Raw genomic sequence first — 115,343 nt, forward strand, 5'->3', positions numbered from 1 at the left:
AAAGATAATATCGCCATTTTGTGCGCCGGTTTGGGCAATGATTGCTTTCAACGCGTTTTCAGACAGAAATTTCACAATCGGCGATTGCAGGCCGCTGTCTTCACCGTTGCTCAAATTGCTGACATCGTTCACTTTAATATAGGCCAAGCCTTTAGCACCGTAAATGGCGACAAATTTGGTGTATTCGTCGATGTCTTTGCGGCTCAGTTTTGCACCGTTCGGCACGCGCAAGGCCACCACACGGCCGCCTTTCATATCAGCGGCACCGCGGAACACTTTGAATTCTTCGGTTTTCATCAGCTCGGTGAGCTCGGTGAATTTCAAATCCACACGCAAATCAGGCTTGTCGGAGCCGTAATAGAACATGGCTTCGGCAAACGGCATGCGCGGAAAATCGCCCAAATCCACGCCCAGCGCATCTTTGAACACCTGTTTGGCCATGCCTTCGGTGATGTTCATGATGTCATCTTCATCCAAAAACGAAGTTTCCAAGTCGATTTGGGTAAATTCAGGCTGGCGGTCGGCACGCAAATCTTCATCGCGGAAGCATTTGGTGATTTGATAATAACGGTCGAAACCGGCCACCATCAGCAATTGCTTGAACAGCTGCGGCGACTGCGGCAAAGCAAAAAATTCGCCCGGATGCACGCGGCTGGGCACAAGGTAATCTCGCGCGCCTTCAGGCGTAGATCGGGTCAGCATCGGGGTTTCGATGTCGATAAAGCCCTGCTCGTCAAGATAACGGCGCACACCCATGGCTACTTTATAGCGCAGTTTCAGGTTGTTTTGCATCGCCGGACGGCGCAAATCAATCACACGGTTTTGCAGGCGCACGTTTTCACTGATGTTTTCATCATCAATTTGAAACGGCGGCGTAGCAGCAGCATTCAAAATCTCAATTTCTTTAGCCAGGATTTCGATTTTGCCGGAAATCATTTTATCGTTGGTGGTGCCTTCAGGGCGGTTGCGCACGCGGCCGCTGATGCTCAATACGAATTCGTTGCGCGCCGAATCGGCAGTGGCGAAAGCTTCAGGGGTATCGGGGTCAATCACCACCTGCACAATGCCTTCACGGTCGCGCAGATCGATAAAAATCACCCCGCCATGGTCGCGGCGGCGGTGTACCCAACCTTTTACGGTAACGGTTTGCTCTAAATATTGCTCGTTAATCAAGCCACAATAATTGGTACGCATAAAAAATATCCCTTTAAGTCTTTCGTATTTTTAAATAAATTTTGCGGTTACTTTGGATGGAGGCCGTCTGAAGGCGGTGCCGAAGATTCAGACGGCAAAGATTCAAACAATTCCGCCTGCATTTTTCGCTGCTCTTCCGGCAGCACCATGCCCAGCGAAATCACATATTTGAGCGCATCGTCCACACTCATATCCAGCTCACGGATGTCGCCGCGCCTGACCATAATATAATAGCCGCCGGTCGGGTTGGGCGTGGTGGGCACATATACCGACACATATTCCGTTTCGCCCAGCGCTTTATATACGGCAGCAGGAATATTGCCCGACACAAATGCCAACGTCCAAATATCAGATTGCGGAAACGGCACCAGCACCGGCGTTTTAAAGGATTGGCGCGAATCGGAAAGCAGCGATTCAGATACTTTTTTTACACTGGAATAAATCGACTTGACCACCGGAATGCGCCCCAGCAGCCGATCCCACGCATCAATAATGCGCTTGCCCAACACATTGGCGCCGAACAGGCCGGTAACAAACAATACCAGCACGGCCATAATCACGCCAAGGCCGGGAATATTGAAGCCCCAAAAATATTTCGGCTGCCAATGCTCGGGCAGAAGATTAATCAGCTGGTCTGAGGCGGAAATGATATAGGTAATCACCCATACGGTTACGGCAATCGGCAGCCACACCAAAACACCCGTAATCAGGTATTTTTTCAATGCCTTGGCGATCTTGCCGCCTTCGGCTGTATTTTTTGCCATATTCCATCCTGTCGAACCGCTGCTCAAACGGTATATTATACGCGCTCAAATAGCGGGAAACGAGTGTTTTTCACAATCGCCTTAAAAGCCGTCCCAATCATTAAACATCAGGCCGATGCCGATACCGTTTTGCTTGTGGTTATAGTCGAGCAGGCTGTCGCCATAGCCGTGGAAACCCTGCACATAAGCCTTGAGCCTGCCCTTAAGCGGAAACGTGTAGCCTGCCTGAAGCGCGCCCTTGCCGGTTTTCGGGTTGTAACGCACGGTGGTCGACAAGGTTTGCTTGTCGTTAAAGCGGTATTGCACTTTCAAATCGCCGTAGCCCATATAATCGCTGATATCGGGATTGTCGTCTTTTTCGCCGCTTTCTTCAAATGCCCGCACCCAAAGGCGCGGCATCACGGTTAACTTGCCCCATTCCATACCCGCCATACCGTATACGCGGTTCCACGAACGCGACAAGGGGCGACTCTGGCCGTTGGATTGGTGCACAAAGCCCATTCCCAACACCCGCAGTTTGCCGCCGCCGGGCAAATCGGCCTTTACCGGCTGAGTGATGAAAATTTCGGGTTGGTAATCGTTGTTGCGGAACGGCGCTGAATCTTCGCCCTGATTCCACACCTGCCAATTGGATGTTTGCGTGTATCCGAACCACAAGTCGGCCCGGGTTTTAAACAAATCTTCCATCAGCTTGGTTTTGAACGACACCTGCATTTTGGCTTCCAGCCGTTTTTGCTCCTTCGACACCGCATCATCGGCCGTACCGCGTGTGGGCGAATGCGGATGGCGGTTAGGGCTGCTGTTATACCAGGCCGGCATCAGATACATGGGCTGGTGCTCACGCACCGAAAGAATACCGCGCGGATCGTTTTGGTCGAGATCATACATCACGCTCAGCGGCGTATAAGCATCGGCCGCATCCAGCAATGCCTGGGTCGGCCCCGTATTTTCTACTGTAGGCCGCTCGCCGCTGAACACAATAACTGTTTCATCATTTTCCCGGCTGGCTTCAATCGTGCGCACCAAATCAACCGACTTGGCGCCGCCTGTTGCAACCGGCGGCGGGTTTTGCGGCGGGAAATGCGCCGCATACACCTTATCGAAACACGCCAAACGCATGGCGCTGTCTTGCACCAATGTACACTGTAAAGCGGGGTCTGCCGCCGGCCAAGCCGCAGCAGGCAAACCTGCCAACACCGCTACTGCCATCACTTTTATTTTCAGCATTCTATCCACCATGCAGGCAATTCAAACGGTTAAATTCAAACGGCCAGAGCAACACCGACAGCCGTTTTCAGACGGCCTCAGCCCTCAAATCATCCATATTGCCACCCATATAAACGATGCCCTCAGAGAAGCAAACATTCCGTTTATCTCTGAGGGCACCTGCGCCATCCGGCTTAACCGCAGAAATTAAGCCAGAGCTTTAATTTTGGCAGACAAACGGCTTTTATGACGAGCCGCTTTGTTTTTGTGATATACGCCTTTATCGGCAATGCGGTCCATCACTTTAACAGACTCACGGTAAACTTCTTGGGCGGCGGTTTTATCACCGGCCTCAACAGCCTTCAATACTTTTTTAACCGCAGTGCGGAAAGCAGTACGCAGGCTGGCATTGTGAGCACGGTTTTTAATTGCTTGGCGGGCACGTTTGCGGGCTTGTGCGCTATTGGCCATATTGGTTATCTCCTGATAAGAATCAAATTTCGTAAACGCGTAATTCTAATGGCTTCGTTTGGCCAATGCAAGCATTTTGACGATAAATCCTTATCAACACTTATAAAACCGACCGGAAAACGACACCGGCGGCGGCCATACCGTCCGCCACTTTGCCCCAAGGCGGCCAAACTACCCATATCATTTTGATTTTTATCAGGCATTCTATTACAATAACGCAGCTTGCCGCCGGGATCGCAGAGGGGCGGCAAACTTCCTCACACCAACCTTTCATCAGGAAAACGACCCGTATGAAAAAAACCGCACTGAGCGTATTAACCGCGCTGGCGCTGGCAGCCTGCGGCGGCCAAAGCGAAACGCAGCAACCCGCCCCCCAACCTCAAGCAGCCGATACCGCATCTGATGCGGCATCCGCCACCGACGGCCTGCCCGTAACCGACACGCTGAACATTTACAACTGGTCCAACTATGTCGATGAGAGCACCGTAGAAGACTTCAAAAAAGCCAACAACTTGAAGCTGACCTACGATTTGTATGAAAACAACGAAACTCTGGAAGCCAAAGTGCTTACCGGCAAGTCGGGCTACGATTTGGTAGTGCCCGGCATTGCCTTTCTGCCGCGCCAAATCAACGCCGGCGCGTATCAGAAAATTCATAAAAACTTAATCCCCAATTACCAAAACATCGATCCGAAACTTTTGGAAATGATGCAAAGCGCCGACCCGGGCAATGAATATGCCGTGCCCTATTTCTCAGGTGTCAACACACTGGCCATCACCGCCAAAGGCAAAGAAGCGCTGGGCGGAGCGTTGCCCGAAAACGGCTGGGATTTACTGTTCAAACCCGAATACACCAGCAAACTCAAAGGCTGCGGCATCGCATTATGGGATACGCCCAGCGAAATGTTTCCGATTGTGCTGAACTATCTGGGCAAAGACCCCAAAGGCAGCAACCCCGAAGACATTAAAGCCGCGGCCGACGTTTTGCAGGCCATCCGCCCCGATGTCAAACGCTTCAGCCCTTCGGTTATCGATGAGCTGGCGCGCGGCGATGTCTGCCTGGCAGCCGGCAACGGCGGCGACCTGAACATGGCCAAAGCGCGTTCGGAAGAAGTGAAAAACAATGTCGGCATCGATGTATTAAACCCGAAAGGCATGGGTTTCTGGATTGAATCATGGCTGATTCCGGCAGATGCGAAAAATGTATTGAACGCGCACAAATACATCAACTACACGCTGGATCCCGAAGTCGCCGCCAAAAACGGCAATTTCGTTACTTTCGCACCGGCCAGCCTGCCGGCACGTGAAAAAATGGATGCCGCGCTGGTGGCCACCCGCTCGATTTTCCCCAACGAACAAGACATGCAGGATGGTTTCGTGATGCCGCAAATGGGCGATGACGCGAAAAAACTGACGGTCAATCTGTGGCAGAAAATCAAAGTCGGCACCCATTAAGCGCCTGACGGCCCTACCCGTGAAAAATAAAAAAGCGACTGCAAACGCAGTCGCTTTTTTATTTTCCAGACGGCCTCAATTTCAGACGGCCTCAATTTCAGACGGCCTCAATTTCAGACGGCCTCAATTTCAGACGGCCTCAATTTCAGACGGCCTCAATTTCAGACGGCCTCAATTTCAGACGGCCTCAATTTCAGACGGCCTCAATTTCAGACGGCCTCAATTTCAGACGGCCTCAATTTCAGACGGCCTCAATTTCAGACGGCCTCAACATTCAGACGGCCTCAACATTCAAACAGCCTTATTCGCCGGCCTCGCCCAACAGCCATGCCTGCGCTTCGGCCACTTCATCAAAATATTTCGGGTGGGATTGCGTAATCAGCCCCGACAGCCGGGCAGCCAGTTTGATCCATACATCGTCTACCACGATGGCAATGCGGCCGAATTCATCTTCATGTTCGCGCATAAATTTGAGCTGTTCCACCGCCATATCAAGCGTAAAATCTTTCAGCAGCGACAAATCCAGCAGCATATCCGGGCGGCGGATGGTTTTGGCGCACTTTAAGGCCGCTTCTTCAAATTCATTGAAATCTTCCAAAGTAAATTCATTATATAGCGCCACATTCAAGCCGTAAGCCTGCTCCCTGATTGAAATCATCATACACTCCTTTTTATTATCGAATGTCCTAGGGCATCCTGACCATTCGATTTACGGGTGTTTGCCCCTGAAAACGCATCTGCTGCGTTAAAAAGCCTCTCAAGATGCGCAGTCTTGCTGCATTTTTTGCCTTGCATCTGCATTTTCAGGAACAAAAATCCCCTCATAACCGAATGTTCAGGACACCTTAGATACCGTTAGCGCCGCCAAAAACGCAGTCGCGAAAAATTGATACTGCTTAAGATGCCGCTGGCCACAATAATACCCATTCCCCCCGCTTCTTGCCAACTGATTTTATCGCCCAAAAGCCACAGCCCCGCCAACGATGAAAACACCACCGTCAGATACGACAGCGAAGCCACCGTAAACTTATTACCCACCTTATAAGCGCGGGTCATGCACAATTGCGCCACCAGCGCCGAGGCACCGATGCCGAGCAGATACGGCAGCGCCTGGCGCGTGAGCGGATGCCAACCGTTGAGCGTTGCCCATGCTGCCGACAGCACCATGCCCACCAGCGACAAATAAAACACTACCCGCCAACCGGGCTCGCCTAAGAGCGATAATTCCCGCACCTGCAAATACGCCCAGCCGGCGAGCAGACCGCCAAACAAACCCACCATCGCCGCCCATTCCTGGCCGCTTTGAAACGACGGATTCAACAATACCGCCACACCGGTAAAACCCAGCACCAACACCGCCTGCGTATACAGCGACACCCGTTCGCGCAACACCAGCACTGACAACACCGCCAGAAAAATCGACGAGGTATAGCCCAACGTCACACCGGTGGCCAGCGGCAGATGCATCACTGCATAAAAAATGCAAAACATGCCCAGCGTGCCCGACACGCTGCGGCTCAAATGCGCACGCCAATGAGGCGTTGCAAAACGTTTCCCCTGCATCTTGGCCATCATGCCGAGAAACAGGGCGGCAAAGCCCATGCGCCAAAATACCAGCTCGCCCGACCCGAAACCGAAGCGCTGTGCCGCTTCTTTCACCCACAAGTTCATCAGTGTGAAGGCCAGCGCAGCGATAATCATCCAGCCGGAGCCGAGCAAATCTTTTTGAGGATGGTTGGTTTGCATAATATGTTTGAGGCCGTCTGAAACATTGTTAATGTCTTCAGACGGCCTTTCCTGTGATTATTTACTGTGCATTTCGCGCATAGCGTCTTCAAATTCGCCCGCCATCACCCTCGGCATGCCTTGCAAGGCTTTAGCGATGCTGTCGTCGATTTTTTGGCGATCTTCCGCACTCGGCTTGTTGAGCACATAGCCCACCACCAGCGCTTTTTCGCCGGGATGGCCGATACCCAGGCGCAGGCGGTAAAAATCGGGCGTGCCCAAGCGTGCCTGCGTGTCTTTCAAACCGTTATGGCCGCCATTGCCGCCGCCAAGTTTAAACTTGATACGGCCGCAGGCAATATCCAGCTCGTCGTGCACCACTAAAATTTCTTCGGGCTTGATTTTGTAAAACTGCGCCAGCGCAGCCACGGCCTGACCGGAGCGGTTCATAAACGTGGTCGGCTTCAGCAGCCATACATCCCCTTCAGAACGTGCTGCCCGCGCCACTTCGCCGAAGAATTTTTTTTCTTCTTTAAACACCGCCTGCCATTGCCAGGCCAGCTCGTCTAAAAACCAAAAGCCCGCATTGTGGCGGGTTTGCTCGTATTCTTTGCCCGGATTGCCCAGGCCGACAATTAATTTGATTGCTGACATTATTTTCTCTGCGTTTTTCGCGGTTTTAAAGCCGCCGGATATCATTGCATACCCTACTCAGCATACCCTACTCACAAAAGTAAGCCAATCAGGCGAGCCAACACCGTTAGGTTGTTTTGCGAACGGCATTCAGACGGCCTTTGCTAGGGTGTCCGAACAATTTGTTTATGAGGGATTTTTGTTCCTGAAAATGCAGATGCCAGGCAAAAAACGCAGCAAGATGGGGCATCTTGCGAGGCTTTTTAACGCAGCAGATGTACTTTTAGCACAAAAAAGAGATGATATATGAATTGTCCGGACACCCTAGGTTTCTTGCTGCTCCTGCTTGGTTTTCGCCCGCAACCTGCGCGCTTCTTTCGGATCGATTAACAGCGGGCGGTAAATTTCCACACGGTCACGGTCACGCAATACCGTATCGTCTTTAACCGCTTTACCAAAAATACCCAAAGGCGCGTTATCAGTATCGGCCTCGGGAAAAGCCTCTTTTACCCGGCTTAAACGCACGGCCTCGCGTGCGGTGGTGCCGGCGGCCACTTGCAGTGTTTGCAAAAACTGCTTTTGCGCCGTGCCGTAAACCACTTCGATTTTAACCATAGCGGCGGTCGGCCTCTTTGATAAAGGCATCTACCAAGGTGCCGGAAAGGTGGCTGAACACCGGTGAAATCAACGCCGACAAAATACCGCCGGCAAAATCATATTGCAGCTTGAATTCGATTTTGCAGGCATCGTCGCCCAGCGGAATAAATTTCCAGGTGCCGTTTAAAGTTTTAAACGGCCCCTCAAGCAAATCCATGCAGATTTCACGTCCGGGGATATTGTGGTTATGCGTGGCAAACGACTGTTGCACGCGCATATAATCCATATACAGCCGCGCCTTGAGCTCATTGCCGCTGCGCTCGATAATTTCGGTTTTGCTGTACCACGGCAAAAACTTCGGATAATCCTCTACCCGGTCGACCAGCTCAAACATCTGCTCGGCACTGTGCAGCACCAGCATGTTTTTTTCTACGGTTTTCATCTGTTTTAAAAGCGGCTTGAAAGCGCAAATTATAACAAAAACCACAGCGGCACGATATGCCCTTTCAGACGGCCTCTTTATCAAACAATATCAAACAAAGGCCGTCTGAACATCAAACCAAACTTATCCCCGCCATCATATCCCGCATCACATACAAGCGGTCGAATCGGTTGAAGCACGCGATGAATGAACAGAATAAATCCATAAAAAGGCTGCAACAGGCTCCGTTACCCACTCTTTCGGAACGCTGTTTAAGATGCGCCATTCATCAACATAGCCGCTCAACTCAAGCATCATACGGGCGACAAGCAAAAGGCAAGCTCACCACACAATAGGGCGATACAGTCAGATGATTTATAGGAATTTTTAGGGATACATATCAGACGGCCTGAAACCAATAAAAAGGCCGTCTGAACCTTGCTCAGACAGCCTCGGGCAAACCTGACCGCCATCAGCGGCGCATACGCGGCGGGCGCATGCCTTTCTGCATATCACGCATCTGTTGCATCTGCTCTTGCTTGGTGGGGCGTTTTTTAAACATTTCATGCGCCTCGGCCACCGAACACTCTTGCGACATGCAAATAATGGTAACCGCATCTTTTTGCGCCTGCCCGCCGCTGTGATACATACGGCGCAAGTTGGCTTCGTTGACGCGCCCTTTTTCGGGGTCGATATCAAATTTTTTCAGGCGCTCGATAAACTGGCGTTGCTGGCGGCGCGAATACCAATAAAAACCGCCGGCTGCCGAGGCCATAATCACCACGGCAATGGCAATGGCAAGCGGCCATGAATCGGTAAACAGCACAAGAATCAGGCTGAGTACGGCGGTGGCCAGAATAATCAGGCCGGCTAAACGGATTTTGGTTTTATTTTCCATTATGTTCGGGTTCCTTCGGTTGAATCATACAGGCCGTCTGAAAGCATCAGGCAGCTGCGGCTTAAGGTGTCTTACGGTTTGTTGGCGATTCGTTTATAAAGGGCAGATATTCACTATTGATTCAAAACAAACCGGCTATTATACGGCCAAACCGCTGACCATATGTTTAAATTCTGCCCAGGCATTGCCCGTTTGCGCGCCTTTAATCATGCGGTCGATTTTGGCACAATCTTGCAAAGCGGCTAACAGGCGGCTGATGGAAATGCGTTTGACCGCCATCGGCGCCAATGTTTGCTTGTCGCCCCACAAACGCAGGCTGTTGCGCACGGCCTGTATACTCTGGCCCTGCTTGAGCGCGGCAGTCAGGCGGATTAAGGTGCGGATGTCTTCGGCAACCGCCCACAACAGTAACACCGGCTCTTCACCATCGGCTTCCAAGCCTTCCAGCAGGCGCGAGGTGCGGGCAGCATCACCGCTCATCCATGCGCCGGCCAACTGAAACACATCAAAACGCGCCACATTGGCCACGGCGGCTTCGGCATCATCCATACCCACCAAATGGCCGGGCGGATGCAGCAGCGCCAGTTTGTCGATTTCCTGCTTGGCGGCCAGCAGATTGCCTTCCACCCGCTCGGCAAACAAAGCCAGCGCATCAGCTTCGATTGCCAAACCGGCCTGTTGCAAACGCCCCTGAATCCACTGTGGTAACGCCGCACCGCTGACCGCTTTAGCCTCCAACACCACCGCGCGTTGCGCCAGTGCGGTAAACCACTTGGCCTGCATTTGCGCGCGCTCAAGCTTGGGCAGCATCACAATCACAGCCGTGTCTTCAGGCAAACGCCCGGCCAATGTTTGCAGCGCATCGCCGCCGTTTTTACCGGGCTTACCGTTGGGAATGTGGATTTCCAGCAACTTTAAATCGGCAAACAAGCCTATGCTGCCGGCAGCCTGCAACAATTCGTTCCAATCAAAGCTCGCCGCATCGGCGGTATACACTTCGCGGTTGAGATAGCCTTGCCGGCGGGCGGCGGCGCGCAGGGTATCCAGCGCTTCCAGCCGCAGCAAATCTTCTTCGCCGTGTATCACATACAAAGGCTGCAACGGCAATTCGGGTGACAACTGCCCGATGTCCATCGCCGCCATCAGCGTGCTTTCAGAAAGGCCATACGGCGCACAATCTGCTCGGCGGCATCGGTGCGCATTTCCGCCCAAATGGTGGCTTCTTCTTCCTGCTTGCCCAACACTTCGCTGTCGGCATATTCCATCGGGCGGTGTACCAACACCACCATCGGCGCGCCCAAGGGCACGCCGTTGCGGCTGGCTTGTGCCTCTACGCGCAAAATCAGCAGAAACTCGTTGATTTCGGCAGCACGGGTAATGGTGTAGATGTCTTTGCGGGTTTCAATATTGGTCACCGTGATGGTGGCTTGCGCCTGCGGCACATCCACCGGACGGCCGTCGGCATTGCGCAAAGCATTTTCCAAAGCCTGCTGCAATTGCCCGCCATCAACATGCCACGCCTGATACGGCAGCGTGCTGAACGTGCCGCTGCTGCCTTTGGGTTGAAAACCGCAGGCAGAAAGGCCGAGCACGGCAATAAGCATCAAAATCTTTTTCATATCGGTTTTCCATGATTCGGGCGGAAATTATAGCCCAGCCGCCAATGGTTTGTCAGGCCGTCTGATGCCTGTTCACAAAAGCCAGTCAACAAGGCCGCGAGCCGAAGTCAGTACAAGTTAGCGCCAACGCCGTTAGGTTATTTTTGTGAATGGGCATGAAAGCTTTTCAGACGGCCTTTTGCTTAAGCCAGTTTGGCTTTCATCAATTCCTGCACCTGCGCCGGATTGGCCTTGCCTTTGCTGGCTTTCATCACCTGGCCGACCAGCGCATTAAGCGCTTTTTCGTTGCCGCCCTTAAATTGCTCGACTGCTTTGGCATTGTTGGCCAATACTTCGTCAATCATGGCTTCAATTGCACCGGTGTCGGTAATTTGTTTCAAGCCTTTGGCCTCGATGATTTGCTCGGCTGTTGCCGCTTCATCCGCCCACATGGCTTCAAATACTTGTTTGGCCAATTTGTTGCTCAACGTGCCGTCGGCGATTTTTACCACCAGCCCGGCCAAGCGTTCGGCTTGAATCGGGCTTTGCGCCAACTCCAAACCTTCTTTGTTTAACGTGGCGGCCAATTCGCCATTCACCCAGTTGGCTACCAGCTTGCCCTGCTTGCTTTGAGCCGCAGCAGCTTCAAAAAATTCGGCCTGATGGCGGCTGGCAGTGAGCAGGCGGGCATCGTAATCGCTCACGCTGAAATCGGCCACAAAACGCGCGGCCATTTCAGACGGCAATTCGGGCATTTCGTGACGCGCTTTTTGCATCTGCGCATCAGAAATCATCACCGGCAGCAAATCGGGGTCGGGGAAATAACGGTAGTCGTGCGCATCTTCTTTCAGGCGCATCACGCGGGTTTCGCCTTTATCAGGGTCAAACAGCATGGTGGCTTGCTGCACCTTGCCGCCGTCTTCGATAATTTCAATCTGCGCATCCACCTCATAATTAATCGCCTGCTCTAAAAAGCGGAATGAATTGAGGTTTTTGATTTCGCGGCGGGTGCCGAATTCAACCTGCCCTTTGGGGCGCACCGACACATTGGCATCAATGCGGAACGAGCCTTCGGCCATGTTGCCGTCGCAAATATCCAGCCACGTTACCAAACCGTGCAGTGCTTTGGCATAAGCCACCGCTTCGGCGGCAGAGCGCATTTCCGGCTCGGACACCACTTCCAGCAGCGGCGTGCCGGCGCGGTTCAAATCGATGCCCGTTGCGCCGTTCAAACCCTCATGCACCGACTTGCCCGCATCTTCTTCCATGTGCGCACGGGTGACATTGATGGTTTTGACCTCATCGCCCACCACGATTTCCAGCTTGCCCTCGGCCACAATCGGCAGATCAAGCTGGCTGATTTGATAGCCTTTGGGCAGATCGGGATAGAAATAGTTTTTGCGGTCAAACACGTTTTTCTGATTGATGCGGGCATCCAGCGCCAAACCCAGCTTGATGGCTTTTTCCACCACTTCACGGTTCATCACCGGCAACACCCCCGGCAGCGCACATTCCACCACGCTGGCATGCGCATTCGGCTCCGCCCCGAACGCGGTTGAAGCGCCGCTGAAAATTTTAGATTTGGTGTTTAATTGGACATGGATTTCCAGCCCGATTACGGTTTCCCAAGTCATTTGAGGTCTTTCTTACACAAGTTTTGTTGGTTGTGGTTTCAGACGGCCTCTTGGCATATTCAGGCCGTCTGAAAGGTTTATCGAAGGTTTATCGCGGCAACAGCTTCATCAATTTGCCGTTGCTGCTGTCGGTTAGGATATAAATCGTGCCGTCGCTCGCCTGGCGCACATCGCGCACACGTTCGCCGACTTCGATTTTTTCTTCACGCACCACTTTGCCATCCTCAAGCATGAGGCGGGCGAGGTAGCCGAATTTCAGAGCGCCGATCAGCAGGTTGCCGTTCCAATCGCTGCCGTAGGGATTTTTGCCGACAAAAGCCATGCCCGAGGGTGCGATAGAGGGATCCCAATAATACAAGGGCTGCTGCATGCCTGCTTTGGCGCTGCCTTCACCGATTTTTCCGCCGCCGTAATCCTTACCATAACTGATTACTGGCCAGCCGTAGTTTTTACCGGCTTCAATCCGATTTATTTCATCGCCGCCTTGAGCGCCATGTTCGTTTGCCCACAAGCGGCCGCGGCTGTCGAGGGTTAGGCCTTGCACATTGCGGTGGCCGTAGCTCCAGATTTCGCCGCGTGCATCACTTTGATTAACAAACGGGTTATCGGCGGGGATGCTGCCGTCGCGGTTAAGGCAAACGATTTTGCCGATATGGTTATTCAGGTTTTGCGCATCTTCACGGCGGCTGTAGCGGTCGCCCATGCTCATGAAAATATGCTCGGACGTGAGCGCAATACGGCAGCCGAAATGGTTGCGGCTGGAAACTTTCGGCTGCTGGCTAAACAGTGTTTTCACTTCGGTCAGGCTGCGTTTGTCTGCCGCCAAAACGCCCTCTGCCAATGCGGTGCTGTTGCCGCCGCGCCCCGGCTCGCTGAAGCAGAAATAAACACGGCGGCTGCGGGCAAAATCGGTATCCGGCACCACATCGAGCAAGCCGCCCTGCCCGCCGACATCGATTTCAGGCAACCCGCCCAACGGTTCAGACAGTTGGCCGCCGGCATCTGCCACGCGCAATGTGCCGCTGCGCTCGGTAATCAGAAAGCTGCCGTCGGGCAAAAATGCTAAGCCCCAAGGATGATTCAAGCCTTGCGCCATGGTTTGCCATTGCCATTTTTCGGCGGCGTCGACAGGATGCGCCTGTATGGCCGCGGCCGTTTCGACTGCTGCTGATGCTGTTACCGCACTTGCCGTTTTGTTGGTGTCGGCGCTGTTTTCGGCACAGGCCGCCGCGCTTAACGCCAGTAAAGCGGGCAACACAAAACGGCTGGAAATCGACATTTGGCTCATGACAATACTCCTATAAGGTTCTCGCGCTCATCGGATGCGGCAACGCATATTTTTTCAGACGGCCTCTTAAATACTCAAGGCCGTCTGAAAAGGCCGTCTGAAAAGCCATCGCGCCTCAAGCCGGCGTTTGGGCGTGCCAATCGCTGTGCTGCTGAATCTGGTGTGCCGCACCCAATAATTTCGCTTCAGCAAAATAGTTGCCAATCAGCTGCACCCCAATCGGCAGGCCATCTGCACTGAAACCCGCAGGCAGGCTCATGCCGGGCAGGCCGGCGAGGTTGAGCGCGATGGTGTAAATGTCGCTCAAATACATTTGCACCGGGTCATGGATATCGCTGCCGAGCTTGGGTGCGGCGGTGGGCGCAACAGGGCCGAGTATCAGGTCGCAATTTTGCAAGGCCGCCTGAAAATCATTGGCCACCAGGCGGCGCAGTTTTTGTGCTTTCAAATAATAGGCATCGTAATAGCCGTGGCTGAGTACATAAGTGCCCATCATGATGCGGCGCTTCACTTCGCTGCCGAAACCTTCGGCGCGGGTGTTGCTGTACATTTCGTCCAAATCGCCGAATTGGGCGGCGCGGTGGCCGTAGCGCACGCCGTCGTAGCGCGACAGGTTGGTGCTGGCCTCAGCGGAGGCGAGCACATAATAAGCGGGAATCGACAACTCGGTTTGCGGCAGGCTCACATCTATCATTTCCGCACCTTGCCGTTTCAGCAAATCAATCACATTTTGCAAGGCCGTCTGAACGTCGGCGCTGTTGCTGGCGGCAAAATATTCTTTCGGCAAGCCGATTTTCAGGCCTTTCAAGGGCTGGTTTAATGCACGGGTATAGTCTTCCGCCTCGCGCTCAAGGCTGGTGGAATCGCGTTCATCGAAGCTTGCCATGGCGTTCAGCAACAGGGCGCAGTCTTCGGCGGTTTGCGCCATCGGCCCGGCCTGATCGAAACTGGAGGCATAAGCCACCATGCCGAAGCGGGAAACCACGCCGTAAGTGGGTTTCAGGCCGGTGATGCCGCAATGTGAAGCGGGCTGGCGGATGGAGCCGCCGGTGTCGCTGCCCAGCGCGGCCGGTGCCAAGCGCGCAGCCACCACAGCGGCCGAGCCGCCGGAAGAGCCGCCGGGCACATGTTCGTGATGCCAAGGGTTGCGGGTGATGCCGAAATGCGAGGTTTCAGTGGTCGAACCCATCGCGAATTCGTCCATATTGGCGCGGCCGAGCGTTACCATGCCTTCGTTTAAGAGATTTTGCACCACCGTAGCCGTGTAGGGCGACACAAAATTATCGAGCATTTTTGACGAACATGCGCTGCGCCAGCCGGTTTGGCAGAAAATATCTTTATAGGCAATCGGCACGCCGGTGAGCAAACCGGCATTTCCGGCAGCAAGGCGCGCATCGGCTGCCCGCGCTTCGGCCAGCGTGGCTTCAGGATTAAGGGTGATGTAGGCATTGATGGCAGGGTTTGCCGCATCAATTGCGGCCAAGTATTCCTGTGCCAGCTCGGTGGCGGAAATCTGTTTGCTTTGCAGCAATTCGCCGGCTTGTTTCAAGGTGTATGAGGTCATGTTATCTGCTTTATCTTGTTGCGTTTCAGACGGCATTGTTGTTTCAGACGGCCTCAATTCACAAAGGCCGTCTGAAAAGTTTATTCTTCGATGACTTGCGGCACAATATACAAGCGGTTGCGCACTTCGGGCGCGACGGCCTGATATTCGGCTGTATGGTCGCTTTCGGTCACGGCATCGGCGCGCAGGCGCAGCGCCACTTCATGCGGGTGCGCCATCGGCACCACGCCCTCAGTATCAACCGTCTGCATTTTTTCAACCAATACAAAAACATCGTTCAACTCACGCAGATTTTGCGCTTTTTCTTCATCGGTGAGACTCAAGCGGGAAAGCTTGGCGATTTTTTCTACATCGCTCAGCGTCAGTGCCATAAAAAATCCTTCATTTTTTGATTAGCAAAACACCTAATCTAGGGTATCATTGCGTGTTCATGCGTTTAATTGAAGAATTATAACCGAAAACCCTTACCGCGGCATGGCGATTTTTCAATGCCGGCCATTCACAGACCAGGCCGTCTGAAAGCCATGCCCGCTCGCTTTGCCATTGATTAATCTACCGCACGACTGTCGTTGAACCAACTAGGAAGTTTTCATGTTTCGCTTTTTGACCCGCTATTTTTCCAATGATCTCGCCATCGATTTGGGCACTGCCAACACGCTGATTTTTATCCGCAACAAAGGCATCGTATTAGACGAACCTTCTGTTGTGGCCATGCAAACCGATGCCGCACACGGCAAAAGCGTGATTCTGGCCGTCGGCACCGAAGCCAAAAAAATGCTCGGCCGCACCCCCGGCAGCATTCAAGCCATCCGCCCGATGAAAGACGGCGTGATTGCCGATTTCAACGTTACTGAAAAAATGTTGAAACAATTCATCAAAAAAGTAAACAACAGCCGCTTTGCCGCCGCGCCGCGCATTGTCATCTGCGTGCCCTGCGGTTCTACACAGGTAGAGCGCAAAGCCATCCGCGACTCGGCGCTGGCAGCCGGTGCTTCCACCGTCAACCTGATTGAAGAGCCGATGGCCGCCGCCATCGGCGCCGGCCTGCCGATTGAAGAAGCCACCGGCTCGATGGTGGTCGATATCGGCGGCGGCACCACCGAAGTGGGCGTGATTTCTTTAAGTGGCGTAGTGTATTCACATTCTATCCGCGTGGGCGGCGATGCATTTGACGACAGCATCATCAATTATGTGCGCCGCAACTACGGCATGCTGATCGGCGAGGCCACCGCCGAAGAAATTAAAAAATCCATCGGCTCCGCCTTCCCGGGAATGGAAGTGAGAGAAATCGAAGTCAAAGGCCGCAATCTGGCCGAAGGCATTCCGCGCTCGTTTACCATCAGCTCGAATGAAGTTTTGGAAGCACTCACCGAGCCGTTAAACCAAATCGTGCAATCGGTTAAAAACGCGCTGGAACAAACCCCGCCCGAATTGGGCGCCGACATCGCCGAACGCGGTTTGGTGCTCACCGGCGGCGGCGCCTTGCTCAAAGGCCTCGACCGCCTGCTGGCCGAAGAAACCGGCCTGCCGGTGATGATTGCCGAAGATCCGCTCACCTGCGTGGCCCGTGGCTCGGGCAAAGCCTTGGAAATGATCGGCAAGCTCAATTCTGTGTTTGTGGTCAATCCGTAATATTTTCCATTCCCTCCCGTTCAACCGCACCTGACGATTATGGCCGAACAGTCTTTAAATTTTGCACGCAAGGGCATCAGACCCGTCAGCAAGCTGATTATCCTCTCGATTGTCAGCATTGCCCTGATGATGCTCGACAGCCGCTATTCGGCCGTGCAATATGCCAAAGGCTATGCCGCGACAGCACTCTATCCGCTGCAATGGCTGGCCAACCAACCGGTGCGGCTGTATGCCTACGCCGCCAGCTTTATGCAGTCTCAATCATCACTGCTGGCCGAAAACCGCCGTCTGCATGAAGAAAACGGCCGTCTGAAAACCCAAATGCAGCAAACCGGGCTGCTGCAACGTGAATTGAGTGAGCTGAAAACGCTGCAAGCTTTGCAAAACAGCGGTCTGGCCATCAGCGGCAGCGCCGAAGTGATTTCCAATGGTAAAGATCCCTTGTCAGACAAGCTGATTATCGACAAAGGCAGCCGAAACGGCCTGAAAACAGGCGATGCCGTTATTGACCAACACGGCCTGATCGGCCAGCTCACGCAAGTGCAGCCGTTTAGTGCGGAATTAACCCTGATTACCAACAGCCAAACCGTGGTGCCGGTTATGGTGGCGCGCACCGGCGTGCGCAGCTTGCTTTACGGCAGCGGCGGTGCGCTTAACCTGCGCTATTTTCCGGTGGACGCCGATTTGCGCCCCGAAGATATTTTGCTTACTTCAGGCCTCGACAGCATTTACCCTGCCGGCATTCCCGTTGCCCGCATTACTGCGGCTGCGCGCGCGCAGGGCACACCTTATTATCGGGTTTCTGTGGCTCCGCTGGCCGCTTTCCGCAGCAGCAAATATGTGCTGACGCTGCCGCAACAGCCCGCACCGGCACAACTGGGCACACCGAAAACCGACCCTTCTGCGGCCCGCCCATGACTGATTTTGAAGATTTCCACAACCGGGTGCCGAAAAGCCTTATCTTATCCAGCTTCGTGCTTGCCATGCTGCTGGATTTCATGCCTTTTCCGACCGAATCGTTTTTCTGGCTGCCTGAATTTACTGCGCTGATATTGCTTTATTGGGTGATCAACCGCCCACAAAGCATCGGCGTGGGCACGGCGTTTATCATCGGCCTGTTGGCAGACATCGGCACCGCTGCGCCCTTGGGCCAGCATGCTTTGTCTTATATGCTGATTACTTTTTTGGTACAGCAGCAACAGCGCCAGATTATTTTATACAACTACGGTGTTCAAGCCGTAGCCGTTTTAGGTGCACTGTTGAGCAATCAAGTAATTCTGATGCTGGTGCGCCTGATGCACGACCACCGCTTCTCAGGCTGGCTGGGCTTTACCGCCCCCTTTATCGGCGCGCTGTTGTGGCCGCTGTTGAGTAAAATCATGCTCACCATTCTGAACTCCCGCCGTTTACGCTGATGAAAACACCCCGTCAATACAAACAAACCGCCCATGATCAGGCCGCCCAACAAAAAGATTTTTGGCTGCGGCTGATGGTTGCGTTTGTATTGATTGTGATTTTCTTCGCGGTTTTGTTGGGACGTTTTATTTATCTGCAAGTCATCAAGCATGATGAGTTTGTGGCCAAAGCCACCAGCAACCGCATCTCGCTGATTCCCACCGCACCCACCCGCGGCGAAGTGGTTGATGTCAACGGCGTGGTGTTGGCGCACAACTATCCTGCTTATTCTTTAGAAATCGTGCCCAGCAACCTTGAGGGCAAAATTGACGATACGATTGAGGCCTTACGCAACTATGTAGACATTACCGAAGCAGATTTACGCCGTTTTAAAAAATTTCGCGCCGAATTCCGCTCTTATGAAAAAATCCCGCTCAAGCTCAAGCTGGCGCCGGATGAAGCCGCCCGCCTGGCTTCACAGCTCTACCGCTTCAGAGGCGTTGAAATCAATGCCCGCACCTTTCGCGAATACCCTTACGGCCAATTGACCGCACACTTTTTAGGTTATATCGGCCGCATCAGCGACCGCGACCAAAAAAAGCTGGATGAAGAAAACCTGGCCTCACTCTACCGCGGCAGCACCCACATCGGCAAATCCGGGCTGGAAAGCTATTACGAACGCCAGCTGCACGGTTCGCCCGGTTATCAAGAAGTGGAAAAAGATGCGTACGGCAATGTGGTGCGTGTGCTCAAAACCGTGCCGGCCAAAACCGGCCAAACCCTGCGCCTGGCGATGGATATCCGCCTGCAACAAGAAGCCGACCGCCTGATGAGCGGCCGGCGCGGCGCCATGGTGGCGATTGATCCGCAAACCGGCGGCATCTTGGCTTTTGTGTCCAAGCCTTCGTTCGACCCCAATCTGTTTATCGACGGCATCGACACCGAAACCTGGAAAGGCCTGAACGAAGATTGGCAGCGCCCGCTGATTAACCGTGTAACACAAGGCCTGTATCCGCCCGGATCCACCTTCAAGCCGTTTATGGGCATGGCCTTGCTGGAAAGCGGAAAAATCACCCAAAGCACGGTTATCCCCGCCCCTGGAGCCTGGAGCATTCCCGGCAGCCGCCACCAATTCCGCGATTCGGTGCGCAGCGGTCATGGTTCGGCCAATTTGAGCAAAGCCATTCAGGTCTCTTCCGATACCTTTTTTTACCGTCTCGGCTACGAATTGGGTATCGACAAAACCGCGCCTTATCTGGCTGAATTCGGCCTCGGCAGCCCAACCGGCATTGACTTGCCGAACGAATACCGCGGCGTATTGCCTTCTAAAGAATGGAAAGCCAAACGTTTTGCCAAGTCAAAAAATCCATCGGCACGCGAATGGCAGCCCGCCGAAATGGTGTCGGTGAGTATCGGCCAAGGTTACAACACCTATACGCCGCTGCAAATGGCACATGCCACCGCCTCGTTGGCCAACGACGGCGTGGTATATCGACCGCACATGGTTAAAGAGCTGCTCGACCACGAGCGCCGCCAAATCACCTTAATCGAGCCCAAGCCCACACGCAATATCCCTTTCAAATACAGCAATTTTGAGTATGTCAAACAAGGCATGGTCAAAGTATTGCGCCCCGGCGGCACAGCCTGGCGTGTCGGCGCCGGCCTGCCATACAATATGGGCGGCAAAACCGGCACGGCACAAGTGGTGCAAATCAAGCAGGGGCAGAGTTACAATGCCGCCGCATTGGCCGAACAACACCGCGACCATGCCTGGTTTATTGCTTTTGCACCGGTGGAAAAACCGAAAATCGCCATTGCCGTGATTCTGGAAAACGGCGGCTGGGGCGCCAATGCCGCACCGCTGGCCAGAAGCCTGAGTGATTATTATCTGCTGAAACTGAACGCAGGCGCTGCCGGCAACAGCCAAACGGCAACACCCGGCGCCCTCACAACCGACAACCCGCTGCTGGCCGGCAACGAACCCACAACCAAAAGTATGCCCGCCCTTTCAGCCTTTCAGGCGGCCTACGATGCTGCCCGCCAAGTTTCACCCGGAGCTGCTGATGTTCGACAATAACGATACACTGCTGCAAAAAATCAAGCGCATCATCTGGAATCCGATGGATCCATGGCTGTTTTATGCCATGCTCACGGTGTATATTATGAGCCTGTTTTTGCTCTACTCTGCCGACGGCCAAGAAATCAGCCAGCTTGAAAACAAAACCCTGCATACCGTGCTGGCCTTTATCTTGCTGTGGTTCATCGCCCGCACGCGCCCGCAGGTTTTATCAAACTTTGCCCCGCCGGCCTATATAATCGGGGTGATACTGCTGATAGGCGTGCACTTTTTCGGCATCACCGTTAATGGTTCGCAGCGCTGGCTGAATCTCGGCTTCGCCCGTATCCAACCTTCCGAAATCATGAAAATCGCGCTGCCGATGATGGTGGCCTGGTATTTTCAGAAATATGAAATGTCGTTGCGCTGGTATCATTATCTGGTGGGCATTTTATTGGTTGTCATACCCGGCGCACTGATTCTGAAGCAGCCCGACCTGGGCACCGCCACCCTGATTATGGCTTCCGGCCTGTTTGTGATTTTCTTTGCCGGCCTCTCTTGGAAAGCGATTTTCGCCGCTATTGCCGGCTTTACCGCCGCGCTGCCGCTGATTTGGCATTACGGCATGCACGACTATCAGAAAACCCGCGTGCTCACCCTGCTTGATCCCACCAAAGACCCGTTGGGCGCCGGCTACCATATCATCCAATCCATGATTGCCATCGGCTCGGGCGGCATATGGGGAAAAGGCTGGCTCAACGGCACGCAGACCCATCTCGACTATATTCCCGAAGCGCATACCGATTTTATTTTTGCCGTTTACGGCGAAGAATTCGGCCTGATCGGCAATATTTTACTGCTGGCGATTTACCTGCTGATTTTGGCGCGCGGCCTGTATATTGCCTCAAAAGCACCCACGCTCTACAGCCGCACCCTGGCCGGCGCGCTCACGATGACCTTTTTCTGCTATGCCTTTGTCAATATGGGCATGGTCAGCGGCATTTTACCCGTTGTGGGCGTGCCCCTGCCGCTCGTCAGCTACGGCGGCACAGCCACACTCTCCATCATGGTGGTATTGGCACTTTTGATGAGCATCGCCAACCAGCGTCGACACTAAAAGGATTTTCAAAATGGGACTGGAAGTCAGCAAAGTTATTCTGGCCTTTATGGTGCTGATCAATCCATTCAGCGCGCTGTCGATTTATCTCGACCTTACCCGCAATCACAGCACCCGCGAGCGCCGGAAAATCGCCCAAATTGCCGCGGCCACCGTATTGATTGCCATCACACTGTTTACCCTCAGCGGCGGGTGGCTGCTCAAACTCTTGGGCATCAGCGTGGGGTCGTTTCAAGTGGGCGGCGGCATCTTGGTGCTGCTGATTGCCATTTCGATGATGAGCGGCAACGACAACCCCGCCAAGCCCGATGTCGGCACGGAAGAAAGCAACGAAATCACCATCCAGCAACCCAAATCCAGCCAAAACATTGCTGCCGTAGCCGTTGTGCCGCTGGCCATTCCGATGATGATCGGCCCCGGCGGTATTTCTACCGTGATTATTTACGCCTCATCAGCAAAAACCTACTGGGACATCTTATCTATTCTGGCTGCCGGCTTTATCATCAGCCTGATTTGCTATACCACACTCCTGGCCGCCTCCCGCGTCAGCAAAGTATTGGGCGAAACCGGCCTAACCATTCTCAACCGCATCATGGGCATGCTGCTGGCCGCAGTATCGGTAGAAATCATCGTGGCCGGACTAAAAAACCTGTTTCCGCAACTGGCAGGTTGAATGCTTGCAATAACAAAATCTTTGCCGTTTCCCGCACCATAAACAACTGATAACCCATTCGCAACAATAAACCACCTGGTCGGCTTGCTTTTGTGAATGGGTATAACCCGGTTTGAGGCCGTCTGAAATATTTGTTTCAGACGGCCTCAAACCGGGTTATCGGGTTGCTTTATATTGTTGATTAAGTGGTTTAACTATAAGAATTTCATGCTTAATCATTCAATAAATCATTATTCATGGCTTGCAGAAATAACAACCCGGCGGTTAGGTTGCAAACATGCTTTCAACATTTCGCCCTGCTCTGCCTCGCAAGCCGCTACTTGATCAGCCTTACCATAACCTGCCGCCACAACCGAATCCGCTTCAAATCCTTGCTGTATCAGATAAGCTTTTACCGCATCCGCCCGTTTTTGTGATAAAGCCTGATTGTAAAAATCAGATCCCAAACGATCGGTGTAGCCGGCAATGTTTACCCTGCCCGTATCTTGGGTTTTCAAACTTTTAATGATGCTGTCTAATTTTTCCTTACCTGCCTCCGTCAGCGATGCTTCATCAAAACCAAATAAAAGATCAGCAGACAATTCAAAACGGTTATCGCATCCCGCAGGTTTCCAAAAGAATGATTGGGCATTCATATGATTATCAAACAACACCTTAAACTGGCAAGTTTTATGTTCGCCATTTTGGCGGTAATTAAATACATAATCCCATTCCCGTACATTAAAGAAGCCTTCATTAAAGTGCGGCTTGCCAATCAAATAATACAATTGCTGCTTATTCATGCCCGCCTCAATTTGGCGCACATTATCCCAATTAGGCCAAGTGCCGTGCTGGGAACCGCTAAAATTCACACCGGCTTTCTGAATTTCAGGCCAAACCGGATGCTCGGTGGTGCCCTCTTTGCTGACATGGCTCAAGCCGCAACCGGCCACTACCAGAGCAGCGGCAAAAGGCAGTACATATTTAGCTATTTGTTTCATATTGATGATTCCTTATTTTAAGCACCACACTTCACCGTTAAGCCGGCAAAGTGTGGTTTAGATGACGATGCAGTGATTACCAACGATAGCCGAAGCCCACACCGCTGCTCACCGTGCCGCGGCTGTTATGTGAAGCATTCAGCTTGAAAACCATCTTGCCGTTATCCGACACACTGGAAATCCCCAATGCGATGGCTCGTTGCGCCCGGTGTGCACCACCGGCAATCGCCACCATGCTTTCACCGGCTTGGATTGCTTGTGGCAAGCTGGCCATCGCAGCAGCTGTCGCACCCACGCCGTCGATATCGCGCGACAATTTCTCCACACGGTTACTCAACTGGTTTACCCCGACCGCAACGTTGTCGATAGCGCGGTGCGTGTCGTACAGCTGGCTGCCGTTAATCGCATCGGTACTGGTTGCAGAAACCACGCCGGCGGCAACGTTTTGAATCTGACGGGTGTTGCCTTCGCTGCCGACGCTGACTACACCGCCTACATCGGCCACACCTGCAACCTGTTCGTCATTCACACCCAGATAGGTGTAGCTGCTGCCGTTGTTGTGATCTGCACGGTTGATTTGCTTGGCAGACGATTTGTTGCCCAACACCACCGAGTTTTCCAGCGTTTCGGTCACATCGTTACCCACCACAAACGTATTAGCGGTGCTGACGGTATTGTTGTTACCCAATGCATAGCTGGCGTTGCCGCTCACCGTATTCGGGTCGCCGATTGCGCCGGAATGGTTGCCGGTAACGTTATTGCCCGTACCGATACTCAGCGACTGTTTGCCTGCCGCAATCGAGCCGTGGCCAATCGCTACAGCAGATTCGCCGCTGGCTTTGGTGTTGTGGCCGACTGCGACCGCACTTGTGCCGGTGTCGGCAACAATCGCATTCACCCCGACAGCCGTTGAGTTGGCACCGCCGGCGCTGGAATCGTTGGTTGCGCCGATATCGCCTTTTTCCGCACCGGTATTATTGGTATGGAAATATTTCACGCCGCCGGTATTCATACTTTGCACGGTTTGCGCAATCGTCTGATGATCGGTGGTTTGCTGCCCGCTGGTGTTATAGGTCAGGAACTGCGATTTGCTGTTGCTGTTGTCTACATTATTGTTGATCACTTGATCTTTAATGTTGACCTCCGTTGTCGTGCCGTCGGGGTTGGTGATGGTGGCATTGTTCACGGCATAAAGCTGCTTGCCTGTAACCACATCACTGCTCGTAGCGGAAATATCACCGTCTTTCACGCCGCTGATTTTGCCGTCTTTCACGTTCACACCGCCCACACTCAAACTGCCGTCGTTGCCCAAATCAATGTCTTTCGCCAATTGGATTTGCACTTTGCCATCGGCCACTTTGGTGCTGATGTTGCTGTCGGCACCGACAATCTCAACGGTTTCGCCCAGCTTCGCCGTTTGCGTACCGTCCTGTGTTTTCACGCCAAAGCCTTTGTCCGTGATACTGCCGACCGCAGAATCAACAGCCTCTTTCACGTTTGCGATATTGGCCGCATCGGTGTCTTTTTCACCTTTGCCCACGTTCGACAACACATTGCCGCCGTTGTCCAAGCCTTTATCGGTCAGGCTCACCACCTTATCGCCTTCGCCGATGGTGATGCCTTTGCCGTTAATCACGGTCGTGGCGCCGTCGGTGGTAAAGGTGGCGCTGTTCAAGCCGCTCAAGTCTTTCGCCAGGGCAATCCGCATGGTGCCGTCTTCAACCGACGTCATCAGGTTTTTGCCTGCATCAAACTTGCTGGAATCGGTGTTGGCATCAGCGCCTTTAATGCTCACGGTTTCATTCAGCTTTTTCGCCGCTTCGCCGCTGTTGCCGGCAAATTTCAAGCCGTCGTTCAGGGTGGCCACTTGTTCGACAATGTCGTTACCGTCAGCATCTTTGCCGTTGGTGTAAGTGATGCGGGTTGCTGTTTCACCGTCTTTACCGTTCAAACCTTTGGCGCCGGCAGTATTCACACCGATGGTGGTGCCTTGTCCATCTTTCCCGTTCAAGCCGATGGTGCCGTCTTTGCCGTTCAGCGTCACCGCACTGCCGTCTTTGCCGTTCACCGCCAGTTTGCCGTCTTCACCGGCTTCACCGTTTTCGGCTTTTTCACCGATGGTCAAGTCGTTGTTAAAGGCAATTTGCAAGGCTTCAGCTTTTCCGTCGGCATCTTTAACCACTTGGGTGCTGATGTTTTTGCCATCGCCTTTTACAGCAATCGTCGAACCTAAAGACTGTTTAATCGTTTCGCCATTGTCATCGGCTAAGCTGAATCCGTCGGCAGTTGCTTTAGAAACCAGCTCTTTCACGTTTGCGATATTGGCCGCATCGGTGTCTTTTACACCGTTGCCCACGTTCGACAACACATTGCCGCCGTTGTCCAGCCCTTTGTCGGTCAGGCTCACGGTTTTGCCGTCTTCGCCGTTTTCACCTTGTTTGGCAATCGTGATGCCGTTATCGCTGATGGTGGTGGTATTGCCGTTTGTGCCGAAAGTTGCCTTGTTCAAATCCGTCAACTCTTTGGCCAGTTTCACCACCAAGTTGCCGTCTTCACTATCCACACGGATATTGTTACTGCTCATTTCAGCCCCTTCAGCCGCACCCCCTTTAATGGTTAAGGTTTCATTCAATTTTTTGGCAATATCGTCGCCTTTATCACCTTTGAATTTCAAACCGTCATTCAAGGTTGCCACTTCTTCAACGATGTCGTTGCCTTCAGCATCTTTGCCGTTGGTGTAAGTGATGCGGGTTGCTGTTTCACCGTCTTTGCCGTCCAAACCTTTGGCGCCGTTTTTCACGGCGATATTGGTAGTCGGCGCAGCCTCGCCATTGTCACCTTTCGGCCCGGTCAGGCCGATAGAGCCGTCGGCACCGTTAATCACCACCGCACTGCCGTCTTTACCGTTCACCGCCAGTTTGCCGTCTTCGCCGGCTTGACCGTTTTCAGCCGCTTTACCGATGGTCAGGTCTTTATTGAACCCAAACTGCAAAGCGCCGCTGTCGGCATCTGCCGTTACGCTGATGTTGTCGTCACCTTTCAATTGAATGGCTTTATTGTCACTCAGTTTATTGCTGACTTTATTGCCGTTTTCATCTTCAAATGCCACGCTCAAGCCATTGAGGGAATCAGCGGTTGCGGCATTGTCGATTTTGGCTTTTGTTGCCTCATCAAGCTTAACGGTGATGCTTTTACCCTCAGCATCAACAGCGGTCGCAATACCGTTTTCACCTTTAATATCAAAATGGCTGTTGTCTTTATCAACGGTTACTTTCGCACCGTCAACCCCGGTTGTGCCCACGGTAAAGCTTGCCAGTTTTGCATCGGCGGCTGTTTTGGCTTCCGTTGCACTTTCCTGCGCTTTAATCACTGATGAATTCACAGCTTGCAAGTCGCCGATATTGGCGGCATTTTTCAGCATATCGCCCGCTGCAGCAGCCAAATCTGTACCATTTAAACCACTGGCTACATTGGCAATTTGTTTATCGCCCGCATTGATACCCTTATCTTTGCTGATCGACACATCACCTGCGGTAAAGGTATCGGCAGCAACACTAGTCAAGCCTTTCAGATCTTTCGCTAAGGTAAAGTTAATCGCTTTGTTGGCTGAATCAATAGCCGCTACGATATTGCTATCGCCGCCTTTCAGGGTCAGTTTGTCGCCGCTACCAATCTCTAAATCAGTTGTGGCTTGGCCGTCTGAATATTTAGTGGTCAAGTTGCCCATGGCGGTACTGACTTCGTCCAGCTGTTTCTTGTTGACTGCGTCAGTGTCTGCAACACCGGCTGCAACGTTGCTGATTTTGGTGTTGCCGGCATCAATACCGCTGCGGCTGATTTGCGGTGCAGTAGCATCAAAGCCATCTTTGCCGTCATTAAAGCCCACGCCGTCATCGGTAATCATCACGCCGTTATCGCCGAAGTTGATTGAGCCGTCTTCGGTCAGCTCGATGTTTTTCGCCAGCTCGATATCCAAGCCGTCGCCTGCTGCGTTGGTGCTGACGGAAATGTTGCCGGTGGTGACGTTAGTCGGGTCGGTGACGCCGCCGTTCAGTTTCAGCGTTTCGCCTAATTTACGTGCCACACCATCGCCCACATCGCCGCTAAAGGTCAGCTGTTTGCCTTCCAACGTGGTTAAGTCTGCGGTGCTGGCGGCATTGTCGATTTTGGCTTTGGTGTCTGCCGTCAAATCAACGGTGATTTTGTTGCCGTCAACTTTGGTTTCTACCTTGCCGTCATCTGCACCGACGATGTCAAAACGGGTGCTGTCTTTGCTGATGGCAATGCCTGCCGCAGCGCCTGCTTTATCGGCGCCCACGGTGAAATTAGCCAATTTTGCATCAGCTGTGGTTTTGGCTTCTTTCGCGGCTTCGTCCGCTTTTTCTGCTTTGGCATCGGCAGCAGCGGCGGCAGCAGTTACATCGGTTTTCACAGTTTCCAACTGGCTGAAATTCACCGCATCATTTGCTTCTGTGCCATTCGCCACATTGGTGATTTTCTTATTACCGGCGTTAATGCCGTTATCTTTCGAAATCACAACATCACCTGCGGTAAAGGTATCGGCGGCAACGCTGGTTAAGCCGTTTAAGGTTTTAGACATTTCGATTGAAAGCGTATCGCCGGCGGCATTGGTGATAATGTTGCCTTTTGTGGCCGCATCATCGGCAGCGCCTTGAATCTTCAACGCTTTGCCGTTGGCAATGGTGATTTCTTCGCCTTTATCGCCTTGATATTTGGTCGCAACGGCGCCAACCGCACTTTCAACATTTTTCAGTTGGTCTTGGGTTGCCTGATCCAAACCAACGGTGATTTTCTTGCCGTCTACTTTGGTTTCAACGCCGTTTTGGCCGACGATATCCAAGCGGTTGCCGTCTTTATTGAGCGTAACCATGTTAGTTGTATCGGCACTATTAGTGTCTACGCCAACCAATACGTTAGCCAGTTTCTCATCAGCTGCTGTTTTGGCTTCTGCGGCGGCTTCGTTTGCTTTTGTCGCATTGGCATCGGCAGCATCGGCAGCCGTTTTCACGGTTTCCAACTGACCGAAATTCACCGCATCGTTTGCTTCTGTGCCATCAGCCACATTGGTGATTTTCTTGCTGCCGGCATTGATGCCGTCTGAAGACATGCTGACACCGCCGGCAGTAAATGTGCCTGCTTCAACGCTGGTTAAGCCTTTCAGCTCTTTCGCCAAAGTGAAGTTAATCGCTTTATTGGCAGAATCAATGGTGGCTACGATATTGTTATCCTCGCCGCCTTTCAGGGTCAGTTTTTCACCCTTGCCGATTTCCAAATCGGTATCCGCTTTGCCGTCTGAATAAACAGTGGTCAAGTTGCCCATGGCGGTGCTCACGTCGTCCAGCTGTTTCTTGTTGACTGCGTCGGTGTCTGCAACACCGGCGGCAACGTTGGTAATTTTGGTGTTGCCTGCGCTAATGCCGTCTTTACTAATCAATGGCGCTGCATTGGAGAATGTATCGCCGGCAGCAAAACCCACACCATCATCACTAATCATCAGGCCGTCTGAACCAAAGTTGATTGAACCGTCTTCAGTCAGCTCGATATTTTTCGCCAACTCAATATCCAAGCCGTCGCCTGCTGCGTTGGTGCTGACCGCAATATTGCCGGTGGTAACATTAGCCGGGTCGGTGACGCCGCCATTCAGTTTCAGCGTTTCGCCCAATTTGCGTGCAACACCATTGCCCACATCGCCGCTAAAGGTCAGTTGTTTGCCTTCCAACGTGGTTAAGTCTGCGTTGCTGGCGGCATTGTCGATTTTCTCTTTGGTCTCCGCCGTCAAATCAACGGTGATTTTGTTGCCGTCAACTTTGGTTTCTACCTTGCCGTCATCTGCACCGACGATGTCAAAACGGGTGCTGTCTTTGCTGATGGCAATGCCTGTAGCCGTGCCTGCTTGATCAGCGCCTACAGTAAAGCTTTCCAATTTTGCATCAGCTGTGGTTTTGGCTTCTTTGGCGGCTTCGTCCGCTTTTTCTGCTTTGGCATCGGCAGCAGCGGCGGCAGCAGTTACATCGGTTTTCACAGTTTCCAACTGGCTGAAATTCACCGCATCATTTGCTTCTGTGCCATTCGCCACATTGGTGATTTTCTTATTACCGGCGTTAATGCCGTTATCTTTCGAAATCACAACATCACCTGCGGTAAAGGTATCGGCGGCAACGCTGGTTAAGCCGTTTAAGGTTTTAGACATTTCGATTGAAAGCGTATCGCCGGCGGCATTGGTGATAATGTTGCCTTTTGTGGCCGCATCATCGGCAGCGCCTTGAATCTTCAACGCTTTGCCGTTGGCAATGGTGATTTCTTCGCCTTTATCGCCTTGATATTTGGTTGCAACAGCGCCAACCGCACTTTCAACATTTTTCAGTTGGTCTTGGGTTGCTTGATCCAAACCAACGGTGATTTTCTTGCCGTCTACTTTGGTTTCAACGCCGTTTTGGCCAACGATATCCAAGCGGTTGCCATCTTTATCGAGGGTAACCATGTTAGTTGTATCGGCGCCCGCAGTGTCTACGCCAACCAATACGTTAGCCAGTTTCGCATCGGCTGCTGTTTGTGCTGCATCAGCGGCCGTTTTCACGGTATCCAACTGGCCGAAATTCACTGCATCAGTGTTTTCTGCACCATCAGCCACATTGGTGATTTTCTTGCTGCCTGCGTTGATGCCGTTATCTTTCGAAATCACGACATCGCCCGCTGTAAATTTATCAGCTTGCACTTCGGTTAAACCCGTCAACGTTTTGTTCAACGCAAACTCAATTGCTTTGTCAGTTGCATTAATCGTTGTGGTGATATTGCTATCGCCGCCTTTCAGGGTCAGTTTGTCATCTTTGCCAATCTCTAAATCAGTTGTGGCTTTGCCGTCTGAATATTTAGTGGTCAAGTTGCCCATAGCGGTGCTGACGTCGTCCAGCTGTTTCTTGTTGACTGCGTCGGTGTCTGCGACACCGGCTGCAACATTGCTGATAACTTTGTTGCCGGCATCAATACCGCTGCGGCTGATTTGCGGGGCGGTAGCATCAAAGCCATCTTTGCCGTCATTAAAGCCCACGCCGTCATCACTAATCATCAGGCCGTTATCGCCGAAGTTGATTGAGCCGTCTTCGGTCAGCTCGATGTTTTTCGCCAGCTCGATATCCAAGCCGTCGCCTGCATCGTTGGTGCTGACGGAAATGTTGCCGGTGGTGACGTTAGTCGGGTCGGTGACGCCGCCGTTCAGTTTCAGCGTTTCGCCCAATTTGCGTGCAACACCATTGCCCACATCGCCGCTAAAGGTCAGTTGTTTGCCTTCCAACGTGGTTAAGTCTGCGTTGCTGGCGGCGTTGTCGATTTTGGCTTTGGTGTCTGCCGTCAAATCAACGGTGATTTTGTTGCCGTCAACTTTGGTTTCTACCTTGCCGTCATCTGCGCCGACGATGTCAAAACGGGTACTGTCGTTGCTGATGGCAATGCCTGTTGCCGCGCCTGCTTGATCGGCGCCTACAGTAAAGTTTTCCAATTTCGCATCGGCAGCTGTTTTGGCTTCTGCGGCGGCTTCGTTTGCTTTTGTCGCATTGGCATCGGCAGCATCGGCAGCCGTTTTCACAGTTTCCAACTGGCTGAAATTCACCGCATCGTTTGCTTCTGTGCCATCAGCCACATTGGTGATTTTCTTGCTGCCGGCATTGATGCCGTCTGAAGACACAACCACATTACCCGCTGTAAATTTATCAGCTTGCACTTCAGTTAAACCCGTTAACGTTTTGTTTAACGCAAACTCAATTGCTTTGTCAGTTGCATTAATCGTTGTGTTGATATTGCTATCACCGCCTTTTAGGGTCAGCGTTTCATCTTTGCCGATTTCCAAATCAGTTGTGGCTTTGCCGTCTGAATATTTAGTGCTTATCGCATTCAACTGTTCGGTACTGGCGGCATTGTCGATTTTGGTTTTGGTGGCTTCAGTCAAATCAACCGTGATTTTATTACCGTCTACTTTGGTTTCAACTTTGCCGCCGTTTACACCGACAATATCGAAACGCTCATTGCCGTTTTTGATTTCAACGGTTTCTGTGCTGGTGCCGTTGGTGTCTGCACCCACTTTAAATGAAGTCAATTTGCTGTCGGCAGCAGTTTGCGCGGCTGCGGCATTGGCAAGTGCGGTTGTGGCACTGGTATTGGCAGCATCTGCCGCACCTTGCGCTTGAGCAGCGGCTGCATCTGCCTGTTCAGCTTTGGTTTGCGCATTATTTGCGGCAGTTTGTGCGTTATCCGCCTTGGTTTCAACTGCACTTAGCTGACTAAAATTCACCGCATCATTTGGCTCTGCACCATTCGCCACATTGGTGATTTTCTTGCTGCCGGCATCAATACCGTTTGGTGTGATTCTGACACCGCCTGTGGTGAAACCTGTATTGGATGTTACTGTGCCGGTAAAGGTCGGGGCATCCACAACACTGTATTTAACCGTGTTAGTGGCTGCGTCATAGCTTGCGGTTGTGTTGGTGCCGTTAACAAAATCAATATTTTCATCTTTTGCAATGCGGTCTTTGGCCGCGTTGCCATTGGCACTGACAGTAAAGGTGCCGGCATCAACGACGCTAGTTAACTTTTGAATATCGGTGGTATTGTCTGAAATCGCTGTGGTATTGGTGGCAATATCTCCAGTGTTTTTTGCAAGCGCTGTAGTGTTATCGGCAATCTTACTGGTATTGTCATTAATCGCCACAGTATTTTTCGCAATATCGCCTTTATTGGTAGCAATATCAGTGGCATTTTGATTTGCCATGCTTTCAATAGCAGGGATTTTATCCATATTGGCTTTGGTTGTTTCATCTAAAGCCACATTGATTTGATTGCCGTTCACGCTGGTAGCAATGCCGTCTTTACCGACCACGTCAAAACGGGTGTTGTTATTGTCAACAGTAATACCTGCCGCTGTTGCAGCGGAATCTGCACCTACAGTGAAGCTGCCGAGTTTGCTGTTGGCTGTGGTTTGCGCATTATTGGCGGCAGTTTGTGCTGTTGCCGCATTACTCAATGCATTATTGGCAGTGATATTGGCCGTATCGGCGGTATTTTGCGCTGCTGTGGCTTTGGTTTCCATGGTTTGCAGTTGGCTGTAGTTCACCGCATCATTCGGTGCAGAGCCAGTACCGACATTGGTGATTTTGTTCCCATTCATATTGATGCCGTCTGAATTAATGGTGGAGCCGCCTGTAATCGCAATGCTGCTGAGATTGGTCAGGTTTTGTGCCAATTTCACATTTAATGTGCCGCTGCCGTCTGAAACCACGCCGATATTGTTGTCGGTAAGTGTGCTGGTATTACCGCCCTTGATATTTAAGATTTCGCCCAATTTACGGTTGATATTCGTGCCGCTGTCGCCGGCAAACGTTATCGGTTTGCTCGCCACTGCATACAGCTGGCTACCGTTGATTGCATCGGTGCTGCTGGCGCTGATTTGGCCGGCGGCAACGTTGATGATTTGGCGTTCTTTACCGGCTGTACCCACGCTTACCACGCCGTTTGCCGCCTTTCCTTGGCCGGCAAAGCCGTTGTAAGTCACGCCGCCCACTGTTGCGGAGGTTTCAGCGGTCGCCGCACGATCGGTTGAGGCATTGCCCAATACCACGCTGTTTGCTTGGCTGGTGGTAATGTTGCTGCCGACAGCAACCGTATTCGCCTGAGCCACGGTGTTTTGCACACCGACCGCAACCGAATTCTGCCCCGATACATTTGAATACGTACCGATTGCCGTGGCTTGATTAGCCAGCGCTTGGGTAGAAGAACCGATCGCCACCGCTCCTGTTACACGGGTATCGTTAGCAACACCCGCTTTAGCACCGCTACCGATCGCCACCGAATAATTATTCTCTGCTTTGGCTAAATGCCCCATAGCAATAGCGCTATCTGCGTTGTTGCTTGTCGTGGCTGCATTACCGATTGCAATCGCATGAGCACTATTCGCCTGGGCAGCGCCTATCGCAACGGATGACTCTCCGGTTCCTTTGGCATTGGCACCGACTGCTACTGCATCTTTTTGCGTTGCACTGGCACTCACGCCTGCCGCCAACGCATTCACGCCTGTGGCACCATCGTTGTTGTAATTAGAACCAGCTGTGGCAATGGCGCTGTTCACACTATAGTAATGCGTTTGCGCATTTTTCAATTGTGCTACGTTGACGGCATCAGTATCTGCCGAACCGGCAGCAACACCGGTGATTTGGCGGGTAATGGTATTTGAACCAATAGAAAGCGCAGCTGTTGTCGCTTTCCATGTTGAATTGGTGTTGGTTGAGGAAGCGTTGGTTACGGTGTTAAAACCAGCTTGTCCTGCGGCACGGTTGGCAACGCTGCTCGAACCTAATGCGATACTGTCATTAACAGTCGCTTGTGAATATCCACCAATCGCAACCGCATCTTGCGCTGAAGCCTGACCACCACCCACGGCGCTTGCACCCATTGCTGTCGCTTCTGAACCAATCCCCAGTGCAGTTGCGAAGTTACCTGAGCTAAGCGTATCCGAACCAATGGCGGTCGATTGATGTCCGGTTGCTTTCGCATTGTAGCCCACGGCGGTATTTTGTGAATTGCTGGAAGCGGACGCACCGTTGATACCCGCTATCGCACCTACCCCAATTGCGATAGCATTACTCGTATAGGCTTGTGTATTTTGGCCTCCGCCATCGGATTTAGTTGAACCGATTGCAATAGACTGCTGCCCGTCTGCCCGTACATCCTTACCGATAGCAATACTTTCTTTTTGAACCGCTACAGCTTGAGTACCCAATGCAATCGCATCCGTTCCTTTTGCTTCAGTACCGGTGCTATACGAATTGTTTGGTGAGAGTGTCGAACCGATAGCAATGGAACGCAATCCGCTCGCTTCGGAAGAATGCCCCACGGCAAAGGCATTGTTGCCGGTTGCACTGGCAACATTCCCAAGTGCGGTTGAATAATTCCCGGAAGCGGTGACTTGGCGGCCGATAGCAATCGATGTGTCGCCCGATGCAGTATTGACCGTACCCAAGGCAACAGAAGAACCACCGGTTGATTTATTGCCTAACCCCATTGCCATTGAAAACGGGCTGGTTGCCTCATTGCTGTTACCAAAAGCAAAAGCGGACATGCCGGTTGCGCCGTTTGTACCGGCAATATTGTTATAGCCCACCGCAGTTGAGCCTGAATAAGCCTCACTATATTCACCGATACTCACTGAGGAAGGTTGAATTCGAGTTGTCGTGCCCACGCCATCCGGACCACGAAAAACCATATCGCCGCCGGAACCGTTACGATTGGCAATAATTTGTGCCGCCGCACCATAATTGCTGGAATAAGCATCTTTACCAATTGAGATATTGGCGCCCTGATTTGTAGTATTGGATATCGCAGCTTCCGCAACCGCCCCCGTCCCGATCGCAATAGAATCTGCCGAATTAGCTTGAGATGCGGTGGCGTTCGTCGCCCCTGAACTGGTACCGATCGCAATCCCGCGATTACCGCTTGCCGAAGCCGCCCAGCCCATCGCCATTGCATTTGAACCGGTAACACTGGTATCTGCACCCAACGCCACACCGCCTGTCGTGCCGGCTACCTTTGCATTCCAACCTAACGCTGTTGCTCCACCCGTTGCTTGTGCACCGGAACCGACAGCGGTTGCGCCCTCTGCACGGTTATCATTTGATGCAATGCCTTTTGCATTTGCACCGATAATGGTGGAATTATCTCCCGCTGCACTTGCTCTCGTCCCCGAGCCGCCGCCCATGATGATATCGGTAGCGCCTGTTCTGCCGGTACCCCAGCTTTCATAAGCTGCCGCATTGGTACTAAACAGCGCCATAATAATGGCTACTGCAGAAGCCTTCAGACTGAACATCAAACTTAAAGCAGCCGTTTCAACCGGCTGACTTGTAACAACATTGCCGGCGGTTGATTTTCCATGTGCATTGCTCAACTCTGAGGTAACCACCCAAGTGTTTGTAATTTTATTCCAAATAATTTTGTAGATTTTATTCATAAAAAGCTCCTTAAAATATCATATTTAGTGTGCATACAAATCTCAGCCGATATCCGGCTTGTTTGAGCCCAACCGGGGTATCAGATAAAACCTGTATGCCGGTTTCGGCAATAGAAAGGCCGCCATTTCACAAAATGAAACGGCCGGCAATAAAAAGGGTTGTTTTGTTGGATTATTACATTACAGAATCTACGGAGAATAGCAGGCAGGCAGGCAGGCAGGCAGGCAGGCAGGCAGGCAGGCAGGCAGGCAGGCAGGCAGGCAGGCAGGCAGGCAGGCAGGCAGGCAGGCAGGCAGGCAGGCAGGCAGGCAGGCAGGCAGGCAGGCAGGCAGGCAAATTATTTTTAGCAAGTAATTGTTTTGTCAAGAAAACATTTTCACAAACTGCAAAATATATCTGTAATTTTTTCAAAAAATTCCAGCTGCCGTAGTTTAATTGCATGTTTATTTTCTATTTTTCGGATCAGTAAGCAAACGTTGTTCAATCAAATAAAATCTTCATCAAAATTTCAAAAAGCAATTCATCATTACCATACAGAAACACAATATGTTTTGATAAAACAATTAAATAATGTAAATTTTGCAACTGAAATATTTGCTAAGATAATAATTAATTACCACAATATTAATTTCGATAAATTTTAACCATACCCACTATGCTTGTCTATTAAAATTACAAACATATTTTTATTTTTAGTGATTTTTGGCATTTTTACCACAACGTGCATGGCTAGCTATTTGACATCAATCAAAAAGCATAATTTACCTTTGCTTTTAGACTTTTTACTCAATCCATTTTCGGTACTTTCACACTATCGAGCCTCTGCAAAAGCACGGTTTATCTGCAATCCGGCGCTCTTCGCATAGGGCGTTCTGATCATTCATATATCATCGTCTTTTTTGCGCTAAAAAACGCCCGTAAACCGAATGATCAGGGCTCCCTAACTTGATTGCCGCGCATTCTGAATCATGGTGGCGAAAGTGGGGAAACTTGCTGGGGAAATGCGTTGTATGCCATGCCTGTGAAAAGCATTGAACAAAGCTGTGGTTTGTCGGTAATATAGGCACACGATTCCAACATTTCCAACGGCTCAACCATGACCACTGAAAACCATATCTGCTCGCCTGATTTCGATTTGTGGCAAACCATCCGCCGCGAGGCTGAAGCTGCTGCTGCTGCCGAACCGATGTTGGCCAGCTTTTTACACCTTACGGTGTTGCGCCACCACTCGCTTGATCGTGTGCTGGCGTTTCATTTATCGAGCAAACTTTCCAGCCCGATTATGGATGCTCGTGCTTTATTTGAAGTGTATTTGCAGGCGCTGTCAGATGATGCCGGTATTATCAAAGCGGTTAAATGCGATTTGCTTGCCTGCTTCGAGCGCGACCCGGCTTGTGATGAATATTCGCTGCCGCTGTTGTATTTCAAAGGTTTCCATGCCATTCAGGCGCACCGTATCAATCATTGGCTGTGGAACAACGGCCGCAAAACGCTGGCTTATTTTCTGCAAAACCGCTCGTCTGAAGTATTTGGTGTCGATATCCATCCGGCTGCCCGCTTCGGCAGCGGCCTGATGTTGGATCACGCCACTGGTTTTGTGGTGGGTGAAACCGCCACGCTGGGCGACAATATTTCGATTCTGCACGGGGTAACGTTGGGCGGCTCGGGCAAGGAAAGCGGCGACCGCCATCCGAAAGTTGGCGATGGGGTGATGATTGGCGCCAATGCTTCGATTTTGGGCAATATCCGCATCGGCGAATACTCTAAAGTGGGTGCGGGCAGCGTGGTGGTGTCGGATGTGTCGGCGCACACCACGGTGGTGGGCGTGCCGGCCAAACCGGCAGGCAAGGCCGCCGATATGCCTGCGGCGGAGATGGATCAGCGTATTTAACCGATGCCTTTGCGGCGGTTCGTTTTTCAGCTGCGCACAAGCGGTTGTAAAACGGATTGCCGGCAGGTTTGCACGTGATGCCGGCTTCCGGTTGCGTGAATTTGCCTGTGCCCTGCTTTGGCTTTTATCCGTCATTTTTTCGTCATCCATGCATAGGCAAAGCCCTGAAAACATGGTTTAATAGCTCATTGCCAACCGACAAGAATTATTCTCATCATGTCGCATACCCCCATCATCCATTCTCTGCTCGACACCGATTTATACAAGTTCACTATGCTGCAAGTGGTGCTGCACCAATTTCCGCAAGCGCATGGGGTGTATGAATTCCGCTGCCGCAACAACGATCAAACCGTTTACCCGCTGGCCGACATCAAAGACGAGCTTGAGCGCGAGCTGGATGCTTTATGCGAAGTGAAATTTCGCGAAGACGAGCTTACCTATCTGCGCAGCATGCGTTTTATCAAAAGCGATTTTGTGGATTATCTGGAGCTTTTCCAGCTCAAGCGACGTTTTATTAAAGTATCTACCGATGAAGCAGGCCGTCTGAACATCAAGGTAGAAGGGCCGATTATTCAGGCGATGTTTTTTGAGATTTTTGTGTTGGCGATTGTGAATGAGCTGTATTTCCGCCGCCTCGAAACACCGGAAGTATTGGCCGAAGGCCAACGCCGCCTGGATGCCAAAGTGGCACTGCTCGAAGAGCTCGACAACCGCCAAGATCCGCGCGAGCCGCCCTTTCTGATTTCCGACTTCGGCACCCGCCGCCGCTACACACTGGCCTGGCAGGAGCATGTGATTCAAACTCTGCATCAGGCCGTGCCCGATATTTTTCGCGGCACCAGCAATGTTTATCTGGCCAAAAAGCTCGGCATCACCCCCATCGGTACCATGGCACACGAATTTCTGCAAGCCTTTCAGGCGCTGGATGTGCGCCTGCGTGATTTTCAAAAAGCCGCGCTCGAAGCCTGGGTGCACGAATACCGCGGCGACCTCGGCATCGCGCTCACCGATGTGGTGGGCATGGATGCCTTTTTGCGCGATTTCGACCTCTATTTCGCCAAGCTTTTCGACGGTTTGCGCCACGACAGCGGCGACCCCTACGAATGGGGCGACAAAGCCTGGCGCCACTATAAAAAGCTGAAAATCGACAGCCGCACCAAAATGCTCACTTTCAGCGACAGCCTCAATATCGAAAAATCATGGGGCTTGCACCAATATTTCAAAAGCCGCTTCAAAACCAGCTTCGGCATCGGCACCAACCTCACCAACGATTTGGGCCACACCACACTCAACATTGTTTTGAAACTGGTGGAATGCAACGGCCAATCGGTGGCCAAACTTTCCGACAGCCCCGGCAAAACCATGACCGACAACGACACTTTCCTCGCTTATCTGCGCCAGGTGTTTGACATTGCCGAGCCAGCAAGCAAATAAAAAATCCTTTATTATCAAAGAGGCCGTCTGAAAATATTTTCAGACGGCCTCTTTGAGTGCAGACGAAAGCAACGCCGTTCGGTTATTTTTGTGAATGGGTATTACAGCGCCTACCAGCCCGAAGGCAGCAAATCCAACTTAGCCAACACCGCATAAACGGCACTCGAGCTGTAGAGCAGGAAAATGCTGATATAAATCAACGGATGGGTCATCCACAGCGGGCATTGCCATTCCGGCGCTTTATTGCCGTTGAGCCGTGCGCCGCGCACAATCAGATAAGGCACAATGCTCAACACCACGCCGCTGAACACGCCCACAAAATACAGCGCATCCACAAAGCCCACCATGCCGCTGTAAGCCAGCGCAAACGGCGGCACCACCACCACAGCCACCGCCGCCAAGCGCACCTTGAGATTGGTGTCGATGGGCAGGGCGAAGCGGTCGGCAATATTGCTCAAAAAGCTGCCGCCGATGCCCCAATAAGAAGTGAGCATGGCGCACAACGCAAAACCGTTGGCCATAAAAAACGCCCAACTGCCCAAAGCCCGGCCCCAGCTGATGGTGGCAACCTGGCTGACGTTTTCCAAACCGTTGAGCGAAATCACCGACAAAGGCACCAGCGCAATCAATACAAAAGTGGTAAACATGCCGGCGATAATGGCACGCGGCAGTTTTCGGGGCGTATGCGACAGGCCGCGCGCCATTTCCGGCACGATATATTGGGCGCAATAAATAAACACCACCAGATTAAACACCGGCACCATATACACCCAATTGCCTTCCAGCAAATGGCTGAAATCAGTGGTCGGAAACAACATCGTGGCGCCGACCAACACCGCCAGCATCACAATCATCAGCGAGGTAATCACCTTCTCGCTGCGCCCCAACGCTTTCAAACCCAAAATCAGAATCAGCGCGGCCGGAATAAAAAACAGCACACTGCCCAAACGCTTGTCGATACCGAACAGCGAATGCATCAAATCGCCGCTGCCGCTCATATAGGCAATCAGCGCGCCCAAGGCGTTAACCGTTACCGAAGCAAACATCAGCCACGAGCCTACGCCGCCCACATAGCGTTTGGCCAAGCCGCTGAGCTGCTCATGCTGTTGGGTGCGCAACGTGGCCTCGGCCACATACAGCATGGTAAACGTGGTGATGATGCCCACCACCACCAGCCAAAACAGCAAGGGCAGATAACCGGCCTTACGCGCCGCATACGACACCGATAAAATGCCCGCGCCGATATTGGTGCCCACAATCATAAACACCCCTTCGGCAAAGGTGATTTTTTCTGCTTTCAATACATTAGACATACAACCACTCCTCAATGGCCGTCTGAAAAACGGCCGTTTTAACTTTATTCTTATTTACTGCCGCCACCGCTTCAAACTGTGGAAACCGGGTTTTTGAAAACGCAGCGTGCAAAAACCCCGGCGTGTTGCGCCAAAATTTGCAACACACTGATTCATCAATCAAAAGGGGATTTCGGCTACAGGCTTTCAGACGGCCTTCACATGCCGCCCGTCATGCCGGGCTGAAGCCGCCGCCATGCAGGCGGCAGCCAAGACGACCCAAACTCAGCCCAACTCCAGGCACAAATATTTCAGCTCCAGATATTCATCCACGCCGTATTTGCTGCCTTCGCGCCCCAAGCCGCTTAGCTTCACACCGCCAAACGGGGCGACTTCGTTACTGATCAGGCCGGTATTGATGCCCACCATACCGTATTCCAACGCTTCGGCCACGCGCCATTGGCGGGCGGTATCGCGGGTATAAAAATAGCTCGCAAGGCCGAATTCGGTGTTGTTGGCCGCGGCCACCACCTCTTCTTCGCTGTCGAACTTGAACATCGGGCATAACGGGCCGAAGGTTTCATCACGCGCCACCAGCATCTCAGCGGTTACATCACGCAATACCGTCGGCTCGAAAAAGGTGCCGCCCAAACTTGAGCGTTTGCCGCCGGCTATGCACAGCGCACCTTTTTCCAGCGCATCGGCAATGTGCTGCTCCACTTTTTCTACCGCTTTTTCTTCAATCAGCGGCCCTTGGTTTACGCCCTCTTCCAAGCCGTTGCCGAGCTTGAATGCGGCCACTTTTTCGCTGATGCGGCGGCAAAACTCGTCATACACACCCGCCTGCACATACACACGGTTGCTACACACGCAGGTTTGGCCACTGTTGCGGAACTTGCTGGCCAACGCGCCTTCCACCGCTTTATCTAAATCAGCATCGTCAAACACGATAAAGGGCGCATTGCCGCCCAATTCAAGGCTGAGCTTTTTGATTTGCGGGGCGCTGGCGGCAAAGATTTTCGCGCCCACTTCGGTTGAGCCGGTGAAGCTGATTTTGCGCACAGTTTCATTTTCGGCAAACACCGCGCTGATGGCCGCCGCGCTGCCGTTCACAATCACCAGCAAATCTTCGGGAATGCCCGCTTCATAAGCCAACACGGCCTGCGCATAAGCGCTCAGAGGCGTGAGGCTGGCCGGCTTGACCAGCATCGCGCAGCCCACTGCCAAGGCCGGCGCGGCTTTGCGGGTAATCATGGCGGCGGGGAAGTTCCACGGCGTAATCGCAGCGGCTACACCGATGGGCTGCTTGATCACCATCATTTTCTGCGTCGGTTTCACGCTGGTGAGAATGTCGCCGTCGATGCGGCGTGCTTCTTCGGCAAACCAGCGGATAAAGCTGGCGGCATAATCGATTTCGCCGCGTGATTCGGTTAAGCTTTTGCCCTGCTCCATGGTCATGATGCGGGCGAGGTTTTCTTTGTTGTCTTTGAGCGCTTGATACCAGCGCCACAAAGCATCGGCGCGCTCCAGCGCGGTTTTTGCCGCCCATTGTTTTTGCGCCGCCGCCGCACGCTCAATCAGCGTGTTTAAGGCTTCGCCCGAAGTGGTTTTTACATAAGCAACGGTGTCGCCGGTGGCGGGGTTTTTCACTTCGATGCCGTCTGAAAGCGGGGCAAACGATACATCGGCATGGTTTAATAATTGTTCGATGGTTTTCATGCTGCTGCTCCTTGAAAAGGGTAAAACGGGCAGAGGCAAAACGCATCTGCCGTTTGAGGCCGTCTGAATCAGCTTTAGGGTGTCCGGACAATTCGATTTACGGGTGTATTTTGCCCCTGAAAACGCATCTGCTGCGTTAAAAAGCCTCGCAAGATGTCCAATCTTGCTGCGTTTTTTGCCTTGCATCTGCATTTCCAGGAACAAAAATCCCCTCATAAACAAATTGTCCGGACACCCTAGCGCGCTTGGGCAAATGCCTGTTCCAACACCGCCAAACCTTGCGCAAACGTGTCGTCTTCAATCGTGAGCGGATAGAGAAAGCGGATAACATTGCCGTGTGCCCCGCACGTGAGCAGCAGCAGGTTGTTTTGCATGGCGATCTGCTGCACTTTGGCGGCAAAGGCGGCATTCGGGTTTTCATCATCGCCGAATTCCACCGCAATCATCGAGCCCAAACCGCGCACTTCAGTGATTTCCGGCGCATTCAAGCCCTTGAGAAAAGCGGTGAGCCGGCCGCCCAAATCTTGCGAACGCTGCAACAGCTTTTCTTCTTCAATTACATCCAGCACCGCCAGCGCCGCCGCCACACCCAAGGGATTGCCCGCATAAGTGCCGCCGAGGCCGCCTTTGCGCGGCGCATCCATAATATCGGCCTTGCCCGACACGCCGCTCAACACAAAGCCGCCGGCCATGCTTTTGGCCATGGTCATGATGTCGGGCTGCACGTCGTAGTGTTGCATGGCAAACAGCTTGCCGGTGCGGCCAAAACCCGCCTGCACCTCGTCGGCAATCATCACAATGCCGTATTCGTCGCAAATCTCGCGTATCGCACGCATGAATTCGGGCGGCGCCACGTTAAAACCACCCTCGCCCTGCACCGGCTCCAAAATCATTGCCGCCACATCATGCGGGGCAATATCGCTTTTGAAAATGCGCTTGATGCTTTTGATTGCATCAGCCACGCTGATGTTTTGCGTGGCCGCCGGATACAGCGCATGAAACACACCCGCCGGCATGGCGCCGAAGTCGGCCTGATAAGGCAGCACCTTGCCGGTCAGCGCCAGCGTCATCATGGTGCGGCCGTGAAAAGCGCCGCCAAACGCAATCACGCCGTTGCGCTTGGTGTGCGAACGGGCGATTTTCACCGCATTTTCCACCGCTTCGGCGCCGCTGGAGAAAAACTGGCTTTTCACCTTGCCGGCAATCGGCACCAGCGTGTTGATGCGCTCGGCCAGCTCGATATAGCTCTGATACGGCACCACCTGAAACGCGGTGTGGGTGAATTTTTCCAGCTGTGCCGCCACCGCCGCCATCACTTTCGGATGACGGTGGCCGGTATTCAACACGCCGATACCGCCGGCAAAATCAATAAACTCACGGCCATCTGTTGCTTTAATCACGGCATTGTCGGCGCTTTGGGCAAACCAGTCGCACATCACACCGGCGCCGTTGGGCATTGCATCACGCATTCTTGCAATCAAATCGTTCATTATTCTTTCCTTTTTCAAGATGACACCGCCCGGTGCCGGAAGGAGACGTTGCGCAAACACCCGCAGCTGCCTGCACGCCGTCTGAAAAATTAGGGTATCACAACCGGAATTCAGTAAAATGAACACTGTTTACCGAATATCGCTCGTTCAATATACTGAACAGATGTTTAAAATACTGAACAAATATTAAATTCACCGCTGCTTTGGTGTCAACCATTTTATTAAAATAATTTAACCTAATGAAATCATCTATTTCCATTCCCGCACTCGATAAAGCCGTGCGCATTCTCGATTTGCTCACCCGCGAAGCCACGCCGATGAGCGGTGCCGACATCGCCAAAATACTCGATTTGCCCCGCAGCTCGGTGCACGGCCTGCTCGCCGGCCTGCTCGAAGCCGATCTGGTGCGCAAAACCGACGAGCGCCATTTCGCCCTCGGCACCCATGTGATGTATTGGGCCAACGGCTTTCTCGCCCAACAAGACGTGGTGGCTGAATTTCATGAAGCCATTGCCCGCATTCCCGAGCTCGCACCCTACACCCTCACCCTTTCCACCCTGAGCGGCGACCAAGTGGTGTATCTGGCGTGCAAAAACAGCAATGCGCCGTTGGGCTTTACCTTCCGCATCGGCATGCAGGTGCCCGCCGTGTTTACCGCCACCGGCAAAATGATGCTCAGCGGTTTGAGCGATGAGGAAGTGAAACAAATCATCAGCCATTTTCCGCCGCCCTTTACCGACAACAGCGTGCAAAACCATCACGATTTTGCGCACGAGCTGGCTCAAATCCGCCGCCAAGGCTATGCCGTCGACAACGGCCAACTGCGGCTGGGCATGCATTGCTTCGGCGTGGCCGTGTACGACCACAACAATCAGGCGCGTTTCGGTGTGGCCGCCAGCCTGATTGAGCAAGAGGCCGACGAAGCCGCCCGCCGCCACCTGATCGGCAGCCTGCAACAACTGGCCGCCCGGCTGACACAGGCATTGGGCGGGCAAACCCGGTAATTTTTGCCGCATACAGAAAGGCCGTCTGAAACTTTAACGTTTCAGACGGCCTGTTTTGATCAACATCTTTAATCTTATGCCCATGCGCAAAAGCAAACTAGCAAAGCAGCGGGGCGGAGACAGTACCAATAATTGGTTGGCCTAGGGTGTCCGGACAATTTGTTTATGAGGGGATTTTTGTTCCTGAAAATGCAGATGCCAGGCAAAAAAACGCAGCAAGATTGAGCATCTTGCGAGGCTTTTTAACGCAGCAGATGCGTTTTCAGGGGCAAAAAGCACCCGTAAATCGAATTGTCCGGACGCCCTAGGACACCCTAGCGCTTCACCAATACCACCGAACCAATAGAATACCCCGCCCCGAAGCTCGACAGCACGCCGATGCTGCCGGCGGCCAGATTATCCTGATGCAGGTGCAGGGCAATCACCGAACCTGCCGAGCTGGTATTGGCATAGCGGTCAAGAATCATCGGCGCTTCTTCCGGCGCAGCATCGCGGCCGAGCACGCGGCGGCTGATGAGCTCGTTCATGGTGCGGTTGGCCTGATGCAGCCAGAAACGCGCCACTTGCTGCGGCTCGATTTGATGCGCGGCCAGATGCGCCACAATGTGTTCGCCCACCGCCGGGCACACTTCTTTAAACACTTTGCGCCCCTGCTGCACAAACAATTTGTCGGCGGCCAACGGGTCGGCATCGGTTTCGCAACGGTTGAGAAAGCCGAAATTATTGCGGATATTGTTGGAAAACTGAGTCCACAATTTTGTGCCCGCAATCTCAAAACCCTTGCCCGCAGCAGCCAGGTCTTCGCGCTCCACCACCATCGCCGTTGCCGCATCACCGAAAATAAAGTGGCTGTCGCGGTCGCGGAAATTCATGTGCGCCGAGCAGATTTCGGCGTTCACAATCAAGACGCGTGTGGCCGAACCGCTTTTCACCGCATCAGCGGCGGTTTGCAGCGCAAACGTGGCCGACGAGCAGGCCACATTCATATCGAATGCGAAGCCGCCGCAGCCTAAGGCCGTCTGAATTTCCACCGCCATCGCCGGATAGGCGCGCTGCATATTGGAATTGGCCACCAGCACCATATCGATATCGGCGGCAGCCACAGCGGCGTTTTCCAACGCCTGCCGCGCCGCCGCCACGCCGATTTCGGCCTGTAACGACAATTCATCGTTGCTGCGGCGTGCAAATTGCGGGCGCATAATGTCGGGGTTCAGAATGCCGGCTTTGTCGAGCACGAAACGGCTTTTGATGCCGGAGGCTTTTTCGATAAACTCGCTGCTCGATTCGGCCAGCGCTTCGATGCGGCCGTCTGAAATTTCGGCGGCATGCTGCGCATTGAAAGCAGCAACATATTGATTGAAAGTGGCCACCAGCTCTTCATTGCTGATGGCGTGCGGCGGGGTAAACAGGCCGGTGCCGCTCAATACGGCGCGGGGTAAAGACATGGCTGCTCCTTTTGGCTGGGGCTTATTGCATTATGACTGTTTTTTGACACAGCGGATTTGCCACATCATAGCACGGCCGGCGGAATAAACAGAGTATCCGGTAAGAGTATCTATTCTAGGCCGCTCCGACCATTCAGGTATCATCATCTTTTTTGCGCTAAAAGCACATCTGCTGCGTTAAAAAGCCTCGCAAGATGCCCATCTTGCTGCGTTTTTTAATGCAGCAGACTGTTTGCGGGCGAAAGCCACGCTACGTCTGCGTTGCCAACCGTTACCCGCCATTCCATTAAAACAAGGCCGTCTGTTTTGAACTGTACCCCAAAAGTTGGACACCCCCACCAACCCATGAAAGGTACAGTTTTCTTATGTCCAAATACAGCCTACACTTCAAACATCAGGCCGTGATGCGTTATTATGCACTCAGAAGCCAACAACGCACCGCAGACGAGCTTCAAATATCCCGAACCCACTTACGCCGATGGATTGCCGCCTACGAGCGGGCAGGCATCCCCGCGCTGGAGCACCCCCAAAGCACCATGTCCAAACAACGCAAAAACCCCTTTATTACCGACAAGCCCGATGCCGAAAAAACACAGGCAGAGCTATTAGAAGAAGTCGCCTACCTCAGAGCGGAGAACGCCTATCTAAAAAAGCTCGATGCGCTGATGAAGAGCGCAAACCCAACCGAGAAAAAGCCCGCATCATCGAAGCATTAAAAACAGAACACCCGCTAAAATATCTTTGCGAATCTGCCGAACTGTCAAAAAGCAGCTTCTACTTCAGCAGAAAAAGCAACCAAAAGCCCGACAAAGATCAGGCAGATATGGAAGCAGTATACGCCGTTTACCAGCAGCACAAAGGCTGTTACGGACAAAGGCGCATTGCCGCCGCACTGTCATGGAACACCAAGAAAGCAGCGCGGCTGATGAAAAAAATGAATTTGAAAGCCATCGTCAGAGCCAAGCGAAAATACCACCCGCCGGCGATGGGCGAAACATCCGAGAATCTGTTGAAGCGCAACTTTAACGCCAAGACACCCGACGAGAAATGGCTGACCGATGTCACCGAATTCAAATGCGACGGTCAAAAGCTGTATCTGTCGCCGATACTCGATTTGTATAACCGCGAAATCCGCAGCTATCAGCTGTCGCGCCGCCCGAACAGCGAAATGGTAACGACCATGCTGTCACAGGCAGTAGCGCAGCTGGGCGCACGCAAACCGATGCTGCACTCCGACCAGGGCGTATTGTATCGCTGCCATGCGTATCGTGAGCAATTGGCAGAGGCAGGCATCACCCAAAGCATGTCGCGCAAAGGCAATTGCTGGGATAATGCGCCGATGGAGAGTTTTTTCGCAATATTGAAGACGGAATGTTTCTACAACCGGACTTTTGCTTCGATAGAGGAATTGGAGGCGGAAATACATGACTATATCCGCTACTACAATCATGAGCGATTGAGTTTGAATTTGAAAAAACTGAGCCCTGTGGCATACAGAACTCAGTTTGCAACCGCCGCTTGAAGCGTGATTGATTCAGCGGTTTGAAAATGTCCAAGATTTTGGGGGCAGTTCAAATTTTCAGACGGCCTTTATCATCAGCAATGTCGTTTTTGAGCGGATATCCTGCCAAATTCACAAAAGCAAACCGGCCGGGCAACAAGCCGAATACAGCACACATGCATGGAGCCGGTTAGCTGATATACTTATTTATTCATCTTTAGTTTGCAGGTTTCATTCTAAAATTTCTCCTGACAACCCATCAAAACCCTCAAACTCTTTAAATTACAAACCATTGTTTATCAATATATTTTCTGAAAGTTTGCTCTTCGGGTTAATGACAGCAAAACGTCTTTCTATTTGATTCTGCTTTTTCGCTATCTCAATTATAGATTCGGCAATTAAATATATGAACCATTCAATACTTTCACTGTCCAAACCGATATGGAAAAAGAAGACACCCGAAAACTATCAGCCGACGCCTTGTACGAGAAACGAAAACAAGTCATCCGGCTGCACAAGATGGGCATGGGAATTATCAAAATCACCCAAGCCGTAGGCATGTGTTATGAAGCCGTCCGTCAGGCCATTACCACTTACCAAGAGGGCGGAATGACAGCGCTTAAACCTAAAAAACGAGGGCGCAGCCCGGGCGAATATCGGCAATTGAATGCCGAACAAGAAGCCTATATCCAAAAGCTGATTATCGAGCAACGCCCGGAACAGTTGAAAATGGACTTCGCCTTATGGACGCGCAATGCAGTGAAAGAACTGATTTTACAAGAATTAGAAATCGACATGCCGGTGCGCACGGTAGGCTCTTATCTCCAACGCTGGGGCTTCACCCCGCAAAAGCCGATTAAAAAAGCATACGAACAGCAACCTGAAGCCGTAAAAACCTGGTTGGATGAAACCTATCCGAGCATAGCCCGGCGGGCAAAAGCAGAAAATGCCGAAATTCATTGGGGTGATGAAACCGCCTTGGTTAATACCGATGTCAGAGGCAGAAGCTATTCGCCCAAGGGGAAAACGCCGGTGACTTATGCCGTTGGCGGCACCCGGCACAAACTGTCAATGATTTCCACCGTCAACAACCGAGGAAAGGCGCACTGGATGATTATTGATGCAGCGTTTGATGCAGACAAGCTGATTAAATTTATGCAGTCTCTGTGCCAAGAAGTCGGGCGCAAAGTTTTTTTGATACTGGATAACTTAAGGGTGCATCACAGTAAAAAAGTGAAAGCCTGGCTGGCAGAGCATTGTGATGAAATCGAGGTGTTCCATTTACCCAGTTATAGCCCCGAGCTGAATCCGGATGAGCGCTTGAATGCAGACTTGAAGCAAGTTATCAGTGCGATGGTTCCGGTGCGGACGAAAGCAAAGCTGCGTAGTGCGGTTGTTCGGATTATGGAGTCTATTTGCAGTACACCGAAACGGGTGATGGCCTACTTCGGCGACTCGCATGTACGATATGCCGGATGTTAATATATTTAATTGCCGAATCTATGGGAACTCCTATTGCGAATACTCCCCCTTTATACCAATGAAGAAAAGAAGCTGGTGATCAGCTAATGTCTGCAGGCTTCAATAATTTTAAAGAGTTATTCAATAATAAACAGAATGCTATTCGCTGGGACATTAGGCAATTAAAAAGTGAGCAACAAGCATTACAATCAATACGTGAAAAATACTTATCAGACCAAAAAAGTTTTAATTTGACGTCAAAATACTTAACATCTGATAAAGTTTTAGGATATCTACCGAACCCTTTAAGTGATAAACATACTCAACCTGGTGGGATTAATATATTAAATTATGGCTCAAGAGTTCAATATGGTTGTAAAATCTTAGGTTATACAGAAAAGCAAGGATGTACTCCATGAATAGAAAATCATATATTTTTTATTTATATACCCTCTGTAAATCTATTTTTTCCATAGGTTTTTGTTGGAGTAGTACAATTTTCCTACCTGCTTTATTGAAAAACGACAACACCCTTAATATTATTGATATACTAGGTGGAATGATTGGAATCGCATTAATAACAACCTTACTCTTTTTTATACCAGCAACGATAACATCATTTATCAGATGGCTATTTCCCACAAAGATATTTTTAGGAAATACCTTCACACTAATCTTGTTTTATGTTTATGGATATTACTTATGGGTATATGATAAATATGGCATGGAGAACTTTTATTTTAAAGTAACCATGATTATATCAACTCTCTGTGTTATTTTACTTAACGAATTTTTTATTTTAAAAAGCAAACGCAGGTTGAGTTAGCCTTAAGCGTAGCTCAACGTAAACTTGAAGAAAGTGTAGTTTGTATGGATAGAGTGTGCTTCGAAAGGAATGCACACGGACTTTCCAAACATTCATCAATATTAAAAATATTAAAGCCAAGGCCGTCTGAAAATTAATTATTTCAGACGGCCTAAAATTAAAAACGCGTGCGTTCCTTATGGAGCTCGACTTCCTACGCCTGCCCTTCAACGCCACCCTCAACAACCTCACCGTCAACCTGGCCAACGCCGGCAGCAGCGCCGTTATCAGCACCACCATCAACGGCGGCAGCCTGGGCGACAGTTTGGAAAGCGCCATCATAGCCGCACTGGTTCAGACGGCCCATGGTGCAGCCGCCAGCAAAATCAAAGGGCTGGACAACCACTACATCGCCCACAAAGTCGCCCATGCCATAGCCGGCTGTGCAGCGGCGGCAGCGAATAAGGGCAAATGCCAAGATGGCGCGATTGGCGCGGCAGTAGGGGAAATTGTTGGCGAAAAATTACTGAACGGCCGAAATGTTAAAACCCTCAATCCGGAAGAATACAAACAAATCCTAGCCTACTCACGCCTGGTAGCAGGTACAGCAGCGGGCTTGGCCGGCGGGGATGTGAATGTGGCTGCGGATGCGGCTAAGGTGGCGGTGGAGAATAATGCTTTGAATTTCGAGAGCACTCCTACCAATCCCAAAAAACATCTACCCAAACAACCCGATAAAACCGCGCTGGAAAAAATCATCCAAGCCGTTATTCCTGCACATGCTGCCGGAGCGATGGTTAACCTTCAAGATAGAGACGTTGCGCATTGGATAAGCAATATCCGCGGCGGTATCACAGGCCCGATTGTGATTACCAGCTACGGCGTATATGCGGCAGGCTGGACTGCTCCGCTGCTAGGTGCTGCTGGCAAAGCGGCATTGAGTGCCTGTATGGGCAATCCATCAGGCTGTACGGTGCTGGTAACCCAAGCCGCCGAAGCGGGAGCGGGTTTGGCAACGGGGGCGGTTACGGTTTCAAACAGCTGGGAAGGCGCAGTAGGTTCGCTCGCCAAAGCTAAGGCGGCTAAGCAGGCTGTTTCCTCCCAAACTTCTCACCAATTAGCCAATCTGGTCAAAGCTGAGCAGAAAACTTTAACCAGAATTGCTCAACGTGATTTACAACTTGCTGTATGGAAAACGAGTTTTAACAGAAGGGTCAGGAAAGGAGCCGGATTGCTTGATGCTGGCAATATTCCGATTACCATTAATGGCAGAACCATACAGCCCGTACAGGCGATGAGCCTGAGGGGAACACCCGTTTACAGCGGCGTAAGCGAACAGGAGGTGTTTGCGCTGTATAGGCAGATGACGGGGCAGAATCCTAATTTTAGACCTATTGCTGGCGGAAAATTAGCCAATGGTATTATTAGTAATGGGGAATGGGCAGGGACTAAAGTAGTTTTGAGAAATTTCTCTAGATCGAAAAACTTAACTCAATCGAAGTGGACATTTGAAATTCAAAGCATTCCAAAATCCGTTTTGCCCGTTAACAATCATAAAATAGAGCTGAAATTTCAATAACTTGGAAAATATGATGAATATATCTAAAAAATATGAAGTATTAGAACAATCCTATGATTTACAGACTATCTTCATGGAATATAAAGAGAAAGCAAATTTAGATATCAACAATGAAAATTTAAAAGAAAATTTTTTAGATTTTTTACAGGAAATAATTTCTGACGGCTATATAAAATTAGGTCAATGGGACGATAACTTTATTGAGTTTAAAGAATTAATAATCTCTCCCAAAGAGCAAGTTAATCTTATCAGAAAGAAATGGCCAGTATATTATAACCCACATGTCCCGGAATTGGATATTGAAGGCTTATGGTGGGAGGTTGAGTGCCCTGTCGGATTGGCTGAATACCCTAACTGGGAGAAAATAACAAAAGACTTAGAGTGCGAAATTAAATAACTCTTTTTGATTAAAATGAAATAAATGGGAAATTAGAAACAAGCTCGGTGGGCCACTTACTGCTCACGCGCCTTAATGCGTTTTTCTATTGTTCGCAAATAAACCATGCCGTCTGAAAATCTAAATTTTTCAGACGGCCTTTTCTTATTCTATCCGCGTGGACAGTAAATGCCCACCCTACGATAATTAACGGTTGTTATAATTTTCCCACGCTATGCTTTTCGAATGCGCTGGCACAAATCTCGCAATATGGAGGTTTCAAGCTAAATCAAAGGGCTGGACAACCACTACATCGCCCACAAAGTCGCCCATGCCATGGCCGGCTGTGCGGCAGCGGCAGCGAATAAGGGCAAATGCCAAGATGGCGCGATTGGCGCGGCAGTAGGGGAAATTGTTGCGGAAGCTTATGGCAAACCGATGAATGCAGCTGAAGAAGCCAAATTATTAGCCATCTCAAAAGTAGCTGCCGCATCAGCGGCGGCGTTGGCCGGAGGTGATGCCAATACTGCTGCTAATATTGCAGAAACAGCCGTACGGAATAATTTCTTATCTAAAAAAGAAGGCAAAAAATTAGAGGAACTGCTGAAGAAATTTGATAAAAAGTCAATTCTTTCTGCTGATTTTTGGATGGGGCAAGCCAGTAATAAAGACTCAATGGAACTATTGAAGCTATTAACCAAAGACCAATACAGTGATGAATTGCTGTATAAATTCAATACCGGCAAACAACTAACTGAATATGAGCGATTTGATTTGGCTGCCTATTTGAATGAATACGGAAAAGGAGGTTACTCTTTAGACAGCTTATTATCAGCAAATGGCAGAAAATGGTCTTCATTTGAGCAGACAAAAAGAATTTCAGATGCTAAAAATACTGCATTGCGAAATCTTTCATGGTCTGGCTCATTTGAGCATAAATTAGCAAAAAGCATATCGGAAGGTATGTTTATAGCGGGTGTTTATTTTACTGGAGCAGAGCTGGCAACTTTATACAAAGTGGTTGCAGCAAAGCCCGTTCTTAAAGCAGCTTTGACCTCCGGAACTATTGGAGGTGGATTATCTGCAGTGATAGAAGCAGGAAAACAAGCTGGTACTTGTATAATCAATAATGGATCAGTTAAATCTTGTACTCAAAATATAGACCCTAATAAAGTAGTTATTGCTGGAGGCATTGGTTTTCTTACGAATAGTGCCATTGGTGCTGGCTCTGCTGCTGCCGGTTACAGACCATTTAGCTGGATAAATGTTAAAAGTACCGCCTCAACCGTTCCTGTTGTTATTTATGGAAATGGTACTGCTGTGAATAAAGCCGCTACTGCCGCAGCTCAAGGGACTTATGATAAAGAGAGGGGTAATAAATGAATTATATATTTGATGTAATTTTCTCAATACTGGGCTTAAAGTTCATGAATGAATCAAATGTTTGGTATAAATCACTGCTAAAAATGATATTTTTATTGAATTTTGTTGTATTTTCAACCTTTCTTACTGTTGCATATAAACGATCGGAGCCGATAGAATTTCCATGGTTGGAAATATTGGCAAACGGGCTTTTGGTTGGCACAATCCTAGGAGTGATAGCTTGGAGTTTTGCGCAATTAGTATATTTTTTATTTAGAGATTAGCAACCAGAAAATGTAGCCTGCGTGTGTAGGCTGTTCTCTATAAGGAGTACACCCTACGCTTGCTGAAAAAATTTAATAAAAACTTAATAAAGCTAAACAGAGATCGTTCCCCTATAGAAACGGCAATTGGATAACTGTTTTTTTTAATTAATCTAATTATTTAACGTGAATTCGATCCCGAACTCACGTTATATTAATTGAAGTACCGGAGTGGAGAAAACGTAAATGATTAAATTTCCTGACAAACATTCCACTCTTTATGGATTTAGTCTATTTGCCAGTATATTAATTGAAGTTAATATTGATTTGTTATTAAAAATATTTCAGATTAACAATAGAAAAAATTTAATTATTATTATATCAATATCTTTCGTTCTGTTTTATTTAGAAATGTTATTAATATTATTTATATTTCAATGGTCTATTCATTTAAATCTTGAAGGAGCGCTCTATGCGTTAGCACTAACTATATTTATTTTTTACTTATGTCGTTCATGTTTACCTTATTGGATGGAAAAAGAGTAAATTAAGCAAGTGCAGTCTGCATGAGCAGAGGCAGCAAGGAGCACGCCCTTGATTTAAAATAAGTGCACGTTATCCTAATGGTTGAGTGACTTATACTTTACCAAATTGTAAAGCAGCTAGTTGGTATAAATTAGGTGAATTTATTGGTTATAGAGGCGTTGATAAATGACTTTAAGTTTAGTTTTTGAACAAATAAGTGACATAGCATGTGAATATGCTTATGTATGTGTTTATGCAGATTCCATTGAGAATGAATCGTTTATGGAAATTGCCATAACTGATGATAAGAAAATCGAATTTACTATCTATTCGTATAATGAGCAAGTTAAACTCAGCTATGCTAATTGGACTGAAATAATGCAGCGAGGTCGAGAGTTATATTTTAACCAAACGGAAGAAGAGTTTCATAATTAAATTTCAAATTCGGCATGAGTAGGTATGTTTCGTAAGGAAAGCATGTGTTTTTCTCAAATTTTCATCAATATTTGGAATTTGAAATATTAGAGCCAAGGCCGTCTGAACAGCTTCATCTTTCAGACGGCCTTAAATCCAAAACTCAAAACCGAAATCGAGAAACTCGCCAAACAGCCCGAATACGCCTACCTGAAACAATTACAGATGGCCAAAGACGTCAACTGGAACCAGGTACAGCTCGAATACCAAAAATGGGACTACAAACACGAAGGCCTCACCGGCGCCGGAGCGGCAATTATTGCGCTGGCGCTGGCCGCCGTTACCGGCGGGGCGGGCGCAGGTATCGCCTCCGCACTGACCGGCACCGCCGTAACCGGCATATCCGCCACCATGGCCAATGCCGCCTTCCTGTCGCTGGCCACCCAAGCCTCAGTCAGCCTGGTCAACAACAAAGGCAACCTCGGTAAAACCTTCAAAGATCTGGGCAGAAGCAGCACCGTCAAAAAACTCGCTACCGCCGTCATTACCGCCGGTGTAGCCGATAAAATCGGCGCCTCTTCAGCGCTACAATGGAGCGACAGCGACACCCTCAACAACCTCACCGTCAACCTGGCCAACGCCGGCAGCAGCGCCGTTATCAGCACCGCCATCAACGGCGGCAGCCTGGGCGACAGTTTGGAAAGCGCCATCATAGCCGCACTGGTTCAGACGGCCCATGGTGCAGCCGCCAGCAAAATCAAAGGCCTGGACAACCACTACATCGCCCACAAAGTCGCCCATGCCATGGCAGGCTGTGCGGCAGCGGCAGCGAATAAGGGCAAATGCCAAGATGGCGCGATTGGCGCGGCAGTAGGCGAAATTGTTGGCGAGTATCTGACTAAAAATACCGATTTCAGCAGCATGACATTAGAGCAAGTAGAGCAAGAGACTAAGAAAATTACTGCCTATGCAAAACTTGTAGCCGGTACCACAGCAGGTATAGCCGGTGGGAATGTGAATGTAGCGGCTCAATCAGCACAAACAGCAGTAGAAAATAATGCTATTAAAGCGGTAGTTACTGGAGCAAAAATTGTTTATAAAGCTGCTAAGAAAGGGTTGCGAAATGGCAAAATCACAACCAAAGATTTAAAACAAACTTTAAAGGATGAGGGGTATGATTTAGCAGACAACCTGATTACATTGTCAGACGGAACATTGGATTGGAACGATGCAAGAGCAATCATTGATATAGTAGTGGGTACAGAGCTTAATAAAGCCAATAGAGGAGAGGCTGCTAAAAAGGTTAATGATTATTTAGCAAAAAATAAACCTTATATCCCTAATGTAGGCGGTGTTCCGAATATGAGCACATATATGAAACACAATCCTTTTGGTAAACAACTTTCTCAAATTTCAGAAAAGACAAAGTTTCAGTATCAAGGGCAGTCTGTTTATCAAGTTCGTAAATCTGATGGAATACTAAAATCAGGTGATATATTCTATCTTGATAACAAGCATAAGAATCATATTGAAGTTTTTGATAGAACAGGAAATGCAAAATTTGTTTTAAATATGGATGGATCTCAAAATCAAATTAAAACAGAAGCTTCTAAAGGCAGAAAATTAAACTTAAAATAAAGGAAAAAAACATGAATAAATTTAATGATGTAAAAAATACTCTATGGGTATTAGGCCTCAAGCAGGGGTTTGATTTAAAGGATGATGTAATCACATGGGAGCGTGGGGACGATGGCCTTCTGATTTGGCGAGCTTTTTATAGCGATGAAGATGATTGGGATAAGGAAATACAGACAGAAATAAATGTTTTTTTTAAATATATAAATATTTATCAAAAAGCAATAGAAAATGAAGATATTGGGCAAGCTAGTGGCGCACTACAAACTGCAAGAATCGCAGCTCAAAGCCTAGCAACTATCTTTGACAGTTTAGATAATGATATTCATAATCTGTTAACAGGGGAGTATAAAACCAATAATTTCTTATGGCCGCAACTTTCTGAAAAAGGTGATTGCCCCAATCTTAATAAAGACGAAGACCCTGTATGGATGCCGTTAATAATTAATAAAGAGTAAGTAAGTGTAGAGTAGGTCAACCTAAAGCGTAACCCAATATAAACTTACACCCTAAGTTCGAGAAAGGAGATATTTATGAATCCAGTGGCATGTCGTGGGCTCCTGTAGGGTTAATCGGCAACCCCCATCTGCAAGAAGTGCACCGGCAAATTACTATATCTGAGCTGAAAGCCGCCGGTGCATCAGAAACAGCCATTTTAAACCGTCTTGAGCAAAACAGGTTGGCCGCAGATTATATGGCAACCTTACCAACCAGCGAACAAGCAACAATTCTCGCAGCACAAGGCTTTGGTTTACAGACTATTTTGAATGTGATTACCAAAGGCAGAGGCGGCAGGGCTTTGGTTAAGGCTGAAGTAGCAGCTATTGAAAGAATTGCGAAAAATGCTAAGCCTCCTGTTAATACGTTGCAAAGTACAGTTTTCAACCAACAGGCAATTAAGCAATTAAATAACGGTGTTCGCCCAGGGATTACCGCCAAAGGAACTCCAGGTACCACTCGAGAAATGGCTCCTTCATCTAACCCAAATGTCTCTGCACAAGATTTTATTAATCAATATCTAATAGGAAAAAAATACACAATGGAAAACCTTCCAAATGGAAGTAAGCTATATCATGTAAATGGTGGAGGTAAACAAGCTGGTGGCATCACAGTAACGTATCGTGCAGCAGGCAATGCGAGCAATAGAACTACTGATACGACAGCTACTGTTGAGATTAATAGTGCAGCAGTTAAGATTATGAATCAAAATGATATTTTAAAATTAAAATTCCCAGTAAAAAGTGAAGTTTCCAATGCAACCAAATGATTACTTTTTTTATTTACTTCAAAAACTACAATGGTTAACTTCAGATGAATGGAATATAGCATCTTTTTACAATATTCATCAAAGCGACTATATTGGTAATTATGAATATCGCCTTCAAAGCTGTATCGAGTTTATTTATCGATGTCTGAAATGTGATTTAATTTCATGTGCTTTTGAGATTAAAGAAGATTTGTTTATTGAAAACCAGTTAAATATCCCTGAAAATTTTGCAAGAAAGATGGGAGAGTTGCCATACTATACTGAACTAAATTTGAATAAAAGTGATAGCAAATTACAGGATATGATTTGGGAATGGTCCTATGTAGTTGCTACCCCAAAATTGGTTACTATTTCAGATAAATGTGGTTTAAATAGGGGAGTATATACTGTTGAAATGATTGATATGTCAGATAAAAAATGGGTTCAATTCTACGTTGAGATTAATAGGGTATTTACGGAAAATAGCTTATCTTGGGATATGAAACATCCTTTGTTTTCAATTGTGCCAACGTAGCCAGAGTAGATACGATTAGCGTAGCATAATCGTATGAATATAATGGCGAAAAAAAGCGAGCGAGACCTGCTGTCTACGTTAACAGTGTGAGCTGGAGGCTGCCTGAAAGCAGATAAATTTTTCAGGTAGCCTTTCTCATTCACAGCCCCACTGCACCCTCCCGACTTCTGCAAATGTAGCGCCCCTCGGCAGCCATATAGCTGATATCCCAAAGGCAACCTGAGGTTTACAGACTATTTTGAATGTGGTTACCAAAGGCAGAGGCGGCAGGGCTTTGGTTAAAGCTGAAGTAGCAGCTATTGAAAGAATTGCGAAAAATGCTAAGCCTCCTGTTAATACGTTGCAAAGTACAGTTTTCAACCAACAGGCAATTAAGCAATTAAATAATGGTGTTCGCCCCGGTATTACTGCAAAAGGAACTCCAGGCACCACCCGAGAAATGGCTCCTTCATCTAACCCGAATGTATCTGCACAAGATTTTGTTAATCAGTATTTAACTGGAAAGAAATATATATTAAAAGAAAGTACAGACGGAAGTAAGTTATATGAAGTAAATGGGGGAATTAAAAATGGTGGTGAAACAGTACTATACCAACCATCAGGCAATGCAAGCAATAAAACTACAGATACAACAGCAAATATTGACATAAACAGCCCCATCATTAAAGCTATCAATAACAACAAAGTTTTAAAATTAAAATTCCCAATAGAACGCGAGATTACCAATGCAAAAAAATAATCATATAAATAAATTAATAGAACAATTACAGTGGCTTACATCTGATGACTACTCATTAGATTCATTTCTCTACGTTTCTGAAAAGCAAAGTTTTGAGGAGAATAGATATAATCTACAAATTTGTCTTGAATTTATTTATCGCTGTTTCAAGTGTGATTTGATTACTTGGAGTTTTATAGCAGATAAAAATCTTGCTGAAATCCATCAACTTGATATTCCAGAAAAATTAGTTAAAAAAATGGGAGAATATCCATTAACTTTTAAGTTGGGATCAGGGGTGAAATTTCCTGAATTACAAAGCTTTATCTGGGACTTATGTTATGTTACTTCTACAGAAAAATTAGATGAAATAGTAGATAAATGTGCATTGGAAAGAGGGGAATATCTTAACCTTTCTCTTGATTTATCAGATAATCGATGGGTTCTATTTAAGAATGAAATTTATCAGATTTTTTTGGCTAATAACTTACCTTTGAATATGAAGTGCCCTTTATTTCCAATTAAATAAAAGATGTAATTTAACAAGTACAGTCTGTGTGTATTCCGTATGTAGAAAAACCTAGCGTTGTTTACAGTATTTGAAAGACAATACTGAGATGAAACTCCATAAAAGCACACGGCTGTTGCCATTCCAGCGGGAAGCCATTTGGCTGTCCTACATCCAAGATAAAGTCAGCATCACCTCGAACGTACTCTATTGCAAAAAGAGGGGTCTTTATGTGGTAGAAAAGGAGTTTATGAATATATAATAGATCCGTCACGCAATGTAACTCATCAAAGGTTTATTGAAGGGGGAGTAATTAACGGCAGACCCAATCAAAGAGTACAAAAGTAATTTTAAGGATAAACCATGTGTATTGATTTGAACTTATTTAGAAATAAAATTCACTTAAATTGGTCAGATATTTTATGGGGTTATGAACATAATTATTTAGGCTGGATTGATGTTATTGATATATCAAAATACTTTTTAGCAACACAAGAAACCCAAAAAGATTTTTTAATTTTGGAATTATCTCAAATTGATAAATCCTCAATTTATAAAATTAAACCAATATTGGAAAGTCTAGTAGAAACAAAAAATACTTATGACACAGATAAGTGGTTATTCATGATTTTACAAAATTTATTTATTAACCGGAATGAGGTCCTAGATCCTTTAGGAGTAGTGGAAAATATTTATGCAGATTTTGATTATCCAGAAGAAATCGAATCCTTTGTAAGATACATGCCTAGATCTTATGAGTGCAAGCCTAGTCAACTTACTAATGATGAAATTACTCTACAAATATATAAAAATTGGGAAAGATACTTAATTAAAAAACAGGAAGAATATCAATATACTAAATAAATATAATAGTAAGCATAGCCTGTATGAGGTGTATTCCTCAAGGAACGCACACGGACTTTCCAAACATTCATCAATATAAAAATGTTAAAGCAAAGGCCGTCTGAAAATTGATTATTTCAGACGGCCTAAAATTAAAAAACAAAATCAAGAAACTCGCCAAACAGCCCGAATACGCCTACCTGAAACAATTACAGATGGCCAAAGACGTCAACTGGAACCAGGTACAGCTCGAATACCAAAAATGGGACTACAAACACGAAGGCCTCACCGGCGCCGGAGCGGCAATTATTGCGCTGGCGCTGGCCGCCGTTACCGGCGGGGCGGGCGCAGGTATCGCCTCCGCACTGAGCGGCACCGCCGTAACCGGCATATCGGCCACCATGGCCAATGCCGCCTTCCTGTCGCTGGCCACCCAAGCCTCAGTCAGCCTGGTCAACAACAAAGGCAACCTCGGTAAAACCTTCAAAGATCTGGGCAGAAGCAGCACCGTCAAAAAACTCGCTACCGCCGTTATCACCGCCGGCGTAGCCGATAAAATCGGCGCCTCTTCAGCACTGCAATGGAGCGACAGGGCCACCCTCAACAACCTCACTGTCAACCTGGCCAACGCCGGCAGCAGCGCCGTTATCAGCACCGCCATCAACGGCGGCAGCCTGGGCGACAGTTTGGAAAACGCCATCATAGCCGCACTGGTTCAGACGGCCCATGGTGCCGCCGCCAGCAAAATCAAAGGCCTGGACAACCACTACATCGCCCACAAAGTCGCCCATGCCATGGCCGGCTGTGCGGCAGCGGCAGCGAATAAGGGCAAATGCCAAGATGGCGCGATTGGCGCGGCAGTAGGGGAAATTGTTGGCGAAAAATTACTGAACGGCCGAAATGTTAAAACCCTCAATCCGGAAGAATACAAACAAATCCTAGCCTACTCACGCCTGGTAGCAGGTACAGCAGCGGGCTTGGCCGGCGGGGATGTGAATGCGGCTGCGGATGCTGCTAAGGTGGCGGTGGAGAATAATCTGTTAAAACAAACTCAAGCCAATCAATTTGCAGACGAGTGGAAAGAGTGTAGTAATAACCCTTCTTCAGGAGCGTGCCAAACATGGAATCGAAATATCAGCAACGTAGTAAAAAATAATATTCAAGAATTTAATAATTGTGTTTCCAGGGGTGATAATGCCTGTATTAAACGTTTGCAAAAGGAATACTCTGCTACAAGTTTTTCAGCATTAGAGCAAGCCATGAAAGTACATAATACATATCTGAGTAAGCAAGGGATAAATTATGTAGAGATACTAAAAGAGAATAATCGTAAATTTTCTTTATGCAATAGCAGTATGTATACTTGTTATATTGGCAATTATGCAAAAGATGAAATAGTAAGCGCTATTGTTGGAAAAGCTGCTGGGAAAGTTATAGAGTCCAGTACTCAGGGGGTAATTAAACAGTTAAAAGCAGCCGGAGCAAATCTAACTGAAAAAAATGTAGTTTTTGCGGCTACAAATATTCATGGAAAGAATGTATTCCTTGAGACCGGCAACAGTAAATCCGGTTTGAAGCATATTATTGATCGGCATGGAAATGAATTTACTCAAAGAGGGTTATCTCAATCTGAAATTTCAGATGTTGTAAAAACAGCATTGACAAAAGGAAAAATTATTGGATATCAAGGTAATATTGCAAATCCTAAAGGTGAAGTAGGTGGAAGGCCTATATATGAGTTTTCATATAAAAATAAGACCTATAGAATGGCAATCACCACAGCAAGCAATGGTTATATCGTTGGTGCTAATTTTAATAAATAGGAATGGAGGCTACTTATGATATATTTAAAATTAATGGCTGATTATTTTTGCTCGCCAGTTTGGGATGATAGTTCAAATTATAAAACTGAATATTTAGGTGGATATAATATAGAACTCACATCCCTACCCATCTCTTTGCAACTTATAAAAGAACTGGAACAATGGGCGGCTTGTTTCGATGATATATTAGTAACACATGCTCCTCAATTATCTGATTTCGAATCCCCTCAAGATGAAGATAATTTTCATCAGCGTGGTAGAGAATTAGCTGATAAATTACAAAATGAATTAGGAGCTGATTATGTAGTCAGATATTGGAAAGAATAGTAAACGTATTTTCTTAATGCGCATAAATGTGGCCTCATCACCGAAGCAAGTGTAGATTTGGGTAGTCTCAAGCGTAACCCAAGCCTAAGTTTAGAAAGCGCCATCCTGACCGTACTGATTCAGACGGCCATGGTGCAGCCGCCAGCAAAATCAAAGGCCTGGACAACCACTACATAGCCCACAAAGTCGCCCATGCGATGGCCGGTTGTGCGGCGGCGGCAGCGAATAAGGGCAAATGCCAAAACGGCGCAATTGGCGCCGCTGTGGGCGAAATTGTTGGCGAAAAGTTACTGAACGGCCGAAATGTTAAAAACCTCAACCCGGAAGAATACAAACAAATCCTAGCCTACTCACGCCTGGTGGCAGGTACAGCCGCGGGCTTGGCCGGCGGGGATGTGAATGTGGCTGCGGATGCGGCTAAGGTGGCGGTGGAGAATAATACTCTTAATATCATTCAAGAAGGATTACTGAGTGGGGATTATAATCAATGCAGAGCTGCTGGAGGGGGAGATTCATTTTGTGGGAATTACACACCATTAGGAATGCCTCATTTCGTTGCAGTTGAAGTATCTCTTCCTCAAGGAGCCTTTGTGGGTAAAAGCACTAGAGTCATCATCAACACCCGAACCGGGGAAGTCTTTATGTCTGTCTCTGGTGGAGCTAATAATTCGAAAGGCAATGCTAAATTAGGAGGTTCATTTAATTTGGGCTGGGTTGTTAACTTATCCCCGGCAGAAAGGAATAAGTTGGGTACATCAATTACTGAAACTTTAAAAGGTGTATCTGTTAGTGGGAAAAATTGCCTATATGGAGGGTGCTTGGGAGTTTCTTCAACCATAGGCAGTACTCCCAAAAAATTTACAATGGAGATTGGTACGGGCGTAGGTTTTTCAATAGGAGGTGAGGCTGTAGGAAAAATTGGAGAAATAAAATGATAAAAATATTCAAAAAAATAAGATTTATCAAGTCTATATTGATGCTTATATTTTTTACTGTAATTATAGTATTTTTTAAGCCTAGTAAAGAATCAAGCTATAGGCCTGATGCAGAGATGAAGCTTGCCCTTATCCAAGATGAGATTACCTTTATATTAAATAACGGTACGATTCTTTCAACATTAACACAAGGCAGAGCTGGCAGGTGGTTTATTGTTTCGATAAACTTAAAATATACTTCGTATGAAAGTATAAAGGAAAGGTTGAAACTACATAATTTTATAGAAATAAAACCAAATATATTTTGTCGAGATGAGGAAAGTATAGAAATATTAATTGATTCTTCTCACAATGAAAATGAAGGAACATTATACTGGCTATATCCTGACAATAATTGTACTAGCGATTATAAGTAAGTGTAGGTTTAGTTAATCTCAAACGTAACCCAACATAAATTTGCGACCTACTATACGGTTACCTAAAAGCCATTAAACATCGAAAACTCGCTACCGCCGTCATCACCGCCGGCGTGGCCGATAAAATCGGCGCCTCTTCAGCGCTACAATGGAGCGACAGCGCCACCCTCAACAACCTCACCGTCAACCTGGCCAACGCCGGCAGCAGCGCCGTTATCAGCACCGCCATCAACGGCGGCAGCCTGGGCGACAGTTTGGAAAACGCCATCATAGACGCACTGGTTCAGACGGCCCATGGTGCCGCCGCCAGCAAAATCAAAGGCCTGGACAACCACTACATCGCCCACAAAGTCGCCCATGCGATGGCCGGTTGTGCGGCGGCGGCAGCAAATAAAGGCAAATGCCAAGATGGCGCGATTGGCGCCGCTGTGGGTGAAATTGTTGGCGAAAAGTTACTGAACGGCCGAAATGTTAAAAACCTCAACCCTGAAGAATACAAACAAATCCTAGCCTACTCACGCCTGGTGGCAGGTACGGCAGCGGGCTTGGCCGGCGGGGATGTGAATGTGGCTGCTAACACGGCTAAAACTGCCGTAGAAAATAATCTTTTGGCTTTCAATCCTAAAAGTAATCCTAAAGCCAAAAAAAAATTTAATGATAAAGTGAAAAATGAACTGGATGGAAAATTTGAGCTTAAAGGTACAGGAAAATTTAACAACCAAGGTTATGAAATCATAACTCTTGTGCCGATTGGCAATGCCACAACAGCAAACTTAAATGCTAAACAATTAGCCTTCTATAATATGTTAAACAACATTATTCAAGAAAAAACGGGTACTGCTCAAATTACCCTAGTCTACAACGATGGCTTAACAGCTGGCGGCTCTTGGATCACGGGGAGATTCGACGTAGGCGACATGGAAAAATTGGATGCTAACAAAATTGTATTGACGGGTAATGCTCTCATTGCTCATGAATTTAATGAGCAATTAAGCAAAAACAAACTAAATATGCTTCCTGGAGTTGGCTCAAATGACTCTCTTTACCAAAAAGCACATGAAGCAGCAATTATTGAGGAAATGAAAATGATGGACAATATTTTATCTATCATAGATGATGCCGTAATAGATAATATTCGATATGGAAAAATATATTATGATTATAACAAAGGAAAATTAATTGGGCTTAATATGGGTATCTTTAAAGATACATCAACGGGGATTCAACATACATTTGAACCAAAGCAGGTTATTATAAAGCCAAACAAAAATGGAAAATATATTTTTAGAAACCCCAAAAATTTAAACGAAATGCAAGAATTTATCCCTTGATGGATTAAGAGTAATTTCAAATGAAAAAATCATATATTTTATTAACTGCAATACTGCTATGCTCTTGTACAACTCAATTAGCTAATTTTCAAGCTATGGATAGCGAGGCAGAAATAGAAACGTAGAGTTCATGGGAAGGAGACGGTTGGCTACGCTTACGTACAGGAAAAATTACCTTACCTTTAGATAAATCATGTATTTTAGAAGAGAAAAATCATCCTTCTATTTCCTCAATAAAACTATATCGAACTACTTGCTTTTAATTATAAAAATTCAGTACGCATAGCCTGCAAGAGTGAGGCGTATTTCGGCAGAAACGCACGTGTTTTTCCCAAATTTTCATCAACATTTGGAATTTGAAAATATTAAAACAAAGGCCGTCTGAAAATTGATTATTTCAGACGGCCTAAAATTAAAAAACAAAATCAAGAAGCTGGCCAAACAGCCCGCATACGCCTACCTGAAACAATTTCAGGCGGCCAAAGACGTCAACTGGAACCAGGTACAGCTCGAATACCAAAAATGGGACTACAAACACGAAGGCCTTACCGGTGCCGGTGCTGCGATTATCGTTATTATCGTTACCATACTCACATACGGTGCCGGCACCGGCGCCGCAGCCGGTGCCGCAAGTGGTGGAGCCGCCGCAAGTGGCGGAGCCGCAGGAGCAGCTGCCGGTGCCACCGCGGCAACCACAACCATCAGCACCGCAGCCGCAATGAAAGCCGCAGCACTGACCAGCCTTTACAGCCAAACCGCCATCGCCGTTATCAACAACAAAGGCGATATCGGCAAAGCCCTGAAAGACCTTGGTCGCAGCAGCACAGCCAAGCAAGTCGTTACCGCAGCCGTTACCGCCGGCGTATTAAACGGTTTGGGCGATATTGCCGCCAATGCCGGCAACCAAGTAGCGGCCAATACCGGCTACGGTTGGACGGGTACGTTTACCACCAACCTGATTAATTCAAGTGCCGCAGCCGCTACCCACACCGCCATCAACGGCGGCAGCCTGAAAGACAGTTTGGAAAATGCCATATTGAGTGCTTTGGTGCAAACCGGGCATGGTGCAGCGGCGAGCAAGATTAAAGCTTTGGACAACCACCACATCGCCCACAAAGTCGCCCATGCAATGGCCGGTTGTGCGGCGGCGGCAGCGAATAAGGGCAAATGCCAAGATGGCGCGATTGGCGCCGCTGTGGGTGAAATTGTTGGCGAAAAGTTACTGAACGGCCGAAATGTTAAAAACCTCAACCCTGAAGAATACAAACAAATCCTAGCCTACTCACGCCTGGTGGCAGGTACAGGGCGGGGATGTGAGTGCGGCTGCGGATGCGGCTAAGGTGGCGGTGGAGAATAATGCGCTAAGTGATCCTGAAATTCTTGAAATCGGCAAGAGAGTAGATCAAGAATGTAATAAAGGCAAAAGTGTGAGCTGTAAAAACAAAATTATTGCCGAATCAGTTACAAAGAGTGATGCTAAAAGCAAATTATCCAAAGAAACTATCACTGCTATCATAGATGTGCAAAATCAGGCTGTTGCAGAAGCTATGTTGCTTTGCAAAGGGAATAGTACATGTGCTAATGATGTGGGAAATAAGTTTTTGTATGCAAGGCTCCATTGTGATTCGGTGAGCTGTATGATAAATCAGGGTCAAAGCATTATTCGCTATACATCATCCAAATATGCAAACATTATTAAAACTTTTGGGTATGTAATAAATGATTTTAGCCCAGTAGTTGGATCTGGAGCAATTTTTAAAGAGGCTTCTCATATTCCTCAAGGAATAACATATAAACAAATACTCTCCATGTCATCAAAATTGAAATCTCGGTTAGGAGAAATTAGTGATGATATTTTAGTACAAGGCAGTAGGGCAGCGGGGACTGCAAAAATTACATCTGATATTGATATTGCCGTCAGAGTATCTCCTACACAGTTTCAAAAATTAGTAAAAGAATATTTTGGTAGTCCAAATGTGGGTTCTGCAAAAGAACGTACGATGTTACACGCTATAAAAACGGGGAAAATCCAATCAGGAGAAGCAAGATTAAGTCCCTTGAGGAAAGAATTAGAAAGAGATTTAAATATGCCTGTGGATATTTCTATTATCCAAAAAGGAGGGGCTTTTGATAAGCCTCCATATATAGATATCAAGTAACTGAAAAGGAAGAACAATGTATAACGATTTATTTTGCAAAATATTTATTGATTCTGACTTCTCCTTAGATTATTTAATAAGGGTTATAGAAGAAAATTTAGACACAAAATTTGATAGTCACTTATCAATCGAAACATCAATATTTATTTTAGATTTAAGTAAAAATTCTGAATACAATCAAGAGCAAAAAGAATTTTTAGAAGATGGCTTTTTATATTACCCCTATTTGGTTGAGTTTTATAAACAATCTACATGCACTAACAATTCAGATTATATTTCAGATATAAAAAAATTCTTGATTAAACTAAATGATTACGGTATTAAATCAATAGTTGCTTGTGATTTTGAAGACCAGCTACCACATATTAATCAATATAAAATTACCTGCAGTTAGCTAGTGTAGCAAAGCACATGCATAGCATAGCCCACAAAGCAAGCGTAGATACTGTCGCTTCTATGCGGGTAGGAGTATTCCGTAAGAAATACTCGCAGTTTTGCTTCATCAATATTTGAAATATTAGCTCAAAGGCCGTCTGAAAATTAATTATTTCAGACGGCCTAAAATTAAAAACGCGTGCGTTCCTTATGGAGCTCGACTTCCTACGCCTGCCCTTCAACGCCACCCTCAACAACCTCACCGTCAACCTGGCCAACGCCGGCAGCAGCGCCGTTATCAGCACCGCCATCAACGGCGGCAGCCTGGGCGACAGTTTGGAAAACGCCATCATAGACGCACTGGTTCAGACGGCCCATGGTGCAGCCGCCAGCAAAATCAAAGGCCTGGACAACCACTACATCGCCCACAAAGTCGCCCATGCCATGGCCGGCTGTGCGGCAGCAGCGGCCAACAGAGGCAAATGCCAGGACGGCGCGATCGGTGCGGTCGTAGGGGAGATTGTTGGGGAGGTTTTGGTAAACAGCAGAAACCCTGCCACCTGGACAACCAAAGAGCGCGAACAGCTTTTGGCATACAGTAAACTGGTTGCTGGTACGGTGAGCAGTGTAGCGAACGGTGATGTGGATGCGGCGGCGAATGCAGCGGCTGTGGCGGTGGAAAATAATGCCTTAAAATGGACAAGTACGACTCAAGAAGAAGTAAGAAAAGAAGCTGAGAAAAGGAAGAAACAGGACGATTGGCTTTCTATTGTCTTACCTGCTCATGCTGCTGCTTTGTCAAAAGAACAGCAAGCAAAGGATTTGAGTAGTTTTAGGGCGGGGCTAAGAACTATATCTTTATCAGGAGCAGTAGTATCGGGTTACAGCCCGATAGTTCTTTTAGGAGGAAAAACATATTTTATTGCTATAGGAAGTTCAATTGTATCAGGTGCAACTACTTCGGTGCTTATTGAAAAGCAACCTTACAAGGTTTCTGATTTAGTTTATGATGCTTCCTTGGGTGTATTGATAAATAAAAAAACAAGTCAAATGATTAAATGGGCAAATAGTGATAGTCCTATTATTAAAAATTACTTGAGAGGAAAAGGTGAAGCAACTAATTATTTACTGGGGAAAGGGGCTTCAGAAGCCATAAATCAATCTTTAAAAGATAAAAATGCCGTACTGATTGAAGTTCCTGAGTGGAGAAAACAAAAATGATAAAATTTCCAAAAAAACAACCTACTTTTTATGGATTTAGCAATATAGCCAGCATATTGATAGATATAAATATTTATATATTATTAAAATTAATTAAAATTAAAAAAAATCACATATTTGTATTGCAAATTCATTGAATTTTATTATGTTGTATATTGAAATTTTATTTATTTTATTTATCTTTAAAGGGAGTATGGACATAAATTGGGAGGGGGCTATTTATATGCTGGGGTTCGCCGTCTTTTTATTTTACGTGTGCCGTTCGTGTTTACCTTATTGGGAGGATTGATAAGCCTAAAATTTACATATGCTTTTTTGTTCTTCGTAAAAAACATGCTTGCTGAAAATCCCGATTTTCAGCAAGCATAGGGTGGGCAATTCTTGCCCATGCCATTTAATACTTTATTAAGAACATGCCGCCTGAACAATCCCGATTTTCAGACGGCATCATTAACTTCTTTCCGCGTGTGCATAAATGCGCACCTTACACTTGCTCAGTTTGAAACCACTCTGAGTAGTGCAGTCATCCGCGCCGGCGTGGGCGAAAAAGCCCGTGCCGATGCCAAGATTATCCTCGAAGGCATCATTAACCGCATCCAAACCGAAGAATGCCGCGAATCCAACTCTACTGTTTGGCATAAGCAAAGCGGCAAAGGCAGCACGATCGAAACCATGAAACTGCCGAATTTCAGTGGACCAACACCACCGAAACTCACCGCTTCGGGCGGCTATATCGCTGATATTCCCAAAGGAAATCTTAAAACCGAGCTGGAAAAACTGATCAAACAGCCTGAATACGCCTATTTAAAAGACATCCAAACCACTAAAAATGTTGACTGGAAACAAATTCAGCTGGCCTACGATAAATGGGACTACAAACACGAAGGCCTTACCGGTGCCGGTGCTGCGATTATCGTTATTATCGTTACCATACTCACATACGGTGCCGGCACCGGCGCCGCAGCCGGTGCCGCAAGTGGTGGAGCCGCCGCAAGTGGCGGAGCCGCAGGAGCAGCAGCCGGTGCCACCGCGGCAACCACAACCATCAGCACCGCTGCCGCAATGAAAGCCGCAGCACTGACCAGCCTTTACAGCCAAACCGCCATCGCCGTTATCAACAACAAAGGCGATATCGGCAAAGCCCTGAAAGACCTTGGTCGCAGCAGCACAGCCAAGCAAGTCGTTACCGCAGCCGTTACCGCCGGCGTATTAAACGGTTTGGGCGATATTGCCGCCAATGCCGGCAACCAAGTAGCGGCCAATACCGGCTACGGTTGGACAGGTACGTTTACCACCAACCTGATTAATTCAAGTGCCGCCGCTGCTACCCACACCGCCATCAACGGCGGCAGTCTGAAAGACAGTTTGGAAAATGCCCTATTGAGTGCTTTGGTGCAAACCGGGCATGGTGCAGCGGCGAGCAAGATTAAAGCTTTGGACAACCACTACATCGCCCACAAAGTCGCCCATGCAATGGCCGGTTGTGCGGCGGCGGCAGCAAATAAAGGCAAATGCCAAGATGGCGCGATTGGCGCCGCTGTGGGCGAAATTGTTGGCGAAAAATTACTGAACGGCCGAAATGTTAAAAACCTCAACCCTGAAGAATACAAACAAATCCTAGCCTACTCACGCCTGGTGGCAGGTACGGCAGCGGGCTTGGCCGGCGGAGATGTGAATGCGGCTGCGGATGCGGCTAAGGTGGCGGTGGAGAATAATGCTCTTTATCCTAAATGTATAGGCAGTCGTTGTGATGAAATCCAAAAAGACCAACAAGATTGGATTAATAAAAATCCAAAGGAATATGCAGAATATGTAATAACAGCGACAGGTGTTGTTTTGCCTATAGTAGGAGCAATCAACAGCATAAGACAAGCAGATACTGTTGCTGATTATCTTTTTGCATTGCCTGATTTCATTCCTGGCCTAAAAGCAGGGAGGCAGGCATATCAAACGGCAAAAGTTGCCAATGATTTAGGTGGCATGAAAAAAATCTTAGATGGTATTATGGCCTCAGCAACTCAGCATGGCTACATCAATCAAACCAAATATAATATGGCAAAAACGGAATTATCCGTAAGATACCCAAAAGATTTGCAGCTTTTAAATCAAATCCAAAAAGGCCAAGATAAAACCGGAAAAATAACTGAACAATTATTTGATTCTTTAGCAAAACAGAATAATTTTGCAGTTATTCGTGGTGGGAAGTATGGTAATAACAATGGCTTTGACCATGTTTGGGTAGCCAAAGATGGTAGCGTGGTTATTCTCAGTGAAAGCAAACAAATCAAAAACGGTACGGTTCAGTTGAACGCAAAAGCCGCTGGTGGGCATACACAAATGAGTGATGCTTGGGTTGATATGGTGCTGGACAAGCTTCCAATGAACGATCCCGCAAGGGCAGCCGTTCGAGAAGCCCGCCGAAATGGCAAGCTGAAATTGGCAATTACCGGTGTTGACCGCCAAACAGGAAAAGCCGTTATTTTGCCGATTCAGGTTCCTGCTAAAAATAAACTCCAACGATAAATAAATGGTAAAGAATATGACTACTATGAATATAATGTGTACTGATAAAGAATCATTTCAACATCTAACCCAAACTCTTACTGATATAAATCTAGCATTTAATAAAGAATGTTTAGATAATCTGTCGTATATTGATGAAAAAAAAGGCTCCCCTTTTGGCGCAATGAGAAATATATATAGTGATGTGTATGCGAAAACATCCTATAGCTATTTATTTGAAAAAAATGTTAAAAAATTTAAGCAACATGCCCATATTCTTTCCAAATTAGCTATTCTAAAGAGTGTAAGTTACTTTAATCCGGAACCGTTTTTTTTTCCAGCTGATATGATTAATATTGGAGAACCTATGTTTCCAATGATATTAAGTGACAGCCTGGAAATTAAAGATTTTTTGATACGGAATATTGATTTGATATCCAGTGATACAGAAGCTTTTCTCGATCGATATGATTTAAACCGCCATATGATTTACAACACTTTGCTGATGTTGGGGGGGAAGCAATTGGCTAGGTTGAAGCAACGGAGTCTGAATGTATTGGAGTATCCAAAGCCAACCAAATGGATGCTAAAAAGGATGCACGACTACCATTTTTATCTGGCCTTTGCAGAGCAAGATATTCCTGCCATGCAAGCAGCATTACAACCATTATTTACTCCAAAAAATGCACGAGCGGCAGCGAAAGAAACTTTAACGTATTTTGATTTTTATCTGCAACCTCAAATCGTAGTTTATGCAAAACTGGCATCTATGCACGGCTTTGATTTGGGAATAGACCATGAAATTGCACCGAAAGAATTAATTAACTATGCTCCTCTCGCAGAGGGAGAATATCGGGATATTTTTGATTTTATGAAGCAATACAATTTAAGTTGGCCTTATAAATTTTTGCAGAATTGGGTAGATTACTATACATTTAAAACTGAAAAACTGGAATTCGGTGAACAAACATAGCACAATGCCTAGGCTTATTTAGCAAGCGTAGCCTGCATGATTAGCTGTGTTCCTCAAGGAACACACACGGACTTTCCAAACATTCATCAATATTAAAAATATTAAAGCAAAGGCCGTCTGAAAATTAATTATTTCAGACGGCCTAAAATTAAAAACCGAAATCGAAAAGCTGGCCAAACAGCCCGAATACGCCTACCTGAAACAATTACAGATGGCCAAAGACGTCAACTGGAACCAGGTACAGCTCGAATACCAAAAATGGGACTACAAACACGAAGGCCTTACCGGTGCCGGTGCTGCGATTATCGTTATTATTGTTACCATACTCACATACGGTGCCGGCACCGGCGCCGCAGCCGGTGCCGCAAGTGGTGGAGCCGCCGCAAGTGGCGGAGCCGCAGGAGCAGCTGCCGGTGCCACCGCGGCAACCACAACCATCAGCACCGCAGCCGCAATGAAAGCCGCAGCACTGACCAGCCTTTACAGCCAAACCGCCATCGCCGTTATCAACAACAAAGGCGATATCGGCAAAGCCCTGAAAGACCTTGGTCGCAGCAGCACAGCCAAGCAAGTCGTTACCGCAGCCGTTACCGCCGGCGTATTAAACGGTTTGGGCGATATTGCCGCCAATGCCGGCAACCAAGTAGCGGCCAATACCGGCTACGGTTGGACGGGTACGTTTACCACCAACCTGATTAATTCAAGTGCCGCAGCCGCTACCCACACCGCCATCAACGGCGGCAGCCTGAAAGACAGTTTGGAAAATGCCATATTGAGTGCTTTGGTGCAAACCGGGCATGGTGCAGCGGCGAGCAAGATTAAAGCTTTGGACAACCACCACATCGCCCACAAAGTCGCCCATGCAATGGCCGGTTGTGCGGCGGCGGCAGCGAATAAGGGCAAATGCCAAGATGGCGCGATTGGCGCCGCTGTGGGTGAAATTGTTGGCGAAAAGTTACTGAACGGCCGAAATGTTAAAAACCTCAACCCTGAAGAATACAAACAAATCCTAGCCTACTCACGCCTGGTGGCAGGTACAGCCGCGGGCTTGGCCGGCGGGGATGTAAATGTGGCGGCTAACACGGCTAAAACTGCCGTAGAAAATAATCTTTTGGCTTTCAATCCTAAAAGTAATCCTAAAGCCAAAAAAAAATTTAATGATAAAGTGAAAAATGAACTGGATGGAAAATTTGAGCTTAAAGGTACCGGAAAATTTAACAACCAAGGTTATGAAATCATAACTCTTGTGCCGATTGGCAATGCCACAACAGCAAACTTAAATGCTAAACAATTAGCCTTCTATAATATGTTAAACAACATTATTCAAGACAAAACGGGTACTGCTCAAATTACCCTAGTCTACAACGATGGCTCAACAGCTGGCGGCTCTTGGATCACGGGGAGATTCGACGTAGGCGACATGGAAAAATTGGATGCTAACAAAATTGTATTGACGGGTAATGCTCTCATTGCTCATGAATTTAATGAGCAAATAGTTAAAGATAAATTTCATCTTATCCCTCTACAGGGAAAAGAAGATAAATACTATAATTTTGTTCATGAGCTAGCTGTAAAAAAAGAAATTAATATGATGAAAGATATTACTTCAATTGCAGATAATGCAAAAATTAATGGAGTCGAATATTCTAGAATTTACTACAATCACAGCAAAAAGCAAATGCTAGGTGTAAATATAGGAACATTTATGACAACACCAACAGGGTTAATGCACAATTTCGATCCTAAACAAACAATTATCAAACCTAATTCAAATGGAATGTATATTATCGAAACAGAAAATCAATTATTTGAATTTATTCCATAAAATTACAGGAAACTAACTATGAAAATTTTTTTAAGTTTATTTATATTTTTACTACTATCCTCTTGTTCATATAAAAGAGATATAAGATCTCAAGTTTATATAGATGATAAAGAGCAAGGTTTTAATGTTATAGAGAGAGATCCACAATTTAGTAAAAAAAACACATTTCCCAATGATAAATGGATAAGTTTAAGATCAGGGTTAATCATTTTGCCCAAAAATTCAAACTGTATACTTGAAGAAAGGAAGGATCCTAGATTTATAACATTTTCTAGAAAAATGTTTAAAGTAGATTGTTTTGAGTAAGTGTAAATATTATTTAGCAGATTTAGGTACGATTAGCAAGCGTAGCCTGCATGATTAGCTGTGTTCCTCAAGGAACACACACGGACTTTCCAAACATTCATCAATATTGAAAAATATTAAAGCCAAGGCCGTCTGAAAATTAATTATTTCAGACGGCCTAAAATTAAAAAACAAAATCGAGAAACTCGCCAAACAGCCCGAATACGCCTACCTGAAAGAATTACAGATGGCCAAAGACGTCAACTGGAACCAGGTACAGCTCGAATACCAAAAATGGGACTACAAACACGAAGGCCTTACCGGTGCCGGTGCTGCGATTATCGTTATTATTGTTACCATACTCACATACGGTGCCGGCACCGGCCGCAGCCGGTGCCGCAAGTGGCGGAGCCGCAGGAGCAGCTGCCGGTGCCACCGCGGCAACCACAACCATCAGCACCGCAGCCGCAATGAAAGCCGCAGCACTGACCAGCCTTTACAGCCAAACCGCCATCGCCGTTATCAACAACAAAGGCGATATCGGCAAAGCCCTGAAAGACCTTGGTCGCAGCAGCACAGCCAAGCAAGTCGTTACCGCAGCCGTTACCGCCGGCGTATTAAACGGTTTGGGCGATATTGCCGCCAATGCCGGCAACCAAGTAGCGGCCAACACCGGCTACGGTTGGGCGGGTACGTTTACCACCAACCTGATTAATTCAAGTGCCGCCGCCGCTACCCACACCGCCATCAACGGCGGCAGTCTGCAAGACAGTTTGGAAAATGCCATATTGAGTGCTTTGGTGCAAACCGGGCATGGTGCAGCGGCGAGCAAGATTAAAGCTTTGGACAACCACTACATCGCCCACAAAGTCGCCCATGCCATGGCCGGCTGTGCGGCAGCGGCAGCGAATAAGGGCAAATGCCAAGATGGCGCAATTGGCGCCGCTGTGGGCGAAATTGTTGGCGAGTATCTGACTAAAAATACTGATTTCAGCAATATGCCTTTAAAAGAAATCAACACTGAAAAAGCCAGAATTACTGCCTATGCAAAACTGGTAGCAGCTACAACCGTCGGCTTAGCAGGGGGAAATGTTGATGTTGCTGCCAATGCTGCACAAACGGCAGTAGAAAATAATGCACTTGAAACCATCTGGGACATAGGTAATTTGGTTTGGGATGGCGGTAAGTGGATATATGCCAAGTCTATCGGTGACAAGGCAATGGCCAGAGAAGCTGCAATAGATTTTGGATTGGATGCTGCCGCAACTGCTGCTCCTTTTGTTCCTGCCGGAGTAACCAAAATCAAACGTGCGGGAGGTTATGTATTAAAATCTGGTGATGAAGTTGTTGATGCTGCCAAAGCGGCTCAAGAAATTTACAAACAAACCGGTATTAAACTGACATATGATAAAACCAAAAAAGTTTGGACTACCCCTGCGGGATTAGATTATGGGTTAGGAAGCATACATGGTAATCGGATTAAACATGTATTAGATCACACTATTCCAAACTCACAAAAAGCCAAACATAATGTTTTTAGTGTATCAAGAAAAGAAATTTTACCTTTAGTTGACGAGGCATGGAAAAAGAAAGGTGCCCCACTTCCAAATGACCCTGTAGTATATATTGTAGATATGAAAAAAGTGATAGGGACTAAGAATGAGACTAAGCTAAAAATTGTCGTAGAAAGCAAAGGATCAAATAAAATAAAAACAGCATACCCACTTGTTAAATAAAAGGAACTTTTACCATGCCAGATAAAAAACGAATAATATGCCCTCGCTGTGAACAAGATTACCTATACTACTACAAGCCCGATACTATTAATGAAACCATTATCCTATGTCCTGAATGTGATGCAGTTTGGATGCTAGGAAAACCATTAGTATATGGAGTATATAACATCGATTTCTATGATTATACAAAATTTATGCAAAATAGGAATACTGAGCCCACATGGAATAAGAGGATATATGAAAGTCCTGTTTATGAAGATGATTTGAAGGATGACGATGTGTGATGTGGCGCCCATTGGATTTCCTCAACCTTGTTTATGCAGGCTGCGGTGGCGACCATGCCTGTGATGCCATTCGGGACAATGATAGATGCCGCAGCATTACATATTATTGTAGAAAGTAAAGGTAATAATAAAATTACTACAGCATACCCTCAAAAATAAATTATGGAATTTACTATGAATAAAAAAATTAAAATATGCCCCGCATGTGTACAGGGATACCTTTATCATGCAAAGCCAAAATATCTTGATGAAGAAATCATTCTTTGTGATGAGTGTGATGCCGTATGGCGTAAAGATATGAAGATATATTATGGTGAATATGAGAAGGACTTTTACTCTTATGTCCCTTTTATGGAAGCTCATGGAATATCAGGAGAAAGTATTTGGGAAGGAGAGTTATTTGATTACCCATATTATGAGGATGATAATTCGAATGATCTCGGGTAATGGAGCAAACGGAAGGCAAATATTGGCCAAGTAGTTTAACGCCTTTCTATTCTTTACTAAGACAATGCTGTCTGAAAATTCAAATCTTCAGACGGCATTATCGTCAACCGCATTCAGCCCGAAGAAAAACTTAATTCCAAATCGACCGTATGGCAGAAACAGGCCTGACGGAGTAGCACCAGCGAAACGCTGAAACTGCCGAGCTTCGAAAGCTCAGCGCGCCCGGCGGCTATATTGCCGACATCCCCAAACGAATGGAAAAGGTGACACCGCAAATTTTGCTAATCTGAATGCCAATATTGGATATAAAGTAGGGGCACAAGGGTTTAGCACTCTAATCAAATGGGATGCATTTAGATTCCAATGGAAAAGATAGGAATTAATTCCAAATGAAAATAAATTTAATAGATAAAGTTATCTATAACCAAGAATTATCTTATGCATTAACATATCAAAAAAGAAGTTTTCTTGGAAAATTTACAGGAATACTTAGTTTATTACTTGGAGGAATCTGGTGGCTTTTGGAAATATTTTCCATAGCCTATCCTCTTGGTATTAAATCTATTTTAAGTTGGAGTGTGTTTGGCTTACTTTTCTTCACACCGGTATATATATATTAATATTTGGGAGATGCCCAAACTGCAAAAAAATTCAGCCAGCGGGATATGTTGATACAGATATAAGCACGGGCATTGGAATATCGTATTCTCGTGGGTTCACACCTTTCCGTAAGCGGTGTTATTACTGTGGCACTTATCTATCAGTTAAGCAGTTGGAAAAGGATAAGCTAAAAGCAGAGCTAGCTTCTCAAGAATCAACCAACTCTTTGTTACGAAAAGATGTATTCAATACAGATACAGCAAACAAGCCAAATTAGCATAATCATATGAAGTAAGTGTAGCTTGGATAGATGGATCGGATGTGTTGTATAAGGAAACACATCAGAACTTTCCAAACATTCATCAATATTAAAAATATTAAAGCAAAGGCCGTCTGAAAATTAATTATTTCAGACGGCCTAAAATTAAAAAACAAAATCAAGAAGCTGGCCAAACAGCCCGAATACGCCTACCTGAAACAATTTCAGACGGCCAAAGACGTCAACTAGAATCAGGTGCGGGCGAATAAGGGCAAATGCCAAGATGGCGCGATTGGCGCCGCTGTGGGCGAAATTGTTGGCGAAAAATTACTGAACGGCCGAAATGTTAAAAACCTCAACCCTGAAGAATACAAACAAATCCTAGCCTACTCACGCCTGGTGGCAGGTACGGCAGCGGGCTTGGCCGGCGGAGATGTGAATGCGGCTGCGGATGCGGCTAAGGTGGCGGTGGAGAATAATGCTCTGAAATGGACAAGTACTACTTCAGCTGAAATTAAACAGGATAATGAAGAAAAACATGAAAGAGATGATTGGTTCTCTATATTGCTCCCTGCACATGCTGCATCGTTATCCAAAAATTCAAAAACAACAGGAATTAATAATTTTAGAGATGGCTTGAGAACAATTTCACTAACTGGTGCTGCTGTATCTGGTTATAGTCCTATAGTTGTAGTAGGAGGGAAAGTTTATTTTATATCAGCCACTACTTCTGTGGCCCAAGGAGCAGCAATGTCAACGATTGTAGAAGGGCAACCTTACAAAGTTTCAGACTTGGCCTATGATGCAACGCTAGGTGTTTTAATGAATAAAGGTACGGGTAAAATGATTACTTGGGCAGATACAGATAATAAATTAATCAAAACTTATCTTTATTCGAAAGGTGAATTTACAAATAATATACTTGGGAAAGGTGCATCAGGTGTGGTTAATGAGGTATTGCAAGATAAAAATACTATCTTAATTGAAGTGCCTGAATGGAGAAAACGTAAATGATTAAATTTCCGAAAAAGCATGCCACTCTCTATGGCTTTAGTATGCTTGCCTATGGTTTTATTATGGGTAACCTTTATCTAATACTAAAAATATACTCAGTAAATAGCAAGGGAAAGCTAACAATTGTTAAAGTTATGTCTTTTTTTCTATTTTATCTGGAAATGTTACTTATTCTATTCATATTTCAGTGGTCTATTGAAATTAGCTTTGAGGGAGCACTATATATGTTGGGATTAACTATGTTTATCTTTTATTTATGTAGATCCATTCTTCCATATTGGGTAGATAAATAAGCTCTAACCGATGAATGCAGCTGAAGAAGCCAAATTATTAGCCATCTCAAAAGTAGCTGCCGCATCAGCGGCGGCGTTGGCCGGAGGTGATGCCAATACTGCTGCTAATATTGCAGAAACAGCTGTACGGAATAATTATTTAACCACATACAAAATGAAAGAAATTGAAAGTTGCTTGAAAGGTATTACATGCAAAACTCAACAAGAGCAAAATACTGCACTGCGTAATGCAGAAACTCTAAGTAAAGCCCTTGATAAAGAAGTGCATAATCTATGTACAACAAATCCATTAGGAGATGCATGCAGAAACAGTGTGAATTCCATGATGCAGTATTTAGCACTAGACTCGGCATGGGTATATATGAAGAAAGATGCAATACGTGTATCAAAAAATATTTTTAACTATTTATATAATACCTCAGGTGCCAATAACAGGTTTGTAAAATATTTTAACACTATTGATAATAGAGCAAATTTTTTTGCTGCCAGCAATTTGTATGAAAAACATATTGGCTCAAAAGTAAAATGGTTCTGAGGGGCAGATTTTGTATCTCGAGCTCCAATAACTGGATTGGGAGCTGATGGCAATGCTTCATACATTACATTTGGATTAGGAAAAATAATATAGATTCGGCAATTAAATATATGAACCATTCAATACTTTCACTGTCCAAACCGATATGGAAAAAGAAGACACCCGAAAACTATCAGCCGACGCCTTGTACGAGAAACGAAAACAAGTCATCCGGCTGCACAAGATGGGCATGGGAATTATCAAAATCACCCAAGCCGTAGGCATGTGTTATGAAGCCGTCCGTCAGGCCATTACCACTTACCAAGAGGGCGGAATGACAGCGCTTAAACCTAAAAAACGAGGGCGCAGCCCGGGCGAATATCGGCAATTGAATGCCGAACAAGAAGCCTATATCCAAAAGCTGATTATCGAGCAACGCCCGGAACAGTTGAAAATGGACTTCGCCTTATGGACGCGCAATGCAGTGAAAGAACTGATTTTACAAGAATTAGAAATCGACATGCCGGTGCGCACGGTAGGCTCTTATCTCCAACGCTGGGGCTTCACCCCGCAAAAGCCGATTAAAAAAGCATACGAACAGCAACCTGAAGCCGTAAAAACCTGGTTGGATGAAACCTATCCGAGCATAGCCCGGCGGGCAAAAGCAGAAAATGCCGAAATTCATTGGGGTGATGAAACCGCCTTGGTTAATACCGATGTCAGAGGCAGAAGCTATTCGCCCAAGGGGAAAACGCCGGTGACTTATGCCGTTGGCGGCACCCGGCACAAACTGTCAATGATTTCCACCGTCAACAACCGAGGAAAGGCGCACTGGATGATTATTGATGCAGCGTTTGATGCAGACAAGCTGATTAAATTTATGCAGTCTCTGTGCCAAGAAGTCGGGCGCAAAGTTTTTTTGATACTGGATAACTTAAGGGTGCATCACAGTAAAAAAGTGAAAGCCTGGCTGGCAGAGCATTGTGATGAAATCGAGGTGTTCCATTTACCCAGTTATAGCCCCGAGCTGAATCCGGATGAGCGCTTGAATGCAGACTTGAAGCAAGTTATCAGTGCGATGGTTCCGGTGCGGACGAAAGCAAAGCTGCGTAGTGCGGTTGTTCGGATTATGGAGTCTATTTGCAGTACACCGAAACGGGTGATGGCCTACTTCGGCGACTCGCATGTACGATATGCCGGATGTTAATATATTTAATTGCCGAATCTATAGTTATTTTCTTTAAATTTTCAAACCAGATTATGAATAGATATTACCCACTCAAGCCAATACCTTCACAACATTTTTTCCCTGCTTAAACTTAGCCTTCAGCAACACCGGCAACGCGTCATCAAAATACCAATTTCCGTCGGGCAACGCCAATGCCCCGCCGGCGCACCTTAACGTTACCGACTGCCCGGAAACCGCATCGCTTTCTACAATTTCCACTTCATGCGCCCTGCCCCAATCCGTTACCGGCAAGGCCGTTGCCAGGTCTTCAATACGCCGGTTTTGCAGCAGCACACCTTCATCATTCTGACAGCCGCCGTCACACTGCCCCAGCACCGACACCGGGCACGGCACATTTTTTGCATGTATGGGCGGCAAAATATCCAACGATGAAGGGCATAGCCCATATTCCTGCGCCCAAGCCGCCAACGCCCGCTTGGCTGCTTTTTTATGCATAAACAAACCACAAGGCCGGCTGTGGTGGATGCCATTGCCCAACGGCACAATCCGCGCCTGTAATCTTTCCCGCTCATCAGGCACAAACCGCACCGTGAGATAATGTTGCTTGGCATTTTCAGACGGCCTGATGCGGTATTGCGCCTGCATTTGCGCTTTCAGCCACAAGGCATGCAAATCACCCAGTGCCGGCAGAAAACGTATTTCAGCAGCAGCCTGCACGACGCCGGCAACCGGCTTGGTATGCAGCATCCGCGCCACTTCGGCAAACGTTTTTTCATGCGCATCCAGCGCCAGCGCCTGCCCGTATCGATCCAGCCACACCAATACGCCGTGGCTGTCCGGCAAGGCATAAAGCTGCCCGGCCAAACTTGAAGGCAGCCAGGCCGGCAACATTTTTGGGTTCATCAGCGCACGGCAATGGTTTTCCCATTCCTGAGCGCCCATCTGTGCAACACTCTGCTCCAGAAAACCCGCCAACGCCAGCACATCGGCCAGTGCACGGTGCCTGCTTGCCACCGCAATACCGAAACGCTCGATAATGCTGTCGAGATTATGCTTGGCAAACTGCGGATACAAGCGGCGCGAAAGCTGGACCGTACACAACGCCGGCGCGGCAAAATCCACCCCCGCCCGTTTAAACTCATGGCGCAGAAAGGTATAGTCGAAGCGGCTGTTGTGCGCCACCACCAAAGTACCGCGCAGCAGCGGCAGCAACTCGGCCGCCATCTCGGCAAACACCGGCGCATCCGCCACCATCTCGCTATCAATTCCGGTCAGCCGGGTAATAAAAGACGATATCGGCTGCTGCGGATTCACCAGCCATTGGTGTTGCGATACCTGCCCCTGCTCAAAACGCAGCAAAGCCACTTCCGTTATCCGGTCTTGATACATATTGCCGCCGGTGGTTTCCAAATCCACCACCGCTACCGGCAGGCCCAAACGGGCAAAACAAGCCGCCAAAAGCGGCCAATGCGAGGCTTGCGCCATAACAATTTCCGATTAGATTTCAATCAACAACCCGCTATTCTACACTTTTAAAGCGTTTTTTGCGATGAAATGCTTGACAACCACCCCAGCCGCCCCTATAATTCACATCTTTCTCGCACCCGTAGCTCAGTTGGATAGAGTATCTGGCTACGAACCAGAGGGTCGGGCGTTCGAATCGCTCCGGGTGCGCCAAAATATTTTATATCCGCGCCCATCGTCTAGCGGTTAGGACATCGCCCTTTCACGGCGGTAACCGGGGTTCGATTCCCCGTGGGCGTGCCAGTTTATAAAAAAAGCACAGTTTTCAAACTGTGCTTTTTTCTTATGGCCACTATTTTCTTATCCCCATTCGCAACCGTAAGCGGATAAGGCGGCAAACCGAAAACAGTACGCTCGCACGAGAGCGGTTGACTCGGCACTCCGGCGCGGTTAGGTTGCTTTTGGAATGGGTATTGCCTGCCCGTTGCACCCACACCATCCGACAACCCTTCATCCCCCCTTCATCAAAAAACACGCCAACCTGACCACACTCTCCATGCTTTCAAAATCAGCCTGTCGGCATTAGCCTGCCTCGCCTTATCCATTACTTTTATCAAATAAGCATAAAACGGAACCCCAACTCGCACAAAACGGCCTGCGGCTTCAGCATATTGCCGATCAGAATCCGCAGCCAATCTTAATTTTGCCAAAATTTACCCATACGCCGTCGCAACAAAAATACATTATAAAATCATATTGATAACCCAAATAACCATTCACATTTTACGGATTAACCGCTTCTGACAAACCCGATTGCAGCCGCCCCAATCAAGACAAGGAACTTTTTCTCTGTTAATTTAACCTAATACAAACTGTATCAGGCATTTTTTGCCGCAGACAAACATTATCCAAATCAATACGGAGTGATCATGAAAGCAAATTTTAAAGCCATCCTGCCTGCCGCACTGCTGCTGGCCGCACTCACCGGTTGTAGCACCTTGGGGGGCGACAAGGCCAAAGCCGAGCCGGCAGCTACTGCCGCCGCTGCTGAAACGGCCGCTGCACAGCAGACCCCGGCAACCATGCAGGTCGATTCTATCGACGGCCGCAAAGAAGTTGCCTATAAATGCGGCGAAAAAGGCCAAAACCCGCTCACCGTGATGTATGGCTTTAAAGACAACCAAGTAGTGGTCGCTCAAGTTAAATTTCAAGATAAACTGTCGCCGGGTCTGTTCCGCGTAATTGGCGATAACGACCAAAACAGCTTTACCGCCAACGGCATCACTTGGGCCACTGACAAAGCCACACCGGCTACGGTAGACAAAGTCGACGGCAATATGCTTACCCAACAGGCTGTAGAAACCGTAAACGGCCAGCAGCAGCAAGTATCACAAATCGTGACCAAATACTGCAAACTGGATAAAGCCGCCACAGCCAAGCTGGCCAAAGCCGCCAAATAATCTGGGTATGACAGCCGTTCGAAAAACCATCTGGCAGCGGGCTCATCCTGCCGGTTTGTTTTCCGAACAGGCACTTGATACCACAACTTAAAAGGCCGTCTGAAAATATTTTCAGACGGCCTTTGCATGATGATTTTTAATCAAACCCACTGATCAAAATAAAGCCTCAAACCGCAATAAAGCGCCGACATAATGGCTGCGGTCTTCGCGGCGGTCGTTGTAGTAGTTCAGCTCGGTTTGCACAAACAGCCAAGGCCGCAGGAAAGGCTGGCGGTAGCCGACAAACGGGCCATAGCCGTTGATGCTGGCTTTTTTGTTTTCAATATATCCGCCGGCATACACGCCGTAGTTAAGCCATTTGCCCGGTGCAAAATCGTGTTGGCGGTAAAGGCTGTTGCCCCATGTCCATTCTTCTTTATCGCCGTCGTTTTCATACTGCGCGTGCAAATGGTTGGCAATAAACGGCTTGCCGGCGGGTGCTTTGCGGATTTCGAAATTGGTGCGGGCATAGTGTTTGCTGTCGATGCCGTAACGGTAGATTTGTTCGGCAAAGGTGCTGTAATCGTTTTCCAACTGCCAGCGCTTGCCGGCTTTTACGCGGGCGTAAATGTCGTCGCCCGAACGCACGCCGATGTCAAAATCAGTGTCCAGCCCGGTAAGGCGGGAAAGATCCGACCAACGCAGTGCCAACGAGGTATTGTCGTCACGCACGCGGTCGCGGTCGTAAGTGCGGTTGCGGTTGTTGGATTGGCGGCCGTCGGCACCCAGGTGGGCAGGGTCGCCGAGCTGGTTGTCGAGCGAATCGTCACCGAACACCACGCTGACTTTGTTTTCCAGCACCGGCAGTTTCAAACGCCCGCGGATGCGCGGCTTGACGGAAAACTCATCATACTTGTTCCATTCGGTATCCAGCATGATACGTAAAGATGCGGATGCGGGGTTATTGGGATCGGGCGTGCCGAACCAACCGTCCATACGGTGGGCAAAACGATCCAACCCCCGGCTGGCGGCGCCATGCTGCCGGTCTGCCCAAGTGTCGTTTTCAACCGCAGCTTCCGCGGTCGGCGCAGCTTCGGCGCTGCCCACAGGCACCCATTCTTCTTCGGCAAGCGCCAACGGCGCCGCCCCCAGCAGCAGGCTTAACGTGATACTCCGGTGTAGTCGTGTTTTGATAAACATAGTCTCCCTCGGTCATTTTTCGGTCACGGAAGTCAGTATACCGCGATTTATTCGGATAAAAACGATTTTTGCACCAATATCATCTTAATATGCAACAAACAGGCCGTCTGAAAGCGGTTGCCGTTTAACTGAATCATTATACGAAACGGTAAACCCAAAACACTACAGGCAGCGCAGCAAAACAGGGCAACAAAGCAGAATGATTAAGCCGAACGGCTATATTTTAATAGATTAATGGTTTTCATTCTGTTTTCAGACGGCCTCGTGTTCCTTATGCCCATGCACAAAAGTCAGCGATAGCAGCATTCAAAAAAGAAATGATGTAAGACAACAAACCACAGTACAGCCGGTACGATAAGGCGAACCAACGTCGTTAGGTTGTTTTGGTGAATGGGCCTCAAAACGGTATAAAACAGGCCGTCTGAAACCTTTCGGTTTTCAGACGGCCTCAAGCCGGGGCTTTAATCAGTCTTCGTAATTTTCGATGCTCGGGCAGGAGCAGACCAAATGGCGGTCGCCATACACATCGTCTACGCGGTTAACACTCGGCCAGAATTTGTTGTCGCGCACGTAAGGCAGCGGGAACACGGCTTCTTCGCGGCTGTAGGCTCGGTTCCACTCGCCGCTGATGTTGAACGCGGTATGCGGCGCGTTGACCAGCGGGTTGTCGTCGGCCGGCCATTCACCGTTTTGCACTTTCAAAGCCTCTGCTTTGATTTGCTTCATGGCGGCGATAAAGCGGTCGAGCTCGGCTCTGCTTTCCGATTCGGTCGGCTCGATCATCAGCGTGCCGGCCACGGGGAACGACATGGTCGGGGCGTGAAAGCCGTAATCCATCAGGCGTTTGGCGATATCCACCTCGGTGATGCCGCTTTCGGCTTTGAGCGGACGCAGGTCGATGATGCATTCATGCGCCACGCGGCCGTTTTTACCGGTGTAGAGCACGGGATAATCGGCGCTCAAGTTTTTGGCCACATAGTTGGCGTTCAACAAGGCCGCTTCGGTGGCTTGACGCATGCCGCGTTTGCCCATCATGGTGATGTACATCCAGGTAATCGGCAAAATTCCGGCGCTGCCGTAAGGGGCGGCAGACACGGCGCTCATGCCCTCAACCGCGCCCGCCACCGGCGCCACGGCATGACTGGGGGCAAACGGGGCGAGATGTGCTTTCAGGCCGATGGGGCCCATGCCGGGACCGCCGCCGCCGTGCGGAATGCAAAAGGTTTTGTGCAGATTCATATGCAACACGTCGGCGCCCACTTCGGCCGGCTGCATGATGCCGACTTGCGCGTTCATATTGGCGCCGTCCATATACACCTGGCCGCCGTTGTCGTGAATAATGCGGCAGATATCGCGGATGCCTTCTTCATACACGCCGTGGGTGGAGGGGTAGGTAATCATCAGCGCGCCCAGCGTGTCTTTAAACTCAACCGCTTTGGCCTCTAAATCGGCGATATCGACATTGCCGGCTTCATCGGTGGCCACTACCACCACTTTCATGCCCAGCATTTGGGCGGTGGCGGGGTTGGTGCCGTGCGCCGAACGCGGAATCAGGCACACGTTGCGCCCGTTCTGGCCGTTGGCGGCGTGGAAACGGCGGATGGCCAGCAAGCCGGTATATTCGCCTTGCGCACCGGAGTTGGGCTGAATCGCAATCTCATCAAACCCGGTAATTGCTTTGAGCTGGTTTTGCAGGCTTTCAATCATTTCCAGATAGCCGGCGGCCTGTTCGCGCGGGGCGAAGGGGTGGATTTGACTGAACTCGGGCCAGGTAATCGGCAGCATTTCGGCGGTGGCGTTGAGCTTCATGGTGCACGAGCCGAGCGAAATCATGCTGCGGTTCATGGCCAAATCGCGCTCTTCCAGCTTTTTCAGATAGCGCAGCATTTCGTGTTCGGTGTGGTAGCGGTTGAACACCGGGTGTTGCAGGATTTTATCTTCACGCAGCAGGTTTTTCGGCAGCGCAAACGAGATTTCAGACGGCATCTGCGCCGCTTGGCCGGTAAACAATTCAGTGAGTGCGGCAAAGTCTTCGGCGCCCGATTCTTCGTGAAACGCCACCGCCAATTGCGTGCCGCCTACGCGGCGCAGATTGAAACCGGCGCTTAAGGCGTTTTGATAAATTGTATCGGCTTTCGCGCCGCATTCCACCAACACGGTATCGAAAAACACTTTGTGCACCACTTCAAGGCCGTCTGAAACCGCATCGGCAAAGGCTGCCGCCAGTGCGTGGATGCGGGTGGCGATGCGTTGCACGCCTTCTGGGCCGTGATACACCGCATACATGCCGGCCAAATTGGCCAGCAACACTTGCGAGGTGCAGATATTAGAATTGGCTTTTTCGCGGCGGATATGCTGCTCACGCGTTTGCAGCGCCATGCGCAAGGCCGGTTTGCCCGAAGCATCGACCGACACGCCGATAATGCGGCCGGGAGCAGAGCGTTTGTCGGCATCTTTAAAGGTGAAATACGCGGCGTGCGGGCCGCCGAAGCCCATCGGCACACCGAATCGCTGGGTGTTGCCCAGCGCCACATCCGCGCCCAAATCGGCCGGCGATTTCAACAACACCAGGCTCATCACGTCTGCCGCCACCGCCACTTGCGTGCCTTGGGCTTTCAACGCGGCAATCGCTTCGCTCAAATCGGCCACATCGCCGTTTTTGCCGACATATTGAAACAGTGCACCGAAATAATCGCCCTCTGAGGCCGTCTGAAAACTGCCCACCACCAGCTCGAAACCAAAATATTCGGCACGGGTTTTCATCACATCGAGCGTTTGCGGATACACGCGCTCATCCACAAAATAGCGGTTTGACTTCGATTTGCTCACGCGCTTGGCCATCGCCATCGCTTCGGCGGCGGCAGTGGCCTCGTCCAACAACGATGCGCCCGCCATCTCGTGGCCGGTGAGGTCGATACACATTTGCTGAAAGTTTAACAAAGCCTCCAAGCGCCCTTGCGCAATCTCGGCCTGATACGGCGTGTAGGCGGTGTACCAGCCCGGGTTTTCCAACACATTGCGCTGAATCACATACGGCAGCCGCGTAGGGTAATAGCCCAAACCGATATAGCTTTTATTGATGGTGTTTTTCGCCGCAATGGCTTTCAATTTCGCCAGCGCATCGGCTTCGGAAAGCGCGTCGGGCAAATCGAGCTCGGCGGGCATGCGGATGCTTTGCGGCACGGTGCGGTCGATAAATTCCGCCATGCTTTTTTCGCCCAACGCCGCCAGCAGCGCGGGCTGGTCGTTTAAGCTGATGTGGCGTGAAACAAATTCGCCGGAATCAAATAAATCGTTGAAGTTCATGTTTTTTCCTCTGTATTGCTGATTAAAGTTTGCTGCATAGTTTCATGGCCGTCTGAAAGGGCTTAAAGATTAAATCAAGCGGTGTTTCAGACGGCCTTCATCATCTTGGTTTTCACCATCCCCTTGCCTGCTATCCACAAAGCCAACAGCTGCACGGCCAGCAGCAGTGCCATCACGCCGTGCCAGCCGTAGCCGGCATAGGCCAGCCCGCAAAGCCATGCGCCGAGGGTTCCGCCGCTGTAATAAGCCATGTAATACAGCCCTGAAGCGAGCGAGCGGCCTTCTTTCACGTTAACCGCGATATAGCTGATGGTGGCCGCCTGAGTGATAAACACGCCGGACGACATAACGGTTAAGGCCGCTACAATGCCCCACAGCGGCGCAGACAAGGTCGCCCACACGCCCGCCATCGACAGCAGCACCGCCACCATCACCGTGCGCGCCGCGCCGAAACGGTTAATCAGCCTGGCCGCCAACGGCGTAATCACCATACCGATCAAATATACGGCAAAAATATTCGCCAACTGGCCGCTGTTCAAACGGTAAGGCTCGTCGGCCAGATAAAGGTTGATATAGGTAAAACAGCCCACCAGCGAACACAGCACGCAGGCGCCGAGCGCGCAGGCCGTCAGCACATAACGGTTGTGCAGGTGCGCCTTCAGCGTGCTTAAGGCCGTCTGAATATTGGGTTTGGGCACAAAATTTTGCGATGCCGGCAACTGCTTCCACACAAAAAACGCGCTTGCCAAACTGAGCGCCGCCATCACATAAAACGCGCCGCGCCAGCCCATCAGCTCGCTCAAGTGGCCGAGCAGAAAACGCCCTAAAAAGCCGCCCAACACCGTGCCCGACACATACAGCGACATCAGCCGCGCCATCGCCCGCCCGCCGAATTCTTCGCCGATATAGGCAATCAGCACCACCGTAATCCCCGGCACCGCCAGCCCCTGCAAAAAGCGGTAAACCATCATCATTTCAATCGACTGCACACCGGCCAGCAACGCAGTGGGAATGCCGAGAAACAGCAGCGAGCCGACAATAAAACGCTTGCGCCCGAGCGCATCGGAAAGCATGCCCATAAACGGCGACATCAGCGCCACACCCATCACCGTTGCCCCCACCGCCAACCCCACCTGCACTTCGCTGGCCTGCAAATCCTGCATCAGCAGCGGCAACACCGCCTGCACGGAATACACCTGCAAAAAGGCAAATACGCCGGTGAGGGCAATGGCCAGCAGCAGCAAAGCATTCGGGTTGTCGGGGTTGTGGGTCATAATGATTTCTAGGTGGGTTTTGTTTGGTGGGTTTTGTTTGGTGGGTTTTGTTTGGTGGGTTTCAGACGGCCTGACCATTATTCAAGCCTTGCGGCTTGTGCCCTCTCCCTAACCCTCTCCCGCGGGAGAGGGAACTCGGTTGCCGTTGTGTTTGCCGTTGCGCGTTTTTACCGTTGCGTGTTTTTGCCGTTGCGTGTTTTTGCCATCGTGTGCTTTGACCGTTGCGTGCGTTGACTGTTGCGCATTTGGGCCGGCGTTTGTTTTTATCGCCAACCTTACCGTTTCAGCAACCTAGCTCCCTCCCGTGGGGGAGGGTTAGGGAGAGGGCGGCAAACCGCAGGTTTGCATCATTCCACCTTCCTCCATCATTTTCAGACGGCCTGACCGTTATTCAAGCCTTGTGGCTTGTGCCCTCTCCCTAACCCTCTCCCACGGGAGAGGGAATTCGGTTACTGTTGTGTTTGCCGTTACGCGTTTTTTACCGTTGCGCATTTTGGTCGGCGTTTGATTTTATCGCCAACCTTACCGCTTCAGCCACTTAGCTCCCTCCCCTGTGGGGGAGGGTTGGGGAGAGGGCGGCAAACCGCAGGTTTGCATCATTCCACCTTCCTCCATCATTTTCAGACGGCCTGACCGTTATTCAAGCCTTGCGGCTTGTGCCCTCTCCCTAACCCTCTCCCACGGGAGAGGGAATTCGGTTACTGTTATGTTTGCCGTTACTCGTTTTTTTACCGTTGTGTGTTTTTGCCGTTGCGCATTTTGGCCGGCGTTATTTTCCCGCCAATCTTACCGTTTCAGCAACCTAGCTCCCTCCCCTGTGGGGGAGGGTTAGGGAGAGGGCGGCAAACCGCAGGTTTGCTTCATCGCGCTTTCCGCCATCATTTTCAGACGGCCTGACCGTTATTCAAGCCTTGCGGCTTGTACCCTCTCCCTAACCCTCTCCCGCGGGAGAGGGAACTCGGTTGCTGCTGTGTTTGCCATTACGCGTTTTTTACCGTTGCGTGTTTTGGCCGGCGTTTGTTTTTATCGCCACTCTTACCGCTTCAGCAATCTGACTCCCTCCCCTGTGGGGGAGGATTGGGGAGAGGGCGGCAAACCGCAGGTTTGCATCATTCCACCTTCCTCCATCATTTTCAGACGGCCTGACCGTTATTCAAGCCTTGCGGCTTGTGCCCTCTCCCTAACCCTCTCCCGCGGGAGAGGGAATTCGGTTACTGTTGTGTTTGCCGTTACGCGTTTTTTTGCCGTTGCGCATTTTGGTCGGCGTTTGATTTTATCGCCAACCTTACCGCTTCAGCCACTTAGCTCCCTCCCCTGTGGGGGAGGGCTGGGGAGAGGGCGGCAAACCGCAGGTTTGCTTCATTGCGCCTTCCGCCACCATCATTTTCAGACGGCCTCTTTCTGCGCCCACTTCGGCTGTTTCGCCAACACTTCTGCATATACAGGGCAATCTTCGCTGTGCGCGCCGTTCAGATAGCCGGTGCTCATCAGAAATTCATTCACAATTTCGCCGCCCACAAATTTGAATTGCTTTTTAAATAATTTCACCCATTCGTCTTTACTGCGCGGATGGTGGGCATCGAGCCAGTTTTTAAACGAGCCGTATTCGGCTTGCAGCGCCAAAATCTGCTGCGCGTTATGAATGGCGGCGTTGACTTTCAATTTGTTGCGCACAATCCCCGCATCGGCCAACAGGCGTTCGCGGTCGGCTTCGGTGTAGGCGGCCACTTTGGCGATATCGAAGCCGGAATAGGCCGTCTGAAACGCGGCTTGCTTTTTCAGCATCAAAGTCCAGCTCAAACCTGCTTGGTTGATTTCCAACACCAGCCGTTCAAATAATTCGTTGTCGTCTTCAATCGGGAAACCGTAGGCGTGGTCGTGATAATGCTTATTGGGGTTATCACTGCTTTCGGGCAGCTTGAGCACAAATTCGCAATAAGGGTTCATCGCCTTCTCTTTCAACATTGCAGCATAAATGCCACGGCGGCCTGTGCGTGAATCTCGGCGCTGTCAAACAGCGGCAGCGGGCTGTCTTGCGGCTGAATCAGCAGGCCGATTTCGGTGCAGCCCAAAATCACGCCCTGCGCCCCCTGCGCCTGCAAGGTTTCCATCGTATCTTGATAATAGGTTTTGGCGGCTGCGGTGTTTTTGCCGAGGCACAATTCTTCAAAAATAATGCGGTGGATTTCATTCTGCTGCGTTTCAGCCGGCACCAGCGTGTGCACGCCCAAGCGGTTCATGCGGCGGGTGTAGAAACCGTCGCTCATGGTAAAGCGCGTGCCGAGCAGGCCGACCGTATCCAAACCCTGCGCTTTAACGGCTTCGGCGGTGGCATCCACCACGTGCAGCAGCGGAATCTGCACGGCGGCCTGTATTTCATCGGCCACTTTGTGCATGGTGTTGGTGGCGAGAATCAGCGCGTCGGCGCCGATGCTTTGCAGCTTGCGCGCACTGTCGGCCAATCGCGCCCCGGCGGCCGCCCAATCGCCGTTTCTCTGCATTTGGGCAATCTGCTCGAAATCCACGCTGTGCATCACCAACTCGGCGCTGCGGTTGCCGCCGAGGCGGCGGTTGAGTTCGCGGTTGATGGTTTGGTAATACAACACTGTGCTTTCCGGGCTCATGCCGCCGATGATGCCGATGGTTTTCATGGAACACCTTTATTTATTGTCGGATAAAGATAAGGCCGTCTGAAAACAGGCCGAACAAGGCTTGCCTGAGCTATGCAGAATTGCTGAATGATTCCGTATCGCGAGGCAAACCTGCGGCTTGCTGCCCTCTCCCCGCCCCTCTCCCACGGGAGAGGGAGCTAGGTTGCCGCTGCACTAAACACCGCAGCAAAAACAGACCGATGCCCGAGTTCTGCAGAATTTTTGAATGATTCCGTATCGCAAGGCAAGCCTGTGGCTTGCTGCCCTCTCCCCAGCCCTCTCCCACGGGAGAGGGGGTTAGGTTGCCGCTGCACTAACACCGCAGCAAAAACAGGCCGATGCCCGAGTTCCGCAGAATTTCCGAATGATTCCGCATCGCGAGGCAAACCTGCGGCTTGCTGCCCTCTCCCCGCCCCTCTCCCACGGGAGAGGGCGCTAGGTTGCCGCTGCACTAAACACCGCAGCAAAAACAGACCGATACCAAACCTGTCTCATACATTCAACAGCCACCTGCTCCCTCCCCCTTGATAGAGGGTTGGGGAGAGGGCAGCAGATCATAAGTTTGCTTATTTTGACAACCAAGGCCGTCTGAAACTTTTTCAGACGGCCTTTCGGTTTATCAGCCGATTTCGGCGGCGTATTGTTCGGCAGTCAGCAAGCCGTCGAGATCGGCGGCATCAGCAGGTTTGATTTTGAAAAACCAACCCGCGCCGTAAGGCTCGCTGTTGGCGGTTTCGGGGGCATCAACCAAATCTTGGTTCACAGCTGTGATTTCGCCGGCAATCGGTGCATACACATCAGATGCGGCTTTTACCGACTCCACCACACCGGCCTGCTCGTCGGCAGCCAGCACGGCGCCTACTTCGGGCAGCTCGACAAATACGATGTCGCCCAACAATTCTTGCGCGTGTTCGGTAATGCCCACGGTAACCGTGCCGTCGGCTTCGAGGCGCAGCCATTCGTGGCTGGATACGTATTTCAGTTCGGCGGGAATATTGCTCATGATGTGTTCTCCATGTTTGGGTAGGGTTTTCAAGATAAGGCCGTCTGAAAAAAGGATAACGGCTTTATCGGGGTGATGCTGGTTAACTGGTTTCGCGGGCAACGGCCACGCTACGGTGGCTTAGGGTGTCCTGATGTGTCGATTTACGGGTGTATTTTGCTCCTGAAAACGCATCTGCTGCGTTAAAAATACTCGCAAGATGTCCAATCTTGCTGCGTTTTTTGCCTGGCATCTGCATTTCCAGAAACAAAAATCCCCTCATAAACGACACATCAGGACACCCTAGGCGATTGTCGGATACGAGTATCCGGCCTGCTTTTTTCAGACGGCTTTTTTCAGACGGCCTTATTCAAACTGCTGCTTGCCGTTGCGCACAAACGGCAGTTTCAACACGCGCACATCTACTGCTTTGCCGCGCAGCAACACTTTGGCCGTATCGCCTTCAAAAGCTTTGGGCACACGGGCGATGGCAATGGATTGTTTGAGGCTGGGCGAGAACACGCCGCTGGTGGTGATGCCGCTGCCGGCATCGGTGACAACTTCCATGCCCTCACGCAGGATGCCGCCTTTGGCCAGCAGCAGGCCGACTTGTTTCACGTCTGTGCCTTGTTCTTTCAACGCAACCAACGCGGTTTTGCCGACAAAATCGCGGCTTTCGTCTTTCAGGTCAACCGTCCAGCCCATGCCGGCTTGCAGCGGGCTGGTTTCATCGTCCATATCGTTGCCGTAGAGGTTCATACCGGCTTCCATGCGCAGGGTGTCGCGCGCGCCGAGGCCGCAGGGCTGCACGCCCACAGCTTGTAGGGCTTGGAAAAAGGCGGGGGCTTCGCTGCCGGGTAGAATGACTTCGACGCCGTCTTCGCCGGTGTAGCCGGTGCGGGCGACAAACCAGTCGCCGCCCATGTCTGCGCCTTGGAATACTTTGAGGTTGTTGACGGTTTCTGCCCAATCAGGCTTGACGGCGAGCAGTTTGTCGATGGCTTGCGGGCCTTGCACAGCCAGCATGGCGAGGTCGTAGCGGGGGGTGATTTCAATGCCGAACGCCTTGCCCACTTTGGCAAACTGCGCCAAATCTTTTTCGCGGGTGGCGGCGTTGGAAACAATGCGGTAGGCGGTTTCGGCTTCGTTGGCGCGGTAAACGATGAGATCGTCCATCACACCGCCGTTGTCGTTGAGCATGGCGGAATACAGGGCTTTGCCGACAAAGCCGAGTTTGGCTACATCGTTGGCGAGCAGTTTTTGCAGCCAGGCGCGGGCATGTTCGCCGGTGATGTCGCTCACCAGCATATGCGATACGTCGAACATGCCGGCATCGGTGCGCACGGCTTCGTGTTCGGCGATTTGCGAGCCGTAATGAATCGGCAGGCTCCAGCCGGCAAAATCCACCAGCTTGGCGCCAGCTTCTTGATGGGCAGAATAAAAAGGTGTGTGTTTGGGTGTCATCTCAAGTTCTCCGTTTATAGATATAGGCCGCGCAACACTATCAACATGTGCGCAGCCCTATCTGTCCTGTAACCTGAGATTTTCGGCGCGCGTTTCAGACGGCCTTCTCCCCTTCGGTGGGCGCAGCCGCGCCGCTCTCCAGATTGATTTGATACGTGCAGTCCGTTTACCTGAGCGATTTAAGGGTGTCTGCGCCTTCGGTGGTTACGTTGTAATGGCTTGTAACGCTCTCCTGCACCCTTTAGATTATGGCGTTAATTTGCCATTTGGGCAAGTGCTTCTTTACATCGGCTTAACGCTGCACCCCACTCCGTTAAAACGCTGGTGCGCTTTCAGACGGCCTCAACAATATGCAGCTTAAAAAACAACGATAAAGCCATACATTATTTTAAAAAATTATGTTTTTTAAACTATTGTGCGTTAAGTTAAATTAGAATATATTAACCGTAACAGCCCGAAACATCCGCCTCGGGCTGCCGGCAAGCAGTATGCCTCAAACGACTAGAAGAAAAAAAGGAGACCATATGGCACAAATCACGCTCGACAAAACCGATCTGAAAATTCTACAAGTGTTGCAGGAAAACGGCCGCCTCACCAATGTGGAGCTTTCCGAACGGGTGGCACTGTCGCCCTCACCCTGCCTGCGCCGCCTCAAGCAGCTTGAAGATGCCGGTATTATCCGCCAATACGCCGCTTTGTTGTCGCCTGTAGCGGTGCAACTCGGCTTGCAGGCGTTTATCCGCGTTTCCATCAATAAAGCCAGCGAAGCGCGCGACCACTTTGCCGGCGCGGTGCAAACCTGGCCGGAAGTGTTGAGCTGTTTTGCGCTTACCGGTGAAACCGATTATCTGCTGCACACTTTTTTCACCGACATGAATGCTTTTTCGCATTTCGTGCTCGACACGCTGCTCTCGCACCCGGGCGTGCAAGACGCCAAATCCAGCTTTGTGCTGAAAGAAATCAAAAACACCACCGCGCTGCCGCTGGGGCATTTGCAGCAATACGACTGATGCTTGCAAATACCGTTTGCACAACAGGCTGAGCGCTCTGCCGTGTTTGATACCTTTTGGTCAAACAAACCGGCCGGGCAGTCAGCCTGCTTTGTATGAATGATAGGGTTGCCGCCCCATTCACAAAAGCCGGCCAGGCGGGTCGAAAACCGTACCCACACACAGCAAAAAAAGCCTGCGCCCTCAGGTTATTTTTGTGTATGGTTTTCAGACGGCCGCCAATAATATCCGGCCAACATACCGTCAAACGCATAGCCGCCCTCTGATAATCTTGTTATAATTGATAACAATTATTATCCAAACACCGCCATGACCGCCACCGACGACCAAACCGTAATCCACCACACCCGCCAATGGCTCGAAAAAGCCGTTATCGGGCTGAATCTCTGCCCGTTTGCCAAAGCGCCTTATGTAAAAGACCAGGTTCGCATCTACATCAGCCATGCCAAACACCTCGACGGCTTTCTCGAAGATCTCGACCGCGAATTGCAGCTTTTAGCCGACACTCCGGCCACAGAAATCGAAACCACCCTGCTGGTACACCCCACGCTGTTTGGCGATTTTTTGCTGTTTAACGATATAACCGCCATTGCCGATACCGCCGTAACCGATCTCGGCCTGGAAGGCGTGTTGCAAATTGCACCGTTTCACCCTGATTTCCAGTTTGACAACACCGAAACCGACGCCATCAGCAACTACACCAACCGTTCGCCCTACCCCACGCTGCACCTGATTCGCGAAAGCAGTATTGCCAAAGCCGCCGCAGCGTTTCCCGATGCGGCCGACATCTTTGAGCGCAACATCGCCCTGCTCGAAAAAATGGGACACGAAGGTTGGGAAAAACTGGCGATTCCCCGCTGCCCGTTTCCTATAGACAAGGCCTCGAAATGATGATGCGCGGGCTGTTTTGGCTGTGTGGCGCACTTTCACTCGGGCTCGGCATTATCGGTATTTTTCTGCCGGTATTACCGACCACGCCGTTTGTGATTCTGGCCGCCGCCTGCTGGGCCAAAGCCTCGCCGCGCTTCCACCGCTGGCTGCACCGCCACCGCTATTTCGGCCCGATGGTGCAAAACTGGGAACGCAACCGCGCCGTGCCGCGCCGGGCAAAATATCTGGCTTTTTCCATGATGACGCTTTCCTGCCTGATTTTACTGTGGCGCTTTCCCGCCCAATGGTGGATCGCCGCCACCGCTGCGGTTTTCTGTTTCAGCGTGGCGGTATGGATGTGGCGGCTGCCCGATGCCTGAAACCGAGCGGCAGATAAAGTTTTTTAGCCGATTTTCACACTGTTTTCAGACGGCCTGATGATTTTTACCTTATCAAAAAATCCATAATTAATTGTTTTTCAGCATTTATTTAATCAAATCAGCCGTTTTAAAAAATTTAATTGTCAACAAACAAGCTTTGCGCTGGAATGAATCCGGCTTTTCCTTTACAATCTTTCGGTTACGTTGCAAGCCGCATAAAGGCGCCGGATACCGCGCCATCATGCCGGCACTCAATCTCCTGATACCGCTTGGCCGGGCGGCATGCCCCGCCCGATATGATTGACCCGAAAAAGAAAAGGAAAGCCGATGCGCCTCCAAACCGCTCTCACCCCATTGCTGCTGATGCCGCTGCTGGCACAGGCCGCCGATTTCGACGGTGCCAGCCTCAGCCTGACCTGGGGCATTCCCTTTGCGCTGATTTTATTGTCGATTGCCCTCTTCCCCTTGCTCGCACCACACTTCTGGCATCATCATTTCGGCAAAATCACCGCCTTTTGGACCTTACTGTTTCTGGTACCGCTGATTATGGTCTACGGCTTTGGCGCCGCCACCCACACGGTGGCACATGCGCTGGTGGAAGAATATATTCCGTTTATTTTGCTGCTGCTGGCGCTCTACACCATTTCAGGCGGCATCTTGGTGTGGGGCAATCTGCACGGCAGCCCTAAAACCAACACCATCATTTTGGCCATCGGCACCGTGCTCGCTTCGCTGATGGGCACCACCGGCGCGGCCATGCTGCTGATCCGCCCGCTGTTGAAAGCCAACGACAACCGCAAACACCGCGTGCATGTGGTAGTGTTTTTTATTTTTCTGGTGGCCAATATCGGCGGCGGCCTCACCCCCTTGGGCGACCCGCCACTGTTTCTGGGCTTCTTGAAAGGCGTAGACTTTATGTGGACGGTGCAACACATGCTGCCGCCCGTGTTCATCAGCGCCGTGATTCTGCTGATAGCTTTCTATTTTCTCGACCGTCATCTCTACAATAAAGAAGATGAAATCGAAGCAACCGACCCTTCTCCCGACAGCCCGCTGAAAATTTTCGGCAAATGGAATTTCCTGTTGCTCGCCGGCGTGGTAGCGGCTGTATTGATGTCAGGCTTGTGGAAACCCGAGCATCCCGGCTTTGAAATCCTGGGCAGCACCTATCAGCTGCAAAACCTGGTGCGCGACTTGATTTTACTCGGCCTTGCCGGCGTATCGCTGGCCATTACCCCCAAACAGGTGCGTGCCGGAAACGAATTCAACTGGGATCCGATTTTGGAAGTGGGCAAGCTGTTTCTCGGCATCTTCATCACCATCGCGCCGGTATTGGCGATTTTGAAAGCCGGCGAGGCAGGCGCATTCCGCGGCTTGATTTCCATGGTGCATGATGCCGGCGGCAACCCTATCAACACCATGTATTTCTGGATGACCGGCCTCTTGTCGGCCTTTCTCGACAACGCCCCCACCTATCTCGTGTTTTTCAACATGGCCGGTGGCGATGCCCAAGCTTTGATGAGCGGCCCGCTGTTCCACACCCTGCTGGCGATTTCAATGGGCTCGGTATTTATGGGTGCCCTGAGCTATATCGGTAATGCGCCGAACTTTATGGTGAAATCCATTGCCGAGCAGCGCAAAGTGAAAATGCCCAGCTTCTTCGGCTACATGGCCTGGTCGTTTGGTATTCTGGTGCCGGTGTTTATTCTGCACACACTGATTTTCTTTGTGTTGCAACTGTTTTAACCACCGCATCTAACAGGCCGTCTGAAACCTTTATCAACAGGTTTCAGACGGCCTGATATCATCAAATTCCCATAAATCTACTACAGAAAACTGAGCGAAGATCATCAATGCGGCCGGGCTTTACCGCGCAGTCAGATTGTTTACAAATTAACATAAGCCCACAGCTGATTTATTTTTTGAACGACGATTAATACAACCAATCGGCCAGCCATATCCGGCTGCGTAATCCCCAATAACTGCTCAAACCGGTGGTATGGTGCACCATATTGCCGTTTTTAATTACCGCAATCGTCGGTGTAACCGCCACCTGCCACTGCGCGGCAATTTTGCCATCCGCATCATTCAAGGTATCAAAGTCATAATCGTGCCCGCGCATATAAGCCGCAACCTCATCAGCCGAACCCGATCTGAGTGCAACACCCATCACCGGCACGCCGGCTTGATGCAGCTTTTCCACCACCGGCGAAGTATAGCGGCAAATACCGCACCAACTGCCCCAAAAATACACCACCACCGGGCGGTTGCTGCTGAATTCGGCCAATGTCCACCGCTCACCTTGCAAAGTTTGCCATGGCGTTTGCGTAAAGCCCACCGGTTGCACCGGCTGCCGCCACCAATCTACTGCAACGGCCACCACGGCCAAAATAATCACAGTTTGCACAATCTGTTTCAGCCAATAAACCATCCGCTTATGCATGATGTTTTTCTCCGCCCAAACCATAATGGGCATGATCTGTTTATAAATAGAAAAAACAGGCTGTACGCCTGTTTTTCATCTTAATGCCTGTCATGATTATTTTTTAATCACACGGGTATAAATAGCCAAAATGATAACCGCAAAAATGGTGGAAGCAATCCAGCCGGCCGGCTCGCCCGATTGATACCAACCGGCAGCCTGCCCTACCCAACCGGCCAGCAATGCACCGGCAATACCCAGCAAAGTGGTCATGATAAAACCCAAGTTATCTTTGCCCGGATGCAATACTTTTGCCAAAACACCGACCACAAAACCTACGATAATGGTTACTAACCAACCCATGACTTTTCCTCTCTTAAACTTATTGACGGTTACAGAATTGTAAAGATATTTGACGGCTTGTTCCCATTTAAAAATATACTGGCGAGACAGCGAACTTTATATGCCGCACAGGGTACAGCAGCAAGCCGCTGCAATCAGGTTGTTTTATAGAATGGGATAACTAACCGGAGTTACCGGCATCATCATACACACACAGGCAAGAAAGATGTTTTAAGCTTGCATGATTTTTCAAAATACCAACAAAGTTTTGGCTTTGCCGCCACAATGTGTCACGCCTTAAAACAAAAGCCCTGCTGAAAAGCAGGGCTTTTGAATATCGGAAACAATTAACGTTTGGAGAACTGTTTCGCACGACGTGCTTTGCGCAGACCGAATTTTTTACGTTCCACTTCACGAGCATCGCGGGTAACGAAGCCGGCTTCAGACAGCGCAGGTTTCAGGGCAGCATCATAGTCGATCAGGGCACGGGTAATGCCGTGACGGATCGCACCGGATTGGCCGGTTTCGCCACCGCCGATTACGTTGACTTTAATGTCGAACGCTTCTGCGTTTTCGGTCAGAACCAAAGGCTGGCGAACCACCATGCGGCTGGTTTCGCGGGCGAAGAATTCGTCAACCGGGCGGCCGTTTACGATGATTTGGCCGGTACCTTTTTGCAGGAATACACGAGCCACTGAACTTTTGCGGCGGCCAGTGCCGTAGTAGTATTTACCGTTCATGTGGTGTCCTTAAATTTCCAAAACTTTAGGTTGCTGGGCAGCATGGCCGTGTTCTTCACCGGCGTATACTTTCAGTTTTTTAATCATGGCGTAACCCAGCGGGCCTTTCGGCAGCATGCCTTTTACCGCTTTTTCCAAAACGCGCTCGGGGAATTTCTCCTGCATTTCGGTAAAGTTGCGCTCATAGATACCGCCCGGATAGCCTGAGTGGCGGTAGTATTTTTTATCCAGGGCTTTGTTGCCGGTTACACGCAGCTTGTCGGCATTAATCACGATGATGTAATCACCGGTGTCAACGTGCGGAGTGTATTCGGGTTTGTGTTTACCGCGCAGACGGTGGGCGATTTCGGCAGCAACGCGACCCAAAACTTTGTCTTGAGCGTCGATCACGAACCATTCGCGCTTAACCTCATGCGGTTTGGCTGAAAAGGTTTTCATAAGGAGTAATCCAAATAAATATATAGAAAGCTACCGATTTTAGTGATGAATCGGGTTTCTGTCAATGAAATTGAGGCCGTCTGAATCATTTATTGCATCAGGCCGTCTGAAAGCAGTGAAAGGTGTTGTATTTCAGCCGATTGTAAAGATGAAATGCCGCCTGAGGGCGACATTTCCAAATGGAATCCCCGCAGATGCCGTTCGGGCTGGAATCCGCTTGAACCTTGCAGACAAGGCGGTTACCTCGGGCAGTTTCGGGTGCATCTGCAAACAGACACTCGCGCCCACTGCGACTCCCGGCAACCTGAAGCGAACGTATTGGTTCAAAGGAATATATGCCTTCGCGAACACCGCAGGGAAAAACTAACTTTCCGGCTTAAGCCAGCTTGGCGAGCGCTTTGTCACACGCTTCTGCCATGCTTGTTATTTTACGCTCAAACTCGCCGATTGCCAAATCATCTTTCATCGACATCTTCAATAAATCGTGCACCACATTTAGGGCGGCCATAATCACAATTTTATCGGTTTCAACAATGCGGCCGCTTTGTTTGATGACATCGATTTTCTGGTTCAGCATCTCAACTGCTTGCAACAAGGTATGTTTTTCTTCGGCCGGCGTGCCGATTTTAAACTCGCGGCCGACAATTTCTACGCTGACTTGTTCTACACTCATGATTCTGCCTCGTTTTCATTGGCCGCCGCCTGCGGCAATCGGGCCAGCAGGCCGCGAATCTCTGCGGCGCTGGCATCCAGCAAATCGCGATATTGCCGGTTTTCATCTGTCAGGCTGTCGATTTTACCTTGCAAGTCGTTTTTCAGCTTGCCCACCTGCACCAGCAACGCCTCGCTCAATTCGTCTACCGCGGCCTGGTGCTCATCGGCCTGCTGTGCCTGCTCCGTTTTCAGGCGGGCGATTTCATCGTTGAGGCGTTTGTTTTCGCCGACAATCGTTTCAAACTTTTGCGCCAGCCGGTAAACGCTTACTTCCAAGTTTTCTAAAGACTGATTCATTTTTTTACACAACCTTTTCTACACAACCCGAAGGGCATGGCTGCAAGCATAGATGGATGCAGCCCCACTGTCAAACAAGGCCGTCTGAACGGCTGTTCAGACGGCCTGATACCCATTGCCGGCCTACTTTAAATGGGCAAAATAGCCTTATTCAAAGCGGGCTTCACGCTCCATCAGGCGTTCCACCACTTGTTGGGCGGTCAGCTCTTTGCGGATAAGTTGCAGCAAGGTTTGCGTGATCGGCATATCAATCTGATATTTGCAAGCGGTATTAAACACTTCTTCAATGGTGCTCACGCCTTCGGATACATGGCCGATTTCCTTGAGCACATGGTGCAATTCTTTGCCTTCCGCCAAGCCCAAACCCACACGGCGGTTGCGTGACAAAGCGCCGGTGCAGGTTAAAATCAAATCGCCGATACCGGCCAAACCCATCATGGTTTTCGGTTTGGCGCCCATTGCAATCGCCAGCCGGGTGATTTCGGCCAAACCCCGCGTAACCAGCGCTGCACGGGCATTCAGGCCGTATTCGAGGCCGTCTGAAAGGCCGGTAGCAATGGCCATCACGTTTTTTACTGCGCCGCCGACCGCCACGCCGATGACGTCTTCGCTGCCATAGAGGCGCATCACCTGTGTGTTCAAATCAGCCACCAGGCTTTCAATCCACGCTTTATTTTCAGAAGCCAGCACCACGGCACACGGCAGCTGCTGCGCCAACTCTTGTGCAAAACTCGGCCCCGAAAGCACGCCTATTTTATCATTTTCAGGCAACACTTCTTTCACCACCTGGAAAGTCAGCAAACCACTGTCCTGCTCAAACCCTTTGCAGGCCGTCAGCACGGGCAAATGGCCGACACCATGCTCCGCCAGCAATTGCGCGCTGTCGCGCAAACCGGCCACCGAAGTCACAATCAACACCAGCTCGGCGCCTTGCAGAGCGTCTGCCAGCTCAGTATGCACAGCAACCCCTTGCGGCAAGGCGAATCCGGGCAGATAGCGTTTGTTTTCACGCTCCTGCGCCAAGGTTTGCATATGCCCGGCATTTCTTGCCCATATGGCCACTTCGTTGCCATGCTGCGCAAAATGGATTGCCAGCGCAGTGCCCCAGGAGCCTGCGCCCATCACGGTTATTTTCATAATAATCTCTCACTCAAAATTGCGCTTCACTTTAAAACAATCGTGCCAAAGGTGCAAGCGCCGGCTTGATTTTCCAACACCCCGCCACGGCTCGACCGCATCAACCTATGCCGTACAATTATTTGATTATAAATAACTATTGTATTGATATGTAAAAACAATTCAACAATCAAGGTTGATATAAAACAAAAGCGGCAAGCGGCAACCTCCCTATACTTAACCAAAAGAAACAATAACACACCTCATTCGGAAAAGCCGTTTTTATAAAGTGTTATTCACATAAAAGGAACCAGCCATGAACCAAGCCATCCGAACCCGCGCCCTCACATTTGCCACGCTGCTGGCATTGGCTGCATGCGGCGACAAACCCGCAGACAGCCCCGCCCAAACCGCTGCACCGGCATCCGCGCCAACAGCATCCGCAAGCGCCGAACCGGCACCCGGCGGCACAGCTTCAGAGCAAGACCGCGAGCTGTTGAAGCAGGCTCAAGGTATTTTCCAACCGTTGCCCGGCCTGGAAGAAATGCAGAAAGCCCACCCGGTCAGCGAGGCTCAAATCAAGCTCGGCCAACAGCTTTGGTATGATCCGCGCCTTTCACGCGGCAACACCGTCAGCTGTAACTCCTGCCACAACCTCGCCAGCGCCGGTGTCGACAATATGCCCACCAGCCAGGGGCACAAAGGCAGCTTCGGCGGCCGCAACTCGCCCACTGTATTGAATGCCGCCCTTCTGGGCAGCCAATTTTGGGACGGGCGTGCCGCCACAGTAGAAGAGCAAGCCGGCGGCCCGCTGCTCAATCCGGTTGAAATGGCCAACAAAGACGAAGCTTCGGTGGTTGCCAAAATCGCCCACATTCCCGAATATCAGGAAGCCTTCAAGCAAGCTTATACCGACAAAGGCGGTGAAATCACGTTTGCCAACATCACCGAATCCATTGCCGCATTCGAACGCACCCTGCTCACGCCCACCAAATGGGATGACTATTTGAAAGGCAACATCAATGCACTGAGCGAGCAAGAGCGCAACGGTGTACGCTCATTCATCAACAACGGCTGCATCGCCTGCCACGCCGGCGTTAACCTCGGCGGCGAATCATTCCAGAAATTCGGTTTGGTCAAAGGCCCTTACTGGCAGTTTACCGGCAGCAAAAATCATGATGAAGGCCGCTTCGAAGTCACACAGTCTGAAAACGACAAATTCGTCTTCCGCGTGCCCGGCCTGCGCAATGTTGCCCGCACCTACCCCTACTTCCATGACGGCAGCGTTTGGGAGCTTGATAAAGCCGTGGGCATTATGGGCGAAGCACAATTGGGCAAACAATTGCCGCAAGAAGATGTGGACAATATCGTAGCCTTCTTGAATACCCTCTCCGGCAGCGTGCCCGAATCCGCCCGCACCATGCCCGAACTGCCGTCTTCAAGCGATGCCAAGTCTCATCCTGACAACAACTAAAACAACCATTTGAAGCAAAACAGGCCGTCTGAAACACCCCGTTTCAGACGGCCTGATGTTTATCGCCGCGCTGCTGAATCATTTTGCATAGACACCGCACCCACTTATACTCATTCACAAAAGCAAACTAACAAGGCGACAAGATGCGCCGACGCCGTTAGGTTATTTTTGTGAATGGGTTATATCGTTCCCATAATATCGCCGTTAAACTTCATCATCAGAAATGAAGTTTAACGGCGATAAAATGCCGTCTGAACCCACGATTTCAGACGGCATATGTTTCAGGCAATCACAGCAGACAGCTTATCCGGCAAACTTTTTAAACACCAGCGTGCCGTTGGTGCCGCCGAAGCCGAATGAATTGGAAATCGCCACATCGATTTTGACATCGCGCGCTTCGTTGGCGCAATAATCCAAATCGCAGCCTGCTTCAATATCCTGCTCGAAAATATTGATGGTGGGCGGTGATTTTTGCTCGTGCACCGCCAATACGCTGTACACCGCTTCCACACCGCCGGCCGCGCCGAGCAAATGGCCGGTCATAGATTTAGTGGAATTCACCACCACTTTGCGGGCATGCTCTTCACCCAAGGCCAGTTTCAGCGCATTGGTTTCATTGGCATCGCCCAAGGGTGTAGAGGTGCCGTGCGCATTCACATAGTCCACATCGGTGGGGTTCAGGCCGGCATCTTTCAAAGCGTGGCGCACGGCCATTGCCGGGCCGTCCACATTCGGGGCAGTAATGTGGTAAGCATCGGAGCTCATGCCGAAACCCACCAGCTCCGCATAAATTTTGGCACCGCGTTTTTTGGCGTGCTCCAACTCTTCCAGCACCAACACGCCGGCACCTTCGCCCATAACAAAACCGTCGCGCCCCTTATCCCACGGGCGCGAGGCGGTGGCGGGGTCATCGTTGCGGGTAGACAAAGCCTTCATGGCGGCAAAACCGCCCATCCCCAAGGTGCAGATGGCACCTTCCGCACCGCCGGCCACCATCACATCAGCATCGCCGTATTTAATCAGCCGCGCCGAATCGCCGATGGCGTGCGCACCGGTGGTACAGGCCGAAACCATGCCGTAGCTGGGGCCGCGATAGCCTTTGAGAATGGTAACATGGCCGGCAATCAGGTTGATCAGCGAGCCGGGAATAAAAAACGGGTTGATTTTACGGGCACCGCTTTCCAACACCTGCTTGCCGGTGGCTTCGATGCTGGGCAGGCCGCCGATGCCGGAGCCGATGTTCACGCCCACGCGGTCTTTATCGAGGCCTTCGACATCATCCAGCCCGGCATCGGCAACGGCTTGCAGCGCGGCGGCAATGCCGTAATGGATAAATACATCCATGCGGCGGGCTTCTTTGGCGCTGATATAGTCGCCGATTTGAAAATCTTTGACTTCGCCCGCCACTTGGCAGGCCAGCTCAGAGGCATCAAAGCGGGTAATCGTGCCGATACCGGTTTGGCCGGCCAGCAGGTTGCTCCATGCGGTTGCGATATCGTTGCCCACGGGCGATACTTGGCCCAGGCCGGTAATAACCACTCTTCTCTGGCTCATAAACTGTCTCACTGTATAGGGCAGCGGCGTCGGTTTGCACATTCAAACCAGGCCGTCTGAACCCGGATTCACAAGGTGTAATAAGGGAAAAGCCTCTGTCGGCAGGCAAACCCGCAGCAGAGGCCGATATTTCGGTATGAAACCGCGCAATTAAGCGGTGTGTGCCTGAACGTAGTCGATTGCCAGCTGCACGGTGGTGATTTTTTCGGCTTCTTCGTCGGGGATTTCGCAGCCGAAGGCTTCTTCCAAAGCCATTACCAGCTCAACGGTATCCAGAGAATCAGCGCCCAAATCATCTTGGAATGAAGATTCGTTTTTCACTTCGGCTTCATTCACACCCAGTTGTTCGGCAACAATTTTTTTAACTTGTTGTTCAATATTTGACATGTCGGTCAGTCCTTATAAGCCTTTACAGGCGAGTTTCAAAAAATTTTCAATCCGGTTATTGTACCGAATTAGTTTAGAGTTTTCCATCTAAAATCAGCTTTTAACAGCCGGGAAAAACCCGATTGGTTTACGCGGCATATTATCATAGGCTTATTTTGAATCACAAGCGGCTTTTCGTTTTCTTAAACAATCAAATATTTAGCCGGCCTTTTTAAGCGCCGCCGCAATATTTGCAGCCGTGCGAGCGCATTCGAAACAAATTTCAGACGGCCTCCAACCGCTTTATTGCAGCTGATTGTGCAAAAACCGCAACACACAGGCCAATTCGGCGGCGGTTTGCGCCTGCGTGCCGTTGCCGGTGTGGCCGCCTCCGCCAGGCGCATACAACCAGCATTGTTGGCCGTTTGCACGCAGTTTGGCATAAAACTTGAGCGCGTGGGCGGGGTGGACGCGGTCATCAGAAAAACTGGTGGTAATGAGTGCGGGCGGATAATTCAGGCCGTCTGAAAGCCGGTGATACGGCGATAAAGCAGCCAGGCTTTCACGTTCGGCGGGGTTTTCAGGGTCGCCGTATTCTTCTATCCAACTCGCGCCGGCAGACAGCTGCGTATAATTCAGCATATCGGTGAGCGGCACTTCGCACACCAGCGCGCCGATGTTGTGCGGCTCGCGCGCAAAGGCCGCTGCGGTAATCAAGCCGCCGTTGCTGCCGCCTTGCAGGCCGATGTGTTTGGGCGAACTCAAGCCGCGTGCCGCCAAATCGCGCACCACCGCCAATAAGTCGTCAACACTTTTATATTTATCGGAGCCCTGTGCGGCATGATGCCAGCGCGGGCCGAATTCGCCGCCGCCGCGCACGTTGGCCAACACAAAAGCATTGCCCTGCGCCAGCCAGTGCCGCCCGACGGTGCCGAGATAATGCGGCAGCTCGGGCATGCCGAAGCCGCCGTATGCATACACCAGCGTGGGCGTGTCGGGCGCAGTGCTTCGGCCGACATGGTAATAAGGGATGTTGATGCCGTCTGAAGAAACAGCGTGAAGCTGCTGCACTTTGATGCCGTCTGAATCAAACTGCTTGGGCTGGCGGCGCAACACGGTCAACTCCATCACGTTCAAATCCAGCGCAAACAATGTCAGCGGCGTGGTGAAATCGCTGGCGGCGATATACACCACATCACCGCCCCACGGCTGGTCGGCCAATTCCAATGCGCCCTGCGGCAGCGCCGGTATTTCTGCCTCCTGCCAGAGGCCGTCTGAAAAACGCCAGGCTTTCAGACGGCCTGATACGTTATCCAAAATAGCGGCAACCACAAAACGCTTGGTGGTCTCCACACTTTCCAATGCCTGCGTTTCGTTGGGCACAAACAACACCTGCGCCGCGCCGATGTCGCCCTTATTAAGCTTCACCGCCACCAAGGCGCCGGCGGGATAACATTGGTTGGCGCGCACCCAATCGCTGCGCAACTGCAACATCAGCTGCCCGGCCAGGTAGCCCACCACTTCGCAATCACGAGGCAGGTTCAGACGGCCTGCCTCCCCCGCCGGCGACACATATAAATAATCTTTGCTGAAAAAACCGTCTGCCGCTTCAATCAGATCAATCGGCGCACCTTGTGCATCAAGATAGCGCCAAGCATTGACCATCACGCCGTCTGAAGCCATTTGATACACCGGCAAAGCTTCTTCAAAACTTTGACCGCGCCGCAGCAGCCACACTTCGCGCGGATAGCCCGACCGCGTCAGCTGGCGTTCGTCCCATGCGGGGCACACCCACACACTGTCGGCATCGCGCCAGGCAATATGGTTTTTGCCGGGCGGAAAATGAAAACCGCCCGCCACCAGCGCGCCTTCGTTTAAGTTGAATTCCAGCGTATACGCCGCATCCGCACCGGCACTGCTGAGCGTGATCAACACTTGCTGCGGCGCTTCCACATAATGCGACACACCCTCGAGATACACATCGTCATCAAGTATTTCATCAAAATCCGCCACCGAAAACAACACCTGCCAATCGGGCATCCCCGCGCGGTAAGAAGCGGCGGAACACACCCGGTACACCCCTTTCGGATAGTCGGCACTTTGATAAAAATGATACATGCGCGCGCGGTGCTCCTGACAAAACGGAATTTGGCGCTCGTCTTGCAATTGACGGGTAATATCCTCGGCCAAGCGGTCAAAATCCCCACCGCTGCAAAAACGCGCCAGCGTTTCGGCATGGGCACCGGCGGCAAACTGCCGGGTGGCCGGAGCATTTAAATCTTCTAAATAAGCGTAAGCATCGTGCATGTTGAATCAGGCCGTCTGAACAGGTAAAAAGTGATTATACCCATTTGAGAACAATCTGACTGCGCCACCCCGCCCGCAGGCTTACTTTTCCGAACCGGTATTATAACAAGCGCAGCTGTACTATAATATGCCTTTGCCCACACACAACGAAACCATCATGGACATCCAAACCAAACGCCGACACACCCAAACCATGCTCGACCGCGCCGAATTGCTGTTTAGCGAAGCCGAATGCCGCAGCGCGCTGGAGCGGCTGGCCGGCGAAATCCGCACCGATTTGGGCGACAAATATCCGCTGCTGCTGCCGGTGATGGGCGGCGCGGTGGTATTTACCGGCCAACTGCTGCCGCTGCTGCGCTTTCCGCTCGATTTCGATTATGTGCACGTTTCACGCTACGGCGACAAACTTGAAGGCGGCAACTTCAACTGGCTGCGCATGCCCGAGCCCGAAAACATCGCCGGCCGCCACGTGGTGGTGCTCGATGATATTCTCGACGAGGGCCACACCATGGCCGCCATCAAAGAAAAGCTGGTTGAAATGGGCGCCGCCTCTTGCTCGGCAGCGGTGTTTGCCAACAAACTCATCAGCAAGCCCAAACCGATACAGGCCGATTACGTGGGCATCGACGTGCCCGACCGCTATGTGTTCGGCTACGGCATGGATGCTGCCGGCGCATGGCGCAACCTCGGCGCCGTCTATGCGCTCAACCCTGCCGGATAATGCCGGCACGCAACCAAACGACCGGCTTGCCCGTAAAACCGGCAGGCCGTCTGAAGCCCCCTCTTTTCAGACGGCCTGTTTGACCTTATATACATAAACAACCCATCTAAAACACAACCTCCGCCCAACGCAGAATTATCAGGAAACCGCTCATGATCGGCATTCTCATCATCACCCACGAAGCCATCGGCGACGCTTACCGCGGCCTTGCCCAGCACTTTTTTCCGGGCGACGCGCCCGCCAACGTTAAAATTCTCGGCGTAACCCAAGAGCAGCAGCACGAAGAAATCATCGGCCGCACCCAAACACTGATTCAAGAGCTCAACTGCCACGACGGCGTATTGGTGATGACCGACATCTTCGGCGCCACCCCCTGCAATGCCGCGCGCAAACTCGTGCGCGAAGGCCGGGTGGCCATGCTCACCGGCCTGAATGCGCCGATGATGGTCAAAGCCATCCAATACTCACCCGCCGCCGCCGACCTTACCGCCTTTACCCAAAGCGTCAAAGCCGCCGCCATCAACGGCATTCTCGACATCACCACCCCCCCCGACGAAAGCTGCTGAACATGCTCAAACAAGAAATCGAAATCATCAACAAGCTCGGCCTGCACGCGCGCGCATCGAGCAAATTCACCCAAACCGCCTCACAATTTCAAAGCGAAGTATGGGTTATCCGCAAAGATCGGCGCGTTAACGGCAAAAGCATCATGGGGCTGATGATGCTGGCCGCCGCCAAAGGCAGCATCATCGAGCTGGAAACCGACGGCCCTGATGAAGCCGCCGCCATGCAGGCGCTGACAGATTTGATTAACGGCTATTTCGGCGAAGGCGAATAACCATGAGCATCGTGTTACACGGCGTTACCGCCGGCAAAGGCATCGCCATCGGGCGGGCGCACCTGATATTGCGCGGCATGACCGAAGTGCCGCAATACAACATCCTTGCCGAAGAGCTGGCCGCCGAAACAACACGCTTTGAAACCGCCATCAAGGCCACCCGCAAAGAGCTGGAGCAGCTCCGCAGCGCCATTCCCGAAAACGCCCCCACCGAATTGGGCGCCTTCATCTCACTGCACCTGATGCTGCTCACCGATGCCACCCTTTCGCGCGAACCCGCCGACATCATCCAAGAGCAGCAAATCAACGCCGAATGGGCGCTCAAACAGCAAACCGACAAACTGGCGCAACAGTTCGACGAAATCGACGATGCCTACCTGCGCGAGCGCAAACAAGACATGCTGCAAGTGGTCGAACGCATCCACAATAACTTAATCGGCCAAAGCAACGAGCTCAACCTCGAAACCGACCTGCCCGACGACACCATCTTAATCGCCCACGACATTTCCCCCGCCGATACCGTTCATTTCAAAGCACAGCGCATCGCCGGGTTTGTTACCGATGCCGGCGGTCCCACCAGCCACACCGCCATTCTCGGCCGCAGCCTCGACATTCCCTCCGTTATCGGTCTGCACAATGCCCGCAACCTGATTCGGGAAGAAGAATGGGTGATTGTCGACGGCATCAACGGCGTGCTGATCATCAACCCCGACGATTTAGTGCTGGCCGAATACCGCCGCCACGTACGCGAATACAAAAACCGCAAACGCGCGCTCAACAAGCTGAAAAAAAGCGCCGCCACCACCGAAGACGGCATCAACATCGAATTGCTCGCCAACATGGAATCGGTAGACGACATCAAACAACTGCATAATCTGGGGGCAGACGGCGTCGGCCTGTTCCGCAGCGAATTCCTCTACCTCAACCGCGACACCATGCCGTCTGAAGAAGAACAATACGAGGTCTACAGCGCTTTCGTCAAAAAACTCAAAGGCAAAAACCTCACCATCCGCACCGTTGACCTGGGCGTAGACAAAAACCCGCGCTGGTTCGGCCAAAACACCACCCCCAACGGCAGCCTCAACCCTGCCCTCGGCCTCACCGGCATCCGCCTGTGCTTGGCCGAGCCGGTGATGTTCCGCACCCAAATGCGCGCCATCCTGCGTGCCGCCGCCCACGGCCCCGTGAAAATGATGTGGCCGATGGTGGCCTCACTTTCCGAATTGAAGCAATGCCTGGTGCATCTCGAAACCGCCAAACGCCAGCTCAACGAGCGCGACGAAACTTTCGGTAATATCGAAGTCGGCTGCATGATCGAAATCCCCTCCGCCGCCCTTACCGTCGGCAGCCTGCTCAAGCAGGTCGATTTCATTTCTATCGGCACCAACGATTTGATTCAATACACCCTCTCGGTAGACCGCGGCGACGACAGCGTCAGCTACCTCTACCAGCCCGGCCACCCCGCCGTATTGAAGCTGCTGCAACACATCATCCGCACGGCCAACCGCATGGGCAAAACCGTGTCGGTATGCGGCGAAATGGCCGGCGACAACACCTACACCCGCCTGCTGCTCGGCATGGGCCTGCGCCGTTTTTCCATGAACCCCAACAACCTTTTGGGCGTTAAAGATATGGTGTTGCGCAGCGACACCGTCAAACTTGAAAGCGAAGTGGCCAGGCTGATGCGCAACGAAGACCCGGAAAAAACCGACAAACTGCTCAAAGCCTTAAACAAAGTCGAAGAGGCCGTCTGAAAAGACTCTTCCTTTTTCAGACGGCCTTGCCGATTATTTTTAAACCACACTGCAAACTGCTATAATTCCGCTTTATTTTATTCCGTTTGCGCCTGCCGCAATTTCACAAAAGCAACCACCATGCAAGAACAATACCAACCCTCGGCCATCGAACCGGCCGCACAAACCAAGTGGGAAAACGCCCGCCTGTTTAACGTTTCCGAAAACACCGGCAAACCCAAATATTACTGCCTTTCCATGTTCCCCTACCCCAGCGGCAAGCTGCACATGGGGCATGTGCGCAACTACACCATCGGCGACGTATTAAGCCGCTTCAAACTCTTAAACGGCTTCAACGTGATGCAGCCGATGGGTTGGGATGCATTCGGCATGCCTGCCGAAAATGCCGCCATGAAAAACCATGTCGCTCCGGCCAAATGGACCTACGAAAACATTGCCTACATGCGCAACCAGCTCAAAAGCCTCGGTTTTGCGATTGATTGGCAGCGCGAAATCGCCACCTGCACGCCCGAATACTACCGCTGGGAGCAATGGCTGTTTACCCGCCTGTTTGAAAAAGGCATCGTTTACCGCAAAAACGGCACCGTCAACTGGGATCCGGTCGATCAAACCGTGCTCGCCAACGAACAAGTAATCGACGGGCGCGGCTGGCGCTCGGGCGCGCTGATTGAAAAGCGCGAAATCCCGATGTATTACTTCAAAATCACCGATTATGCCGAAGAGCTGCTGGCCGATTTAGACAAATTAGAACACTGGCCCGAGCAGGTCAAAACCATGCAGCGCAACTGGATCGGCAAATCACGCGGTATGCAGGTGCGCTTTGCCGTAGCGGCCGACAGCCGCATCGGCTTGAGCGGCGAATATGCCGATTATCTGCAAGTATATACCACCCGCCCCGACACGCTGATGGGCGCCACCTACGTGGCCGTGGCCGCCGAGCATCCGCTGGCCGCCGCCGCCGCGCAAGACCGGCCCGAGCTGCAAGCCTTTATCGCCGAATGCAAAGCCGGCAGCGTCGCCGAAGCCGATATGGCCACGATGGAGAAAAAAGGCGTGCCCACCGGCCGCTTTGTCATCAACCCGCTCAACGGCGACAAGCTCGAAGTATGGATTGCTAATTATGTATTGTGGGGCTATGGCGATGGTGCGGTAATGGCCGTGCCCGCGCATGACGAACGCGATTTCGAGTTTGCTCAAAAATACAATTTGCCCGTCAAACAAGTGATTGCCTCAACGCTGGAACAAGCCGAATACAATCCGGCACAATGGCAGGAATGGTATGGCGCAAAAGAAAACACCCAACTGATCAACAGCGGCAAATACAACGGCATGGATTTTCAGACGGCCTTTGATGCCATGGCTGCCGACTTGCAGGCGCAAAACGCCGGCGAGCCGAAAACCCAATACCGCCTGCGCGACTGGGGTATTTCGCGCCAACGCTACTGGGGCTGCCCGATTCCGATTATCCATTGCGACAGCTGCGGCGATGTACCTGTGCCCGCCGAACAACTGCCGGTGGTGTTGCCTGAAAACGTCGTGCCCGACGGCAGCGGTTCGCCCCTGGCCAAAATGCCCGAATTCTACGAAACCAGCTGCCCCAAATGCGGCGGCGCGGCCAAACGCGAAACCGACACCATGGATACCTTTATGGAATCGAGCTGGTATCCGTTCCGCTACATGTCGCCCAAATTCGATCAAGGCATGGTCGAACCGCAAGCCGCGCAATACTGGGGCGCGGTCGACCAATACATCGGCGGCATCGAACACGCCATCCTGCACCTTTTATATGCCCGTTTCTTCACCAAACTGATGCGCGACGAAGGCCTGGTAAATGTAGACGAACCGTTTGAGCGCCTGCTCACGCAAGGCATGGTGGTGTGCGACACCTATTACCGCGAAGCCGCCAACGGCAGCAAAAACTGGATCAACCCCGCCGATGTCGAGCTGACCTTTGACGACAAAGGCCGCCCGGTTGCCGCCGTTTTGAAAGCAGACGGCCTGCCCGTGGTCATCAGCGGCACCGAAAAAATGTCGAAATCGAAAAACAACGGCGTCGACCCGCAAGCACTGATTGATGCCTACGGCGCCGACACCGCCCGCCTGTTTATGATGTTCGCCTCACCGCCCGAGCAATCGCTGGAATGGAGCGACAGCGGCGTAGAAGGTGCCTACCGCTTCCTGCGCCGCCTGTGGCGCACCGTGTATGACTACACCGCCAAAGGCAGCGTGGTTGCAGCATTCTCAGGCGATCAAAGCGGCCTGAGCAAAGCATTGAAAGAGCTGCGCTTCAAGCTGCACAGCACCATTGCCAAAGTGGGCGACGATTACGGCCGCCGTTTGCAGTTCAACACCGCCATCGCCGCCGTAATGGAATTACTCAACCAGTTTGATAAAACCGATTGCAGCAGCCCAGAAGGCCGCGCCGTAGCACAAGAAACCCTCGAAGCCGCCGTGCGCCTGCTGTGGCCGATTGTGCCGCATATCTGCGAAGCGCTGTGGAGCGAACTGCGCCCCGGCAGCAACCTGTGGGATGCCGCCTGGCCGCAAACCGATGAAGCTGCCCTGGTCAAATCGGAAGTCGAAATCATGGTGCAGGTCAACGGCAAACTGCGCGGCAAAATCACTGTTGCTGCCGATGCCCCGAAAGATGCCGTTGAAGCCGCCGCACTCGCTACCGAAGGCGCAATAAAATTCATGGAAGGCAAACCGGCCAAGAAAATCATTGTCGTGCCGGGGCGTTTGGTGAATATTGTGGTGTAAACACCGCCATATGTTTTGAAGGCCGTCTGAAAGCAAAGTTTCAGACGGCCTTTGTATGTTGCTTGTTTTCAAAATAATACCCATTCACAAAAGTAAGCGAACAAGGCCGCAAGCCAAAAACAGTACAGATAATACGAAGCTGACTGACTTGGCACATCAGCGTCTTAGAGTGTCCTGATGTGTCGTTTATGAGGGGATTTTTGTTCCGGAAAAGGCAGGTGCAAGACAAAAAACGCAGCAAGATTGGACATCTTGCGAGGCTTTTTAACGCAGCAGATGTGCTTTTAGCACAAAAAAGATGATGATATATGAATTGTCAGGACACCCTAGGGTGTCCTCTTCGGGCTCTGGCGAGTCAATGCAGTTAGGTTATTTTTTGAATGGGTATTAATCATCATAAAACCATCAGATACAGGGGAACTTCCTTCTGTCATCCGGCTCTACCCACTATTCGATTATTCCTATTGCATGAAATAACCCCGCGCATAATATCCACGAAAGAATATCGCCTATATGACTGCCCCACCACACACACCCGATCACGAACCCCATCCGCCCGATCACACACCGACCGGGCAAAACACAAATGCGCAAGACTCCTCTGCCGACCCGACCAATCCGGCTGAAGAAACTTCTCAAGCAGCCGGCATCCCTGCCTCCGTGCCGGGCACTTCCGTTGCGCCGGCAGACGCAGATACTGACACCGAAACGACCGCAACAGAAAATACCATCGCGCCAGACAACGATAGCAGCACCACGGAAACCGGCACACCCGTCATGCCCGGGCCAACCAAAGAAGCCGGCTTGAAAAAGAAAAAACCCGCAGCCAAAAAGCGCAGAAACAAACCAGCCAAGAAAGCGGCAACCGCTAAAGAAAACGCTGATGACAACATCGGCACCTCTAAAGGCGTAGAAACGATGTTCCGCAACGCCTTTCGCGCCGAGCTGGAACTGATCGCGCTGGCGGCCACCAAGGCCAACATCATGATTTCGCTCAACGGCTTCATCGTGTCGGCATTGATGATTTCCGGCGCCTTTATTTTCGCCTCATCACCGGCCTTTTTGATACCCGCCGGCATTTTTATGTTTACCGCCGCCGCTTCCATTGTGTTTGCACTGATTTCCGCATCCCCCGAACGCGCCGGCCTGCCGCGCGCACTGTGGGAATGGATAAAAGACGTAGCCGCCCGCCGCGCCAAGCTGCGCGATTTCAAGCAGCGTGTGATTCACACCGAGCAGGAATTTGCCGACGGCGAGCAACCCAACATCCTGATTTACGAAGACCGCGCACGGCTTTCCAAAAGCCAGTATTGGCAGCGGATGCAGGAAATGCTAGCCAGCCGCAGCGAGGTTTACCACAAAATGAGCGACCAGCTTTATTGGCTGGGCATGATTGCCAACAAAAAATTCAAGTATCTCAATATGTCTTACACCGTGTTCCGTTGGGGCCTGCTGGCTTCGGTTATCGCCTTTGTCGGCGTGAAATCCATTCAAAACATCATGCCGGTATTGGCCGAAACCGGCCAAACCATCAAACTGCGCAACCTCGGCATCAATGATTTCGACAACATCTACGAGCCCTCCGCCGTGCA

The 115,343-nt window shown here is 49.9% G+C and carries 90 protein-coding genes, 2 tRNA genes, 1 other RNA gene, 11 pseudogenes and 1 riboswitch (2 of these 105 only partly in view); of the genes and pseudogenes, 61 read left to right on the top strand and 43 right to left on the bottom strand.

Features of this window, described 5'->3' with window-relative positions; genetic code table 11:
- From aspS to rpsT, 4 genes are all read right to left on the bottom strand, one after another.
- Positions 1–1,194 carry the 5' portion of an aspartate--tRNA ligase gene (gene aspS / locus LVJ83_RS10800; RefSeq protein ID WP_244784564.1) on the bottom strand. 618 nt of this gene lie to the left of the window's left edge, so the window shows 1,194 of its 1,812 coding nt (coding positions 1–1,194); the start codon lies at positions 1,192–1,194; its stop codon lies beyond the left edge, outside the window.
- 47 nt (positions 1,195–1,241) lie between these two features.
- Positions 1,242–1,958: a DUF502 domain-containing protein gene (locus tag LVJ83_RS10805; RefSeq protein WP_244784566.1), complete on the bottom strand. Its 717-nt coding sequence runs from the start codon at positions 1,956–1,958 to the stop codon at positions 1,242–1,244.
- A gap of 81 nt (positions 1,959–2,039) precedes the next feature.
- Positions 2,040–3,185 (bottom strand): phospholipase A, encoded by a 1,146-nt coding sequence (locus LVJ83_RS10810; RefSeq protein WP_425316003.1) that lies wholly within the window; start codon positions 3,183–3,185, stop codon positions 2,040–2,042.
- Positions 3,186–3,371: 186 nt separating this feature from the next.
- Positions 3,372–3,635 carry a 30S ribosomal protein S20 gene (gene rpsT, locus LVJ83_RS10815; RefSeq protein WP_244784567.1) on the bottom strand — a complete coding sequence of 88 codons (264 nt, stop codon included), beginning with the start codon at positions 3,633–3,635 and terminating at the stop codon, positions 3,372–3,374.
- Between the two features lie 290 nt (positions 3,636–3,925).
- Here rpsT and LVJ83_RS10820 point away from each other — a divergent pair, with 290 nt between their 5' ends.
- A complete protein-coding gene (locus LVJ83_RS10820) occupies positions 3,926–5,089 on the top strand; it encodes an extracellular solute-binding protein (protein ID WP_244784569.1) in 1,164 nt (387 codons plus the stop codon).
- Between the two features lie 301 nt (positions 5,090–5,390).
- Here the strand turns inward: LVJ83_RS10820 and LVJ83_RS10825 are convergent, their stop codons facing one another.
- From LVJ83_RS10825 to pth, 4 genes are read right to left on the bottom strand one after another with little or no spacing between them, the layout of a single operon-like run.
- A complete protein-coding gene (locus LVJ83_RS10825) occupies positions 5,391–5,747 on the bottom strand; it encodes a SpoIIAA family protein (protein ID WP_244787758.1) in 357 nt (118 codons plus the stop codon).
- Positions 5,747–5,914, bottom strand: a complete 168-nt coding sequence (locus LVJ83_RS10830) for a hypothetical protein (RefSeq protein ID WP_244784570.1) — start codon at positions 5,912–5,914, stop codon at positions 5,747–5,749. Before LVJ83_RS10830 ends, LVJ83_RS10825 begins: the two co-directional genes overlap by 1 nt.
- Before the next feature lie 30 nt (positions 5,915–5,944).
- On the bottom strand, positions 5,945–6,835 hold the full coding sequence (locus LVJ83_RS10835) for a DMT family transporter (RefSeq protein ID WP_244784572.1): 891 nt from the start codon (positions 6,833–6,835) through the stop codon (positions 5,945–5,947).
- A 57-nt stretch (positions 6,836–6,892) separates the two neighbouring features.
- Positions 6,893–7,468: an aminoacyl-tRNA hydrolase gene (gene pth, locus LVJ83_RS10840; RefSeq protein WP_425316004.1), complete on the bottom strand. Its 576-nt coding sequence runs from the start codon at positions 7,466–7,468 to the stop codon at positions 6,893–6,895.
- Here pth and LVJ83_RS10845 point away from each other — a divergent pair.
- Complete coding sequence (locus LVJ83_RS10845; protein ID WP_244787806.1) at positions 7,455–7,757, top strand: hypothetical protein; 303 nt, start codon at positions 7,455–7,457, stop codon at positions 7,755–7,757. The two genes, pth and LVJ83_RS10845, sit on opposite strands and share 14 nt — an antisense overlap.
- A 14-nt stretch (positions 7,758–7,771) precedes the next feature.
- Here LVJ83_RS10845 and LVJ83_RS10850 read toward each other — a convergent pair whose 3' ends face one another.
- From LVJ83_RS10850 to gatC, 9 genes are all read right to left on the bottom strand, one after another.
- Positions 7,772–8,062 (bottom strand): RnfH family protein, encoded by a 291-nt coding sequence (locus LVJ83_RS10850; protein WP_244784575.1) that lies wholly within the window; start codon positions 8,060–8,062, stop codon positions 7,772–7,774.
- Positions 8,055–8,486 (bottom strand): type II toxin-antitoxin system RatA family toxin, encoded by a 432-nt coding sequence (locus tag LVJ83_RS10855; RefSeq protein ID WP_244784576.1) that lies wholly within the window; start codon positions 8,484–8,486, stop codon positions 8,055–8,057. The genes LVJ83_RS10850 and LVJ83_RS10855 overlap by 8 nt, the downstream gene beginning before the upstream one ends.
- A gap of 451 nt (positions 8,487–8,937) precedes the next feature.
- Positions 8,938–9,363, bottom strand: a complete 426-nt coding sequence (locus tag LVJ83_RS10860; protein ID WP_244784578.1) for a hypothetical protein — start codon at positions 9,361–9,363, stop codon at positions 8,938–8,940.
- Between the two features lie 138 nt (positions 9,364–9,501).
- Positions 9,502–10,506 carry a DNA polymerase III subunit delta gene (gene holA, locus LVJ83_RS10865; protein WP_244784580.1) on the bottom strand — a complete coding sequence of 335 codons (1,005 nt, stop codon included), beginning with the start codon at positions 10,504–10,506 and terminating at the stop codon, positions 9,502–9,504.
- Complete coding sequence (locus LVJ83_RS10870; RefSeq protein ID WP_244784582.1) at positions 10,506–10,982, bottom strand: LPS-assembly lipoprotein LptE; 477 nt, start codon at positions 10,980–10,982, stop codon at positions 10,506–10,508. The genes holA and LVJ83_RS10870 overlap by 1 nt, the downstream gene beginning before the upstream one ends.
- Before the next feature lie 182 nt (positions 10,983–11,164).
- Positions 11,165–12,595 (bottom strand): Asp-tRNA(Asn)/Glu-tRNA(Gln) amidotransferase subunit GatB, encoded by a 1,431-nt coding sequence (gatB, locus tag LVJ83_RS10875; RefSeq protein ID WP_244784583.1) that lies wholly within the window; start codon positions 12,593–12,595, stop codon positions 11,165–11,167.
- Positions 12,596–12,683: 88 nt separating this feature from the next.
- On the bottom strand, positions 12,684–13,883 hold the full coding sequence (locus LVJ83_RS10880; protein WP_244784585.1) for a PQQ-dependent sugar dehydrogenase: 1,200 nt from the start codon (positions 13,881–13,883) through the stop codon (positions 12,684–12,686).
- 115 nt (positions 13,884–13,998) lie between these two features.
- Positions 13,999–15,447 carry an Asp-tRNA(Asn)/Glu-tRNA(Gln) amidotransferase subunit GatA gene (gatA, locus tag LVJ83_RS10885; RefSeq protein ID WP_244784586.1) on the bottom strand — a complete coding sequence of 483 codons (1,449 nt, stop codon included), beginning with the start codon at positions 15,445–15,447 and terminating at the stop codon, positions 13,999–14,001.
- A gap of 80 nt (positions 15,448–15,527) precedes the next feature.
- Positions 15,528–15,818 carry an Asp-tRNA(Asn)/Glu-tRNA(Gln) amidotransferase subunit GatC gene (gatC, locus tag LVJ83_RS10890; RefSeq protein ID WP_244784588.1) on the bottom strand — a complete coding sequence of 97 codons (291 nt, stop codon included), beginning with the start codon at positions 15,816–15,818 and terminating at the stop codon, positions 15,528–15,530.
- Between the two features lie 220 nt (positions 15,819–16,038).
- Between gatC and LVJ83_RS10895 the strand changes: the two genes are divergently transcribed.
- Genes LVJ83_RS10895 through LVJ83_RS10920 form a run of 6 tightly spaced genes read left to right on the top strand, consistent with a single transcriptional unit; the run spans position 16,039 to position 22,320 of the window.
- Positions 16,039–17,079, top strand: a complete 1,041-nt coding sequence (locus LVJ83_RS10895; RefSeq protein ID WP_244784590.1) for a rod shape-determining protein — start codon at positions 16,039–16,041, stop codon at positions 17,077–17,079.
- Positions 17,080–17,118: 39 nt separating this feature from the next.
- The gene (gene mreC / locus LVJ83_RS10900) at positions 17,119–17,997 is read left to right on the top strand and encodes a rod shape-determining protein MreC (protein WP_244784592.1); all 879 of its coding nucleotides are present in this window, start codon (positions 17,119–17,121) and stop codon (positions 17,995–17,997) included.
- The gene (gene mreD, locus LVJ83_RS10905; RefSeq protein WP_244784594.1) at positions 17,994–18,494 is read left to right on the top strand and encodes a rod shape-determining protein MreD; all 501 of its coding nucleotides are present in this window, start codon (positions 17,994–17,996) and stop codon (positions 18,492–18,494) included. The genes mreC and mreD overlap by 4 nt, the downstream gene beginning before the upstream one ends.
- Positions 18,494–20,551, top strand: coding sequence for a penicillin-binding protein 2 (mrdA, locus tag LVJ83_RS10910; RefSeq protein WP_244784596.1), 2,058 nt, complete (start codon positions 18,494–18,496; stop codon positions 20,549–20,551). Before mreD ends, mrdA begins: the two co-directional genes overlap by 1 nt.
- Positions 20,538–21,647, top strand: a complete 1,110-nt coding sequence (rodA, locus tag LVJ83_RS10915) for a rod shape-determining protein RodA (RefSeq protein WP_244787760.1) — start codon at positions 20,538–20,540, stop codon at positions 21,645–21,647. The genes mrdA and rodA overlap by 14 nt, the downstream gene beginning before the upstream one ends.
- Positions 21,648–21,660: 13 nt before the next feature.
- Positions 21,661–22,320 carry a MarC family protein gene (locus LVJ83_RS10920; RefSeq protein WP_244784598.1) on the top strand — a complete coding sequence of 220 codons (660 nt, stop codon included), beginning with the start codon at positions 21,661–21,663 and terminating at the stop codon, positions 22,318–22,320.
- Between the two features lie 230 nt (positions 22,321–22,550).
- Here the strand turns inward: LVJ83_RS10920 and LVJ83_RS10925 are convergent, their stop codons facing one another.
- Positions 22,551–23,300: an OmpA family protein gene (locus tag LVJ83_RS10925; RefSeq protein WP_244784600.1), complete on the bottom strand. Its 750-nt coding sequence runs from the start codon at positions 23,298–23,300 to the stop codon at positions 22,551–22,553.
- 76 nt (positions 23,301–23,376) lie between these two features.
- A complete protein-coding gene (locus tag LVJ83_RS10930; RefSeq protein WP_244784602.1) occupies positions 23,377–35,313 on the bottom strand; it encodes an ESPR-type extended signal peptide-containing protein in 11,937 nt (3,978 codons plus the stop codon).
- A gap of 1,097 nt (positions 35,314–36,410) precedes the next feature.
- On the opposite strand from LVJ83_RS10930, the gene cysE reads away from it, so the two are divergent.
- Both cysE and pncB read left to right on the top strand, forming a co-directional pair.
- The gene (gene cysE, locus LVJ83_RS10935) at positions 36,411–37,205 is read left to right on the top strand and encodes a serine O-acetyltransferase (protein ID WP_244784604.1); all 795 of its coding nucleotides are present in this window, start codon (positions 36,411–36,413) and stop codon (positions 37,203–37,205) included.
- 216 nt (positions 37,206–37,421) lie between these two features.
- Positions 37,422–38,639, top strand: a complete 1,218-nt coding sequence (pncB, locus tag LVJ83_RS10940; RefSeq protein WP_244784606.1) for a nicotinate phosphoribosyltransferase — start codon at positions 37,422–37,424, stop codon at positions 38,637–38,639.
- 110 nt (positions 38,640–38,749) lie between these two features.
- On the opposite strand, the gene LVJ83_RS10945 is transcribed toward pncB, so the two are convergent.
- The 3 genes from LVJ83_RS10945 to gabT form a co-directional block, all read right to left on the bottom strand.
- Positions 38,750–39,952, bottom strand: coding sequence for an aromatic amino acid transport family protein (locus tag LVJ83_RS10945; RefSeq protein ID WP_244784608.1), 1,203 nt, complete (start codon positions 39,950–39,952; stop codon positions 38,750–38,752).
- Positions 39,953–40,216: 264 nt separating this feature from the next.
- Positions 40,217–41,650, bottom strand: coding sequence for an NAD-dependent succinate-semialdehyde dehydrogenase (locus LVJ83_RS10950; RefSeq protein ID WP_244784610.1), 1,434 nt, complete (start codon positions 41,648–41,650; stop codon positions 40,217–40,219).
- Between the two features lie 236 nt (positions 41,651–41,886).
- The gene (gabT, locus tag LVJ83_RS10955; protein WP_244784612.1) at positions 41,887–43,140 is read right to left on the bottom strand and encodes a 4-aminobutyrate--2-oxoglutarate transaminase; all 1,254 of its coding nucleotides are present in this window, start codon (positions 43,138–43,140) and stop codon (positions 41,887–41,889) included.
- Positions 43,141–43,379: 239 nt separating this feature from the next.
- Here gabT and LVJ83_RS10960 point away from each other — a divergent pair, with 239 nt between their 5' ends.
- Complete coding sequence (locus LVJ83_RS10960; RefSeq protein ID WP_244784614.1) at positions 43,380–44,144, top strand: IclR family transcriptional regulator; 765 nt, start codon at positions 43,380–43,382, stop codon at positions 44,142–44,144.
- 314 nt (positions 44,145–44,458) lie between these two features.
- Here LVJ83_RS10960 and LVJ83_RS10965 read toward each other — a convergent pair whose 3' ends face one another.
- A complete protein-coding gene (locus tag LVJ83_RS10965) occupies positions 44,459–45,589 on the bottom strand; it encodes a beta-ketoacyl-ACP synthase III (protein WP_244784616.1) in 1,131 nt (376 codons plus the stop codon).
- Between the two features lie 365 nt (positions 45,590–45,954).
- On the opposite strand from LVJ83_RS10965, the gene LVJ83_RS10970 reads away from it, so the two are divergent.
- The 35 genes and pseudogenes from LVJ83_RS10970 to LVJ83_RS11140 all read left to right on the top strand — a co-directional run bounded on the left by LVJ83_RS10970 (position 45,955) and on the right by LVJ83_RS11140 (position 79,886).
- The gene (locus LVJ83_RS10970) at positions 45,955–46,305 is read left to right on the top strand and encodes a helix-turn-helix domain-containing protein (protein WP_244784618.1); all 351 of its coding nucleotides are present in this window, start codon (positions 45,955–45,957) and stop codon (positions 46,303–46,305) included.
- Positions 46,290–47,111 carry an IS3 family transposase gene (locus tag LVJ83_RS10975; protein WP_244787761.1) on the top strand — a complete coding sequence of 274 codons (822 nt, stop codon included), beginning with the start codon at positions 46,290–46,292 and terminating at the stop codon, positions 47,109–47,111. The genes LVJ83_RS10970 and LVJ83_RS10975 overlap by 16 nt, the downstream gene beginning before the upstream one ends.
- 420 nt (positions 47,112–47,531) lie before the next feature.
- A complete protein-coding gene (locus tag LVJ83_RS10980; RefSeq protein WP_244784620.1) occupies positions 47,532–48,572 on the top strand; it encodes an IS630 family transposase in 1,041 nt (346 codons plus the stop codon).
- Between the two features lie 86 nt (positions 48,573–48,658).
- Positions 48,659–48,970: a hypothetical protein gene (locus LVJ83_RS10985; RefSeq protein ID WP_244784622.1), complete on the top strand. Its 312-nt coding sequence runs from the start codon at positions 48,659–48,661 to the stop codon at positions 48,968–48,970.
- A 624-nt stretch (positions 48,971–49,594) separates the two neighbouring features.
- Positions 49,595–50,935, top strand: a pseudogene (locus LVJ83_RS10990) (DUF637 domain-containing protein); the annotation flags it as partial.
- A gap of 10 nt (positions 50,936–50,945) precedes the next feature.
- On the top strand, positions 50,946–51,332 hold the full coding sequence (locus LVJ83_RS10995) for a DUF596 domain-containing protein (protein ID WP_244784624.1): 387 nt from the start codon (positions 50,946–50,948) through the stop codon (positions 51,330–51,332).
- A 267-nt stretch (positions 51,333–51,599) separates the two neighbouring features.
- Positions 51,600–51,908, top strand: a pseudogene (locus tag LVJ83_RS13660) (VENN motif pre-toxin domain-containing protein); the annotation flags it as partial.
- A gap of 1,739 nt (positions 51,909–53,647) precedes the next feature.
- A complete protein-coding gene (locus tag LVJ83_RS11005; protein WP_244784628.1) occupies positions 53,648–53,896 on the top strand; it encodes a hypothetical protein in 249 nt (82 codons plus the stop codon).
- 141 nt (positions 53,897–54,037) lie between these two features.
- Positions 54,038–55,513, top strand: a pseudogene (locus LVJ83_RS11010) (DUF637 domain-containing protein); the annotation flags it as partial.
- Positions 55,514–55,524: 11 nt separating this feature from the next.
- On the top strand, positions 55,525–55,968 hold the full coding sequence (locus LVJ83_RS11015) for a DUF6853 family protein (protein ID WP_244784630.1): 444 nt from the start codon (positions 55,525–55,527) through the stop codon (positions 55,966–55,968).
- Positions 55,969–56,057: 89 nt separating this feature from the next.
- Complete coding sequence (locus LVJ83_RS11020) at positions 56,058–56,777, top strand: hypothetical protein (protein ID WP_244784632.1); 720 nt, start codon at positions 56,058–56,060, stop codon at positions 56,775–56,777.
- Positions 56,764–57,291, top strand: a complete 528-nt coding sequence (locus tag LVJ83_RS11025) for a hypothetical protein (protein ID WP_244784634.1) — start codon at positions 56,764–56,766, stop codon at positions 57,289–57,291. The genes LVJ83_RS11020 and LVJ83_RS11025 overlap by 14 nt, the downstream gene beginning before the upstream one ends.
- 238 nt (positions 57,292–57,529) lie before the next feature.
- On the top strand, positions 57,530–58,030 hold the full coding sequence (locus LVJ83_RS11030; RefSeq protein ID WP_244784636.1) for a hypothetical protein: 501 nt from the start codon (positions 57,530–57,532) through the stop codon (positions 58,028–58,030).
- A complete protein-coding gene (locus tag LVJ83_RS11035) occupies positions 58,017–58,538 on the top strand; it encodes a hypothetical protein (protein ID WP_244784638.1) in 522 nt (173 codons plus the stop codon). The genes LVJ83_RS11030 and LVJ83_RS11035 overlap by 14 nt, the downstream gene beginning before the upstream one ends.
- Positions 58,539–58,880: 342 nt before the next feature.
- Positions 58,881–59,381, top strand: a complete 501-nt coding sequence (locus LVJ83_RS11040; RefSeq protein WP_244784640.1) for a DUF2247 family protein — start codon at positions 58,881–58,883, stop codon at positions 59,379–59,381.
- Positions 59,382–59,512: 131 nt separating this feature from the next.
- A pseudogene (locus LVJ83_RS11045) lies at positions 59,513–61,183 on the top strand (DUF637 domain-containing protein); the annotation flags it as partial.
- Between the two features lie 15 nt (positions 61,184–61,198).
- Positions 61,199–61,510, top strand: a complete 312-nt coding sequence (locus LVJ83_RS11050; protein WP_244784641.1) for a hypothetical protein — start codon at positions 61,199–61,201, stop codon at positions 61,508–61,510.
- 15 nt (positions 61,511–61,525) lie between these two features.
- Positions 61,526–61,959: pseudogene (locus LVJ83_RS11055) on the top strand (VENN motif pre-toxin domain-containing protein); the annotation flags it as partial.
- A 482-nt stretch (positions 61,960–62,441) separates the two neighbouring features.
- A complete protein-coding gene (locus tag LVJ83_RS11060) occupies positions 62,442–62,861 on the top strand; it encodes a hypothetical protein (protein ID WP_244784643.1) in 420 nt (139 codons plus the stop codon).
- Between the two features lie 80 nt (positions 62,862–62,941).
- Positions 62,942–63,502: pseudogene (locus LVJ83_RS11065) on the top strand (DUF637 domain-containing protein); the annotation flags it as partial.
- A 1,102-nt stretch (positions 63,503–64,604) separates the two neighbouring features.
- Positions 64,605–65,559: pseudogene (locus tag LVJ83_RS11070) on the top strand (DUF637 domain-containing protein); the annotation flags it as partial.
- A 180-nt stretch (positions 65,560–65,739) separates the two neighbouring features.
- Complete coding sequence (locus LVJ83_RS13620; protein WP_342345088.1) at positions 65,740–66,351, top strand: nucleotidyltransferase domain-containing protein; 612 nt, start codon at positions 65,740–65,742, stop codon at positions 66,349–66,351.
- A gap of 16 nt (positions 66,352–66,367) precedes the next feature.
- Complete coding sequence (locus LVJ83_RS11080; RefSeq protein WP_244784645.1) at positions 66,368–66,745, top strand: hypothetical protein; 378 nt, start codon at positions 66,368–66,370, stop codon at positions 66,743–66,745.
- 230 nt (positions 66,746–66,975) lie between these two features.
- Positions 66,976–67,419, top strand: a pseudogene (locus tag LVJ83_RS11085) (DUF637 domain-containing protein); the annotation flags it as partial.
- A gap of 915 nt (positions 67,420–68,334) precedes the next feature.
- Positions 68,335–70,470: a DUF637 domain-containing protein gene (locus LVJ83_RS11090; protein WP_244784646.1), complete on the top strand. Its 2,136-nt coding sequence runs from the start codon at positions 68,335–68,337 to the stop codon at positions 70,468–70,470.
- 25 nt (positions 70,471–70,495) lie between these two features.
- Positions 70,496–71,422 (top strand): Imm49 family immunity protein, encoded by a 927-nt coding sequence (locus LVJ83_RS11095; protein ID WP_244787763.1) that lies wholly within the window; start codon positions 70,496–70,498, stop codon positions 71,420–71,422.
- Positions 71,423–71,570: 148 nt separating this feature from the next.
- A pseudogene (locus LVJ83_RS13595) lies at positions 71,571–73,247 on the top strand (DUF637 domain-containing protein); the annotation flags it as partial.
- An 18-nt stretch (positions 73,248–73,265) separates the two neighbouring features.
- The gene (locus LVJ83_RS11105) at positions 73,266–73,553 is read left to right on the top strand and encodes a hypothetical protein (RefSeq protein WP_244784648.1); all 288 of its coding nucleotides are present in this window, start codon (positions 73,266–73,268) and stop codon (positions 73,551–73,553) included.
- Positions 73,554–73,716: 163 nt separating this feature from the next.
- A pseudogene (locus LVJ83_RS11110) lies at positions 73,717–75,268 on the top strand (DUF637 domain-containing protein); the annotation flags it as partial.
- Positions 75,269–75,282: 14 nt separating this feature from the next.
- Complete coding sequence (locus LVJ83_RS11115; RefSeq protein ID WP_244784650.1) at positions 75,283–75,552, top strand: hypothetical protein; 270 nt, start codon at positions 75,283–75,285, stop codon at positions 75,550–75,552.
- 174 nt (positions 75,553–75,726) lie between these two features.
- Entirely contained in the window at positions 75,727–75,999 is a 273-nt protein-coding gene (locus LVJ83_RS11120) for a hypothetical protein (protein WP_244784652.1), read from the top strand.
- A gap of 389 nt (positions 76,000–76,388) precedes the next feature.
- Positions 76,389–76,619, top strand: a complete 231-nt coding sequence (locus LVJ83_RS11125) for a hypothetical protein (RefSeq protein WP_244784654.1) — start codon at positions 76,389–76,391, stop codon at positions 76,617–76,619.
- Between the two features lie 500 nt (positions 76,620–77,119).
- Positions 77,120–77,344: pseudogene (locus LVJ83_RS11130) on the top strand (VENN motif pre-toxin domain-containing protein); the annotation flags it as partial.
- Between the two features lie 831 nt (positions 77,345–78,175).
- A complete protein-coding gene (locus LVJ83_RS11135) occupies positions 78,176–78,700 on the top strand; it encodes a VENN motif pre-toxin domain-containing protein (protein ID WP_244784656.1) in 525 nt (174 codons plus the stop codon).
- 145 nt (positions 78,701–78,845) lie between these two features.
- A complete protein-coding gene (locus LVJ83_RS11140) occupies positions 78,846–79,886 on the top strand; it encodes an IS630 family transposase (RefSeq protein WP_244784620.1) in 1,041 nt (346 codons plus the stop codon).
- Positions 79,887–79,958: 72 nt separating this feature from the next.
- On the opposite strand, the gene LVJ83_RS11145 is transcribed toward LVJ83_RS11140, so the two are convergent.
- Positions 79,959–81,353 carry a 3'-5' exonuclease gene (locus LVJ83_RS11145; RefSeq protein ID WP_244784658.1) on the bottom strand — a complete coding sequence of 465 codons (1,395 nt, stop codon included), beginning with the start codon at positions 81,351–81,353 and terminating at the stop codon, positions 79,959–79,961.
- A gap of 115 nt (positions 81,354–81,468) precedes the next feature.
- Here LVJ83_RS11145 and LVJ83_RS11150 point away from each other — a divergent pair.
- The 3 genes from LVJ83_RS11150 (at position 81,469) to LVJ83_RS11160 (ending at position 82,792) form a co-directional block, all read left to right on the top strand.
- Positions 81,469–81,545, top strand: a tRNA-Arg gene (locus LVJ83_RS11150).
- 15 nt (positions 81,546–81,560) lie between these two features.
- Positions 81,561–81,635 (top strand) — tRNA-Glu (locus tag LVJ83_RS11155).
- Positions 81,636–82,261: 626 nt separating this feature from the next.
- Positions 82,262–82,792 (top strand): hypothetical protein, encoded by a 531-nt coding sequence (locus tag LVJ83_RS11160; RefSeq protein WP_244784660.1) that lies wholly within the window; start codon positions 82,262–82,264, stop codon positions 82,790–82,792.
- Positions 82,793–82,945: 153 nt separating this feature from the next.
- On the opposite strand, the gene LVJ83_RS11165 is transcribed toward LVJ83_RS11160, so the two are convergent.
- From LVJ83_RS11165 to LVJ83_RS11175, 3 genes are all read right to left on the bottom strand, one after another.
- Entirely contained in the window at positions 82,946–83,971 is a 1,026-nt protein-coding gene (locus LVJ83_RS11165; RefSeq protein ID WP_244784661.1) for a hypothetical protein, read from the bottom strand.
- 465 nt (positions 83,972–84,436) lie between these two features.
- Entirely contained in the window at positions 84,437–87,277 is a 2,841-nt protein-coding gene (gcvP, locus tag LVJ83_RS11170; RefSeq protein ID WP_244784663.1) for an aminomethyl-transferring glycine dehydrogenase, read from the bottom strand.
- An 86-nt stretch (positions 87,278–87,363) separates the two neighbouring features.
- Positions 87,364–88,551, bottom strand: a complete 1,188-nt coding sequence (locus LVJ83_RS11175) for an MFS transporter (RefSeq protein ID WP_244784665.1) — start codon at positions 88,549–88,551, stop codon at positions 87,364–87,366.
- A 12-nt stretch (positions 88,552–88,563) separates the two neighbouring features.
- Here LVJ83_RS11175 and LVJ83_RS11180 point away from each other — a divergent pair, with 12 nt between their 5' ends.
- A complete protein-coding gene (locus LVJ83_RS11180) occupies positions 88,564–88,785 on the top strand; it encodes a hypothetical protein (RefSeq protein ID WP_244784667.1) in 222 nt (73 codons plus the stop codon).
- 1,152 nt (positions 88,786–89,937) lie between these two features.
- Here the strand turns inward: LVJ83_RS11180 and LVJ83_RS11185 are convergent.
- The 5 genes from LVJ83_RS11185 to gcvT all read right to left on the bottom strand — a co-directional run bounded on the left by LVJ83_RS11185 (position 89,938) and on the right by gcvT (position 93,648).
- Positions 89,938–90,498, bottom strand: coding sequence for a DNA-3-methyladenine glycosylase I (locus LVJ83_RS11185; RefSeq protein ID WP_244784669.1), 561 nt, complete (start codon positions 90,496–90,498; stop codon positions 89,938–89,940).
- Positions 90,499–90,509: 11 nt separating this feature from the next.
- On the bottom strand, positions 90,510–91,202 hold the full coding sequence (locus LVJ83_RS11190) for an aspartate/glutamate racemase family protein (protein WP_244784671.1): 693 nt from the start codon (positions 91,200–91,202) through the stop codon (positions 90,510–90,512).
- 619 nt (positions 91,203–91,821) lie between these two features.
- The gene (gene gcvH, locus LVJ83_RS11195; RefSeq protein WP_244787764.1) at positions 91,822–92,208 is read right to left on the bottom strand and encodes a glycine cleavage system protein GcvH; all 387 of its coding nucleotides are present in this window, start codon (positions 92,206–92,208) and stop codon (positions 91,822–91,824) included.
- 79 nt (positions 92,209–92,287) lie between these two features.
- Positions 92,288–92,467 (bottom strand): hypothetical protein, encoded by a 180-nt coding sequence (locus LVJ83_RS11200; RefSeq protein WP_244784673.1) that lies wholly within the window; start codon positions 92,465–92,467, stop codon positions 92,288–92,290.
- An 83-nt stretch (positions 92,468–92,550) separates the two neighbouring features.
- A complete protein-coding gene (gene gcvT, locus LVJ83_RS11205; protein WP_244784675.1) occupies positions 92,551–93,648 on the bottom strand; it encodes a glycine cleavage system aminomethyltransferase GcvT in 1,098 nt (365 codons plus the stop codon).
- Positions 93,649–93,796: 148 nt separating this feature from the next.
- Positions 93,797–93,893, bottom strand: a riboswitch (glycine riboswitch).
- Positions 93,894–94,172: 279 nt separating this feature from the next.
- Here gcvT and LVJ83_RS11210 point away from each other — a divergent pair.
- From LVJ83_RS11210 to LVJ83_RS11225, 4 genes are all read left to right on the top strand, one after another.
- Positions 94,173–94,658 carry an Lrp/AsnC family transcriptional regulator gene (locus tag LVJ83_RS11210; protein WP_244784677.1) on the top strand — a complete coding sequence of 162 codons (486 nt, stop codon included), beginning with the start codon at positions 94,173–94,175 and terminating at the stop codon, positions 94,656–94,658.
- A gap of 309 nt (positions 94,659–94,967) precedes the next feature.
- On the top strand, positions 94,968–95,549 hold the full coding sequence (locus LVJ83_RS11215; RefSeq protein WP_244784679.1) for a DUF1415 domain-containing protein: 582 nt from the start codon (positions 94,968–94,970) through the stop codon (positions 95,547–95,549).
- The gene (locus LVJ83_RS11220) at positions 95,549–95,908 is read left to right on the top strand and encodes a YbaN family protein (RefSeq protein WP_244787765.1); all 360 of its coding nucleotides are present in this window, start codon (positions 95,549–95,551) and stop codon (positions 95,906–95,908) included. The genes LVJ83_RS11215 and LVJ83_RS11220 overlap by 1 nt, the downstream gene beginning before the upstream one ends.
- A 327-nt stretch (positions 95,909–96,235) precedes the next feature.
- Positions 96,236–97,654, top strand: coding sequence for a sodium:proton antiporter (locus tag LVJ83_RS11225; protein WP_244784681.1), 1,419 nt, complete (start codon positions 96,236–96,238; stop codon positions 97,652–97,654).
- 187 nt (positions 97,655–97,841) lie between these two features.
- Here LVJ83_RS11225 and LVJ83_RS11230 read toward each other — a convergent pair whose 3' ends face one another.
- The 8 genes from LVJ83_RS11230 to LVJ83_RS11265 form a co-directional block, all read right to left on the bottom strand.
- On the bottom strand, positions 97,842–98,351 hold the full coding sequence (locus LVJ83_RS11230) for a protein disulfide oxidoreductase (RefSeq protein ID WP_244787766.1): 510 nt from the start codon (positions 98,349–98,351) through the stop codon (positions 97,842–97,844).
- Between the two features lie 96 nt (positions 98,352–98,447).
- Entirely contained in the window at positions 98,448–98,693 is a 246-nt protein-coding gene (locus tag LVJ83_RS11235) for a GlsB/YeaQ/YmgE family stress response membrane protein (RefSeq protein ID WP_244784683.1), read from the bottom strand.
- A 326-nt stretch (positions 98,694–99,019) separates the two neighbouring features.
- A complete protein-coding gene (gene rpsI / locus LVJ83_RS11240) occupies positions 99,020–99,412 on the bottom strand; it encodes a 30S ribosomal protein S9 (protein WP_244784685.1) in 393 nt (130 codons plus the stop codon).
- Positions 99,413–99,421: 9 nt separating this feature from the next.
- A complete protein-coding gene (gene rplM / locus LVJ83_RS11245; RefSeq protein ID WP_244784687.1) occupies positions 99,422–99,850 on the bottom strand; it encodes a 50S ribosomal protein L13 in 429 nt (142 codons plus the stop codon).
- 181 nt (positions 99,851–100,031) lie between these two features.
- A non-coding RNA gene (ssrS, locus tag LVJ83_RS11250) (6S RNA) lies at positions 100,032–100,212 on the bottom strand.
- Positions 100,213–100,226: 14 nt separating this feature from the next.
- Complete coding sequence (locus LVJ83_RS11255; RefSeq protein WP_244784689.1) at positions 100,227–100,523, bottom strand: cell division protein ZapA; 297 nt, start codon at positions 100,521–100,523, stop codon at positions 100,227–100,229.
- Positions 100,520–100,861 carry a hypothetical protein gene (locus tag LVJ83_RS11260; RefSeq protein WP_244784691.1) on the bottom strand — a complete coding sequence of 114 codons (342 nt, stop codon included), beginning with the start codon at positions 100,859–100,861 and terminating at the stop codon, positions 100,520–100,522. The genes LVJ83_RS11255 and LVJ83_RS11260 overlap by 4 nt, the downstream gene beginning before the upstream one ends.
- 147 nt (positions 100,862–101,008) lie before the next feature.
- Positions 101,009–101,998, bottom strand: coding sequence for an NAD(P)H-dependent glycerol-3-phosphate dehydrogenase (locus tag LVJ83_RS11265; RefSeq protein ID WP_244784693.1), 990 nt, complete (start codon positions 101,996–101,998; stop codon positions 101,009–101,011).
- Between the two features lie 295 nt (positions 101,999–102,293).
- Here LVJ83_RS11265 and LVJ83_RS11270 point away from each other — a divergent pair, with 295 nt between their 5' ends.
- Complete coding sequence (locus tag LVJ83_RS11270; protein ID WP_244784695.1) at positions 102,294–103,451, top strand: cytochrome-c peroxidase; 1,158 nt, start codon at positions 102,294–102,296, stop codon at positions 103,449–103,451.
- 303 nt (positions 103,452–103,754) lie between these two features.
- Here the strand turns inward: LVJ83_RS11270 and fabF are convergent, their stop codons facing one another.
- The 3 genes from fabF to LVJ83_RS11285 all read right to left on the bottom strand — a co-directional run bounded on the left by fabF (position 103,755) and on the right by LVJ83_RS11285 (position 107,678).
- A complete protein-coding gene (gene fabF, locus LVJ83_RS11275) occupies positions 103,755–105,005 on the bottom strand; it encodes a beta-ketoacyl-ACP synthase II (RefSeq protein ID WP_244784697.1) in 1,251 nt (416 codons plus the stop codon).
- A gap of 150 nt (positions 105,006–105,155) precedes the next feature.
- Entirely contained in the window at positions 105,156–105,392 is a 237-nt protein-coding gene (acpP, locus tag LVJ83_RS11280; protein ID WP_244784698.1) for an acyl carrier protein, read from the bottom strand.
- A 282-nt stretch (positions 105,393–105,674) separates the two neighbouring features.
- Complete coding sequence (locus tag LVJ83_RS11285; protein WP_244784701.1) at positions 105,675–107,678, bottom strand: prolyl oligopeptidase family serine peptidase; 2,004 nt, start codon at positions 107,676–107,678, stop codon at positions 105,675–105,677.
- Positions 107,679–107,832: 154 nt separating this feature from the next.
- On the opposite strand from LVJ83_RS11285, the gene LVJ83_RS11290 reads away from it, so the two are divergent.
- From LVJ83_RS11290 to LVJ83_RS11315, 6 genes are all read left to right on the top strand, one after another.
- Positions 107,833–108,399: a hypoxanthine-guanine phosphoribosyltransferase gene (locus LVJ83_RS11290; protein WP_244787767.1), complete on the top strand. Its 567-nt coding sequence runs from the start codon at positions 107,833–107,835 to the stop codon at positions 108,397–108,399.
- 152 nt (positions 108,400–108,551) lie between these two features.
- Positions 108,552–108,965 (top strand): PTS sugar transporter subunit IIA, encoded by a 414-nt coding sequence (locus tag LVJ83_RS11295; protein WP_244784703.1) that lies wholly within the window; start codon positions 108,552–108,554, stop codon positions 108,963–108,965.
- Positions 108,966–108,967: 2 nt separating this feature from the next.
- Positions 108,968–109,237: an HPr family phosphocarrier protein gene (locus tag LVJ83_RS11300; RefSeq protein ID WP_244784705.1), complete on the top strand. Its 270-nt coding sequence runs from the start codon at positions 108,968–108,970 to the stop codon at positions 109,235–109,237.
- 2 nt (positions 109,238–109,239) lie between these two features.
- A complete protein-coding gene (gene ptsP, locus LVJ83_RS11305; RefSeq protein WP_244784707.1) occupies positions 109,240–110,991 on the top strand; it encodes a phosphoenolpyruvate--protein phosphotransferase in 1,752 nt (583 codons plus the stop codon).
- Positions 110,992–111,111: 120 nt separating this feature from the next.
- A complete protein-coding gene (leuS, locus tag LVJ83_RS11310) occupies positions 111,112–113,751 on the top strand; it encodes a leucine--tRNA ligase (protein ID WP_244784709.1) in 2,640 nt (879 codons plus the stop codon).
- Positions 113,752–114,264: 513 nt separating this feature from the next.
- Positions 114,265–115,343: the 5' portion of a DUF3616 domain-containing protein gene (locus tag LVJ83_RS11315; protein WP_244784710.1), read on the top strand. 859 nt of this gene lie beyond the right edge of the window; only the first 1,079 of its 1,938 coding nucleotides appear in the window; it begins with the start codon at positions 114,265–114,267; the stop codon falls past the right edge of the window.

The sequence above is a fragment of the Uruburuella testudinis genome, from assembly GCF_022870865.1.
Classification (GTDB): domain Bacteria; phylum Pseudomonadota; class Gammaproteobacteria; order Burkholderiales; family Neisseriaceae; genus Neisseria; species Neisseria testudinis.

Coding starts and splice junctions, on each gene's coding strand:
- LVJ83_RS10805 (WP_244784566.1), bottom strand. CDS start 1,958: ATGGCAAAAAATACAGCCGAAGGCGGCAAGATCGCCAAGGCATTGAAA.
- LVJ83_RS10810 (WP_425316003.1), bottom strand. CDS start 3,185: ATGCTGAAAATAAAAGTGATGGCAGTAGCGGTGTTGGCAGGTTTGCCT.
- rpsT (WP_244784567.1), bottom strand. CDS start 3,635: ATGGCCAATAGCGCACAAGCCCGCAAACGTGCCCGCCAAGCAATTAAA.
- LVJ83_RS10820 (WP_244784569.1), top strand. CDS start 3,926: ATGAAAAAAACCGCACTGAGCGTATTAACCGCGCTGGCGCTGGCAGCC.
- LVJ83_RS10825 (WP_244787758.1), bottom strand. CDS start 5,747: ATGATTTCAATCAGGGAGCAGGCTTACGGCTTGAATGTGGCGCTATAT.
- LVJ83_RS10830 (WP_244784570.1), bottom strand. CDS start 5,914: ATGAGGGGATTTTTGTTCCTGAAAATGCAGATGCAAGGCAAAAAATGC.
- LVJ83_RS10835 (WP_244784572.1), bottom strand. CDS start 6,835: ATGCAAACCAACCATCCTCAAAAAGATTTGCTCGGCTCCGGCTGGATG.
- pth (WP_425316004.1), bottom strand. CDS start 7,468: ATGTCAGCAATCAAATTAATTGTCGGCCTGGGCAATCCGGGCAAAGAA.
- LVJ83_RS10850 (WP_244784575.1), bottom strand. CDS start 8,062: ATGGTTAAAATCGAAGTGGTTTACGGCACGGCGCAAAAGCAGTTTTTG.
- LVJ83_RS10855 (WP_244784576.1), bottom strand. CDS start 8,486: ATGAAAACCGTAGAAAAAAACATGCTGGTGCTGCACAGTGCCGAGCAG.
- LVJ83_RS10860 (WP_244784578.1), bottom strand. CDS start 9,363: ATGGAAAATAAAACCAAAATCCGTTTAGCCGGCCTGATTATTCTGGCC.
- holA (WP_244784580.1), bottom strand. CDS start 10,506: ATGGCGGCGATGGACATCGGGCAGTTGTCACCCGAATTGCCGTTGCAG.
- LVJ83_RS10870 (WP_244784582.1), bottom strand. CDS start 10,982: ATGAAAAAGATTTTGATGCTTATTGCCGTGCTCGGCCTTTCTGCCTGC.
- gatB (WP_244784583.1), bottom strand. CDS start 12,595: ATGACTTGGGAAACCGTAATCGGGCTGGAAATCCATGTCCAATTAAAC.
- LVJ83_RS10880 (WP_244784585.1), bottom strand. CDS start 13,883: ATGAGCCAAATGTCGATTTCCAGCCGTTTTGTGTTGCCCGCTTTACTG.
- gatA (WP_244784586.1), bottom strand. CDS start 15,447: ATGACCTCATACACCTTGAAACAAGCCGGCGAATTGCTGCAAAGCAAA.
- gatC (WP_244784588.1), bottom strand. CDS start 15,818: ATGGCACTGACGCTGAGCGATGTAGAAAAAATCGCCAAGCTTTCCCGC.
- LVJ83_RS10895 (WP_244784590.1), top strand. CDS start 16,039: ATGTTTCGCTTTTTGACCCGCTATTTTTCCAATGATCTCGCCATCGAT.
- mreC (WP_244784592.1), top strand. CDS start 17,119: ATGGCCGAACAGTCTTTAAATTTTGCACGCAAGGGCATCAGACCCGTC.
- mreD (WP_244784594.1), top strand. CDS start 17,994: ATGACTGATTTTGAAGATTTCCACAACCGGGTGCCGAAAAGCCTTATC.
- mrdA (WP_244784596.1), top strand. CDS start 18,494: ATGAAAACACCCCGTCAATACAAACAAACCGCCCATGATCAGGCCGCC.
- rodA (WP_244787760.1), top strand. CDS start 20,538: ATGTTCGACAATAACGATACACTGCTGCAAAAAATCAAGCGCATCATC.
- LVJ83_RS10920 (WP_244784598.1), top strand. CDS start 21,661: ATGGGACTGGAAGTCAGCAAAGTTATTCTGGCCTTTATGGTGCTGATC.
- LVJ83_RS10925 (WP_244784600.1), bottom strand. CDS start 23,300: ATGAAACAAATAGCTAAATATGTACTGCCTTTTGCCGCTGCTCTGGTA.
- LVJ83_RS10930 (WP_244784602.1), bottom strand. CDS start 35,313: ATGAATAAAATCTACAAAATTATTTGGAATAAAATTACAAACACTTGG.
- cysE (WP_244784604.1), top strand. CDS start 36,411: ATGACCACTGAAAACCATATCTGCTCGCCTGATTTCGATTTGTGGCAA.
- pncB (WP_244784606.1), top strand. CDS start 37,422: ATGTCGCATACCCCCATCATCCATTCTCTGCTCGACACCGATTTATAC.
- LVJ83_RS10945 (WP_244784608.1), bottom strand. CDS start 39,952: ATGTCTAATGTATTGAAAGCAGAAAAAATCACCTTTGCCGAAGGGGTG.
- LVJ83_RS10950 (WP_244784610.1), bottom strand. CDS start 41,650: ATGAAAACCATCGAACAATTATTAAACCATGCCGATGTATCGTTTGCC.
- gabT (WP_244784612.1), bottom strand. CDS start 43,140: ATGAACGATTTGATTGCAAGAATGCGTGATGCAATGCCCAACGGCGCC.
- LVJ83_RS10960 (WP_244784614.1), top strand. CDS start 43,380: ATGAAATCATCTATTTCCATTCCCGCACTCGATAAAGCCGTGCGCATT.
- LVJ83_RS10965 (WP_244784616.1), bottom strand. CDS start 45,589: ATGTCTTTACCCCGCGCCGTATTGAGCGGCACCGGCCTGTTTACCCCG.
- LVJ83_RS10970 (WP_244784618.1), top strand. CDS start 45,955: ATGTCCAAATACAGCCTACACTTCAAACATCAGGCCGTGATGCGTTAT.
- LVJ83_RS10980 (WP_244784620.1), top strand. CDS start 47,532: ATGGAAAAAGAAGACACCCGAAAACTATCAGCCGACGCCTTGTACGAG.
- LVJ83_RS10985 (WP_244784622.1), top strand. CDS start 48,659: ATGTCTGCAGGCTTCAATAATTTTAAAGAGTTATTCAATAATAAACAG.
- LVJ83_RS10995 (WP_244784624.1), top strand. CDS start 50,946: ATGATGAATATATCTAAAAAATATGAAGTATTAGAACAATCCTATGAT.
- LVJ83_RS11005 (WP_244784628.1), top strand. CDS start 53,648: ATGACTTTAAGTTTAGTTTTTGAACAAATAAGTGACATAGCATGTGAA.
- LVJ83_RS11015 (WP_244784630.1), top strand. CDS start 55,525: ATGAATAAATTTAATGATGTAAAAAATACTCTATGGGTATTAGGCCTC.
- LVJ83_RS11020 (WP_244784632.1), top strand. CDS start 56,058: ATGTCGTGGGCTCCTGTAGGGTTAATCGGCAACCCCCATCTGCAAGAA.
- LVJ83_RS11025 (WP_244784634.1), top strand. CDS start 56,764: ATGCAACCAAATGATTACTTTTTTTATTTACTTCAAAAACTACAATGG.
- LVJ83_RS11035 (WP_244784638.1), top strand. CDS start 58,017: ATGCAAAAAAATAATCATATAAATAAATTAATAGAACAATTACAGTGG.
- LVJ83_RS11040 (WP_244784640.1), top strand. CDS start 58,881: ATGTGTATTGATTTGAACTTATTTAGAAATAAAATTCACTTAAATTGG.
- LVJ83_RS11050 (WP_244784641.1), top strand. CDS start 61,199: ATGATATATTTAAAATTAATGGCTGATTATTTTTGCTCGCCAGTTTGG.
- LVJ83_RS11060 (WP_244784643.1), top strand. CDS start 62,442: ATGATAAAAATATTCAAAAAAATAAGATTTATCAAGTCTATATTGATG.
- LVJ83_RS13620 (WP_342345088.1), top strand. CDS start 65,740: ATGTTGCTTTGCAAAGGGAATAGTACATGTGCTAATGATGTGGGAAAT.
- LVJ83_RS11080 (WP_244784645.1), top strand. CDS start 66,368: ATGTATAACGATTTATTTTGCAAAATATTTATTGATTCTGACTTCTCC.
- LVJ83_RS11090 (WP_244784646.1), top strand. CDS start 68,335: ATGCCATTTAATACTTTATTAAGAACATGCCGCCTGAACAATCCCGAT.
- LVJ83_RS11095 (WP_244787763.1), top strand. CDS start 70,496: ATGAATATAATGTGTACTGATAAAGAATCATTTCAACATCTAACCCAA.
- LVJ83_RS11105 (WP_244784648.1), top strand. CDS start 73,266: ATGAAAATTTTTTTAAGTTTATTTATATTTTTACTACTATCCTCTTGT.
- LVJ83_RS11115 (WP_244784650.1), top strand. CDS start 75,283: ATGCCAGATAAAAAACGAATAATATGCCCTCGCTGTGAACAAGATTAC.
- LVJ83_RS11120 (WP_244784652.1), top strand. CDS start 75,727: ATGAATAAAAAAATTAAAATATGCCCCGCATGTGTACAGGGATACCTT.
- LVJ83_RS11125 (WP_244784654.1), top strand. CDS start 76,389: ATGAAAATAAATTTAATAGATAAAGTTATCTATAACCAAGAATTATCT.
- LVJ83_RS11135 (WP_244784656.1), top strand. CDS start 78,176: ATGAATGCAGCTGAAGAAGCCAAATTATTAGCCATCTCAAAAGTAGCT.
- LVJ83_RS11140 (WP_244784620.1), top strand. CDS start 78,846: ATGGAAAAAGAAGACACCCGAAAACTATCAGCCGACGCCTTGTACGAG.
- LVJ83_RS11145 (WP_244784658.1), bottom strand. CDS start 81,353: ATGGCGCAAGCCTCGCATTGGCCGCTTTTGGCGGCTTGTTTTGCCCGT.
- LVJ83_RS11160 (WP_244784660.1), top strand. CDS start 82,262: ATGAAAGCAAATTTTAAAGCCATCCTGCCTGCCGCACTGCTGCTGGCC.
- LVJ83_RS11165 (WP_244784661.1), bottom strand. CDS start 83,971: ATGTTTATCAAAACACGACTACACCGGAGTATCACGTTAAGCCTGCTG.
- gcvP (WP_244784663.1), bottom strand. CDS start 87,277: ATGAACTTCAACGATTTATTTGATTCCGGCGAATTTGTTTCACGCCAC.
- LVJ83_RS11175 (WP_244784665.1), bottom strand. CDS start 88,551: ATGACCCACAACCCCGACAACCCGAATGCTTTGCTGCTGCTGGCCATT.
- LVJ83_RS11185 (WP_244784669.1), bottom strand. CDS start 90,498: ATGAACCCTTATTGCGAATTTGTGCTCAAGCTGCCCGAAAGCAGTGAT.
- LVJ83_RS11190 (WP_244784671.1), bottom strand. CDS start 91,202: ATGAAAACCATCGGCATCATCGGCGGCATGAGCCCGGAAAGCACAGTG.
- LVJ83_RS11200 (WP_244784673.1), bottom strand. CDS start 92,467: ATGAGGGGATTTTTGTTTCTGGAAATGCAGATGCCAGGCAAAAAACGC.
- gcvT (WP_244784675.1), bottom strand. CDS start 93,648: ATGACACCCAAACACACACCTTTTTATTCTGCCCATCAAGAAGCTGGC.
- LVJ83_RS11210 (WP_244784677.1), top strand. CDS start 94,173: ATGGCACAAATCACGCTCGACAAAACCGATCTGAAAATTCTACAAGTG.
- LVJ83_RS11215 (WP_244784679.1), top strand. CDS start 94,968: ATGACCGCCACCGACGACCAAACCGTAATCCACCACACCCGCCAATGG.
- LVJ83_RS11220 (WP_244787765.1), top strand. CDS start 95,549: ATGATGCGCGGGCTGTTTTGGCTGTGTGGCGCACTTTCACTCGGGCTC.
- LVJ83_RS11225 (WP_244784681.1), top strand. CDS start 96,236: ATGCGCCTCCAAACCGCTCTCACCCCATTGCTGCTGATGCCGCTGCTG.
- LVJ83_RS11230 (WP_244787766.1), bottom strand. CDS start 98,351: ATGCATAAGCGGATGGTTTATTGGCTGAAACAGATTGTGCAAACTGTG.
- LVJ83_RS11235 (WP_244784683.1), bottom strand. CDS start 98,693: ATGGGTTGGTTAGTAACCATTATCGTAGGTTTTGTGGTCGGTGTTTTG.
- rpsI (WP_244784685.1), bottom strand. CDS start 99,412: ATGAACGGTAAATACTACTACGGCACTGGCCGCCGCAAAAGTTCAGTG.
- rplM (WP_244784687.1), bottom strand. CDS start 99,850: ATGAAAACCTTTTCAGCCAAACCGCATGAGGTTAAGCGCGAATGGTTC.
- LVJ83_RS11255 (WP_244784689.1), bottom strand. CDS start 100,523: ATGAGTGTAGAACAAGTCAGCGTAGAAATTGTCGGCCGCGAGTTTAAA.
- LVJ83_RS11260 (WP_244784691.1), bottom strand. CDS start 100,861: ATGAATCAGTCTTTAGAAAACTTGGAAGTAAGCGTTTACCGGCTGGCG.
- LVJ83_RS11265 (WP_244784693.1), bottom strand. CDS start 101,998: ATGAAAATAACCGTGATGGGCGCAGGCTCCTGGGGCACTGCGCTGGCA.
- LVJ83_RS11270 (WP_244784695.1), top strand. CDS start 102,294: ATGAACCAAGCCATCCGAACCCGCGCCCTCACATTTGCCACGCTGCTG.
- fabF (WP_244784697.1), bottom strand. CDS start 105,005: ATGAGCCAGAGAAGAGTGGTTATTACCGGCCTGGGCCAAGTATCGCCC.
- acpP (WP_244784698.1), bottom strand. CDS start 105,392: ATGTCAAATATTGAACAACAAGTTAAAAAAATTGTTGCCGAACAACTG.
- LVJ83_RS11285 (WP_244784701.1), bottom strand. CDS start 107,678: ATGCACGATGCTTACGCTTATTTAGAAGATTTAAATGCTCCGGCCACC.
- LVJ83_RS11295 (WP_244784703.1), top strand. CDS start 108,552: ATGATCGGCATTCTCATCATCACCCACGAAGCCATCGGCGACGCTTAC.
- LVJ83_RS11300 (WP_244784705.1), top strand. CDS start 108,968: ATGCTCAAACAAGAAATCGAAATCATCAACAAGCTCGGCCTGCACGCG.
- ptsP (WP_244784707.1), top strand. CDS start 109,240: ATGAGCATCGTGTTACACGGCGTTACCGCCGGCAAAGGCATCGCCATC.
- leuS (WP_244784709.1), top strand. CDS start 111,112: ATGCAAGAACAATACCAACCCTCGGCCATCGAACCGGCCGCACAAACC.